At 68.0% G+C, this 112092-nt stretch carries 108 protein-coding genes (2 of these 108 only partly in view); 70 read left to right on the top strand and 38 right to left on the bottom strand.

Features of this window, described 5'->3' with window-relative positions; all coding sequences use genetic code 11:
- From gspD to ACLBV5_RS03660, 11 genes are all read left to right on the top strand, one after another.
- Positions 1-932, top strand: partial view of a type II secretion system secretin GspD gene (gene gspD, locus ACLBV5_RS03710; RefSeq protein WP_447604847.1) — the 3' portion only. It extends 1189 nt beyond the left edge of the window; the window shows 932 of its 2121 coding nt (coding positions 1190-2121); its start codon lies off the left edge, out of view; the stop codon is at positions 930-932.
- The gene (gene gspE / locus ACLBV5_RS03705) at positions 929-2422 is read left to right on the top strand and encodes a type II secretion system ATPase GspE (protein ID WP_447604846.1); all 1494 of its coding nucleotides are present in this window, start codon (positions 929-931) and stop codon (positions 2420-2422) included. The genes gspD and gspE overlap by 4 nt, the downstream gene beginning before the upstream one ends.
- Positions 2422-3636 (top strand): type II secretion system inner membrane protein GspF, encoded by a 1215-nt coding sequence (gspF, locus tag ACLBV5_RS03700; RefSeq protein WP_447604845.1) that lies wholly within the window; start codon positions 2422-2424, stop codon positions 3634-3636. The genes gspE and gspF overlap by 1 nt, the downstream gene beginning before the upstream one ends.
- Before the next feature lie 11 nt (positions 3637-3647).
- Positions 3648-4100, top strand: a complete 453-nt coding sequence (gspG, locus tag ACLBV5_RS03695) for a type II secretion system major pseudopilin GspG (RefSeq protein WP_447604844.1) — start codon at positions 3648-3650, stop codon at positions 4098-4100.
- Entirely contained in the window at positions 4009-4605 is a 597-nt protein-coding gene (locus tag ACLBV5_RS03690) for a GspH/FimT family pseudopilin (protein ID WP_447604843.1), read from the top strand. The genes gspG and ACLBV5_RS03690 overlap by 92 nt, the downstream gene beginning before the upstream one ends.
- The gene (gene gspI, locus ACLBV5_RS03685) at positions 4598-4963 is read left to right on the top strand and encodes a type II secretion system minor pseudopilin GspI (RefSeq protein ID WP_447604842.1); all 366 of its coding nucleotides are present in this window, start codon (positions 4598-4600) and stop codon (positions 4961-4963) included. Before ACLBV5_RS03690 ends, gspI begins: the two co-directional genes overlap by 8 nt.
- Positions 4960-5547, top strand: coding sequence for a type II secretion system minor pseudopilin GspJ (gene gspJ / locus ACLBV5_RS03680; RefSeq protein WP_134580355.1), 588 nt, complete (start codon positions 4960-4962; stop codon positions 5545-5547). Before gspI ends, gspJ begins: the two co-directional genes overlap by 4 nt.
- Entirely contained in the window at positions 5544-6530 is a 987-nt protein-coding gene (gspK, locus tag ACLBV5_RS03675; RefSeq protein WP_134580356.1) for a type II secretion system minor pseudopilin GspK, read from the top strand. The genes gspJ and gspK overlap by 4 nt, the downstream gene beginning before the upstream one ends.
- Before the next feature lie 10 nt (positions 6531-6540).
- On the top strand, positions 6541-7644 hold the full coding sequence (gene gspL, locus ACLBV5_RS03670; RefSeq protein WP_447604841.1) for a type II secretion system protein GspL: 1104 nt from the start codon (positions 6541-6543) through the stop codon (positions 7642-7644).
- Entirely contained in the window at positions 7641-8108 is a 468-nt protein-coding gene (gene gspM, locus ACLBV5_RS03665) for a type II secretion system protein GspM (RefSeq protein WP_447604840.1), read from the top strand. Before gspL ends, gspM begins: the two co-directional genes overlap by 4 nt.
- Positions 8109-8177: 69 nt before the next feature.
- Positions 8178-8681 carry a hypothetical protein gene (locus tag ACLBV5_RS03660; protein WP_447604839.1) on the top strand — a complete coding sequence of 168 codons (504 nt, stop codon included), beginning with the start codon at positions 8178-8180 and terminating at the stop codon, positions 8679-8681.
- On the opposite strand, the gene ACLBV5_RS03655 is transcribed toward ACLBV5_RS03660, so the two are convergent.
- The 5 genes from ACLBV5_RS03655 to ACLBV5_RS03635 all read right to left on the bottom strand — a co-directional run bounded on the left by ACLBV5_RS03655 (position 8678) and on the right by ACLBV5_RS03635 (position 14042).
- Positions 8678-10975: a CHASE2 domain-containing protein gene (locus ACLBV5_RS03655; protein ID WP_447604838.1), complete on the bottom strand. Its 2298-nt coding sequence runs from the start codon at positions 10973-10975 to the stop codon at positions 8678-8680. The genes ACLBV5_RS03660 and ACLBV5_RS03655 overlap by 4 nt on opposite strands.
- Before the next feature lies 1 nt (position 10976).
- Positions 10977-12314 (bottom strand): FecR domain-containing protein, encoded by a 1338-nt coding sequence (locus tag ACLBV5_RS03650; protein ID WP_447604837.1) that lies wholly within the window; start codon positions 12312-12314, stop codon positions 10977-10979.
- Positions 12315-12335: 21 nt separating this feature from the next.
- Positions 12336-13046, bottom strand: coding sequence for a response regulator transcription factor (locus ACLBV5_RS03645; protein ID WP_134580362.1), 711 nt, complete (start codon positions 13044-13046; stop codon positions 12336-12338).
- A gap of 102 nt (positions 13047-13148) precedes the next feature.
- On the bottom strand, positions 13149-13817 hold the full coding sequence (locus tag ACLBV5_RS03640) for a LysR substrate-binding domain-containing protein (RefSeq protein WP_447604835.1): 669 nt from the start codon (positions 13815-13817) through the stop codon (positions 13149-13151).
- 102 nt (positions 13818-13919) lie between these two features.
- The gene (locus tag ACLBV5_RS03635) at positions 13920-14042 is read right to left on the bottom strand and encodes a helix-turn-helix domain-containing protein (protein WP_447604834.1); all 123 of its coding nucleotides are present in this window, start codon (positions 14040-14042) and stop codon (positions 13920-13922) included.
- A gap of 103 nt (positions 14043-14145) precedes the next feature.
- Between ACLBV5_RS03635 and ACLBV5_RS03630 the strand changes: the two genes are divergently transcribed.
- Positions 14146-15648: a CoA-acylating methylmalonate-semialdehyde dehydrogenase gene (locus tag ACLBV5_RS03630; RefSeq protein WP_447604833.1), complete on the top strand. Its 1503-nt coding sequence runs from the start codon at positions 14146-14148 to the stop codon at positions 15646-15648.
- Between the two features lie 138 nt (positions 15649-15786).
- On the opposite strand, the gene ACLBV5_RS03625 is transcribed toward ACLBV5_RS03630, so the two are convergent.
- Positions 15787-17199 carry a short-chain fatty acyl-CoA regulator family protein gene (locus ACLBV5_RS03625; RefSeq protein ID WP_447604832.1) on the bottom strand — a complete coding sequence of 471 codons (1413 nt, stop codon included), beginning with the start codon at positions 17197-17199 and terminating at the stop codon, positions 15787-15789.
- Between the two features lie 144 nt (positions 17200-17343).
- Here ACLBV5_RS03625 and ACLBV5_RS03620 point away from each other — a divergent pair, with 144 nt between their 5' ends.
- The 6 genes from ACLBV5_RS03620 to mce are packed head-to-tail and all read left to right on the top strand — an operon-like array spanning position 17344 to position 26046.
- Positions 17344-18879: an acyl-CoA carboxylase subunit beta gene (locus ACLBV5_RS03620; RefSeq protein ID WP_447604831.1), complete on the top strand. Its 1536-nt coding sequence runs from the start codon at positions 17344-17346 to the stop codon at positions 18877-18879.
- Between the two features lie 11 nt (positions 18880-18890).
- Entirely contained in the window at positions 18891-20099 is a 1209-nt protein-coding gene (locus ACLBV5_RS03615) for an STAS-like domain-containing protein (protein ID WP_447604830.1), read from the top strand.
- A 15-nt stretch (positions 20100-20114) separates the two neighbouring features.
- Positions 20115-22091 carry an acetyl-CoA carboxylase biotin carboxylase subunit gene (locus ACLBV5_RS03610; RefSeq protein ID WP_447604829.1) on the top strand — a complete coding sequence of 659 codons (1977 nt, stop codon included), beginning with the start codon at positions 20115-20117 and terminating at the stop codon, positions 22089-22091.
- Complete coding sequence (locus tag ACLBV5_RS03605; RefSeq protein ID WP_447604828.1) at positions 22092-23471, top strand: methylmalonyl-CoA mutase family protein; 1380 nt, start codon at positions 22092-22094, stop codon at positions 23469-23471.
- Positions 23468-25624, top strand: coding sequence for a methylmalonyl-CoA mutase (gene scpA, locus ACLBV5_RS03600; RefSeq protein ID WP_447604827.1), 2157 nt, complete (start codon positions 23468-23470; stop codon positions 25622-25624). Before ACLBV5_RS03605 ends, scpA begins: the two co-directional genes overlap by 4 nt.
- Positions 25624-26046 (top strand): methylmalonyl-CoA epimerase, encoded by a 423-nt coding sequence (mce, locus tag ACLBV5_RS03595; RefSeq protein WP_447604826.1) that lies wholly within the window; start codon positions 25624-25626, stop codon positions 26044-26046. The genes scpA and mce overlap by 1 nt, the downstream gene beginning before the upstream one ends.
- Before the next feature lie 185 nt (positions 26047-26231).
- Here mce and ACLBV5_RS03590 read toward each other — a convergent pair whose 3' ends face one another.
- Complete coding sequence (locus ACLBV5_RS03590) at positions 26232-29033, bottom strand: TonB-dependent receptor (RefSeq protein ID WP_447604825.1); 2802 nt, start codon at positions 29031-29033, stop codon at positions 26232-26234.
- Positions 29034-29267: 234 nt separating this feature from the next.
- Complete coding sequence (locus ACLBV5_RS03585; RefSeq protein ID WP_447604824.1) at positions 29268-31394, bottom strand: TonB-dependent receptor domain-containing protein; 2127 nt, start codon at positions 31392-31394, stop codon at positions 29268-29270.
- A gap of 145 nt (positions 31395-31539) precedes the next feature.
- Between ACLBV5_RS03585 and ACLBV5_RS03580 the strand changes: the two genes are divergently transcribed.
- Entirely contained in the window at positions 31540-32430 is an 891-nt protein-coding gene (locus ACLBV5_RS03580) for a DUF4232 domain-containing protein (RefSeq protein WP_447604823.1), read from the top strand.
- 51 nt (positions 32431-32481) lie between these two features.
- Positions 32482-33672 carry a glycine C-acetyltransferase gene (locus ACLBV5_RS03575; RefSeq protein WP_025978113.1) on the top strand — a complete coding sequence of 397 codons (1191 nt, stop codon included), beginning with the start codon at positions 32482-32484 and terminating at the stop codon, positions 33670-33672.
- Positions 33673-33696: 24 nt separating this feature from the next.
- On the opposite strand, the gene ACLBV5_RS03570 is transcribed toward ACLBV5_RS03575, so the two are convergent.
- Both ACLBV5_RS03570 and xrtH read right to left on the bottom strand, forming a co-directional pair.
- Positions 33697-34347, bottom strand: coding sequence for an exosortase H-associated membrane protein (locus tag ACLBV5_RS03570; protein ID WP_447604822.1), 651 nt, complete (start codon positions 34345-34347; stop codon positions 33697-33699).
- A complete protein-coding gene (gene xrtH, locus ACLBV5_RS03565; RefSeq protein WP_447604821.1) occupies positions 34347-34880 on the bottom strand; it encodes an exosortase H in 534 nt (177 codons plus the stop codon). Before xrtH ends, ACLBV5_RS03570 begins: the two co-directional genes overlap by 1 nt.
- A 219-nt stretch (positions 34881-35099) precedes the next feature.
- On the opposite strand from xrtH, the gene tdh reads away from it, so the two are divergent.
- The gene (tdh, locus tag ACLBV5_RS03560; RefSeq protein ID WP_025978110.1) at positions 35100-36146 is read left to right on the top strand and encodes an L-threonine 3-dehydrogenase; all 1047 of its coding nucleotides are present in this window, start codon (positions 35100-35102) and stop codon (positions 36144-36146) included.
- Between the two features lie 16 nt (positions 36147-36162).
- Here tdh and ACLBV5_RS03555 read toward each other — a convergent pair whose 3' ends face one another.
- Positions 36163-37164, bottom strand: coding sequence for a DNA topoisomerase IB (locus tag ACLBV5_RS03555; RefSeq protein ID WP_244093326.1), 1002 nt, complete (start codon positions 37162-37164; stop codon positions 36163-36165).
- A gap of 216 nt (positions 37165-37380) precedes the next feature.
- Here ACLBV5_RS03555 and rlmJ point away from each other — a divergent pair, with 216 nt between their 5' ends.
- Positions 37381-38202 (top strand): 23S rRNA (adenine(2030)-N(6))-methyltransferase RlmJ, encoded by an 822-nt coding sequence (gene rlmJ / locus ACLBV5_RS03550; RefSeq protein ID WP_447604820.1) that lies wholly within the window; start codon positions 37381-37383, stop codon positions 38200-38202.
- Here rlmJ and ACLBV5_RS03545 read toward each other — a convergent pair.
- The gene (locus ACLBV5_RS03545; protein ID WP_303684288.1) at positions 38199-38507 is read right to left on the bottom strand and encodes an antibiotic biosynthesis monooxygenase family protein; all 309 of its coding nucleotides are present in this window, start codon (positions 38505-38507) and stop codon (positions 38199-38201) included. The two genes, rlmJ and ACLBV5_RS03545, sit on opposite strands and share 4 nt — an antisense overlap.
- A 92-nt stretch (positions 38508-38599) precedes the next feature.
- On the opposite strand from ACLBV5_RS03545, the gene ACLBV5_RS03540 reads away from it, so the two are divergent.
- Positions 38600-39316, top strand: a complete 717-nt coding sequence (locus tag ACLBV5_RS03540; RefSeq protein WP_447604819.1) for a type 1 glutamine amidotransferase — start codon at positions 38600-38602, stop codon at positions 39314-39316.
- Positions 39317-39404: 88 nt separating this feature from the next.
- Positions 39405-41906 carry an ATP-binding protein gene (locus tag ACLBV5_RS03535; RefSeq protein ID WP_447604818.1) on the top strand — a complete coding sequence of 834 codons (2502 nt, stop codon included), beginning with the start codon at positions 39405-39407 and terminating at the stop codon, positions 41904-41906.
- Between the two features lie 10 nt (positions 41907-41916).
- Here the strand turns inward: ACLBV5_RS03535 and hemF are convergent, their stop codons facing one another.
- The gene (gene hemF, locus ACLBV5_RS03530) at positions 41917-42771 is read right to left on the bottom strand and encodes an oxygen-dependent coproporphyrinogen oxidase (protein WP_447604924.1); all 855 of its coding nucleotides are present in this window, start codon (positions 42769-42771) and stop codon (positions 41917-41919) included.
- Positions 42772-43021: 250 nt separating this feature from the next.
- Between hemF and ACLBV5_RS03525 the strand changes: the two genes are divergently transcribed.
- Positions 43022-44308 (top strand): dipeptidase, encoded by a 1287-nt coding sequence (locus tag ACLBV5_RS03525; RefSeq protein ID WP_447604817.1) that lies wholly within the window; start codon positions 43022-43024, stop codon positions 44306-44308.
- A 167-nt stretch (positions 44309-44475) separates the two neighbouring features.
- Here ACLBV5_RS03525 and ACLBV5_RS03520 read toward each other — a convergent pair whose 3' ends face one another.
- Positions 44476-44931 (bottom strand): tRNA (cytidine(34)-2'-O)-methyltransferase, encoded by a 456-nt coding sequence (locus tag ACLBV5_RS03520; RefSeq protein WP_025978102.1) that lies wholly within the window; start codon positions 44929-44931, stop codon positions 44476-44478.
- 195 nt (positions 44932-45126) lie between these two features.
- Between ACLBV5_RS03520 and petA the strand changes: the two genes are divergently transcribed.
- The 5 genes from petA to ACLBV5_RS03495 all read left to right on the top strand — a co-directional run bounded on the left by petA (position 45127) and on the right by ACLBV5_RS03495 (position 51382).
- Entirely contained in the window at positions 45127-45681 is a 555-nt protein-coding gene (petA, locus tag ACLBV5_RS03515) for a ubiquinol-cytochrome c reductase iron-sulfur subunit (protein ID WP_025978101.1), read from the top strand.
- A 17-nt stretch (positions 45682-45698) separates the two neighbouring features.
- Entirely contained in the window at positions 45699-46997 is a 1299-nt protein-coding gene (locus ACLBV5_RS03510; protein WP_025978100.1) for a cytochrome b, read from the top strand.
- Positions 46998-47002: 5 nt separating this feature from the next.
- Entirely contained in the window at positions 47003-47878 is an 876-nt protein-coding gene (locus ACLBV5_RS03505) for a cytochrome c1 (protein ID WP_134580379.1), read from the top strand.
- A gap of 148 nt (positions 47879-48026) precedes the next feature.
- A complete protein-coding gene (locus ACLBV5_RS03500) occupies positions 48027-49673 on the top strand; it encodes a M28 family metallopeptidase (RefSeq protein WP_447604816.1) in 1647 nt (548 codons plus the stop codon).
- A 104-nt stretch (positions 49674-49777) separates the two neighbouring features.
- On the top strand, positions 49778-51382 hold the full coding sequence (locus tag ACLBV5_RS03495) for a M28 family peptidase (protein ID WP_447604815.1): 1605 nt from the start codon (positions 49778-49780) through the stop codon (positions 51380-51382).
- Between the two features lie 76 nt (positions 51383-51458).
- Here ACLBV5_RS03495 and ACLBV5_RS03490 read toward each other — a convergent pair whose 3' ends face one another.
- From ACLBV5_RS03490 to ACLBV5_RS03465, 6 genes are all read right to left on the bottom strand, one after another.
- The gene (locus tag ACLBV5_RS03490; RefSeq protein WP_447604814.1) at positions 51459-52730 is read right to left on the bottom strand and encodes an O-acetylhomoserine aminocarboxypropyltransferase/cysteine synthase family protein; all 1272 of its coding nucleotides are present in this window, start codon (positions 52728-52730) and stop codon (positions 51459-51461) included.
- Between the two features lie 129 nt (positions 52731-52859).
- A complete protein-coding gene (gene ychF, locus ACLBV5_RS03485; protein ID WP_025978095.1) occupies positions 52860-53957 on the bottom strand; it encodes a redox-regulated ATPase YchF in 1098 nt (365 codons plus the stop codon).
- Positions 53958-54030: 73 nt separating this feature from the next.
- The gene (locus ACLBV5_RS03480) at positions 54031-54525 is read right to left on the bottom strand and encodes a copper chaperone PCu(A)C (RefSeq protein WP_447604813.1); all 495 of its coding nucleotides are present in this window, start codon (positions 54523-54525) and stop codon (positions 54031-54033) included.
- Positions 54526-54539: 14 nt separating this feature from the next.
- Complete coding sequence (locus ACLBV5_RS03475; RefSeq protein ID WP_447604812.1) at positions 54540-55922, bottom strand: PepSY-associated TM helix domain-containing protein; 1383 nt, start codon at positions 55920-55922, stop codon at positions 54540-54542.
- A complete protein-coding gene (locus ACLBV5_RS03470) occupies positions 55922-57991 on the bottom strand; it encodes a TonB-dependent receptor family protein (protein ID WP_447604811.1) in 2070 nt (689 codons plus the stop codon). Before ACLBV5_RS03470 ends, ACLBV5_RS03475 begins: the two co-directional genes overlap by 1 nt.
- A gap of 79 nt (positions 57992-58070) precedes the next feature.
- A complete protein-coding gene (locus ACLBV5_RS03465; RefSeq protein WP_024353107.1) occupies positions 58071-58457 on the bottom strand; it encodes a DUF2946 family protein in 387 nt (128 codons plus the stop codon).
- 130 nt (positions 58458-58587) lie between these two features.
- Between ACLBV5_RS03465 and ACLBV5_RS03460 the strand changes: the two genes are divergently transcribed.
- Both ACLBV5_RS03460 and ACLBV5_RS03455 read left to right on the top strand, forming a co-directional pair.
- Complete coding sequence (locus tag ACLBV5_RS03460; RefSeq protein ID WP_025978091.1) at positions 58588-60006, top strand: DUF4139 domain-containing protein; 1419 nt, start codon at positions 58588-58590, stop codon at positions 60004-60006.
- Between the two features lie 4 nt (positions 60007-60010).
- Entirely contained in the window at positions 60011-61624 is a 1614-nt protein-coding gene (locus ACLBV5_RS03455; RefSeq protein WP_447604810.1) for a DUF4139 domain-containing protein, read from the top strand.
- A gap of 187 nt (positions 61625-61811) precedes the next feature.
- Here ACLBV5_RS03455 and pth read toward each other — a convergent pair whose 3' ends face one another.
- The 4 genes from pth to ACLBV5_RS03435 all read right to left on the bottom strand — a co-directional run bounded on the left by pth (position 61812) and on the right by ACLBV5_RS03435 (position 65421).
- Positions 61812-62417 (bottom strand): aminoacyl-tRNA hydrolase, encoded by a 606-nt coding sequence (pth, locus tag ACLBV5_RS03450; RefSeq protein WP_025978089.1) that lies wholly within the window; start codon positions 62415-62417, stop codon positions 61812-61814.
- A 127-nt stretch (positions 62418-62544) separates the two neighbouring features.
- Complete coding sequence (locus tag ACLBV5_RS03445) at positions 62545-63162, bottom strand: 50S ribosomal protein L25/general stress protein Ctc (RefSeq protein ID WP_025978088.1); 618 nt, start codon at positions 63160-63162, stop codon at positions 62545-62547.
- Positions 63163-63312: 150 nt separating this feature from the next.
- On the bottom strand, positions 63313-64377 hold the full coding sequence (locus ACLBV5_RS03440) for a hypothetical protein (RefSeq protein WP_447604809.1): 1065 nt from the start codon (positions 64375-64377) through the stop codon (positions 63313-63315).
- A gap of 108 nt (positions 64378-64485) precedes the next feature.
- Positions 64486-65421 (bottom strand): ribose-phosphate pyrophosphokinase, encoded by a 936-nt coding sequence (locus ACLBV5_RS03435; protein WP_447604808.1) that lies wholly within the window; start codon positions 65419-65421, stop codon positions 64486-64488.
- A gap of 211 nt (positions 65422-65632) precedes the next feature.
- Here ACLBV5_RS03435 and ACLBV5_RS03430 point away from each other — a divergent pair, with 211 nt between their 5' ends.
- Together ACLBV5_RS03430 and recN are read left to right on the top strand one after the other, a co-directional pair.
- Positions 65633-66514, top strand: a complete 882-nt coding sequence (locus ACLBV5_RS03430; RefSeq protein ID WP_278070800.1) for an outer membrane protein assembly factor BamD — start codon at positions 65633-65635, stop codon at positions 66512-66514.
- Between the two features lie 95 nt (positions 66515-66609).
- Positions 66610-68307 (top strand): DNA repair protein RecN, encoded by a 1698-nt coding sequence (recN, locus tag ACLBV5_RS03425; protein ID WP_025978084.1) that lies wholly within the window; start codon positions 66610-66612, stop codon positions 68305-68307.
- Between the two features lie 181 nt (positions 68308-68488).
- Here the strand turns inward: recN and ACLBV5_RS03420 are convergent, their stop codons facing one another.
- The 4 genes from ACLBV5_RS03420 to ACLBV5_RS03405 all read right to left on the bottom strand — a co-directional run bounded on the left by ACLBV5_RS03420 (position 68489) and on the right by ACLBV5_RS03405 (position 71832).
- Complete coding sequence (locus ACLBV5_RS03420; protein WP_447604807.1) at positions 68489-69409, bottom strand: cobalamin biosynthesis protein CbiG; 921 nt, start codon at positions 69407-69409, stop codon at positions 68489-68491.
- Between the two features lie 73 nt (positions 69410-69482).
- Positions 69483-70025, bottom strand: coding sequence for a hypothetical protein (locus ACLBV5_RS03415; RefSeq protein ID WP_025978082.1), 543 nt, complete (start codon positions 70023-70025; stop codon positions 69483-69485).
- 3 nt (positions 70026-70028) lie between these two features.
- Positions 70029-70814, bottom strand: a complete 786-nt coding sequence (locus tag ACLBV5_RS03410; RefSeq protein WP_447604806.1) for an exodeoxyribonuclease III — start codon at positions 70812-70814, stop codon at positions 70029-70031.
- Between the two features lie 109 nt (positions 70815-70923).
- A complete protein-coding gene (locus tag ACLBV5_RS03405; RefSeq protein ID WP_447604805.1) occupies positions 70924-71832 on the bottom strand; it encodes a hypothetical protein in 909 nt (302 codons plus the stop codon).
- A gap of 133 nt (positions 71833-71965) precedes the next feature.
- On the opposite strand from ACLBV5_RS03405, the gene ACLBV5_RS03400 reads away from it, so the two are divergent.
- The 6 genes from ACLBV5_RS03400 (at position 71966) to ACLBV5_RS03375 (ending at position 76870) form a co-directional block, all read left to right on the top strand.
- Complete coding sequence (locus ACLBV5_RS03400; RefSeq protein ID WP_447604804.1) at positions 71966-73039, top strand: MBL fold metallo-hydrolase; 1074 nt, start codon at positions 71966-71968, stop codon at positions 73037-73039.
- Complete coding sequence (locus tag ACLBV5_RS03395) at positions 73036-73809, top strand: enoyl-CoA hydratase (RefSeq protein WP_447604803.1); 774 nt, start codon at positions 73036-73038, stop codon at positions 73807-73809. Before ACLBV5_RS03400 ends, ACLBV5_RS03395 begins: the two co-directional genes overlap by 4 nt.
- A gap of 63 nt (positions 73810-73872) precedes the next feature.
- Positions 73873-74385, top strand: a complete 513-nt coding sequence (locus ACLBV5_RS03390) for a GNAT family N-acetyltransferase (RefSeq protein WP_303683383.1) — start codon at positions 73873-73875, stop codon at positions 74383-74385.
- A gap of 48 nt (positions 74386-74433) precedes the next feature.
- Positions 74434-74994: a DUF1285 domain-containing protein gene (locus tag ACLBV5_RS03385; protein WP_447604802.1), complete on the top strand. Its 561-nt coding sequence runs from the start codon at positions 74434-74436 to the stop codon at positions 74992-74994.
- Positions 74991-75665, top strand: a complete 675-nt coding sequence (locus tag ACLBV5_RS03380; RefSeq protein ID WP_134580396.1) for an NUDIX hydrolase — start codon at positions 74991-74993, stop codon at positions 75663-75665. Before ACLBV5_RS03385 ends, ACLBV5_RS03380 begins: the two co-directional genes overlap by 4 nt.
- A complete protein-coding gene (locus tag ACLBV5_RS03375; RefSeq protein ID WP_447604801.1) occupies positions 75662-76870 on the top strand; it encodes a CCA tRNA nucleotidyltransferase in 1209 nt (402 codons plus the stop codon). Before ACLBV5_RS03380 ends, ACLBV5_RS03375 begins: the two co-directional genes overlap by 4 nt.
- On the opposite strand, the gene ACLBV5_RS03370 is transcribed toward ACLBV5_RS03375, so the two are convergent.
- Complete coding sequence (locus ACLBV5_RS03370) at positions 76851-77801, bottom strand: endonuclease/exonuclease/phosphatase family protein (RefSeq protein WP_447604800.1); 951 nt, start codon at positions 77799-77801, stop codon at positions 76851-76853. The genes ACLBV5_RS03375 and ACLBV5_RS03370 overlap by 20 nt on opposite strands.
- On the opposite strand from ACLBV5_RS03370, the gene ACLBV5_RS03365 reads away from it, so the two are divergent.
- From ACLBV5_RS03365 to ACLBV5_RS03295, 15 genes are all read left to right on the top strand, one after another.
- A complete protein-coding gene (locus ACLBV5_RS03365) occupies positions 77800-77991 on the top strand; it encodes a hypothetical protein (protein WP_447604799.1) in 192 nt (63 codons plus the stop codon). The genes ACLBV5_RS03370 and ACLBV5_RS03365 overlap by 2 nt on opposite strands.
- 26 nt (positions 77992-78017) lie before the next feature.
- Entirely contained in the window at positions 78018-79505 is a 1488-nt protein-coding gene (locus ACLBV5_RS03360; protein ID WP_447604798.1) for a DUF2793 domain-containing protein, read from the top strand.
- 4 nt (positions 79506-79509) lie between these two features.
- Positions 79510-79701, top strand: a complete 192-nt coding sequence (locus ACLBV5_RS03355) for a hypothetical protein (protein WP_447604797.1) — start codon at positions 79510-79512, stop codon at positions 79699-79701.
- Positions 79698-79955, top strand: a complete 258-nt coding sequence (locus ACLBV5_RS03350; protein WP_447604796.1) for a hypothetical protein — start codon at positions 79698-79700, stop codon at positions 79953-79955. The genes ACLBV5_RS03355 and ACLBV5_RS03350 overlap by 4 nt, the downstream gene beginning before the upstream one ends.
- On the top strand, positions 79952-80335 hold the full coding sequence (locus ACLBV5_RS03345; RefSeq protein WP_447604795.1) for a M15 family metallopeptidase: 384 nt from the start codon (positions 79952-79954) through the stop codon (positions 80333-80335). Before ACLBV5_RS03350 ends, ACLBV5_RS03345 begins: the two co-directional genes overlap by 4 nt.
- A complete protein-coding gene (locus tag ACLBV5_RS03340) occupies positions 80332-80754 on the top strand; it encodes a hypothetical protein (protein WP_447604794.1) in 423 nt (140 codons plus the stop codon). The genes ACLBV5_RS03345 and ACLBV5_RS03340 overlap by 4 nt, the downstream gene beginning before the upstream one ends.
- A 4-nt stretch (positions 80755-80758) precedes the next feature.
- On the top strand, positions 80759-80938 hold the full coding sequence (locus ACLBV5_RS03335) for a hypothetical protein (RefSeq protein WP_447604793.1): 180 nt from the start codon (positions 80759-80761) through the stop codon (positions 80936-80938).
- Positions 80939-81195: 257 nt separating this feature from the next.
- Positions 81196-81981 carry a flagellin gene (locus ACLBV5_RS03330; protein ID WP_025976663.1) on the top strand — a complete coding sequence of 262 codons (786 nt, stop codon included), beginning with the start codon at positions 81196-81198 and terminating at the stop codon, positions 81979-81981.
- A 92-nt stretch (positions 81982-82073) separates the two neighbouring features.
- Positions 82074-82355 (top strand): flagellar protein FlaG, encoded by a 282-nt coding sequence (locus ACLBV5_RS03325; protein WP_278070815.1) that lies wholly within the window; start codon positions 82074-82076, stop codon positions 82353-82355.
- A gap of 119 nt (positions 82356-82474) precedes the next feature.
- Positions 82475-83344 (top strand): flagellin, encoded by an 870-nt coding sequence (locus ACLBV5_RS03320; RefSeq protein WP_447604923.1) that lies wholly within the window; start codon positions 82475-82477, stop codon positions 83342-83344.
- Between the two features lie 249 nt (positions 83345-83593).
- Entirely contained in the window at positions 83594-86305 is a 2712-nt protein-coding gene (locus tag ACLBV5_RS03315) for a transcriptional regulator (protein ID WP_447604792.1), read from the top strand.
- 81 nt (positions 86306-86386) lie between these two features.
- Entirely contained in the window at positions 86387-87055 is a 669-nt protein-coding gene (locus tag ACLBV5_RS03310; RefSeq protein WP_025976667.1) for a hypothetical protein, read from the top strand.
- Positions 87056-87057: 2 nt separating this feature from the next.
- Positions 87058-87480 (top strand): hypothetical protein, encoded by a 423-nt coding sequence (locus ACLBV5_RS03305; protein WP_025976668.1) that lies wholly within the window; start codon positions 87058-87060, stop codon positions 87478-87480.
- A 91-nt stretch (positions 87481-87571) separates the two neighbouring features.
- Positions 87572-88066 (top strand): single-stranded DNA-binding protein, encoded by a 495-nt coding sequence (ssb, locus tag ACLBV5_RS03300; RefSeq protein WP_025976669.1) that lies wholly within the window; start codon positions 87572-87574, stop codon positions 88064-88066.
- Between the two features lie 90 nt (positions 88067-88156).
- On the top strand, positions 88157-89113 hold the full coding sequence (locus tag ACLBV5_RS03295; RefSeq protein WP_134580403.1) for a DMT family transporter: 957 nt from the start codon (positions 88157-88159) through the stop codon (positions 89111-89113).
- Positions 89114-89119: 6 nt separating this feature from the next.
- Here the strand turns inward: ACLBV5_RS03295 and ACLBV5_RS03290 are convergent, their stop codons facing one another.
- Positions 89120-89731, bottom strand: a complete 612-nt coding sequence (locus ACLBV5_RS03290; protein WP_447604791.1) for a superoxide dismutase family protein — start codon at positions 89729-89731, stop codon at positions 89120-89122.
- A 123-nt stretch (positions 89732-89854) separates the two neighbouring features.
- Between ACLBV5_RS03290 and gyrA the strand changes: the two genes are divergently transcribed.
- From gyrA to ACLBV5_RS03265, 5 genes are read left to right on the top strand one after another with little or no spacing between them, the layout of a single operon-like run.
- Positions 89855-92629 (top strand): DNA gyrase subunit A, encoded by a 2775-nt coding sequence (gyrA, locus tag ACLBV5_RS03285; protein ID WP_447604790.1) that lies wholly within the window; start codon positions 89855-89857, stop codon positions 92627-92629.
- Between the two features lie 6 nt (positions 92630-92635).
- On the top strand, positions 92636-93439 hold the full coding sequence (locus tag ACLBV5_RS03280) for an aminotransferase class IV (protein WP_447604789.1): 804 nt from the start codon (positions 92636-92638) through the stop codon (positions 93437-93439).
- Positions 93440-93493: 54 nt separating this feature from the next.
- A complete protein-coding gene (coaD, locus tag ACLBV5_RS03275) occupies positions 93494-93979 on the top strand; it encodes a pantetheine-phosphate adenylyltransferase (RefSeq protein WP_025976674.1) in 486 nt (161 codons plus the stop codon).
- 26 nt (positions 93980-94005) lie between these two features.
- On the top strand, positions 94006-94839 hold the full coding sequence (locus tag ACLBV5_RS03270; protein WP_253120723.1) for a peptidylprolyl isomerase: 834 nt from the start codon (positions 94006-94008) through the stop codon (positions 94837-94839).
- A 32-nt stretch (positions 94840-94871) separates the two neighbouring features.
- Positions 94872-95756: a peptidylprolyl isomerase gene (locus ACLBV5_RS03265; RefSeq protein WP_447604788.1), complete on the top strand. Its 885-nt coding sequence runs from the start codon at positions 94872-94874 to the stop codon at positions 95754-95756.
- Between the two features lie 7 nt (positions 95757-95763).
- Here ACLBV5_RS03265 and ACLBV5_RS03260 read toward each other — a convergent pair whose 3' ends face one another.
- Entirely contained in the window at positions 95764-96876 is a 1113-nt protein-coding gene (locus tag ACLBV5_RS03260; protein ID WP_253120243.1) for a Ppx/GppA phosphatase family protein, read from the bottom strand.
- Positions 96877-97077: 201 nt separating this feature from the next.
- Between ACLBV5_RS03260 and phhA the strand changes: the two genes are divergently transcribed.
- Positions 97078-97953: a phenylalanine 4-monooxygenase gene (gene phhA, locus ACLBV5_RS03255; protein ID WP_447604787.1), complete on the top strand. Its 876-nt coding sequence runs from the start codon at positions 97078-97080 to the stop codon at positions 97951-97953.
- Positions 97954-98293: 340 nt separating this feature from the next.
- Here phhA and astB read toward each other — a convergent pair whose 3' ends face one another.
- The 5 genes from astB to ACLBV5_RS03230 form a co-directional block, all read right to left on the bottom strand.
- Positions 98294-99628, bottom strand: coding sequence for an N-succinylarginine dihydrolase (gene astB / locus ACLBV5_RS03250; protein WP_447604922.1), 1335 nt, complete (start codon positions 99626-99628; stop codon positions 98294-98296).
- Between the two features lie 5 nt (positions 99629-99633).
- On the bottom strand, positions 99634-100167 hold the full coding sequence (locus ACLBV5_RS03245; protein ID WP_313632300.1) for an endonuclease domain-containing protein: 534 nt from the start codon (positions 100165-100167) through the stop codon (positions 99634-99636).
- Positions 100164-101582: a succinylglutamate-semialdehyde dehydrogenase gene (gene astD / locus ACLBV5_RS03240; RefSeq protein ID WP_447604786.1), complete on the bottom strand. Its 1419-nt coding sequence runs from the start codon at positions 101580-101582 to the stop codon at positions 100164-100166. Before astD ends, ACLBV5_RS03245 begins: the two co-directional genes overlap by 4 nt.
- 184 nt (positions 101583-101766) lie before the next feature.
- Positions 101767-102774, bottom strand: coding sequence for an arginine N-succinyltransferase (locus ACLBV5_RS03235; RefSeq protein WP_447604785.1), 1008 nt, complete (start codon positions 102772-102774; stop codon positions 101767-101769).
- A 4-nt stretch (positions 102775-102778) separates the two neighbouring features.
- Positions 102779-104038 (bottom strand): hydrolase, encoded by a 1260-nt coding sequence (locus tag ACLBV5_RS03230; protein ID WP_447604784.1) that lies wholly within the window; start codon positions 104036-104038, stop codon positions 102779-102781.
- 117 nt (positions 104039-104155) lie between these two features.
- Here ACLBV5_RS03230 and ACLBV5_RS03225 point away from each other — a divergent pair, with 117 nt between their 5' ends.
- From ACLBV5_RS03225 to ACLBV5_RS03215, 3 genes are all read left to right on the top strand, one after another.
- The gene (locus ACLBV5_RS03225) at positions 104156-104614 is read left to right on the top strand and encodes a hypothetical protein (RefSeq protein ID WP_313632307.1); all 459 of its coding nucleotides are present in this window, start codon (positions 104156-104158) and stop codon (positions 104612-104614) included.
- A 27-nt stretch (positions 104615-104641) separates the two neighbouring features.
- Positions 104642-104983, top strand: coding sequence for an arsenate reductase (glutaredoxin) (gene arsC, locus ACLBV5_RS03220; protein WP_313632309.1), 342 nt, complete (start codon positions 104642-104644; stop codon positions 104981-104983).
- Positions 104984-105349: 366 nt separating this feature from the next.
- Positions 105350-105703, top strand: a complete 354-nt coding sequence (locus tag ACLBV5_RS03215) for an ArsC family reductase (protein WP_025976685.1) — start codon at positions 105350-105352, stop codon at positions 105701-105703.
- Positions 105704-105717: 14 nt separating this feature from the next.
- On the opposite strand, the gene ACLBV5_RS03210 is transcribed toward ACLBV5_RS03215, so the two are convergent.
- On the bottom strand, positions 105718-105954 hold the full coding sequence (locus ACLBV5_RS03210; RefSeq protein WP_025976686.1) for a DUF2188 domain-containing protein: 237 nt from the start codon (positions 105952-105954) through the stop codon (positions 105718-105720).
- 186 nt (positions 105955-106140) lie between these two features.
- Here ACLBV5_RS03210 and ACLBV5_RS03205 point away from each other — a divergent pair, with 186 nt between their 5' ends.
- From ACLBV5_RS03205 to der, 6 genes are all read left to right on the top strand, one after another.
- The gene (locus ACLBV5_RS03205; RefSeq protein ID WP_025976687.1) at positions 106141-106521 is read left to right on the top strand and encodes a DUF6249 domain-containing protein; all 381 of its coding nucleotides are present in this window, start codon (positions 106141-106143) and stop codon (positions 106519-106521) included.
- Positions 106522-106546: 25 nt separating this feature from the next.
- Positions 106547-107104 (top strand): RNA polymerase sigma factor, encoded by a 558-nt coding sequence (locus ACLBV5_RS03200; RefSeq protein ID WP_025976688.1) that lies wholly within the window; start codon positions 106547-106549, stop codon positions 107102-107104.
- A complete protein-coding gene (locus tag ACLBV5_RS03195) occupies positions 107094-107516 on the top strand; it encodes a hypothetical protein (protein ID WP_303706068.1) in 423 nt (140 codons plus the stop codon). Before ACLBV5_RS03200 ends, ACLBV5_RS03195 begins: the two co-directional genes overlap by 11 nt.
- 146 nt (positions 107517-107662) lie before the next feature.
- Positions 107663-108427 carry a tetratricopeptide repeat protein gene (locus ACLBV5_RS03190; protein WP_134580428.1) on the top strand — a complete coding sequence of 255 codons (765 nt, stop codon included), beginning with the start codon at positions 107663-107665 and terminating at the stop codon, positions 108425-108427.
- Positions 108428-108451: 24 nt separating this feature from the next.
- Positions 108452-109873: a PQQ-like beta-propeller repeat protein gene (locus ACLBV5_RS03185; protein WP_025976691.1), complete on the top strand. Its 1422-nt coding sequence runs from the start codon at positions 108452-108454 to the stop codon at positions 109871-109873.
- Positions 109874-109904: 31 nt separating this feature from the next.
- On the top strand, positions 109905-111530 hold the full coding sequence (der, locus tag ACLBV5_RS03180) for a ribosome biogenesis GTPase Der (RefSeq protein ID WP_447604783.1): 1626 nt from the start codon (positions 109905-109907) through the stop codon (positions 111528-111530).
- Positions 111531-111718: 188 nt separating this feature from the next.
- Here der and ACLBV5_RS03175 read toward each other — a convergent pair whose 3' ends face one another.
- On the bottom strand, positions 111719-112092 hold the final stretch of the coding sequence (locus ACLBV5_RS03175; RefSeq protein WP_447604782.1) for an O-antigen ligase family protein. 937 nt of this gene lie beyond the right edge of the window; only the last 374 of its 1311 coding nucleotides appear in the window; its start codon lies off the right edge, out of view — the gene reads right to left on this strand; its stop codon occupies positions 111719-111721.

The raw sequence follows: 112092 nt of genomic DNA, 5'->3' as shown, positions 1-112092 counted from the left end.
GCGAGCAGGGCGTCGGCCTGACCAACTATTCCGACCGCGCGGCGCCGCTGGTTCCCATCGCGGGCGGGGCGGCGGCGGGGCAGCTCGACAAGGACGATCCCCTGCGCGAGCGGCTGCAGAACCTGGCCCTCAACAGCCTGCTGGGCGCCAACGGCTTCGTCGGCGGGGCGGGGGGCAAATGGGGCGACGGCCTGTTCGGCTTCATCATCAACGCCGCCAAGACGGACGCGGGCTCCAACCTGCTGCAGACTCCGTCGATCATGACGCTGGATAACGAAGAGGCGACCTTCCTGGTGGGGCAGGAGGTGCCGATCACCACCGGCCAGACCATTCTGGACGGCAACTCCAACCCCTTCACCACGACCGAGCGCAAGGACATCGGCGTGCGCCTGACGGTGCGGCCCCAGATCAATGTGGGCGGCTCCATCACCCTGACCCTGCGGCAGGAGGTGTCGAGCATCAACGGCCTGCTGACCAGCGGCGCCAATGACCTGATCCTGGACAAGCGCGAGCTGGAGACGACGCTGGTGGTCGATGACGGCGACATCGCCGTGGCGGGCGGCCTGCTGGATCAGAACGACCGGCTGGAGGTCAGCAAGGTGCCGGGGCTGGGCGACATTCCGGGCGTCGGCGTCCTGTTCCGCTCGACCAGCCGCGAGCGGGGGCGGACCAATCTGATGGTTTTCCTGCGCCCGACCATATTGCGCACCTCGGCGGACGCACAGGGGCTGGCGGCGGACCGCTGGGGCTATATGCGCGGCGAGCAGCAAAGGGTTCATCCCGATCGCGAGCCCAGCCTCGACGCCCTGCTGCGCGACTATATGCAGGCCCAGCCGCCTGCGGCTCCGGCGGCGGGCGAGCCGTTGGTCATCGCCCCCGTGGCGCCTGTCGCGGCGCAGCCGCTGCCGCCCGTCTCGGGAGCCGCCCGGTGATCACTGTCGTCGATCCGCGACTGCCCTACGGCTTCGCCAAGATCCACGGCGTCCTGCTGCTGGCGGCGGGCGAGGTGATGGCGGTCGGGGTGCGCGAAGGCGCCGACCCTCTGGCTCTGGTCGAGGCGCGCCGCGCGCTGGGCCGTCCGCTGGAGGCGACGCGGTTCAGCGCCGCGGCCTTCGACCGCAAGCTGTCGGAAGTCTATGCGGGCGAGCAACTGACGGCCGCCGACGGCGACGACCTGTCCCTGCCGGTAGGGCTGGACAGTCTGGTGGACGACATACCGGCGGCGGCGGATCTGCTGGACGCCACGGACGACGCGCCGGTCATCCGCCTGATCAACGGCGTCATCGCCGAGGCCGCCCGCATCGGCGCCTCGGACGTGCATCTGGAAAGCTATGAGACGCGCCTGCTGGTGCGGATGCGGGTGGACGGGGTGCTGCGCGAAGCGCTGAGCCTGAACCCGCGCGTGGCGCCCTTGCTGGTGTCGCGCATCAAGGTCATGGCGCGGCTCGACATCGCCGAGAAGCGCAAGCCCCAGGACGGGCGCATCCCCCTGACGCTGGGCGGCAAGTCGCTGGACGTGCGCGTCTCGACCCTGCCGTCGCGGGCGGGCGAGCGGGTAGTGCTGCGCATCCTGGACAAGGATCAGGCCGGGCTGACGCTGGATCGGCTGGGCATGGACCCGGCGGCGCTGGAGGCCTTCCGCCATGCGCTGGCCGAGCCGAACGGCATCATCCTGGTCACCGGGCCGACTGGCTCGGGCAAGACGACCAGCCTCTATGCCGGGCTGTCGCTGCTGAACGACGGCTCGCGCAACATCCTGACGGTCGAGGACCCGGTCGAATACGCCATGGAGGGCGTGGGCCAGACGCAGGTGAACCCCAAGGTCGGCATGACCTTCGCCGCGGGTCTGCGCGCCATCCTGCGCCAGGACCCGGACGTGGTCATGGTCGGCGAAATCCGCGACACGGAGACGGCGTCCATCGCCGTGCAGGCCTCCCTGACCGGCCACCTGGTGCTGTCGACGGTCCACACAAACGACGCGGCCGGGGCGGTGACGCGCCTGCGCGATATGGGGGTCGAGCCCTTCCTGCTGGCCTCGACCCTGCGGCTGGTGGTGGCGCAGCGGCTGGTGCGGCGTCTGTGCCCGCACTGCCGCATCGAGGAGACGGCGGACAAGGCGACGGCGCGCCTGATCGGCGCGGAAGAGGGCGTGCGCGTCTGGCGGCCGCACGGCTGCGCCGACTGCGGCTCGACCGGCTATGTCGGGCGCATCGGTCTTTATGAGACGCTAGCGGTGGACGAGAAGGTGCGCCGCCTGATCGCCTCGGGCGCGGATGAAGACGCGGTGTTCGACGCCGCCTTCGCGCGCGGCGGGACGCTGGCCGACCGGGCGCGGACGCTGGTGCTGGAAGGCGTCACCTCGGTCGAGGAGGCCCTGCGCGTGGCGCGTCAGGAAACCGCCGCCGAAGAGGTCGCGGCCTGATGGCGGCCTTCGACTACATCGCCGCCGATGCGAGCGGGAGGACGGTCAGCGGCTCTGTCACCGCCGCCGATGAGACCGCCGCGCGCAAGGCGCTGGCGAAGCGTCAACTGGCGCCGTTGCAGCTGTCGCTTGGACATTCCGGCGCGGTCGCCGCTCCGTCGAAGGTCGGCAAGGCCGGACGGCTGTCGCCCAAGACGCTGGCGCTGACGACGCGGCAGCTGGCGACACTGATCTCCGTCTCTCCGCTGGAGGAGGCGCTGCGCAACCTGATGCTGCAGGCGGACCGCCCCAACGTGCGCCGCGTGTTGGAAGGCGTCCACGCCGGGGTGATCGAGGGGCGGCGCCTGTCCGACGCCATGGGCCAGCAGGGCGCGGCCTTTCCACCGCTGTATCGCGCCATGACGGCGGCGGGCGAGCAGTCGGGCGCGCTGCAACCCATCCTCGAACGCCTGGCCGACGGGCTGGAGCGGGACGAGCAGGTGCGCGGCAAGGTGCTGACGGCCCTGGTCTATCCGTGCGTGCTGGCGGTGGTGGCGCTGGGCGTCATCGTCGCCATGATGACCTATATCGTACCCAAGGTGGTCGACCAGTTCGACAGCATGGGCCAGACCCTGCCGCTGCTGACGCGGCTGGTCATCGGCCTGTCAGACCTGATGCGCGACTGGGGCTGGCTGATCCTGTTGGCGCTGGCGGCCATCGCCGCCGCGGGTCTGATCGCGCGGCGGCGCGAGGCGGTGCGGCTGAAGCTGGATGCGTGGGTGCTGCGGCTGCCGCTGGTCGGGCGGCTGACGCGCGACCTGCACGGGGCGCGCATGGCCCGCACCCTGTCGACCATGATCGCGGCGGGCCTGCCGGTGCTGGAGGGGCTGACCATCACCGCCCGCACCGTCTCCAATCGCGCCCTGCGCCGCGCCACCGAACAGATGGCCGAGGCCGTGCGCGAGGGAGGAGGCCTGTCGGCCGCCATGCGCCGCGCCGAGGTCTTTCCGCCCATCCTCGTCTACATGACCGCCTCCGGCGAAAGCAGCGGTCGGCTGGAGCCCATGCTGGAGCGCGCGGCCGACTATCTGGAGCGCGAATTCTCCAACTTCACCGCCGTGATGCTCAGCCTGCTGGAGCCGGCGATCATCGTGGTCATGGGCGGGATCGTCGCCGTGATCGTGCTGTCGATCCTGCTCCCCATCCTTCAGATCAACACCCTGGCTCTGGGGTGAGGAGACCCTCCATGCGCAGCGAAGATATTCGGGACAAGTGTCAGAAACGTCCGGGTTTCACCCTTGTCGAACTGATGGTCGTGATCGTCATCATTGGGCTTCTGGCGACGGTTGTGGCGATCAACGTCCTGCCCAGTCAGGACAAGGCCATGGTTGGCAAGGCGCGGGCCGACATCTCGGTGCTGGAGCAGGCGGTGGAGACCTATCGCCTCGACAACCTGACCTTCCCCACGGATCAGCAGGGGCTGAAGGCCCTGGCGGCGCCGCCCGCCGATCTGGCGCGGCCGGAACGCTATCGCCAGGGCGGCTATGTCCGCCGCCTGCCCGAAGACCCGTGGGGCAACCCCTACCAGTATCGCCGCCGCAGCGCCCATGGCGGCCAGTTCGACATCTGGTCCTTCGGCGCCGACGGCCAGGAAGGGGGCGAGGGAAATGACGCCGATATCGGCAACTGGCAGGGCTGAGGCGCTCTCTCGCCCGGCCGGTTCGGTAGCCGTGGAAACGCCCAAACGCGCTCAAGCAGCGAGCCGCCGCGCGGCGAGCGGTAACGCACGACAAGGGTTTACCCTCGTCGAGTTAATGGTCGTGATCGCCATCATCGGCGTGGCGGCGGGGGCGGTGGTGCTGTCCATGCCGGACCCGCGCCCGACGCTGGCGGTCGAGGCGGAGCGGTTCGCCGCGCGTCTGACGCTGGCGCGCGAAGAGGCGGTGATGACCAATCGCCCGGTGGCTCTGCGCGCCGATGCGGCGGGCTATGGTTTCGAGAGCTTCGACGGCGCCGTCTGGACGCCTTTGACCGGCGTGCTCGCGCCCAAGGCGTGGGGCGAGGGGGCCGCCGTCGGCGCGCCCGCCCGAGCCGTCTTCGACCCCACTGGCGGCGCCGACGCCGCCAGCGTGCGGCTGGAGCGCGAGGGCCAGGCCGTCACCGTCGCCATCGATGGCGCGGGCGAGGTGACGATCCATGAGTGAGGGTTCGCCCCGCGCGGGCTTCACCCTGATCGAATGCCTCGTCGCGCTGGCCGTGTTCGGTCTGGCGGCGATGGCGTTGCTGAACCTGTCGGGCGAGAGCACCCGCTCGGCGGCGCGGGTCGAGACGCGGACGCTGGGCGGCGTCGTCGCCGACAATGTGGCCGCCGAGGCGATGATCGCGCGCGACCTGCCCAGCGGCAGCACGTCGGGGCAAGCGTCGCTGGGCGGGCGCGAATGGCGTTGGGTGCGGGTGGTCAGCGCGACCGACATGCCCGGCGTCGGCCGCATCGACGTGCGCGTCTTTGCCGATGAGGAACAGGCCGCCGAGCGCGTGCTGTTCCGGGCGGCGGGCGCATGAAGTCGCGCGCCGGATTTACGCTGGTTGAGGTCCTGATCGCCCTATTGATCTTCGCCCTGCTGGCGGGGGCGGGCGCGCTGGTACTGGGGCAGTCGATCGAGACGCGGTTCGCGGTGAAGACGAACGCCGACCGAGTGGCGGCGCTGCAACGCACGCGGGCGCTGCTGCGCGCCGATCTGGCTCAGGCGACGGGCCGACGGGTGCGCGGGCAGACGGGGCGTCCGGCGCCTCAGGCGATCATGGGCCCGCAATTGCCGGGCGATCCTTTGCTGGTGTTGGCCCGCAGCGGCTGGAGCAACCCGGACGGAGCGCCGCGCGCCTCCCTGCAACGGATCGAGTACCGGCTGGTCGAGGATCGGCTGGAGCGCCGGGTGGCCCCCTATCTGGATGGGGCGCGGGCCGGGCCGCCGCAGGTGCTGTATCGCGGGGTGAAGGACGCCCGCGTCGCCTTCATCCAGAACGGCTCCGAGGCGCCCGCCTTTTCCGCCAGCAGCGACCGGCCCCTGCCGGACGCGGTGCGGGTGACGCTGACGCTCGACGGCTTCGGCCCGGTCGAGCAGCTGTTTCTGGTCGCCGCCGCATGAAGCGGGGCGCGCGCGATCGCCGGGGCATGGCCCTGCTGACCGTCCTGTTGCTGGTGGCGGTGATGGCGGCGCTGTGCGTGGTGCTGCTGGACGATGTGCGCTTTTCGGTGCGCCGCACGACCAACGCCGAGAGTCAGGCGCAGGCGCAAGGCTTTGCGGCGGGGGCCGAGGCGCTGGCGCGACGACGACTGTCCGATCTGGTCCGCGCCGATCCCGCGCGCACGTCGCTTCAGCCGCACTGGAACGGCCGCGTGTTCGCGCTGCCGCTGGAAGACGGCGAGGGGCGGGCGGTGATCCGCGACGGCCAGTCCTGCTTCAACCTGAACAGCCTGGTGCTGGGCCAGGGCGAGGATCTGATCGCGAGGCCTGAAGGGGCGGCGCAGTTCATCGCGCTCGGCGAGGCGCTGGGCGTGCCGCGCGGGCGGATGGCGGCGGTCGCGGCAGCCTTGACCGACTGGATGGACGGCGACGCCCAGGTGTCGCCGCAGGGGGCGGAAGATTCCACCTACGCCAGCCGCCCGACGCCCTATCGCACCGGCGGGGTCATGCTGGCCGAGGTTAGCGAACTGCGCGCCGTGACGGGGGTGGACGACGAACTTTATCGGCGTCTGAGGCCGCATCTGTGCGCCTTGCCCGAGGCGCGGCTGTCGCCCTTGAACCCCAATACGCTGGAGCCGCAGGACGCCGTGCTTCTGGTCGCGATCAGCCGGGGCGTGGTGGGGCTGAATGCGGCCAAGTCGGCGATCGCGGCGCGCCCGGCCGCGGGCTGGTCCAGCCCCGACGCCTTCTGGGCCCAGCCCGCCCTGTCAGGCGTGGTCGTCGATGAAGAAGCCAAAGGTCAGATCACCCTGGCCACCCGCTATTTCGACCTGAGGGTCGAGATCGAGCACGGCGACGCCCGCGCCGTCCGCACCGCCCTGATCCACGTCGCGCCCGATGGCGCGGCGCGCACCGTCATCCGCCGCTGGACGCCAGAAGAATGAGCCCCAGGACATGAGCCACGCCCGCATCCTGTTCATCCCGACCCACGCGACCTTGCCCGCGCGTTTCCTACTGGTTGATCGCGAGGGCCGCGTCGTCGCGCGCGGCGAGCTGGACCCGCATCAGGCCGAAGCCCCGCCGTCGATCCGCACAATCGCTGTGGCGCCCGGCGCCGACGTCATGACACGCTGGCTGGATCTGCCGCAGGGCAATATGGCTCAGGCCAGAGCCGCCGCACGCTGGGCGCTGCGCGATCAGGCGGCGGGCGAGGTCGATGGGCTGGACGTGGCCCTGAGCGCGGCGCCTGCCGACGGCGGCCTGCGCCTGACGGCGGCGGTGTCGTCCAAGCTGCTGCAGGCCTGGCTGCGCTGGATGGAGACCTTCGACATCCGGCCTGACGCCGTCGTGCCGGATAATCTGTGCCTGCCCGCGCCGCTGGAGGCTGAGACGTGGACCGCTGCGCAGATGGGCGCGGACGTGGCTTTGCGCGGTCCGACCTTCGCCGTGACGGTGCAGCCTGATCTGGTGGAGGCGATGGCGGCGGGGCGCGCGCTCGACTGGCTGGAAGGCGAGGCCCTTGAGGCGGCTCTGGCGGCGGGGGCGATGGCGGCGCCGGTCGATCTGTTGCAGGTCCATGATCGGCGCGAGCGCGGGCAGGCGGCGAAGGGCTGGCGTCTTGCGGCGGGTCTGGCGGCGGCCCTGTTGATCTCGCCGCTGATCCTGATGGCGGCGGAAGGTCTGCGTGATCGGGCGGCGGCGGACGGCGCCGGAGCGGAGGCGAGGATCGGGGCGGTGAAACTCTATCCCGAACTGGCGACGACGAAGGATGCGGCGGCCGAAGCCTTGCGCCGTCTGGACGCCGGGCCGCCGCCGGGCGGAACTGCGCGCGCGATGTCCGCCGTTTTCGCCGCCGTCGAGCGCGTGCCGGGCGCCGAACTGGACGACGCGACCTTGGGCGGCGAAGGGCTGCGGGTCACGATGAACCACGCGGCCTTCAATGATCTGGACGCCGTGCGCGCCGATCTGGCCGAGGCTGGTCTGGCGGTGGTCGACGAAACCTCGGCTGAGGAGGGCGGACGGATGATCAGCACGCTGACGATCGGAGGCGCCCGATGAAGGCCCTGTTCTCTTCCACCGGCGCCTGGTGGGACGGGCGGTCATTGCGCGAACGGCGGATGTTGGCCGTCATGGGCGTTGTGGTGCTGGGCGTCACCGCGTGGCTGGGCGTGGTGCGTCCGCTGGAGGGCTGGAAGGCCGATCAGGCGCGCGCCCGCGTCGCGGCCGAGCGGCAGTTGGTTCAGGTTCAGACCGCTGTGGCCCAGCGAGGCGCGCGACCGACTGAGGCGGTTGACCTGCAGGCGCTCGTCGCGTCGACGGCCTTGACGGCGGGCGTGCAGCCGACGCTAGGCATGTCCGAAGGCGGGCGGCTCGGCTTCCGCCTGGAGCGGGTCACGACGGCCCAGGCCTTCGGCTGGTTGGCGGCGCTCGAGGAAGGTGGGGCGCGGATCGAAGAACTGGGCGTTGTCGAAAACGCCGACGGGACGTTGGGCGTCAGCGGGGCGCTCGCTTCCGGCGCCTAGCGGCTTTTCCGTCTCGGCCCGTTGGTGGGTTGTGGACTTGAGCGTCCGGGCGGGGCAGGTATCGCAATCATGTCCCTACGTCTGGCTCTTCCTTTGATCAGTGCGGCGCTCTTGGCGGGATGCGCCTCGCCGCCGCGTGTCGAGACCGTACGATCGGCCGCCGTGCCCGATGCTGTGACCGCCTATCGCCTGTTCGAGGGGGAAGCTTCGACCGAGACCGACCGCGCGGCGGCTGTGGCGGTACGACAGGCGCTGGCCGCGCGCGGCTGGCGCGAGGTCGACGACAAGACCGCCTGGCGGGTCGAGACGGCCTATGCCGTGCGGCCTCAGAAGACCGGCGTCTTCACCGATGTCGATGCGCGAGACGGCGAATGGACCGAGGCGCCGCGCCTGCCGCAGTTCTGGAGCCGCCGCCGTCAGGTTCATACGTTGAGCCTGATCCTGACAGGGCCGGGTGATGCGCCGGGGGCCTATCGCGTGTCGGCGACTTCGGTCCTGGGGCGAGGTCAGGCCGACGAGGCGCCGGGCCTGCTGGCGGATGCGGCTGTGTCCCAGCTGGGCGCAGTTGACTAGCTGACCGGACTGGCCTGGGGGTCCATCACCCGGGGCAAGGTCAGGATGAAGGTCGCGCCTGGCGATCCGGCCTGGTGACGGATGCTTCCCCCGTGGCGCTCTGCGACCGTGCGGACGAAGGCGAGGCCCAGGCCCGCGCCTCGGTGGTCGGCGCCGCCGTGACCGAAAGCCTGGAACAGGCGCCGGGCGGCGTCTTCGGACAGACCGGGCCCCTGATCGCTGACGCTGAGGACGCAGACCGGGCGGCCGTTTTCTTCGGCGCCGCTCAGGCTGACCTGAATGGTTCCGCCGCTGGGGCCGTATTTCAGGGCGTTGTCCAGCAGATTGGTGGTCAGGCGACGCAGCAGGGCCGGGTCGCCCTGAACCAGGAACTCTTCTTCGCCGTCGGGCGTCAGGATGCGGACGCCCTTCTTCGACGCCTGGGGCCACAGGATGTCGGCGGCGTCCATCGCCACCTGACCCAGATCCATGAGCTCTGAGCGATAGGGCTGGCTCTCGGCGCGGGCCAGCTGCACGTAGCCTTCAGCCAGGTCGAGGGTCTGACGCGCGTAATCGGCGATGCGTTTCTGGACCGCTGCGTCCAGACGCGGCGCGGGGCCGTCCAGCAGCGTCAGGATCGACACCTGGGGCGCGCGCATGTCGTGGCTGAGCAGTTGCAGCGCCTCGGCGCGTTGGCGCTCGGCGGCGCGGAAACGGGTCATGTCGGCGAAGCGCACGATGTGGCCGACCGGCTGCCCCTCGGCGTCGGTCAGGACCGAGGCCGCCGCTTTCAGGATGCGGCCGTCGGGCGTGGCGATCTCGCCGGGATCGCCGTCCGGGTCGAGGAAGCGGCGCCAGGCGGGCTCGCCCAGCGACTGGAACAGCAGGGGCAGGTCGGCGTCCCCCTGCAACTGGTCGCCGAACAGGGCCTCGGCCCGGTCGTTGGACAGGATGATGCGGGCGTAGGGATCGGCCACCACCGTGGCGTCGGGCAGGCTGCGCAGGGCGTCGGAGATGAAGCGTTCGAGGTCGCGGACCTGGCGCACGGCGGCGCGCAGGGCGTCGACCTGACGGGCCACGACGTCGCCGCCTCGGGCCGGGCTCGTCAGGCGCACGCCGTCGCGCTCGAAGGCCTCGACCTCGCTTTGCATATAGGCCGAGGCGGCGGCCAGACGACGCCAGCTCCACAGAGGATAGGCCAGAGCCAGCCCCGCCACAGCGGCCGAGGGCGGGAACCACAGGCCGCCTGCCAGGAAGGCCAGCGCCGCGGCGAGCAAGGTCAGGATGATCAGGCCGACGCCCAGCGCCATATTGGCCGCCGGACGCAGGATCAGAAAGCCGCCGACCAGCAGGCTGAGCGGCAGCAGGGACAAGGCCAGCACCCACCCGTGCGAAAGGCTGCGCGGGCCGCCGCCTTGCAGCAGGGTTTGCAGCAGGGCGGCCTGCACCTCGACGCCGGGGCGTAGCTCGCCCTGCGGCGTGGCCGGAGTGGCGTAGCGGTCGCCCAGTCCCGGCGCGGTGGCCCCGACCAGCACCATACGGTCTTTCAGAAAGTCGGCGGGCGTCTCGCCGTTGAGAACGTCTACGAAAGACAGGGTGCGGAAGGCGCCTGGCGGGCCGCGATAGACCACGGCCTCCGATGCGGCGGGATAGAGTGCCTCGTCGGTCTGTGGCGCGGGCGGCGGCGGGATGGCGGTTCTCGTGGCGGCCAGAGGCAGGATCAGATGCGGCCAACTCTGATCGCCCGACTGGAGATATAGGGGCAGGCGACGCACGACGCCGTCGTTGTCGACCGTCAGATTGACGTGACCCATCCCCGCTGCGGCCGTGGCCAGTCGGGCGGCGGGGGCGTCTTCGCGAAAGGCGGCGCCGTTCAGGCCCGGCGCATCCACGACGACCGGCAGCTGGACCTTGCCGTTGCGGGTCAAGGCGACGGCCAGCGGCTCATCCTGCGAGGACGGCTCGGTGAACAGGACGTCATAGGCGACCGGCCCGGCGCCCGCCTCGGTCAGGCGGTCGATCAGGCGGGCGTGCAGGTCGCGCGGCCAGGGCCATTGGCCCAGGGCGTCCAGACTGCGGTCGTCGATGGCGATGATGACGATGGTCTCGTCAGCCGGCCCGGCCTTGGCCCGCATCAGGGCGTCATAGACTAGGTGGTCGGGCCCGTCGGCGACCGGCGTCAGCGCCAGCCAACTGATCAGCAGGGCGGATGAAGCCGCAACGACGACCCATTCGACCAGGGCGCGGCGACCGGTGAGGCGAGCGCCGAACCAGCGTTTCCAGCCGCCTTTCAGCCCGGAAGGCGCGGGCGCCACCCTAGCGCCCGATGCGCAGCTGTTGCGGCTCGGACCAGGCTTCCAGCAGGCGGCCGAAACGGTGACGTGCGCTCTGCACGCGCCAGCTGTAGAGGCCCGGCGGCAGGTCGCTGAGGGTGAAGGCTTCGTCGGTCAGGCCGGGCTGGTCGATCAGAAGCGGGCCGTCGACGCCGCCGTCTTCAGCCTCGCGCCACAGCTGGAAGCGGAAGGCGGCTTCGCCCACGCCCTCGGCCTCCCAGCGGAAGCGATAGAAACGCCTGCGGTCGCGCTGGTCCATCGCCGAGGCCAGTCCGCCGACGCCGTTGCGGGCGCGGATGAAGCTGTAGGTCGTGGCCTTGCCCTCCAGCCCCTCGGGCGACAGGGCGGTCAGGCGCAGGAAATAGGCCCCTTCCTCCATGTCTGCGAACACCAGCGGGCCGCCGGGCGCGCTGTCGGTCTCGGCGAAGGATTCGATCATGCCGGCGTCCTGGGCGACGCGGCCGCGATAGCGCTCGGCGCCGGCGAGGGGCTGAACCTCAAACACGACCTGGGCCTGGGTCTGAGGCGCATCGGGGCGGGCGAGGGCGGGCGCGAGCAACAGAGGCAGCAGGCGAACGGCGCCTGCGGCGGCGCTGACGCCCTGATCGGCGGCGGCCAGCGCTTCGTCCTCGCCAGAGGCCACGGCGACGGCGCCGTCCAGCACTTCGGTGGCGGAGCGCGCGCTCGCCTCGTCGAACGAGACGCGGAAGTCGGTGCCGCGCACGGCCGAAACCGAGACAGGGGTGCGGATGGCGAAGCCGCCCGGGCGGGTGCGCGGCGTGACCTTGGATTCCGCGCGGCCCGCCTCGACCGTCAGGGCGTGATCGACGGCGCCGTTGATGGCGTAGCGGCGCAGGCGGCTGACGCGCACGCGGCTGTTGGAAGGCACGACCACATGGCTGCCGTCGGACAAGGCCAGGCGGACGAAGGCGTTGGCCCCGGTGCTCAGGACGGCGGACTCACGAACGATCTGACCGGCTGTGGGCGCGGCCGCGACGCCGCCCTGATGCAAGGTTACGGCGCCGCGAAAGCCGGCGATGCGCGCCTCGTCCGGATCGGCGCGCAGCAGATCCACGGGCAAGGCCAGAGTGCGTCCGATCGACAGGCGGCGCGGGTTGACGACGCGGTTCTCGCGCTGCACCCGACGATAATCCAGCGGCCGGTTCATATAGGCTGTGGCCAGGTCGATAAGGGTGTCGCCGGGGCGCACCACATAGTCGAGGGTCTCGGTCGGGCGTGCAGGGGCGGTCGACTGCGCCGCCGCCGGGGCCGCCGACAGCAGAACCGCAGCCGCCAGAACACAGGACCAGTTGGACTTCATGCCTCGCCTCATCCGCGGACCTCAGGCGTCGATGGCGGAATCGGCCCCCGCGACGCGCTCAAGGCGGTAACCGTAGCTGTAAATGGGTGTGAGGCGGAAGCCTTGCTCTGGCCGCAGCTCCAGCTTGTTGCGCACCCGCGAGACGTGCATGTCCAGCGAGCGGCTGTTGAGATTGGGCTCATTGCCCCAGACCGTTTCCAGAATATAGGTCCGCGACAGCGCCCGATGCAGGTTGCGGAACAGCAGCAGAGCCAGGGCGTATTCCTTGGCCGTCAAGGCGATGGTCTCGCCATTGCGCGCCACGCTGCCTGCCGCTTCGTGAAAGACGATGTCGTCGTAGGTTTCTATCCCCGGCGTGACCGGCTGGGCGTAGGCGCGGCGGATCAGGGCGTTGATGCGCGCGGCCAGCACCGGCTTGGACAGGGGCTTGGGCAGGTAGTCGTCAGCCCCGGCGTCCAGGCCTGCGACCACGTCTTCGTCCTCGGCGCGGCTGGTGACCAGCAGCATGGGCGGCGCGGGCTTCAGATTGTTCCGCGCCCAGGTCAGGATTTCCAGCCCCGACCGATCCGGCAGGTTCCAGTCGACAATGATCATGTCGAAGGTATCCTTGCGCAGCGCCGAGATCAGCGCCTGGCCTCGCGAAAAAAGAGTGGCGCGATAACCGGCGTCCTCGACCACGTCGGAGATGAACTCCAACTGGACAGGATCGTCGTCCAACACCGCGATTTTCATAGTTCTGCACGCTCCGGGGAATGGCTGAACCATAGCCGTGGAAGTGGCGCATTAGGCGAGTGTAAAATGTAAAATATAGTCACCTCGCGGAAAGGTTGAAATTCACTGTGGCAAGCCTGGCAGCGGCGTCAAGCGGGGCGCCTGATCGCGGCACAGGGACTTGATCCAGCGCCGCACTGTTTTCAGCCGGGCGGCACCGTGAACCTCGCGGTGGGTGCTGAGCCAGAAGCGGCGCTCGATCAGCACCTCATCGGGCAGAATCCGCGTCAGTCCCGCGGCCAGGAAGCAGGGCAGGACGCCGATGCCGCCGCCCGCCGCCACCATGTCCCGCTGGGCGCGGATGGACGAGGACGCCAGTCGCGGCCGCAGGTTGGGGCGGATCTCCTCCAGGTAGCGCAGCTCGGGCGCATAGATCAGGTCGTCGACATAGCCGACCATGTCGAAGCGGTTCAGGTCGTCGATGCTATCGGGCGCGCCGTGCTGTTCCAGATGCTGCGGCGAGGCGTAGAGCGCCAGTTGATAGGTGGTCAGCGGTTCGACGATCAGGCGCGGGCTGTCGGCGGGGCTGAGGGTGATGGCCATGTCCACCTCGCGGCGGCTGGGCGACAGGAAGCCGGAGCTGGCCGCCAGTTCGACGTTCAGTCCCGGATGCGCCGCCAGCAGGCCCGGCAGGGCGGGAGCCAGCACCGCGCCGCCGAAGCCCTCCGAGGCGCTGATCCGCACGGCGCCAGCGATCAGGTCGGGCTGGGTGACGCGCCCGGCGGCCTCCATCGCGCTTTCGGCGTCCAGCGCTCGCTCCAGCAGTTGGGCGCCGGTGGCCGTCAGGTGCAGCCCGGCGGCAGAGCGGACCAGCAGGGTCGACTTCAGCGCCGTCTACAGCCGCGCCACGCGCCGCCCGACGGTGGCCGCGTCCACGCCAAGCCGCTGCGCCGCCGTGGCCAGAGACCCGGCGCGGGCGGCCGCCAGAAACACCCTCAGATCATCCCAGTCGAACATATGCAAATATGCACATCATCACCTGCAAGATTGCAATGGGCCTGACCGGTCCGCTCTGCTAGGGCAGGCTCACGAAGAACCATAATCAGCGGGAGAGACGCCAATGCGCGACATTCGCCACTTCATCGACGGTGCGGCTTTCGAAGGGGCGTCCGGCCGCTTCGGCGACGTCTTCAACCCCAACACCGGCGAGGTTCAAGCCCGCGTCCAGCTGGCGACCGTCAGCGAGATGGACCGCGCGGTGCAGTCGGCGCAGGCCGCCTTCGAAGGCTGGTCCTCGACCAACCCGCAGCGCCGCGCCCGCGTCATGTTCGAGTTCAAGCGCCTGGTCGAGGCGAACATGAACGACCTGGCGGAAATGCTGTCCAGCGAGCACGGCAAGGTCATCGCCGACTCCAAGGGCGACATCCAGCGTGGTCTGGAAGTGATCGAGTTCGCCTGCGGCATCCCGCACGCGCTGAAGGGCGAATACACGCTGGGCGCCGGTCCGGGCATCGACGTCTACTCCTCGCGTCAGGCCCTGGGCGTGGTGGCGGGCATCACCCCGTTCAACTTCCCGGCCATGATCCCGATGTGGATGTTCGGCGTCGCCATCGCCGTCGGCAACACCTTCATCCTGAAGCCGTCCGAGCGCGATCCGTCCGTGCCGGTGCGTCTGGGCGAACTGATGATGGAGGCGGGCGCGCCCAAGGGCGTGCTGAACGTCGTCCACGGCGACAAGACGGCGGTCGACGCCATCCTGGCCCACCCCGACATCCACGCCGTCAGCTTCGTCGGCTCGTCGGACATCGCCCACTACGTCTATCAAACGGGCGCCCAGCACGGGAAACGGGTCCAGGCCATGGGCGGCGCCAAGAACCACGGCATCGTCATGCCCGACGCCGATCTGGATCAGGTCATCAAGGACCTGTCGGGCGCGGCCTACGGTTCGGCGGGAGAGCGCTGCATGGCTCTGCCGGTCGTCGTTCCGGTCGGCAAGAAGACCGCCGATGAACTGCGCGAGCGTCTGGTCGCCGAAATCCCGACCCTGCGCGTCGGCGTCTCGACCGATGATCAGGCCCACTATGGTCCGGTGGTCTCGGCCCAGCACCGCGACCGCGTCGCCGGGTGGATCGGCAAGGGCGTCGAGGAAGGCGCCGAACTGGTCGTCGACGGCCGCGACTTCAGCCTGCAGGGGCATGAGAAGGGCTACTTCATCGGCCCGTCGCTGTTCGACCATGTGACGACCGAAATGTCGTCGTATCAGGAAGAGATCTTCGGTCCGGTGCTGCAGATCGTCCGCGCCGCGAACTTCGAAGAGGCGCTGAGCCTGCCGAGCAAGCACCAGTACGGCAACGGCGTCGCCATCTTCACCCAGAACGGCCGCGCGGCCCGCGACTTCGCCGCCCGCGTCAACGTCGGCATGGTGGGCATCAACGTGCCGATCCCGGTGCCGGTGGCCTACCACTCCTTCGGCGGCTGGAAGCGTTCGGGCTTTGGCGACACCAACCAGTACGGCATGGAAGGCGTGAAGTTCTGGACCAAGACCAAGACGGTGACGGCCCGCTGGCCCGACAGCGCGCTGGAGCATGAGGACAGCAGCTTCATCATCCCGACGATGAGCTAACGGCTTTCCTCCCCACGTCAGTGGGGAGGGGGACCACGAAGTGGTGGAGGGGCCTCTTGGGACAGCGGAACCAAGCGGCCCCTCCGTCTCGGCCGCTCCGCGTCCGATCCACCTCCCCATTTCATGGGGAGGAGAAAGTCAGCTCAGCGTGTAGGGGATCACCGCGCGCTCGTTCTCCGGCACGGCCAGCATCCGGTCGATCGGCGGGAAGGCCCGCTGGGTGCAGTCCGTCCGCTCGCAGATGCGGCAGTTCACGCCCATGCGGGTCGGGGGGCCGTTGAGGTCCAGTCCATCCGCATAGACCAACTGCGCGGCGTGCTCGATCTCGCATCCCAAACCCAGCGCATAGCGCCGGTCCGGCTCCAGGAACGACCCGCCCGGCTTGGACACGCTCTTGGCGATGCAGACGTAGCGGGCGCCGTCCGGCATTTCCGACAGATTGACCAGAATGCGGTCGGGCGCGCTGAAGGCCTCGTGCACGTTCCACAGCGGGCAGGCGCCGCCGAAGCGGGCGAACTGGAAGCGCGTCGCGCTGTGCCGCTTGGTGATGTTCCCCGCCATGTCCACCCGCGCGAAGTAGAAGGGCACGCCGCGCCAGCCGGGCCGTTGCAGCGTCGACAGCCGGTGGCAGGCCTGTTCGAAGCTGACATGGAAGCGGTTGCGCAGGCGGTCCACGTCATGACGCAACTCCCGCGCCGCCTCCAGGAAAGCGCGATAGGGCAGCAGCAGCGCCCCGGCCGCATAGTTGGCCAGGCCGACCCGGCACACGTCGCGCGCGGCGGGAATGTCGAAGGCGGCGCGGTCCAACTCGTGCTCGATCAGATCCTCGAACCGTAAGCGAACCAGCTGGTGCGCCATCTGGAAGGCGCGGGTGGCGCCCGGCAGGCTGGCGTCGACGTACAGGATGCGCGCGCCCGGATCGAAACGCCGCATAGCGCCGCGCGCCTGACCCGTGGCGACGCGCACGCCGCACAGATTGTTCAGGGCCGTCTCCAACTCGCGCTCAGGGTGGACGCCGTCGCCCAGACTCAGCCGCGCGGCCAGGTCCTCCGCCGCCCGGTCCAGGGCGTCGATGTAGTTGTCGCGATAGTGGAAGAAGTCGCGCACCGCCTCATAGGGCAGGGCTGGGGCGGCGACCGTGGCGCGTTCGTCGCGGCCTAGCGTCTCGTTCAGCGTCTTCAACCGCTCGTCCAGGCGGCGATAGTCCTGGTGCAGGGCCAGAAATTGCCGCGCCAGCCGGGGCGCGTTCATGGCCGCCTGCTTCAGCTCGCCCGCCGTCGGCGCCTCGGCGTGGCCGGCGACGTCGGTGGTCGCCTCGCGCAGGTCGGCGATCAGGCGGGCGTCGCCGTCCAGATCGAACAGGCTGGCGTCCACGTCGAAGGCGCGGGTCAGGGCGATCAGCACCCGCGCCGTGACCGGGCGCTGGTTGGTCTCGATCTGCGACAGATAGGACGGCGACAGCGCCAGCCGCCCCGCGCACTGTTCCAGCGTCCAGCCGCGCGCTTCGCGCAGCTTGCGGACCTTGGTCCCGAGGTAGAGTTTTTCAGCCATGATTGTCGGGCATTGCAACTTTGCAAAAACGCTTGTCCGCCTTGGCAGGCTTACGCACTTGGAAGCCTTTTGCAAAGTTGCGATTGCCTTTTTGCAACCAAGCGGCTTGTTGGACTCTGAACGAAGTCAGGGAGTCGCCCAACCATGAGCCAGGCCATCCTCGAGGAGCTCGAGCGCCGTCGCGCCGCCGCCAAGCTGGGCGGGGGCGAGAAGCGCATCGCCAGCCAGCACGCCAAGGGCAAGCTGACCGCCCGCGAACGCATCGGCGTCCTGCTGGACGAAGGCTCCTTCGAAGAGACCGACATGTTCGCGGAGCACCGCAGCCACGATTTCGGCATGGAGAAGCAGCGCATCCCCGGCGACGGCGTCGTCACCGGCCGCGGCACCATCAACGGCCGTCTGGTCTATGTCTTCTCGAAGGACTTCACCGTGTTCGGCGGTTCGCTGTCGGGCGCCCACGCGGCCAAGATCGTCAAGATCCAGAAGATGGCCCTGACGGCGGGTGCGCCGGTCATCGGCCTGTTCGACGCCGGCGGCGCGCGCATTCAGGAAGGGGTGGAGTCGCTGGCGGGCTACGCCGACATCTTCCTGCAGAACACCCTGGCGAGCGGCGTCATTCCGCAGATCTCGGTCATCATGGGGCCGTGCGCGGGCGGCGACGTCTATTCGCCCGCCATCACCGACTTCATCTTCATGGTGAAGGACACCTCCTACATGTATGTGACCGGCCCCGACGTGGTGAAGACGGTCACCAACGAGGTGGTCAGCCACGAGGACCTGGGCGGCGCCCGCGTCCACGCGGGCAAGTCGGGCGTCGCCGACGGCGCCTTCGAGAACGATCTGGAGGCCCTGTCGGAGGTGCGCCGCCTGATCGGCTTCCTGCCGCTGTCGAACCGCGAGACGCCGCCGGTCCGCGAAACCTATGACGAGCCGGATCGCGACGAGGCCAGCCTCGACACCCTGGTCCCGGCCAATCCGAACCAGCCCTATGACATGAAGGAGCTGATCCTGAAGACGGTCGATGAGGCCGACTTCTTCGAGATCGGCGCCGACTTCGCCAAGAACATCATCTGCGGCTTCGGCCGTCTGGACGGCCAGCCGGTCGGCATCGTCGGCAACCAGCCCCAGACCCTGGCGGGCGTGCTGGACATCGACTCAAGCCGCAAGGCCGCGCGCTTCGTGCGCTTCTGCGACGCCTTCCACATCCCGCTGGTGACCTTCGTCGACGTGCCGGGCTTCATGCCGGGCACCAAGCAGGAGTACGGCGCCCTGATCAAGCACGGCGCCAAGCTGCTGTTCGCCTATGCCGAGGCCACCGTGCCCAAGCTGACGGTCATCACGCGCAAGGCCTATGGCGGCGCCTATGACGTCATGAGCTCCAAGCACCTGCGCGGCGACGTCAACTACGCCTGGCCCACCGCCGAGATCGCGGTCATGGGCGCCAAGGGCGCGGTCGAGATCATCTTCCGCAAGGAGGCCGGCGACCCTGAGGCCCTGGCGGCGCGCGAGGCCGAATACAAGGAACGCTTCGCCAACCCCTTCGTCGCGGCCGGCCTGGGCTACATCGACGACGTCATCATGCCCCACGGCACCCGCCGTCGCCTGATCAAGGCGCTGAAGACGCTGAAGAACAAGACCCAGGAAAATCCCTGGAAGAAGCACGACAACATTCCGCTGTAGGCGATCATATCGTGGCCCGAACGATCACGTTTCCTCCTGAGTTGGATTTGAAGTCCTACAAGTTTCTTTTGGCCGGACTTCATGGGCTCGAAAAATCGGGGAAGAAGGGCATCACCCTTGATTTTTCTAACACTAGGAAAGCAATGCCTAGCGCCATAATTGGTTTGATATCTCAGCTATCCCCTGAGATTTCGTATCAATTCGTCGCTCCTGAAGACAAAAAGCTTGCATCCATCTTCAAGAAGAACTGCTGGGAATTTCACATCCTTCGTCAACCGTTCGACGATATTTCGAAGTCAGTTTCGGGAAGCACTTCACTCATCCACGTGATGTCGAATAAGCAAGTGCACTTGGCCGTGGACCAAGTTCTCAAGACCATCCTGACTGCGGTTCCCGGTGTTGGTCGACCTCAACTTCAAGCACTCGAATGGTCGCTGAATGAGGTAGTCGACAACGTATTCAACCACGGAGAGTCCCGAAACGGGGCATATCTAGAGGCGACAATTTTCAAGAAAAAGCGAGTGGTTGAGTTTGTTGTTGGAGACTCTGGTAAAGGGATTCCAGATTCCATGAAAAGGATTGGAATCCATAACGCACCCGAAGCCCTGAACCAGGCAATCAAGGAAGGTGTGACCAGCAACAAGGGTTACAACAAGGGAAACGGTCTATTTGGAACATCCCAGATTGCGATGAAATCTAAGGGACACTTCCTTATTGATAGTGGTTATGCGAGATTGTTCTACAACAGGAAGAACGACTCTATTTCTTCATTGTCAGAGAAAATTCCCTTTTCAGGAACCTTGGTGCACTGGTCTGTTGGTCTCGACGATCCAGACTTACTAAAAAATGCCTTGGTGTTCGAGGGCAAGGCCCACGAAATATATTTCGATTTCTTAGATAAAACTTTTGATCATGACGGCGATCATTATACGGTATTTGTCCGAGACCATCTTGGCGACATATCAACTAGGGCTGGCGGAGAGCGTTTCCGCACTCTAGTTGAAAATCTGGCCGCAGCTGACGACGGGGGCGGCGTGATCATATCGTTCGCGGATATCTCGGTGATCAGCAGCAGCTTCGCCGACGAAGTCTTCGCCAAGTTGGCCGAGAAAAGGGGCGAAGACTGGCTAAGACGCCGTGTACTCGTTCAGCGAGCGAATGATGTCATTCAAGGCATTATTTCTCGGGAAATCGCTTCCCGGCTTCAACAGACAAACTAGAATCCGAGACTGATCATGTTCAAGAAAATCCTCATCGCCAACCGGGGCGAGGTCGCGGTTCGCATCATCAAGACCTGCCGTCGCATGGGCATCAAGACGGTGGTCGTTTACTCCGACGCCGACGCCGGGTCGCTGGCGTGTGAGATGGCGGATGAGACGGTTCACATCGGCCCGTCTCCCGCCGCCCAGTCCTATCTGATCCAGGACAAGATCGTGGACGCCGTGAAGCAGACGGGGGCGCAGGCCGTGCACCCCGGCTTCGGTTTCCTATCGGAAAACGCCAGCTTTGCGCGGCGGCTGAAGGCCGAGGGCATCGCCTTCATCGGGCCGAACCCCGAGGCGATCGACGCCATGGGCGACAAGATCACGTCCAAGAAGTTCGCCGCCGAGGCGGGCGTCTCGACCGTGCCGGGCCACATGGGTCTGATCGAAACGCCGGACGAGGCGGTGAAGATCGCGCGTGAGATCGGCTATCCGGTGATGATCAAGGCCTCGGCCGGGGGCGGGGGCAAGGGCATCCGCGTCGCCCATTCGGACGACGACATGGCCGAGGGCTTCGCCGCCGTGAAGGCCGAGGCGCTGAACGCCTTCGGCGACGACCGCGTCTTCCTCGAGAAATTCATCGTCGACCCGCGCCACATCGAGATTCAGGTGCTGGGCGACAAGCACGGCAACGTCATCCACCTGTTCGAGCGCGAATGCTCGATCCAGCGCCGCAACCAGAAGGTCATCGAAGAGGCGCCGTCGCCCCTGCTGGACGAGGCGACCCGCGCCGCCATGGGGGCGCAGGCCGTCGCCCTGGCCAAGGCGGTGAACTATGACTCGGCGGGCACGGTCGAGTTCGTCGCCGGTCAGGACAAGTCCTTCTTCTTCCTGGAGATGAACACCCGTCTGCAGGTCGAGCATCCGGTGACGGAGCTGATCACCGGCGTCGATCTGGTCGAGCAGATGATCCGCTCGGCCTGGGGCGAGCAGCTGGCGATCAAGCAGGACGACCTGTCGATCAACGGCTGGGCCATCGAGAGCCGCATCTACGCCGAAGACCCCTATCGCGGCTTCCTGCCGTCGATCGGCCGTCTGGTGCGCTATGAGCAGCCGGAAGAGGGCGATCAGGGCGACTATACGGTCCGCAACGATTCCGGCGTCCGCGAGGGCGACGAGATCAGCATGTTCTACGACCCCATGATCGCCAAGCTGTGCGCCTGGGGCGAGACGCGTGAGGACGCCGTGCGCGGCATGGCCCGCGCGCTGGAGGACACCCATCTGGCGGGGCTGGGCCACAATGTGCCCTTCCTGGCGGCGGTCATGGATCAGGAACGCTTCCAGTCCGGCCAGCTGTCGACCAGCTACATCAAGGACGAGTTCCCCGAGGGCTTCCACGGCCTGGCGCCGAGCCCCGAGCAGGTGAAGATCCTGATCGCCTCGGCTGTGGCCATGAACGAGGTCATCGCCGAACAGGACGGCGACCCCAGCGAGCGCACCGACTGGACCGTCCTGGTCGACAAGACGGCCTATGAGGTCGAGGTCGGCTATGACGAGGCCGAGGACCTGATCGTCGCCATCGACGGCGAAGAGGTCTCCCTGTCCGAGATCGACTGGCGTCCGGGCCTGTCGCTGTTCAAGGCGGTGCTGGACGAGGACGCCTTCACCGCCGAGGTGAAGCGCGCCGCCGACGGCTTCGACATCCGCCACCGCGCGGCGCGGGCGCGGGTGCGCGTGCTGCGCCCCGACGTGGCGCATCTCTACGCCCTGCTGCCCGAGAAGCAGGCGGCGGATACGTCCAAGCTGGTGCTGTCGCCGATGCCGGGTCTGGTGGTCGACATCCCTGTGGTCGAGGGCCAGGAGGTCAAGTCCGGCGAGACCGTGGCCATCATCGAAGCCATGAAGATGCAGAACATCCTCAAGGCCGAGCGCGACGGCAAGGTGAAGGCCGTCAAGGCCAAGGCCGGCGATCCGGTCGCCGCCGACGACGTGCTGGTGGAGTTCGAGTAAATGACCGAGTTCGCCGTCCCGACCCCGCTGGAGTGGCGCGAGGCCGCCGTGAAGGCGCTGAAGGAGCGTCCGCTGGAGAGCCTCATCCATCTGGATGCGGACCATCTGGCGACGAAGCCGCTGTATGGGGCGGCGAATGGCGGCGAGCCGGTGTTCGCGCCCCGGCCCTCAGATTCCGAGGGCCGGGCCTGGGACGTGCGGGCGCTGAACGAGGGCGAGGACGCGGACGCCCTGAACCGCGCCATCCTGACCGATCTGGAGAACGGGGCGGCCTCCGTCCTGATCGCCGGGCCGGTCGCGGCGGACGCAGGCCGATTGGTCCGCGCGCTGGACGGGGTGGCGCTGGAGCTGGCGCCGGTGGCGCTGGACGCCGGGTTCGATGGCGTGAAGGCGGCGGAGGCCCTGTCGGCGGCCGCCAAGGGCTCGCCCCGCGCCAAGCTGGCCTTCCACCTCGACCCGATCTCGGCCTATGCCGAGGCAGGCGGGGCGCCGGGCGGTTTCGCGGCGATCATGGGCGAGACGGCCAAGGCGGCGGCGACCCACGCTGCGACCTATCCCGAGGCGACGCTGTTCATGGCCTCGGGCCGCGTGGCGCACGAGGCGGGCGGCTCCATCGCGCAGGAACTGGCCTTCGCCGCGTCGTCGGCCGTGGCCTATGTGAAGGCCGCCGTCGAGGCAGATCTGTCGGTCGAGGCGGCGCTGAAGGGCGTGGTTCTGGGCGTCGCCGTGGATCAGGCCTATTTCGACTCCCTGGTGAAGATTCGCGCCCTGCGCCTGGTCTGGGCGAGCCTTTCCAAGGCTTTCGGCGTTGAAGTTCAAGCAAAGATCGAAGCGCGCTCGTCGCGGCGGATGCTGTCGGCGCGCGATCCGTGGCCGAACATGCTGCGCCTGACGGCGGCCGGGTTCGCCGGGGCCGTGGGCGGGGCCGATGCGGTGGTGCTGGACAGCTTCACCCGCGCGGCCGGCCTGCCGGACGACTTCGCCCGGCTTCAGGCGCGCAACACCCAACTGATCCTCATGGAGGAATCCAACCTGGGCCGCGTTGACGATCCGGCCAGCGGCTCCTGGTATCTGGACGCCCGCACCCGCGAGCTGGCCGAGGCGGCCTGGGCCGAGTTTCAGGTCTATGAGGCCGAAGGCGGCGTCATCGCCTGCCTGGAGGGCGGGGTGATCCAGCCCCGCATCGCCCGCGCCCGCGACATGGCGCAGAAAGCCTTCAAGGATGGCGCCGCCCAGATCGTCGGCGTCACCAAATTCGTCGACCCGGATGTGCGCTCTGCGCCGGTGACGCCTGCGCCCGCCGCGCCTGCCGTGATCGGGGCGTTCGAGGCCCTGACGCTTGTCCGCTTCGCCGCCGCCTTCGAGGAGGCCGCCCAATGAGTTTCCCTGACTTCTCCAAGATCGCCCTCGACCTCGACGCCACCGGCGCCGGGCCGGACCGCGCGCCGTGGACCACGCCCGAAGGGCTGACGGTCGAGACCGCCTATGGGCCCCAGGCCGTCGAGGGTCTCGACTTCATCCACGGCCTGCCGGGCTTCGCTCCTTTCGTGCGCGGGCCCTATCCGACCATGTATGCGGGCGCGCCGTGGACCATCCGCCAGTATGCGGGCTTCTCGACCGCCGAGGAGTCCAACGCCTTCTATCGCCGCAACCTGGCCGCCGGTCAGAAGGGCCTGTCGGTCGCCTTCGATCTGGCCACGCACCGGGGCTATGACAGCGACCACCCGCGGGTGAAGGGCGACGTCGGCATGGCGGGCGTGGCCATCGACAGCATTCTGGACATGCGGACCCTGTTCGACGGCATTCCGCTGGACCAGATGTCGGTGTCCATGACGATGAACGGGGCGGTGCTGCCGATCCTGGCCCTCTACGTCGTGGCGGGCGAGGAGCAGGGCGTCGACCACGCCAAACTGACCGGGACCATTCAGAACGACATTCTGAAGGAGTTCATGGTCCGCAACACCTACATCTATCCGCCCGCGCCCTCGATGCGGATCATCGCCGACATCTTCGAGTGGACGGCGAAGGAAACGCCCAAGTTCAACTCCATCTCCATCTCCGGCTATCACATGCAGGAGGCGGGGGCCTCGGCGGACATCGAGCTGGCCTACACCCTGGCGGACGGCGTCGAATACCTGCGCGCGGGCAAGGCGGCGGGCATGGAGATCGACCGCTTCGCGCCACGCCTGAGCTTCTTCTGGGCCATCGGCATGAACTACTTCATGGAGGTGGCCAAGATGCGCGCCGGTCGCCTGCTGTGGGCCGAGGCGGTGCAGCGCGAAGGCGGCGTCAATCCGAAGTCGCTATCCCTGCGGACCCACTGCCAGACCTCGGGCTGGTCGCTGGCGGCGCAGGATGTGTTCAACAATGTGCCCCGCACCATGGTCGAGTGCATGGCGGCGGCGGGCGGCCAGACGCAGAGCCTGCACACCAACGCCCTGGACGAGGCGCTGGCCCTGCCGACCGACTTCTCGGCCCGGATCGCGCGCAACACCCAGATTCTGGCGCAGGCCGAGACGGGCCTGACGCGCGTCATCGACCCCTGGGGGGGCAGCTTCTACGTCGAGCGCCTGACGCAGGAGCTGGCCACCAAGGCCCGCGCCCTGATGGAGGAGGTCGAGGCCTACGGCGGCATGGCCAAGGCCATTGAGGCGGGCATTCCCAAGCTGCGGATCGAGGAATCCGCCGCCAAGACCCAGGCTCGTATCGACACGGGCCAACAGACGGTCGTGGGGGTGAACAAATATCTGAACCCCGTCGTCGACGACATTCCGATGCTGAAGGTCGACAACGCCGAGGTGCGCGCCCGCCAGATCGAGAAGCTGCAACGGCTGAAGGCCGAGCGGGACGAGGCGGCCACGCAGGCCGCCCTGGACGCCCTGACCGAGGGGGCGCGCGGCAGCGAGAACCTGATGGAGCTGGCGGTGCGGGCCGCCCGCGCCAAGGCCACCGTCGGCGAAATCTCCGACGCGCTGGAGGCCGCCTTCGGCCGCCACATCGCTACCGTGAAGACGGTCTCGGGCGTCTACGCCAAGGAGGCGGGCAACGATCCCAAAGTCGCCCGCGCCCGCTCGATGGTCGCGGCCTTTGTCGAGAACGACGGCGGCCCGCCGCGCATCCTGATCGCCAAGCTGGGCCAGGACGGCCACGACCGGGGCCAGAAGGTCGTCGCCACCGGCTACGGCGACATCGGCTTCGACGTGACGGCGGGGGCGCTGTTCCAGACGCCCGCCGAGGCCGCGCGCGATGCGGTCGAGAAGAACGTCCACGCGGTCGGCGCCTCGTCGCTGGCGGCGGGGCACCTGACGCTGGTGCCCGAGCTGAAGGCCGAACTGGCCAAGCTGGGGCGCGAGGACATCATGATCGTGGTCGGCGGCGTCATTCCGCCGTCGGACGTGCAGCCTCTGATCGATATGGGCGCGGCCGCCGTCTATCCGCCCGGGTCGGTCATCGCCGAGACGGCCGTGGACCTGATCGAAAAGCTGAACCAGCGCCTGGGCTATGCCCAGCCCGCGCCTGCGGAGAAGAAATAATGATCGGCGCTCTCAACCACGTCGGCGTCGCCACGCCTTCCATCGCCGAGTCGATCAAACTGTATCGCGACATCCTGGGCGCGACGAAGATCGGCGAGCCGTTCGACCTGCCGGCCCAGGGGGTGAAGGTTTGCTTCATCGACACGCCGACGGCCCAGATCGAACTGATCGAGCCCTACGACGAGACCAGCCCGATCACCGGCTTCCTGGCCAAGAACCCCAAGGGCGGCCAGCACCACGTCTGTTTTGAAGTGGCGGATATTCACGCCGCCATCGCCCAGATGCGCGCCAAGGGCGTGACCATTCTGGGCACGGGCGAGCCCCGTATCGGGGCGCACGGGACGCCGGTGGTCTTCCTGCACCCCAAGGAGATGGGCGGGGTGCTGATCGAGCTGATGGAGACGCCGAAAGAGGCGCACTGAAGACAAAAGGCCCGGTCGCGAGACCGGGCCTTTTTCTTGATGCCTAATCCGCCGTCATCCTCGGGCGTGATCCGAGGATCGGGCCATCCGCCTGCGGGGCGGCGGACAAGAAGAGCGCGCCGGTCCCCTCGATCCTCGGATCAAGTCCGAGGATGACGGCAGAGAGTTGGGGGAACGGCGGAGCCTTAGTACAAAATCTTCCGCAGGCTGATCCGGAACGTCCGGCCCAGCGGGTCGAGGTAGTCGGGCTGATAGGACAGCGGCGTCTCGCCCAGGCCGTCGCGCACGTCCAGCCGTTGGTCGAAGATGTTCTCGACGCCGAGGCTGACGCGCGTCCCCTTCAGCCACGGATAGCGCGAGACCAGGTTTTCGCGCGACGACAGGTCAGCGAACAGGTTCAGGTTCACCGTCGTCAGGTCCGAGAAGCTGAGGTCGTCGTCGGGCGAGGCGCCGCCGTTGATGCGGGTGGATTCCTTCCAGTTGGCGTTCAGGAAGCCGCCCATGCCGCTCTTGAAGACGCCCATCTGCAACTGGACTTCGTTGCGGGACTGGCCGCCGCGCGCGCCGATGGCGGCGCCGTCCAGCAGGTCGAGCACCGGCAGGCCGTCGCGGATCGTGATCTCATCCTGGATGCGATAGGTGTGATACAGCGAGATGTTGAACCGGCCCTGGCCGGGCATCATGCCGCCGCCGCGACCACGACCGCCGGGGCCGCCCGGCCCGCCGACCTGCATCCGCATTGCTCCCGCCGGAGGAAGGCCGCCCGCGCCGGGAGCCCCGCCGGGCGGGGGACCGCCCTCGACCCGCATGACGGTCGGCGCGCCGCCGCTGCGGCCGCCGCTTCCGCCTCCGGGACCGCCCGGTCCCCGGGGACCGCCGCCGCTGCGTGCGTTCATCCGGGCCATGGCCGCCGGGTCCGGCTTGCCGAAGGCGGTCGAGAAGTTCAGGCCCCAGCGGATTTCCTGCTGCTCGGCCTTCTGGAAGTTCAGCGGTCGGGCGTCGATGGACAGCAGATTGCCGTCAAGGTCGCGCGTGAAGCGCTCGGGCAGGGCGGCCTCCAGCTCCGGCGTGATGGTGGGGAAGGAGGCGATGGAGCCTTCGGTTTCCGTGCGGGTGTAATTGGCCGTGAACCGCAGGTCCTTGTCCTTCAGCGGCGTCAGATTGACGCCCAGCTTCAGGACGCGCTTGGTCTCTTCGGACAGGTTGGGATTGCCGCCCTCGATCCGGGTGATGGTGACGGACTGGCCGGTTGCGAAGTCATAGACCGGCACGTTCGGCGTCGACAGCGTCGGGTCGTTCAGCTGCGACATCGACGGGGCCTTCTGCTCGTCGGCCCAACTGGCGTTGAAGCTGACCGGCTCCCACGGCGACCAGTTCAGCCCGACCGTATAGGCCGAAAGGCCGCCGAAATCGGACAGGTCCTCATAGGCCAGGTTCAGATTGGCCGACAGATTGCCCAGCGCGCCCAGCACTTCGCGGTCGCGGCTGGCGATGGGCATGTTGAAGTTGCCCGAGGCGCTGGTGCGGTCACGCGACAGGGAGCGTTCGGAGAAGACGCTGGCCTGTTCCTGTTCGGAGAAGCGCAGGGTCTCGGAATCCAGCGACTGGCTGTCGAAGCCGAGCTTGAAGGTCGAGGTCAGGGAACCGGCCGGACCTTCCCAGGCCGTGCCGTTGATGACGCCTTCGATGCTGGACTTGCTGGAGACGGAGCGAGCGGTGTCGAACGGATTGGTCGGCAACTGGCCCAGGTCGCCGAAGGGGTCGATGACCCCCGCCGTCACGCCGGCCTGAAGCGCGTCGTCATTGAGGCCGCGTCCGGTGCGGGTCTTGGTCTCGGCGCGGTCATAGCCGCCGTTCACCGTCCAGCGCCAGTCGCCCAGATAGCCGTCGACCAGGAATCCCAGCTGACCCGACAGGGTGTCGCTGCTCCGTCCCAAGGCGCCCGGCGCATCGACATAGCGGTGCAGCAGCACATCGCTGGCGAAGGGCGAATAGGGGCTGGTCGAGGGCAGGGCGAGGCTGAGGCCCGGCAGGCCCAGATAGGAGAAGCTGGTCGTATCGGACAGCTCCCCGCTGAGCGTCAGGGACATGGTCTGGTTCAGGTCACGCACCAGCGAGCCGGTGATGGAGCTGTTCTCGCGCTTGGGCGACAAGGTGCGATAGGCGGTCAGGTCGTCGGTGCGCGGCCCGACGCCGAAGTCGCCCAGATCGGCGCCGCCGCCTGCGCCCGCGCCGACCGAAGCGGTCGTCACCCTCTGGCCCAGCAGGGCCGACAGGGCGGGATCGATCTCGCCGCCGCCGGGCGCCGTGATATTGCCCATCAGGTCATAGGGAACGCCGTCGCGGCGGATGTTGCGCTCGGTCTCGAACAGGGGGCTGTCGTTCTGATAGCCGAGGTCCAGCGTCCAGCGCTGTTTGCCGGCGATACGCAGGACGTTGTTGTCGATCTGGGTCGAGGTGCGGCCGCCCTGATCGGGCCGGCGCACGCTGGCCTGCGTCGTCAGAGAGCGGAAATCGGCCTTGAGCACGAAGTTCACCACCCGCTGGTCGGCGCTGTAGCCGTAGGACAGGGCGGTTTCCTCGGGCAGGATTTCGGTGCGCTCGATCGCCTCGGGCGGAATGCCGCGAATTTCACGGAAGCCCGAGATGCGGCGGCCATTGACCAGGAAGACCGGCGAGCCGCCGCGCGAACTGCGCGTCACCGGCTCCAGCAGGGTCATCAGCTCCTGAATGCTGCTGGCGCCGTAGGCCTTGATCTGTTCTTCGTCGAGGACCAGTTCCGGCTCGTAATCGCCCAAGGCCGCGCCGCGCCGGGCGGTCGTCACGACCTCCAGCGTGCCCAGGTCATAGGCGTCGTCGTCGATCTCCTCCTGCGGCACAGGGGTTGCGGTCTGGGCGGGCGCAGCCTGGGCGGGGGAGGAGGACGCCGCCGCCGTGTCGGCAGGAGACAGGGAGGCGAGGGCGAACAGCAAAGCGACTGGCGACATGTCGAGTCCTAAAGGCAACCGGGAAATAGGCACGTTCGCGGCGGACGCCCTGTCTCATCCACCGCATCGGCCCAGGTAGAGAACGATGTGCGCCGAAAGTGGGCGCGATCGCGCTCTGAGATTAAACTCCTGTAATAAGAGGCTTAGTCCCGTCCGAACCGACATGGGGTCCAACGGACGAAGGGACGGAATCCGTCGGATCCCGTCCCCTGTTTTTTGCGGTGGCGAAAAGCCTTAGAAGCGAGCGCGCACGCCGACCGTCAGGTTGCGCCCGCGCAGGGGCGCCGTCTCGGCCAGGAAGGAGGCGTGGTTGAACGCCGTCTCGTCCAGCAGATTGGTCCCGCGCAGGAAGATCTGCGATCGGACAGGCCCCAGATCCACGTCATAGGCGATCGTGGCGTTGACCATGTCGTAGCCCGGCGTCTCGGTCTCGAAGGCGGCGATGTCGGTCTGTTTGAAGGTGCGGCTGTATTCGACGTCGCCCGACCACGGTCCCTGGAAGGCGGCCAGACGCACGCCCGCCCGCGCCGCCGGGATGCGCGGCAGGTTCCCGCCGTCGCCCTTCAGCTCGCCCTGGACGTAGTCGCCGAAGACCGTGCCCGACAGCCATGGCGTGAACTGTTGCGTCAGCTCGCCTTCGATGCCGGTGAAGGTCGCATCGGCCTGGCTGTAGCGGATCAGGCGGAAGTCTTCGTACTGATCCAGCGTCCGCGCGAAGATGTAGTCGTCATAGACATAGTGATAGGCGCTGACCGAGCCGGTCAGGGAGCCTTCGGTCTTGCGCAGGGTCAGCTCGATCGAGTTGGCCGTCTCGACGCTCAGATCGGAATCGCCGATCTCATAGGTGTTGGTCGCCAGGTGGACGCCGTCGGCATAGAGCTCCTGGGCCGAGGGCGCGCGCTGCGAACGCGACAGCGATACGGCGCCGGACCAGCCGGGGGTGAAGTGCCACACGGCCGAGCCGGAGACGGAGAAGGGCCTGTGCTCGACGTCGGGCAGGCCGACGGCCGAGGCCTCCTGCCATTCCTGACGCAGCGCGCCTTCCAGGTGCCACAGGCCGATCTCGTATTCCTCCATCACGAACAGGCCGGTGTTCTTGGTCGTGCTGGGCGCCAGATAGCTTTCGTCCCCGACGGCGGCGAAGTCGCTCTTGCTCAGTTGCAGGCCGACCACGCCGCGGAAGCCGGCGATCTCGCGATGCTGGGCCTCGATCCGACCGTCATAGCCCTTGTTGGTGAAGGTGGTGGCGACGACGCCTTCTTCCAACTCGCTGTGCTCATAGTCGGTGTAGCCGGCGCGCAGGCGCACGTTCTCGATGCCCGGCAGCGGATCGCGCAGTTCGCCGCGCAGATCGACCCGGCGGCTCTTCAGGCGGACTTCGGGGGCGGCGTGGTCGTGGTCGCCTTCATGCTCATGGCCGTGATCGTCGTCGCCGTGGCCATGATCGTCGTCGTGACCGTGGTCGTGACCGCCGCCGCAGTGCAGGTGGTCGCCGTGCGGGTGGCAGCCCTCGTACTCGTGGGTGTGTCCGGACAGGCCATAGCGGCTGGTCTGTTCGGTGAAGGCCGCGCCGAGGTAGCCGCGCGAGCCGATCCAGGAGGCGCCCAGAGTCGCCGTCGAGGTCTCGTTGTAGGAGCCGTCCAGGCGCGGTTCCTCCCAGCCGGGGACCTTGTAGTCGTCCGATTTGCGCGCCGCCGCTTCTACGCGCAGGGCGAAGTTTCCAGCCCCGACCGTCATGCCGACCACGCCGGCTTCCTCATTGTCGACCGAGCCGCGACGGTATTCGGCCACGCCCTCGCCGCCGTTGGCCGGGACGCGGGTCGGGATCTTCTTGTCCAGCAGGTTCACCGCGCCGCCGATGGCGCCGCCGCCGTAAAGCAGGGCCGCCGGGCCGCGCAGGATCTCGACGCCTTCCAGCAGCAGCGGTTCGCCGCTGACGGCGTGGTCGGGCGACACTTCAGAGGCGTCCATCAGCCCAGCGCCCTCGCTCAGCACCTTGACGCGCGGCGAGGTCTGGCCGCGCACCACCGGACGGCTGGCCCCGCCGCCGAAGGTGTCGGAGTTGACACCGGGAATGCTGTTCAGGGTGTCGCCCAGCGTCGACTGGCGCCGGTGGACCAGGTCGTCGCCGCTCAGTAGGGCGACGTGCGAGCCCACGTCGTCGCCCGCGCGGCCCAGGGGCAGGGCGCGCACCACGACCTCGTCCACCTCATAGGCGTCGGCGGCGGTGGGGGCGTGATCATGCGGATCGGCCTGCGACTGACGCTGAAGCGTATCCTCGGCGAAGGCGGGCGCAGCGGCGCCCAGGCTGGCCAGGGCGGCCGCGCTCGCGGCGGTCAGTAGGAAGGTCTGAAAACGCATGATCACGCATCCCCGTTACAATGATGGGAGGCTTGATATGTTATAGTATATCATTACGCAACCGCCCTTCGCGACGATTTCATCCCGCCGGAGCCTTCACAAGCCCCCGACGTTGCAGCAGGGTCGCTGTTTCAAGGGGGCCGCCATGACCAGATCCGCCGGGTTCCAGACCATCGCCGTCACAGCCGGGCTGGGCCTTCTGGCCGCCGGTTGTTCGCAGGAGAAGCAGGCCGAGCCGACCTCGCCGATCGAGGCTCCGGCGAGCCAGGACGCGGCCGCCGTCGGTTATGCCTGCGAAAGCGGCAGGACGGTCGTGGTGGCCTATCCCGACGCCCAGACCGCCCGCGTCTCCTACGACGGCAAGGACTACGCTCTGACCAATGTCGTTTCGGCCAGCGGCGCCAGCTATGCCGGGCAGGGGCTGGAGTGGTGGACGGCCAGCCGCGGCGAGACGGAGAGCGGCACGCTGAGCCGTATGGGCCAGACCGCAGGGCAGGGGGATCAGGCGGACGGCGTCATCATCGAACGCTGCAGCCGCCCGGTCGCCGCGGTGGCGCCGCCGCCCGCCGGCGCGCCCTGCGCCGCCGAGACCCTGCGTCTGGCGGTCGAGGGCGGCGATGCGGGCATGGGCCATCGCGTGACCACTCTGGCGCTGAGGAATACAGGCGCGACCGCCTGCACGGTCACGGGCTATCCGTCCGTAAGCCTGCTGGACGGCGACGGCAGGCTGCTGACGGGCGTTCGGGCGGTGCAGACGCCGGGCAACTATTTCGCGCAAGGGCGCGCGCCGACGCCGGTCGAAATCCGTCCGCAACAGGCCGCCTGGTTCGATCTGGCCTGGACCGTCATCCCGCATGAGGACAAGGGCGAGACGGCCTGCCCCTCGGCCAAGACGGTGCGGGTCACGGCGCCGGGGGCGGCCACGGCCATCGCCCTGCCGCTGGCCTTCACGCCGTGCGGCGGGCAGGTTGAGGTCAGCCCCCTGCGCCCCGTGGCCGAGGCTTCGGCTGAGGCGGCGGCGCCCGCCGCAGGCTAGGGGTTCAAACTTGCCGAGATTCAGCGTAGCGGAGCAAGCATGACCCAGAATATGAACCAGGCATTCTACGACCGTGTTTCCGCCGAGCTGGCTGACATCGACGCTCAGGGGCTGACCAAGCCCGAGCGCGTGATCGCCTCGCGCCAAGGGCCGGTGATCTCCGTCAACGGCCGCGACGTGCTGAACTTCTGCGCCAACAACTATCTGGGCCTGGCCGGCGACGAGCGCGTCACCCAGGCTGGGATCAAGGCGCAGGAGAAGTGGGGCGCGGGCACGGCCTCGGTGCGCTTCATCTGCGGCACGCTGGAGATCCACAAGGAGCTGGAGCGCGCCATCGCCGACTACCTCGGCTTTGAGGACGCCATCCTGTTCGCCGCCGCCTTCGACGCCAATGGCGGCATCTTTGAGCCTCTGTTCGGGGCCGAGGACGCCATCGTCTCGGACAGCCTGAACCATGCCTCCATCATCGACGGCGTGCGCCTGTCGAAGGCTCAGCGCTACCGCTTCGCCAACTCAGACATGGCCGATCTGGAGGCCAAGCTGAAGGAGGCGCGCGCCGCCGGCGCCCGCAACATCATCATCGCCACCGACGGCGCCTTCTCGATGGACGGCTACATCGGCAAGATCGATCAGATCCGCGCCCTGGCCGACCAGTATCAGGCCCTGATCATGGTCGACGACTGCCACGCGACCGGCTTCCTGGGCGACAAGGGCAAGGGCTCGTTTGCCCATTGCGGCGTCGAGGTCGACTTCGTCACCGGCACCTTCGGCAAGGCGCTGGGCGGGGCCATGGGCGGCTTCATCTGCGCCCGCTCAAACGTCGTGGAGCTGCTGAAGCAGCGCGCGCGGCCCTATCTGTTCTCCAACGCCCTGGCGCCCGCCGTGTGCGGCTCGTCGCTGGAGGCCATCCGCATCGCTGCGGGCGAGGAAGGCGACAAGCTGCGCGCCCAGTTGTTCGCTAACGCCGCGCGCTTCCGCTCGGCGATGGCGCAGGCGGGTTTCGACCTGCTGCCGGGCGAGCACCCGATCATCCCGGTCATGCTGGGCGACGCCAAGCTGGCGCAGGACATGGCGGCGCGCCTGCTGGAGCTGGGCGTCTACGTCATCGGCTTTAGCTTCCCGGTGGTGCCGCGCGGTCAGGCCCGCATCCGCACCCAGATGTCGGCCGCCCATACCTTCGAGCAGATCGACGCCGCCGTCGCGGCCTTCACTCAGGCGGGCAAGGAGCTGGGGGTCATCTGACCCCCGTAAGCTCAGGGAGCCGGTTCAGTCCTTCAGGCTGTCGTCGGCCATGACGACCGACCGGCCCGTTGGATTGAGCGCCGCCCACAGCAGGATGGCGGCGATCAGCGGCGCTACGGACATGCCGATATAGCGGCCGACGATGGCGACCTGGGCCGCGATCGGATGCAGCGGCGGCTGATCCAGCGAGGACAGCGCGCCAGCGCTGCGGGGCGCCAGTTCGGGGTTCAGCTGCGCCGCCAGCTCGCCCCAGATCAGGCAGACCAGCGACAGCAGGAAAAGCGCGGTCAGAACCACCGCCGCGATCAGAGCCGCTCTCAGCGGACGATCAGTGCGCGGAGGCGCCGTCAGGAAGGCGACGGCCAGCGGAACGCCTAGCAGCATCCGGCGGATGGCGGTCTGGGCCACCTCGTAGACCACCGGCGCGCCGTCCGAGGTCAGGCGCGTGCCGACGCCCCACCCGCCATCGGCGCGGGTGATGATCTCGCCCGACAGGCCGAAGATCGGGAAGACCAAACTCGCCAGCGGCCGCAGCGCAGCCGTGGCCAGGTCCGCGCCCCACAGCCACCAGGGCGGCAGCAGCAGCAGGAACATCACCAGCGACCACAGGCCGAAGCGACGACGTGCGGCCTCTTCCGGCGTGCGGGCGCCGAGGGTTTGCAGCCAGCCGGTCATCAGACAGTCTCCTCGGCGGCGGCCTTGGCCGGCTGACGTCCCTGCCACCGCGTCCAGAAGAAGAAGACCAGCAGACCCTCCAGGCCGATCATCGCGTCCCAGACGTAGTGGTGGAAGAACTCGAACAGCGATTCCGACCCGCGCGAGAGGTAGAGCAGGCTGATGATCCGCAGCAGGTTCACCAGCTGCAGCGCGGCCACGCCTGCGACGGCGCCGATCACCCCGTCGCGCAGCCGCCCCGGAAAGGCCAGGATGGCGGCGGTCAGCAGGGCGCAGACCTCGACCGCATTGCAGCCGGCCAGCACCTGAACGGCGCCGCGTCCGTCGCTGAAGCGCAGGATGTCGCCCTGCGCCTGAACGCGCCCGTCGAACGGCTGAAGCACGGCGGCGCAGATATCCACCAGCAGCTGGGTGAAGGGCTGGACGAACAGCCTCTCGGCCCAGGGCGTCGCAAGGGCGCTGAACAGGGCGACGGCCAACAGGGCGAACAGGCCCAGATATTGAACGGCAGGCGAATTGAGGAAACGCGGCATGGGCGACGAACTGATCCTTGTGGACGGGTCCGCCGGATAGAAGATCGGCGTGTAAGATCGTCATAGCTAGCTGATTCATGACATGTCTGACAGCTAAGCTCGACTGTTGTTATCCCGGGTGCTCGTGGATCGTCGCCGTTGATGCTTTTCGCACTCGACCGCTTGCGGTCGGCGCCAAGGCGGCCTAGCGGCTGAAGCCGAGCAACGGGAGCACCCACCATGACCGACACCATGAAGGCCCTGGCCAAGACGAAACCGGCCGAAGGGCTGGAGCTGATCGACGCCCCCATCCCCGTCGCGGGCGACGAGGACGTGCTGATCAAGGTGCACCGCACCGCTGTCTGCGGCACCGACATCCACATCTGGAACTGGGACGAATGGTCTCAGAAGAACGTGCCCGTGCCGATGATCACCGGCCATGAATTCTCGGGCGAGATCGTCGCCATCGGCAAGGACGTGGATCGCCGCCTGAAGGTGGGCCAGCGCGTCTCGGCCGAGGGGCACGTCATCGACCTGAACTCCGAGGCGGCCCGGGCCGGTCACTTCCACCTCGACCCCGACACGCGCGGCATCGGCGTGAACCGTCAGGGCGCCTTCGCCGAGTACGTGGTGGCTCCGGCCTTCAACGTCATCGAACTGCCGGACGACGTGCCGTATGAGATCGGCTCGATCCTGGACCCGTTTGGGAACGCCGTGCACACGGCGCAGCAGTTCGACTTGCTGGGCGAGGATGTGATCGTCACCGGGGCCGGTCCGATCGGCATGATGGCGGCGGCTGTGGCGCGTCATGCCGGCGCGCGCACGGTAGTTCTGACGGACATCAATGACTTCCGCCTGGAACTTGCGCAAAAGGTCGCGCCGGGCGTGCGCACGGTGAACACGACCAAGGAAGACCTGCGCGACGTCATGCACGAGCTCGGCCTGAAGGTCGGCTTCGACGTGGCGCTGGAGATGTCGGGCTCGCCTATCGCTTTCAAACAGTGCGTCGACACCCTGATCATGGGCGGCGGCATGGCCATGCTGGGCATTCCGTCCAAGCCGATGGAAACGGACTGGGGCGCGATCATCCTGAAGGCCCTGACCATCAAGGGCGTCTATGGGCGTGAGATGTTCACCACCTGGCGCAAGATGCTGGGCCTGCTGAAGGCTGGTCTGGACCTGACCCCGCTGATCACCCACCAGATGCCCTATCAGGACTTCGAGGCCGGCTTTGAGGCTATGAAGTCGGGCCAGTCCGGCAAGGTCGTCCTCAACTGGGCCGACTGAAGCGGGGCGGCCTGGTTCAGGCCGCCAGCAGCTTGATCAGGGCGGTCTCGAAAGAGGCCGCTTCTGACTTCGGCAGGCTTTGCGCCAGCCGACCCTGTTCGAACAGGGCGACGACCGCCGGGTGGACGTAGGACGAGCGGCAGACGGTCGGCGTATTGCCCAGCAGACCCGCCACAGCCTTGATGCAGATCGTGACCTTGCGTTTGGCGTCGGCCGCCGAGGTCGGGGCCTCGGCGTCGCGCAGGGCGCGGGCGGCGGACACCGTGCCGGCCCAGGTGCGGAAGTCCTTGGCTGAAAACTCCTCTCCCGCTGCCTCGCGGATATAGGCGTTGACCTCGTCCGAGGTGACGGGATGCAGGGCGCCGTCCGCATCGCGGTACTTGAACAGCTGTTGGCCGGGCAGGTCGCGCAGCGCCCGGACGACCGTGGCCAGGCGCCTATCGCGGAGGCTGACGCTGTGTTCGATCCCGCTCTTGCCGCGAAAGGCGAAGGTCAGGGCGGCGCCGTCCATTTCGAGGTGCCGCTTGCTGAGGGTGGTCAGGCCATAGGAGCGGTTCTGGCGCGCATACTGGGCGTTGCCGACACGGATCAGGGTGATCTCAAGCAGGCGCACGGCGGTGGCCAACACCTTTTCCCGGCACGGGCCGCGCCGGGACAGATCGTCCTCGACGCGCTTGCGCAGACGGGGCAGGGCGCGAGCGAAGGCGGGCAGGCGCTCGAACTTGTTCTCTGCGGCATGGGCCGTCCAGTCGGGATGATAGCGGTACTGCTTGCGCCCGCGCGCATCGCGCCCCGTCGCCTGAATATGGCCGGTGGCGCGCGGACAGATCCAGACATCGGTCCAGGCCGGCGGGATGGCCAGGCTGCGGATACGGTCCAGCGTGGCGGCGTCCCGGATCAGGTCGCCGTCCGCATCCCGATAGCAGAAGCCGCGACCGGAGCGACGGCGCGTCAGGCCGGGGCTGTCGTCATTGCACCAGGTCAACCCTTTGGGCGGGGCGGGATAGGGAGGCGTCACGCGCCAACCTTCACTCTGCCGCGCCCATGTCGTCCGCCAACGGCCAGGAGGGCCCGGGCGGCGTCGCGGGGGGCGTGGTCGTCGTCGGGCGGGGCCGGGCGTTCGATCATCGTGGCTCTTCTCAAGCGGCATATCGCAACGGCGGCGGCGTCGCGCGGTTCCTTCACCGGGGCGCCGATGGCTTGACCTGAGGGCGCGGGCGAGGGACGGAGCGGCATGAATTATCGTCACAGCTTTCACGCCGGAAACTTCGCCGACCTGGTCAAGCACGCCCTGGTGCTGTGGCTGCTGAAGGATCGCCAGAGCAGGGGGCCGGTGACGGTGCTCGACACCCACGCGGGGGCGGGCCTCTATGATCTGTCGGGAGACGCCCAGCGTTCGCGCGAGGCCGAGGCCGGGGTGGCGCGGCTGATGACCGCCGAAGCGCGGCCTCCGTTGATCGAGGCGCTGGCCGCTGAAGTGGCCGCGTTGAATCCTCAAGGCGGCGTGCGGTTCTATCCGGGCTCGCCGGTGCTGACGGCGCGGGCGTTGCGGGCCGAGGATTCCTATCGCGGCTTTGAGTTGAATCCGCCGATTGAGGCCCTGCTCAATGAGGCGCTCTCCGCGTGGCCGAACGCGCAGGGACAGGCGGGCGACGGCTATGAAGAGGCGGTGCGCGCGGCCAGGGGCGTCAAGGGTCCGCTGGTGCTGATCGACCCGCCGTTCGAGCGGCCTGACGACTATGTCCGTTCGGCCGAGACGGCGGCGGCTGTGCTGCGCGCGGATCCGACGGCGTGCGTGGCGATCTGGACGCCTTTGAAGGACCTGGAGACGTTCGACGGCTTCATCCGGCGGCTGGAGCAGGCGGGCTTGTCGCGGGTGCTGGTCGCCGAGGCGCGCCTGCGGCCGCTCAACAATCCGATGAAGATGAACGGCTGCGCGATGACGGTGGTCAATGCGCCGTCGGGGGCCGAAGCGGCGGCGGCTGAAATCTGCGGCTGGACGGTTCAGGCGCTGGGCGACGCGGGGGCGCGCGCCGAGATTTGGCGCGCCGGCTAGCCGGTCGTCACCTCGCCTGGTTCGTAGAGGTGAGGCTCGAAGGTCGCGATGGCCAGGATCGGACCCATCGCGGCGACGACCTGGGGGTGGCGCGTCATGGCCTTCCAGTCTGTGGCGCTGGCCCACACCGCGTGATTGGCGGCGACGCGGCCGTTCAGCCCCCGATGCAGGGTCGCCGAGACAAAGCCGGGCAGTTCGGACTGCACCTTCGCCAGCGCCGCAAGGCGCTCGATCAGTTCGTCCAGGTGGCGCTGGTCGCACTTGAAGATGTTGATCAGCACGACCGGATCATCGGTAGCGGTCATGACGGTTCGTCCCATTGCCTTGGTTGATCTTCTACCCCAATCCAGGGGCTGACGCCTCCTTCATCGTGCGTCTGCGGGAGTGAAAACCGAGCATGAACGTCATCGCCATTCTTGAGACCGGGCGACCGCCAGAGGATCTGGCCGCCCGATACGGCGACTATGTCGATCAGTTCCGCGCCCTGCTGGGCGACGGGGTGGCCACGCGCCGCTTTGACGTTCAGGCAGGCGAACTGCCGGATGACCCTGCGGCCTTCGCCGGAGTCATCGTCACCGGCTCGGCGGCGGGCGTCTACGAGGACCTGCCGTGGATCGAGCCGCTGGCGCAGTGGCTGCGCGATGCCCGGGGAAGGACGCGTCTGGCCGGCATCTGCTTCGGCCATCAGATCATGGCTCAGGCGTTCGGCGGCCGGGTCGAAAAGTCGGGGCGCGGCTGGGGCGTCGGGCTTCATGCCTATGAGGTCACCGGCGACGAGGCATGGATGCAGCCGGCCGCTGCGACCTTATCTATTCCCGCCTCGCACCAGGATCAGGTGATCGCACTGGCGGACGATGCGCGAGTGATCGCGGCCAGCCCCTTCACGCCCCATGCTGGCGTGGCCTGGGGGGACGACGCCATCAGCTTTCAGTGCCATCCCGAGTTTGACCCCGCCTTCGCCGCAGCCCTGACCGAAGGACGGCGCGGGCGGATCGCCGAGCATCTGGTGGACGAGGCGCAGGCCAGCCTGAAACAGCCCAACGACAGGGCGATACTGGGCGCTTGGATCCGCAAATATCTGGGCGTATCGAACGCAGAGAAAAATAAGGCCTGATTGCGGCGGGGCGATAAGCCTTGCTCAATATCTCGCCTCCACTGTCACGCCGAAGTCAGGCGGGAGGAAGATGTTGAGGCGCCGTGTTTTGTTCAGGGGCTTCGTTCTCGCGGGCGTTGCGGCGGCCTCGGTCGCCGTCGCCGAGCCGCCCATACAGGCCGAGGCGGCGCCGCCTCCGGCGGCGATCGAACTGGCTCGCGCGGTCGAGCAGCGGGCGATGCGCACGAACTTCGACGCCCTTGAGGCTTTTGGCCGTCAGGCGCTCAAGCGAAACGACCGGGAGGGACGGAATCGCCTGTATCACGTCGCCTGGACCTTTCTGAATCAGGGTGATTTTGAGCGGGCGGCCCTGTGGAACAGCCGACTGGAGGCGCAGGCCAGGGCGGCGGACGACCGGCGCTATCTTGAGATCGCGCGGCTGAATAGGCTGACCGCGCGCTATGACCAGGGCGACCTGGCCGTCGCCGCTGATATGGGGGGCGTGGCGGCGACGACCGGCGACTGGTTCGTCAAGGCGCACGCCGCGCGGCTCTTCGCGCTGTCGCTCATGGATCAGGATCAGGTGGGCGAGGGGCTGCGCCTGCTCGCCGGGGTCGAAGCTGAAATCCCGGTTCATGATCCCTTCGCCAACACCGCCCGCGCCGGGGTGTGGGAAATGACCGGCATGGGGTTGATGAAGCTCAACGACGTGTCCGGCGCCGCTGCGGCCTTTCGTCGGTTTGAGATCGACTACTCCAATCCGGCCTATCCCCGCCCCGATTTCGACAGCCTGTATAATCTGACGCGGATGTCGGTGCAGGTCGGCGACCTGGCGCGCGCCGAGCATTTTTATGCGGCGCACCACCGCTTGGCTGAACGGGCGGGCATCCCGGCCATTCACGCCTATGACGCCGCCCTGTGCGCTGCGGTGGCCGATATGCGTCAGTCAGCGGCCAGGATTCTGCAATGTCTGGCGCCTCATGAGGCTCTGATCGACCGCAAGGCCTTCCTGGCGCTCGACATCCTGCCCCTACGCGGCGTGGCGCGGGCGCGGACGGGCGACATTCTAGGCGCCCGGCGTGATCTGCAGCGCCTGCGCCAGCTGGCCCCGGAAGGTATCGTCGACCCGCGCGAACGCCTGGTGGAGGCGGAGGTGCTGAGGGCCTCCGGGCGTACGGCCGAGGCTTTTGACGTGCTGCGCGACTATGAACAGCGCCGCGCCGTGCAGGCGGCGCAGCGCTTCAGCGCCGGCATCCATCAGGTCACCGGCGACATGCAGGAACAGTTGGCCGAGCGTCGCCGCCAGCTCCAGACCGCGCGCGCCAACACCCAGCTTCAGCGCGCGGTCATCCGGGGCCAGAACTGGATCATGGGCATCGGCCTGCTGTTTGTTCTGTCAGCCCTGTTCGTCGTCATCTGGCAGCGGCGCCAGTCGCGGCGTCTGCGCGCCGCCCAGCGCCGGGCCGAAGAGGCCAATCAGGCCAAGAGCGAATTCCTGGCCAATATGAGCCATGAAATCCGCACGCCCCTGAACGGCGTCGTGGCGATGACCGACGTGCTGTCGCGGCGGGACCTGGCGCCCAAGGACCGCGAACTGGTCGACATCATCCGGTCGTCCGGCGTCACTCTGGAGCGGTTGCTGTCGGATATTCTCGACACGGTTCGGGTTGAGACCGGAGAGATCAGGCTGGACCCGGCGCCCTTCAATCTGGGCGTCATGCTGCGGGAGATCATGGCCTTATGGACGCCGATGGCCATGCAGAAGGACGTCGCGCTCACGCTGGAGCTGGACCCCGATCTCGACGCCGCCTTCATCGGCGACGCGGTGCGCCTGCGGCAGGTGTTGACCAACCTGGTCAGCAACGCCGTGAAGTTCACCGAAACCGGTCAGGTGCGGCTTGAAGCGCGCCGCGCCGCGGAGGGGCGGGCTTCGTTCGTGGTTTCGGATACCGGGATCGGCTTCGACGAAGAGTTCAAGCAGCGCATCTTCCATCGCTTCCAGCAGGCGGATGGATCGATCACCCGCCGGTTCGGGGGCAGCGGCCTGGGGCTGGCGATTTCGGCCGATCTGGTGCGGCTGATGGGCGGGCGTCTGGATTGCGAATCGCCGACGGATGGAGGCGCGCGGTTCTGGTTCGAACTGTCTCTGCCGCCTGCGCTTGAGGCTGAGGTCCAGACTGTTGCCCCCGCCGCGCGACCCATCGCGCGCCATGAGCGCCTGAAGATTCTGTTGGCGGACGACCATCCGGCCAACCGCTTGGTGGTTCAGGTCATGCTGGAGGCCATGCCGGTCGATCTGGTCAGCGTTGAGAACGGCGCCGAGGCGCTGGAGGCCTTCAGGCAAGGCGGATTCGACCTGGTGCTGATGGATATGCAGATGCCGGTCATGGACGGCCTGACCGCCACCGCCGCAATTCGCGAGCACGAGCGGGCGACGCACGCGCCGCGCACGCCCGTGCTGATGCTGACCGCCAACGCCCTGCAGGAACACGTCGAGGCCGGGCGGGCGGCGGGCGCTGACGGCCACCTGACCAAGCCCCTGACCGTGACCGCCCTGACCCAGGCGATCGAGGCGGCCGTTATGCAGGAGGCGGATCAGGTCCCGGCCTGATCCGTGCGGATCAGGGCCACTTCACCACGGGCGGCATGGAACTGAGGATGGCGTCGACATTGCCGCCGGTCTTAAGGCCGAACATGGTCCCGCGATCGTAGAGCAGGTTGAACTCGACGTAGCGGCCGCGACGGATCAGCTGTTCCTCGCGCTCCGCGTCGGTCCAGGGCTCGTGCATCCGGCGGGCGACGATCTCTGAATAGACCTTCAGGAAGGCCTCGCCGACCATCTGGGTGAAGGCGAAGTCCTTCTCCCAGTCGCCGCTGTCGTGGTGGTCGTAGAAGATGCCGCCGGTGCCGCGCGGCTCGTTGCGGTGGGGCAGGAAGAAATACTCGTCGCACCACTGCTTGTATTTGGCGTGCCACGACGGGTCGAAGGCGTCGCAGGCGCCCTTCATGGCGGCGTGGAAATCGACGGTATCCGGGTGGTCGTCGCGGCGGTCCGCATCCAGCACGGGCGTCAGGTCGCCGCCGCCGCCGAACCAGGTCTTGGTCGTCGAGATCAGCCGCGTGTTCATGTGCACGGCGGGCACGCGCGGGCTGACCGGGTGGCAGATCAGGCTGATGCCGGTGGCGTAGAAGCGCGGGTCTTCCTCTGCCCCCGGCACCTTCTTGGCGTAGTCGGCGGGGAAGGTTCCGTGGACGGTCGAGCAGTGGACGCCGACCTTTTCAAACAGGCGGCCGCTCATCATGCCCATGACGCCGCCGCCGCCTTCGGGGCGATCCCAGGGCGTGCGGACGAAGCGGCCGGCGTCTCCAGCGAACAGTTCAGGCGGCGCAGCGTCCTCCAGCGCCTCGAAACCGGCGTGGATCTTGTCGCGCAGGGTCTCGAACCAGACGCGGGCGCGCTCGCGGCGCTCAATCATCAGGGCGGGGTCAGCTTGGATCATGAGGGCTTCAACCATGACGCGGCCTTTCTGAACAGTCCGGCGGGGTGCGCGGACGACAGCCTGATGCCGCAGGCGGGGGCAGGGGGCCTTGATCCAGATCACAATCCGCTGGCGTAAGGCGGTATACGAACGGTTCCCTCTGCGGTCCGGCTGTGCCAGCCTGCCGCACCCGCAAGAAGCAGCGCCGAGGGCGCCCGGGCGGGCCAAGTATCAAAGAGGGGAACCCATGATCCGCATCGCCCTGAACGCCGGACTGCGCGCCAGTCTGCTGGCCGCCGCCTCCATCGCCGTCCTGGCCGGCCCGGCTGTGGCTCAAACCCAGCCGCAAGAAGCGCGGGTGATGCAGATCCTGAAGCGCACGCCGCTGATCGACGGACACAACGACCTGCCGTGGGCCTTGCGTCAGGGCTTCGGGAATGACCCGCACAGCGTTGATCTGAATGCGAATCTGTCGGGCTCGACGCGTCTGCATACGGATATTCCGCGTCTGCGCGCCGGGGGCGTGGGCGGTCAGTTCTGGTCGGTCTACGTCCCGGCCAGCATGGCGCCGGTCGAGGCCGCCAAGGCCACCTTCGAGCAGATCGACGCCGTCAAGCGCATCGCCGCCGCCTATCCCGAGACCTTCGAGATCGCCACGACCGCCGATGACCTGGTCCGCATCCACCGCACGGGCAAGATCGCCAGCCTGATCGGCATGGAAGGCGGCTATTCCATCGACGATTCCCTGGGCCTGCTGCGCGAGTTCTATGATTCGGGCGCGCGCTATATGACGCTGACCCACTCCAAAAGCACCACCTGGGCCGACAGCGGCACCGACGCGCCCAAATGGAGCGGCCTGAACGCCTTCGGCGAGGACGTGGTCCGGGAGATGAACCGTCTGGGCATGATGGTCGACCTCAGCCACGTGTCCGAAGACACGATGGTCGATGCGATCCGGGTGTCTTCGGCGCCGGTGATCTTCTCCCACTCCTCGGCGCGGGCGGTGACGGCCCATCCGCGCAATGTGCCGGACGCGGTGCTGCGCCAGATGGCGAGCAACGGCGGCATCGTGATGGTGACCTTCGTGCCGGGCTTCATCAGCGAGGCCGTGCGGGTCTCGGGCGCCGCGCGGGCAGCCGAGATGACGCGGCTCAGTGCTCTCAACCCCGGCGATCCCGCTGCGGTGAAGGCGGGCATGGACGCCTGGAACGCCGCCGACCCGGCGCCCAAGGCGACGATGGAGGACGTCATCGCCCACATCCAGCACGTCCGCGACGTGGCCGGCATCGACCATGTGGGCCTGGGCGGCGACTATGACGGTGTGGACAGCCTGCCGGTCGGGCTAGAGGGCGTGGACGGCTATCCGCGCCTGCTGGCCGAACTGATGCGCCGCGGCTGGAGCGAGGCGGATATCCGCAAGATCTCGGGCGAGAACCTGCTGCGCGTCATGCGGGCGGTGGAGCGGGTGGCTGAGAGCAAGCGCGGCGAGCGGCCGAGCCTGGCCAAACTGCCGGACGACGGCGTGCCGGAGTAAGTCAGCTTCTCTCCCTCCCCTTCATGGGGAGGGTGGTCGCGTAGCGACCGGGTGGTGAGGGCAAGGTGATTTGGGCGTGGTGCTTGAATAGCCAAGCCGCCCCCACCCGTCTTCGGCCTGGCGGCCTCAGCCACCCTCCCCATGAAGGGGAGGGAGAGGCGTGGCGTTTATCGTCTCGGCAAGCCCTGCATCTGCCTCAACGCCTCATGCAGGCCGATCCCGGCGCTGACGGACAGGTTCAGCGACCGGGCTTCCGGCCGGATCGGAATATAGATTCGCGCATCCGCCGCCGCGTGGACGTAGTCGGGCGACCCGGCGCTCTCCTTGCCGAACAGCAGGACGTCGTCGGGCTGGAACACGAAATCCGTCAGCGGCTCAGCCGCGCGCGTCGTGAACAGCACCAGCCGACCCGGCGCGCGGTCGCGCTGGAAAGTCTCCCAGTCGGCATGGCGCGTCATATGGGACAGGGGTCCGTAATCCAGCGCCGCCCGCTTCATCGCCCGATCGTCGAAATTAAAGCTCGTGGGCTCGATGACGTGCAATTCCACGCCAAAACAGGCGCTCAGACGGATGCAGGCGCCGACATTATGGGGGATGTCAGGTTGAAAAAGGGCGAGACGCATTCTAAGGCCCTCATACGCGCGGGGCGGGGCCTTGTCGCGGCTTTTGTTGCGACTGTTTCGCAAATCGCTTTCGCGACTTGTCTGAAGCAGCCGAAACCAGGGCCGGACGGGCAGGGGTTTGCCTTCGCACAAAGGGTTCCATTCGGTTGACGTTCCATCTTGGGGCGGACGACCGGCGATGCAGAGGTGAAACGCGTGGCCGAATCGGTCGTGAATGCTGACGGGCCTGACGGCCAACACGGGGGTGGCGACGCCACCCGCCGCGACTTCATCCACATTGCGGCAGGTGCGGCTGCGGCCGGCGCTGGCGTGATGGTGGCGTGGCCGCTGATCAACCAGATGAATCCGGCGGCCGACACCCTGGCCCTGGCGTCGATCGAGTTCGATCTGACCAAGGTTCAGGAAGGCCAGCAGGTCGTCATCAAGTGGCAGGGCAAGCCGGTCTTCGTGCGCTATCGCACCCCGGCCGAGCTTACCAAGGTCATCGACGAGGGCGCCGTCGGCTCCCCTCCCGAGACCGACGCCGAGCGCACCAAGGCCGGTCACGAGAAGTATCTCGTGGTCATCGGCTCGTGCACCCACCTGGGCTGCGTGCCGACCTTCAACGCCGGCGAGTACGGCGGCTGGTTCTGCCCGTGCCACGGTTCGCACTACGACGCCTCGGGGCGTATCCGTAAGGGCCCGGCGCCGCTGAACCTGATCGTGCCGAACTACGAATACATGTCCGACACCCGCGTGAAGATCGGCTGAGGACGGACAGAGGAACCATGAGCGATCACGAATCCACCTATGTCCCGAAAACCGCTGTTGAGCGGTGGATGGACACGCGCCTGCCGATCATTCGTTTCGGCATGGACTACGCCAACCTGCCGACCCCGAAGAACCTGAACTACTGGTGGACCTTCGGCGGCATCCTGGCGCTCTGCCTGATGACCCAGATCATCACTGGCATCGTCCTGGCCATGCACTACACCCCGCACGTCGACATGGCCTTCGCCTCGGTCGAGCGCATCATGCGCGACGTGAACGGCGGCTGGCTGATCCGTTATGTGCACGCCAACGGCGCGTCGATGTTCTTCATCGCCGTCTATCTGCACATGCTGCGGGGCCTCTACTACGGCTCCTACAAGGCGCCGCGCGAGATGATCTGGATCGTCGGCTGCGTGATCTTCTTCCTGATGATCGCCACCGCCTTCCTGGGCTACGTCCTGCCGTGGGGCCAGATGTCCTTCTGGGGCGCTGAGGTCATTACCAACCTGATCGGCGCCATTCCGGTCGTCGGCGAGCCGATCCTGATCTGGCTGCGCGGCGGCCCGGCGATCGACAACGCGACGCTGAACCGCTTCTTCTCGCTGCACTACCTGCTGCCGTTCGTCATCGCCGGCTGCGTGGTGCTGCACCTATGGGCCCTGCACGCCGCCGGTCAGAACAACCCGGTCGGCATCCTGATCCCGAAGGACCGTCAGGCCAAGGACACGCTGCCCTTCCACCCGTACTTCACGGTCAAGGACGGCTTCGCGATCATCCTGTTCCTGATCCTGTTCGCGGTCTTCGTCTTCTATCAGCCGAACGCCCTGGGCCACGCCGACAACTACATCCCGGCCAACCCGCTGCAGACCCCGGCGCACATCGTGCCTGAGTGGTACATGCTGCCCTTCTACGCGATCCTGCGCGCCATCCCCGACAAGTTCGGCGGCGTGGTGGCCATGTTCGCGGCCATCGGCGTCCTGTTCGTCCTGCCGTGGCTGGACACGTCCAAGGTGCGCTCGATGCGCTACCGCCCGACGATGAAGACCTTCTTCATCATCTTCCTGTTCGTCTGCTTCGGCCTGGGCTGGTGCGGCGCGCAGCTGCCGGACGCTCCGGTGGTCCCGGGCATGCCCAGCTTCAACCTGATCGACGGCCAGCTGAACTCCTACCTGTGGCTGACCCGCCTGTTCACGGCCTACTACTTCGTCTTCTTCCTGGTGCTGATGCCGGTCATCGGCCTGCGTGAGAAGCCGCTGCCGATCCCGGCGACGATCTCGGAGCCCGTGCTCCCGTCGACCGCAGCCGAGAAGGCGTGAGCGCGATGATGAGCAACGAGAAAAAGACCGTGTCCTTCCGCAAGATCCTTGTCTCTGTGACGGCCGCTGTCGGCCTGGTCGCCATCGCCGCTCCGGCGATGGCCGCCGGGGGCGCCAAGCATCCGCGCGATGGCGGCTTCAGCTTCGCCGGGCCGTTCGGCACCTTCGACCAAGGCCAGCTGCAGCGCGGCTACAAGGTCTACAAGGAGGTCTGCGCCTCCTGCCACGGCATGGACCTGGTGCACTTCCGTAACCTGGGCGACAAGCACGGGCCGTTCTGGAACCCGAAGTATCCGAACCCGAACGACAACCCGGTCGTGAAGGCGCTGGCCAAGGAAATCCAGGTTGCTGACATCGACTCGGAAACGGGCGAGGCTCTGATGCGCGACGCCACCACGGCCGACCGCTTCCCCAACCCCTATCCGAATGCGACGGCGGCGGCTGCGGCCAACGGCGGCGCCATGCCGCCGGACCTGTCGGTCATGGCCAAGGCGCGTCACGACGGTGCCAACTACATCTACTCGCTGCTGTCGGGCTATTCGGCTCCGCCGGCGGGTCTGAAGATGACCGAGACCCAGCACTACAACCCCTATATGGCCGGCGACATGACCCCGTTCTGGACCGGCAAGGGCGACGTGCCCAAGGGCGGCTTCATCGCCATGCCGCCGCCGCTGAGCGCCGGTCAGGTCACCTATGACGACGGCACCGAGGCGACCGTGGACCAGATGTCCAAGGACGTCGCCGCCTTCATCGCCTGGACCTCCGAGCCGAAGATGGTCGAGCGCAAGCAGATGGGCTTCGGCGTACTGATCTTCCTGCTGGCCTTCGCGGGCGTGACCTACGCCAGCTACCGCCGCATCTGGAAGGGCGTCGCTCACTAAGAGCCGCGCTCGTCGGATCGAAATGAAATGAACCCGCCGGAGCGATCCGGCGGGTTTTTTCATGGCCGCTCGGCGCCTGTCGGCGGTCGACACCTGCGGTCCGGCTGACTACGGTCCCGTCATCGAATTCTTCGAGGGGTGAACCTGTATGCGTATCTCGTCTTCCGTCGCTGTTCTGGCGTTCGCCGCCGCCCTGGGCGCGTCCGCCGCCCAGGCCCAGACCACGCCCGCCTTCGACGCCGCGCGCATTTCCGAAGACATCCGCGTCCTGTCGGATGACAGCTTCGAGGGGCGCGGCATCGCCACCCCGGCCGAGCAGAAGGTCATCGACTATCTGAGCCGCCAGTACGCCGCCGCCGGCTTCGCGCCGGGCGGCGAGAACGGCGGCTGGACCCAGGCGGTCGGGCTGAACCGTTTCGCCGTTTCCAACGTGGCGGGGCGGCTGAAGCTGGGCGACTGGAGCCAGTCGCTGACGCAGGGTCAGGAAGTCACCATGACGACACGCCTGCCGGGCGCTGCGGTCGACCTGAAGGACAAGCCTCTTGTCTTCGTCGGCTACGGCATCAGCGCGCCCGAGCGTGATTGGAACGACTTCAAGACCGACGTGCGGGGCAAGGTCATCGTCGTCCTGGTCAACGACGCCGACTTTGAAGACCCGTCGCTGAACACCTTCGGCGGCGAGGCCATGACCTACTACGGCCGCTGGACCTACAAGTTCGAGGAAGCCGCGCGTCAGGGCGCGGCCGGCGTGCTGATCGTGCACGAGACCAAGCCGGCGTCCTACGGCTGGACCACGGTCGCCAACTCCTGGGGCGTGCCGCAGTTCGACATCGTGCGCGCGGATCCGGCGTCTGAGCGCGTGGCGATGGAGGGCTGGATCCAGCGCGATCTGGCGGTCGATCTATTCCGACGCGCCGGGCTCGATTTCGAGCAGGAGAAGATCAAGGCGCGCAGCCGCGACTTCCAGCCGGTCGAGCTGAAGGGCGCGACGGTCGACGCCAGCTTCGACGTCGCCACCGACCGCATCGTCACCCACAACGTCGTGGCCAAGCTGGAAGGCTCGACCCGCCCGGACGAGACCATCCTCTACACCGGCCACTGGGACCACATCGGCATGGGCGAGCCGGACGCCAACGGCGACCGCATCTTCAACGGCGCCATCGACAACGCCTCGGGCACGGCGGGCCTGCTGGAACTGGCGCGTCAGTGGTCGGCCGGACCAAAGCCGGAACGCACCATCGTCATGATCAGCTTCACCGGCGAGGAAAGCGGCCTGCTGGGGTCGGAATTCTACGCCGCAAACCCGCTGTACTCGCTGGAGAAGACCGTCGGCGGCTTCAATCTGGACTCGGCGGCCGTGTTCGGCCGCATGAACAAGCTGGGCGTCACCGGCTACGGTCATTCGGAGCTGGACGAGCCGGTGATCGCGGCGGCGGCGGCGCAGGGGCGCGGCTTTGTCGGCGATGCTGGGGCCGCAGCGGGCATCTACTTCCGCTCGGATCACTTCCCGCTGGCCAAGAAGGGCGTGCCGATGGCCTATCTGTCCTCGACCGGCGATTTCGTCGATGCGCCGATCGAGCCGCGCCAGGCCAAGGCCGCCGACTATCGCGCCAACCGCTACCACCAGGCGGCGGACGAGTGGGAGGCCGATTGGGACTACGCCGGCATGCTTCAGGACCTGGAGGTCATGTTCAAGGTCGGTCAGGGCCTGGCCAACAGCCGCGACTGGCCCGAATGGAAGGCCGGTTCGGAGTTCGGTCCCGAGCGCGCCAAGAGCGCCGCTCAGCGCCGCTGATCCGTCTTTCGAGACGAACATGACGAAAATGTAAGGGGCGGCCTCGCAAGGGGCCGCCCTATGACTGTGTGCAAGAGCCTCGTGGGAGAGGCCAAGGGAACGCCATGCATCATCGTTTCATTCGCGGCGTCGCCGCGGCGGCTCTGCTGCTAGTCGCGGGCGCCGTGTCGGCTCAGGACTTCTCGGCCCAGCGCCTGTCGGATGAGATCCGCGCCATCAGCGCCGATGACTTCCAGGGCCGCTATCCGGGCACCGACGGCGAGAAGAAGACGCTGGACTGGCTGCAGGCCCAGTATGAAGCCATGGGGATGGAGCCCGGCGGTCCTGACGGCCAATGGCTGCAGGTCATCGATCTGAAGCGGCTGACGCCCAAGGGCCAGCCGACGCTGAGCTGGTCTGGCGCCATGCCTCAGGGGCGAGCCCTGATCGCGGGCGCGGACTTCACTCTGCGCGCCATGAACGACGCAGCGGCTGGTGCGGTGATCGACGCGCCCGTCGTCTTCGCCGGCTACGGCATCCATGCGCCCGAACGGGGCTGGGACGACTATGGCGATCTGGATGTGACGGGGGCGGTCGTGCTGGTCGTGGCCGGCGAGCCGGACGGCGAACTGTTCAACGGCCCCTACGCCACCAACTATCAGTCCGCCGCCTATAAGGCCGACGAGGCCAAGCGGCGCGGCGCGGTCGCGGTGCTGACCGTCATCGACGGCGACGCGGGCGCCGCCGCCTGGCGCCGCGAAACCGGCGGGGCGACGCGCACCCGCACCCTCACGCCCGGTTCGGCCGAACTGACGCTCAGCGGCGCAGTCAACCGTGATATCGCGGCCGAAATGGGCGTCAATCTTGCGACGTTGAAGCCCCGGCTCCAGACCGGCGATTTCCGCGCCTTCCCGCTGGATGTGCGGATCACAGCCTCGGCCGAGGAGACGGTCGAAATCCTGCGCACCCACAATCTGTTGGCCCGCATCACGGGCAGCGAGCGCCCGAACGAGGCCATCATCTATTCGGCCCACTGGGACCATGTCGGCGTCAATGAGAACGCCGCCGGCGACGACAAGATCTTCAACGGCGCCTGGGATAACGCCTCTGGCACCATCGGCGTGGTCGAGATGGCGCGTCAGCTGAAGGCCGCCCCGACGCCGAAACGCAGCATCGTCTTCGCCCATATGGCGGCGGAGGAAATGGGCCTGCTGGGCGCCTACGCCTATGTCGCCGATCCGGTCTATCCGCTGGAGACGACGGTGGCCGACATCAATATCGACATGCTGCCCCTCAGCGGCCCGACGAAAGACGTGCCGATCTTCGGCAAGGGGCAGAACAGCCTTGAGGACGACCTGCAGGCTCTGGCCGAGAAGGAGGGGCGCTACGTCTCCGACGACGGCCAGCCGGAGCAGAACTTCTACTATCGCTCCGACCACTTCCCCTTCGCCCGTGCGGGCGTTCCGGCGCTGATGCCCTGGCACGGCGTGGACTGGGTCGAGGGCGGCCGCGAGGCGGGACTGGCGGCGTGGAAGGCCAAGTTCGGGGCCGACTATCACCGTCCCAGCGACGAATGGTCGGCGGACTGGGATCTGGGCTCGGCGGTTGAGAATCTGACCTTGCTGTATCGCCTGGGTCTAGAGCTCGCCAACGGCGACGAGTGGCCGACCTGGAAGCCGACGTCGGAGTTTGGTCAGGTCCGCGACCGCAGCGCTGCCGCGCGGCGCTAGAGGCGGCTTACGCGCAAGAAGAAAGGCCCTCTGTCCATCGCCGGGTAGAGGGCCTTCTCATGTCAGCCTTTGACGGTCAGACCGCCGCCAGCGCCTGATCCAGGTCGGCGATCAGGTCGTCGATGTGCTCGATGCCCACGGACAGGCGCACGGTGTCTTCGGTCACGCCGGCCTTCTTCAATTCGTCGGGCGACAGCTGGCGGTGGGTGGTCGAGGCCGGGTGGCAGACCAGCGACTTGGCGTCGCCGATATTGACCAGGCGGGTGAACAGTTTGACCGCGTCCTGGAAACGGGCGCCTGCGTCACGGCCGCCCTTCACCCCGAACGTCAGGAGGCCCGAGGCCTTGCCGTCGAAATACTTCTGGATCAGGGCGTGATCCTTGTGCTCGGGCAGGCCGGCGTAGTTGACCCAGTCGACCTTGGGGTGGACCTTCAACCACTGGGCGATGGCGGTGGCGTTCTCGACGTGGCGGTCCATGCGCAGGGCCAGCGTCTCGAGCCCCTGCAGGATCAGGAAGCTGTTGAACGGCGAGATGGCCGCGCCGGTGTTGCGCAGCAGCACCGTCCGCACCCGGCCGATGAAGGCCGCCGGGCCGAACGCCTCGGTATAGACCACGCCATGATAGCTGACCTCGGGCGTGTTCAGGCGCGCGAAGCGCTCCTTGTGCTCGGCCCAGGGGAAGGTCCCGCCGTCGATGATGGCGCCGCCGATGCTGGTGCCGTGCCCGCCGATGTATTTGGTCAGGGCGTGGACGACGATGTCGGCGCCATGCTCCAGCGGGCGGGTCAGGTAGGGGGTGGGCACGGTGTTATCGACGATCAGCGGCAGGCCCTGCGCGTGGGCGGCGTCCGCCAGGGCGGCGAAGTCCACCACATTGCCCAGCGGATTGCCGATGGATTCGCAGAAGACCGCCTTGGTCCGCGCATCCGTATTGGCTGCAACCGCTGCGAAATCGTCGGCGTCGATGAAGCGCACCTCGATACCGTACTGGGGCAGGGTGTGGGCGAACAGGTTGTAGGTGCCGCCATACAGGGCGCCCGTGGCGATGATGTTGTCGCCGGCCTCGGCGATGGTCAGGATCGCATAGGTGATGGCCGCCATGCCCGAGGCCACGGTCAGGGCCGCGACCCCGCCTTCCAGCGCCGCCAGACGCTGCTCCAGCACATCGGACGTCGGGTTCATGATGCGGGTGTAGATGTTGCCCGCCACCTTCAGGTCGAACAGGTCGGCCCCGTGCTGGGTGTCGTCAAAGGCGTAGCTGGTGGTCTGATAGATGGGCACGGCGACCGACTTGGTGGTCGGATCGGGCGCATAGCCCGCATGCACGGCGAGGGTATCGAACTTCATGGCTTCCCTGGAGAATTTTCAGCGTCAGTCGGCTGATTCATCCAAGGCTTTGGCGATACCCGCAAGGGCATAAGCTTGCAGCAATTCTATCAGGGCGGTCAGATTATCTAACCGCCCTGAGAAAATGCCCTAGTTGTTGAACAGGAAATGCATCACATCCCCGTCCTTGACGATATAGGCCTTTCCTTCGGCGCGCATCTTGCCCGCTTCCTTGGCGCCCGCTTCGCCCTTCAGCGCGACGTAGTCGTCAAAGGCGATGGTTTCGCCGCGAATGAAGCCCTTTTCGAAGTCGGTGTGGATCACGCCCGCCGCCTGCGGCGCGGTGGCGCCGACGGGGATGGTCCAGGCGCGCGCTTCCTTGGGGCCGACCGTGAAATAGGTCTGCAGGCCCAGCAGTTTGTAGGCCTCGCGGATCAGGCGGTTCAGGCCGGGCTCTTCCAGACCCAGGGTCTCGAGGAACTCCTTCTGCTCCTCGTCGTCCAGGACGGCGATCTCCGACTCGATCTGGGCCGAGATGACCACCGAGTTGGCGTTGTCCTCGGCGGCGCGCTTGGCGACCAGGTCGGACAGCTCATTGCCCTTGTCGGCCGAGCCTTCCTCGACGTTGGCGACGTAGAGGGCGGGCAGGGCGGTCAGCAGTTGCAGCATGTCCCAGGCCTTCTTGTCCTCCTTGGACACCTCGGCCAGACGCGCGGGCTTGCCGTCGCGCAGCTTTTCGAGCGCGGCGTCGATCAGCTTGAGGTTCAGCTGGGATTCCTTGTCGCCGCCCTTGGCGCGCTTCTCGATCTGGACGCGGCGACGCTCCAGGCTTTCGAGGTCGGCCAGCATCAGCTCGGTCTCGATGATCTCGAGGTCCGAGATCGGGTCGATGCGGTTCTCGACGTGGGTGATGTCGTCATCGACGAAGCAGCGCGCGACGAAGGCGATGGCGTCGCAGTCGCGGATGTTGGCCAGGAACTGGTTGCCCAGGCCTTCGCCCTTGGAGGCGCCGCGCACCAGACCGGCCACGTCGACGAAGGTGATCCGCGCGGGGATGATCTCCTTGGACCCGGCGATGCCGGCCAGGACGTTCAGGCGCGGCTCCGGCACGGCCACGTCGCCGGTGTTCGGCTCGATGGTGCAGAACGGATAGTTGGCCGCTTGGGCCGCCGCCGTCTTGGTCAGGGCGTTGAACAGGGTGGACTTGCCGACGTTGGGCAAGCCGACGATCGCGACTTTCAGGGCCATGGTATTCCTCGTGAGCGCGAGCCTTTAGCCGGTTCGGGCCGGTTTGTCAGGCTCGCGCCGCCAAGAGAGCCTCTTACTCTTCCGAATCCACCACCGGCGGTTGCTTGATCGCCGCATGAACGCTGATCGGACCGGCCTTTTCGAAGGTCAGGGTGAAGGAGGCGATCCGGCCATCGACCAGCGGATCGCGCAGGCCCATCAGCATGATGTGGTTGCCGCCGGGCTTCAGCTCGACCGGCGTTCCGGCGGGCAGGGGCAGGCCGTCGTGCAGGTGGGCCATGCTCATGACGCCGTTCTCCATCTTCATCTCATGCACCTCGGCCGACTGGGCCAGGGCGGTGGAGACGCTGACCAGGCGGTCGTCGGAACCTGCCGTCAGGGTCAGGTAGCAGCCCCCGGCCTTGGCGCCGTTGGGCGTGGGGCGGCACCAGGCGTCGGCGACCTGGACCGTGCCGGGGGCGACGGCGGCGTCCTTGGCGGCCTCGGCCGACTTTTCGGCGGGCTGGCCGCAGGCGGCGAGGGTGAGGGCGGCGGCCGACAGGACGGTCAGGGCGAACAGAGGTTTCATGTTGAAGCTCCTTCTCAAGAGGCTGCGACGGGCTTGGACCCGGTGAGCGCACGCACCGCTCGGTCGAGCAGCAGGGCGGCCACGAGGCTCAGTCCCGTCAAGGGATAGAGGATGGATAGGGGGATGACGATGCACAGCACGGCGATTCTCGCGCGCGGGCCGGGCGGAGCGGGCGGGGCGCCGGAACTTCGGCGCGACAGGCTGGGCGGGCGGCGCTTCCACCACATGATCAGGCCGCTGATCGCCAGAAGCCAGACGGCGATGCATCCGATCAGCATGACGATGCGGTTGATCCAGCCGTACTGCATCCCCTGGTGGACGGCGATGCCCCATTCAAAGCCCTTGGCCATGACGCCGAACTGGCTCCAGCGCAGGTCGGCCTTCACCGCGCCGCTGGCGCCGTCGACATAGAGGCTGCGGGCGTCCTCGGCCTTGCGGGTCTGGCGGGCGAGGGTCCAGGCCAGATCGGATGACTGGGGGATGCTGACGGTGAAGGGGCGCGGCAGGCCCTGTTCGCGCGCCGTTTGGAGCACGCGCGTCAGGCTGGGGGCTGAAGGACCGTGCGCGTGGCTGTCGGCGGGCAGGACGGCGTTCTCCAGCGTCCAGCCCACGCCCGCCGGGGCGTCGTGAGGCTTGGCGTGGCTCCAGGGGCTGGCGGCGGCGGGCGCGGGCGGGCGGCCCAGTCCCGTGCTCCGCATGACGCCCATGAACTGATCGCCCCAGACGGCCGACCACGGCATCCCGGTGACGGCGAGGAAGATGACCACCCCCCCGACGTAGAAGCCGGTCAGGGCGTGGACGTCGCGCCAGAAGGAACGGCGGCGGGCGTCCGTCTCGCTAGGCTTCAGCACGGCGCCTGCGCGGCGGCGCGGCCACCACAGGTAAAGGCCGGTGGCGCACAGGATGATGGCCCAGCCCGCGACGATCTCGACCAGAATGTTCAGCCCCGTCCCGATCGGGCCGCCGAACAGGCTGAGGGAGTGGAGTTTCTTGATGGTCTCCGTCACCCCGCCATAGGCGGTGACGCCCGTGACGCGGGCCGTATGAGGATCGACGAAGACGGTGCGCTGCGACCCGTCCGGACGGTCCACGCGGACGCGCAGGGCCTGATCCGCGCGGGCCGGGACCAGCACGTTCGCCGTCCGGCCTTCGCCCGCGTGGGCGGCGGCGGCCAGCCATTGATCGGGATCGGCCTGCCGGGCGCTGGCCGGAACCTGGATCATGGAGCGATAAACGGCGTGGTCGATCTCATCCTTGAACAGATACAGGCCGCCCGTCAGCGTCAGCAGCATCAGGAACGGCATGACCAGCACTCCAGCGTAGAAATGCCAGCGCCAGACGGCCCGATAGGCGCCGGACATCACGTCCGGCGCCTTGTTGTTGAGAGGGGCGGTCATCAGTAGGCCAACCGCAGGCCGATGAAGACCGAACGGCCCTCGCCGGGGAAGAAGACGGCCGTCTGTGTCGTGCGGGCGTCCGTCACGGCCGAGAATTCGCCGACGTAGCGTTTGTCGGTCAGGTTGCGCGCGTCGATGTAGACCGAGGCGTTCGGGCCGATGTTGAAGCCGCCGGTCAGACCCAGCACGGCGTAGTCCGGCGCCTTCAGGGTGTTGGCGTAGTCGACATAGGGGCTGCTGATCCGCCACTCGACCGAAGGCGTGACGAAGACACCCGTCGGGTGGCGCCACGTCAGTTCAACCCGGTACTGGTGCTCAGGCACGACCGGCAGGCGGTTGTCGCCCCAGCGCGCGTCGCCGTCGAAGCGGAAGTCGCTCCAGTTATAGACCTGACGCAGCATCAGCGATCCGTCCGCCAGTTCGACCGGCAGGGTCCAGTCCAGCCCGGCCTCGATCCCCTGGTGGATGGTCTTTTTGGCGTTGAAGGTGGCGGCGGGAATGTCGGGGCCGGTGATGAAGTTCAGCATCTCCCCCTCGATCCGGCTGCGATAGGCGACCAGATCCCAGGCCAGAGGCCCGCGACGACCGCGCGTGCCGATCTCGCCGGTCCAGGCGTCCTGAACCTCGACCGGGGTGAAGCCGGTCAGCGGCGCCTGCACCAGGGCGCCGAAGGTCGGCGGCTCGACCGAGCGGGTGACGTTGGCGAAGACCTGGGCGCCGTCTTCGGCTTCCCACAGCAGGCCCATGCGCGGCGAGAACCACTCATAGTCCCGGCTGGCGTTGTTGGCCGGGGTCATGCGATCCAGATAGTCGCGCGTGGCGCGTCCCCACGATCCGCCCGCGACCAGGGCCAGCTGGTCGGTGAGGAACAGCCGCCCCTCGGCGAAGACGTCCAGGCCGGAGGCGTCCTGACGCGCATCGGCGGTCTTGGCGCCGCGCTGGCCCGCCAGGTTCACATAGCGCAGGGCCTCGACCTCTCCGTCACGCAATGAGAAGCCGTAGAAGGCGTCGGCGCGCAGGCCGCCGATCTGGCCGGTCCAGTCGATGCGGGCGAAGGCGCCGCGCGTCGTGCTGTCCTGATCCATCACCTGGAAGATCGGGTGATACAGCGACTTCTCCCAGCCCCAGACGGCGCCCTCGAACAGGGTCGAGTCATTGAAGCGCCAGCGGGTCTGAAGCGTCAGCCGCTTGACCGTCAGGTCGCGGGCCTGATCGCCGGACAGGGCGCTGGCCGAGGCCATGCGCGGGGTCTCCAGCGCCTGTTTCAGGGTTAGGGAGCCGGGCATGTCCTGTTTGATGTCGGCGGCCTGGGCGATCAGGCGCACCTCGCGGTCCTCGCCGAACGAGCGGCCCGCGTTGACGGTCAGGCGCCCCTGCGACTGCCGGCTGTGGTCGCGCCAGCCGTCGCCCTGCATGGCGGTGGCGGCGGCGTAGACGTCCCAGTCGCCATAGGTTTCGGCGACGGCGCCGTGGGCGCGCACGAAGCCGTAGCTGCCGCCCTCGACCTGCATCAGGGCGCGTTGGTTCGCCGTGCGGCCAGTGGGGGTGACCAGGTTGATCGCCCCGCCCAACTGCGCGCCTCCGAAGCGCAGGGTGTTGGCGCCCTTCCACACCTCGACATAGCGGGCGCTGAGGGAATCGACGCTCTGGAAGTCGGAAAAGCCGTCGGCGTCGGCGAAGGGCACGCCGTCCTGGGCGAACAGGACCCCGCGCTGGTGGAAGCCCTGGGCGATGCCCGAGCCGCGGATGGACAGGCGGCTTTCCTCGCCGAACCGCTTTTGCGCCAGCACCCCGGGGACATTGCGCAGGGTGTCGGAAAAGCCCTGCACGAAGCGGTCGGAATAGCTTTCGGCCGACACCACGGCGACGGCGCCGGGGGTGCGGCTGAGACGGTCGCGAGCCTCGGCCACGACGGCAGGATCTTCGGCGTTGCGGCGGCCGGTGACGATGATGCTGTCGACGACGGTGGGGCTGTCAGCGCCGGGCAGGTCGTAGGCGAAGGCGAGGGAGGGCGCCAGGCAGGCGCCGATCAGCAGGGCGCACGGCGCCGCAGCGGTCTTGAGAAACATGAAACTGAAGTCCTGAAAACAGAGGTGCAGTCGCAGGCGTCGCTATTGGACGCGGGCGAGGCGGCAGAGGTTCTGGTTTTCAGGCGTGAGGCGGGGCGCGCGATGGCGGCCGCGGCGGGGCCCGGGCCGGAGGCGGCGGGCTGGCGATGAAGGGGGCGTAGACGACGGCCTGCGACAGACGCACGACCGGCGACGGCTCCGGCGCAGGCGGCGCAGGCAGGGCGGCCAGCAAAGGCATGACGCAGGCGGCGCATTTGGCGCCCATCTCGGCCTTGATCGGGCCGTCGACGCCGCCGGACTGGATGGTCTGGGGACCGTCGGCCGAGCAGATGACGATGGGCTGGCCGGGCGTGGAGGCCGCCAGCGCCGCAAACGGCATCAGGCTGCCGATCACGATGGCGAACGTCGCGGCCAGGAAGGCCAGCGAGCGCCAGGTCGACCAGTTTTCTGCCTGAGAGCGGGTCACGATGCAGGCCCCTTAAACCTTCCCATGCGGGGAAGCCAGACCGTGCGGAGCGGCCGACGGTCGCGCGGCGCCTCGACAATGCCGCTTTACCCGTGCCAGCGTGGCGGTCGAACAGCCATCGAGGACACGCATGATCCGCGCCATCGGACCTTTCGCTCTCGCCCTGCTTCTGGCGGCGCCCGCAAACGCGCAACAGGTGGAGGAGGGGCCGGGCGGTCCCGACCGCGTCTCCCTGACGGTCTATAACCAGAACATCGCCCTGGTAGAGGATGTGCGGAACCTGAACGTGCCGGCCGGGCGCTCGCGTCAGGAGTTTCCGGGCGTTTCCGCCAGCATCCGGCCCGAGACGGTCGGCCTGTCGGGGCGGGGTCTGTCGGTGGTCGAGCAGAACTTCGACTATGACCTGCTGACGCCCGGCAAGCTGATGGAAAGCGCGGTCGGCAATGAGATCGGCATCGTCCGCACCAACCCCGGCTCGGGGGCGCAAACGACAGAGCGCGCGCGTGTCCTTGCGGCGAATCAGGGCGTCGTGCTGCAGATCGGCGACCGCATCGAGGTGCTGCGCGACGACGGCGTGCCGACGCGCGTCATCTTCGACCGGGTGCCGCAGAACCTGCGCCCGCGCCCGACGCTCAGCGTCACCCTGGACGCCGAAGGGGCCGGGCGGCGCGAAACGACCTTGTCCTATCTGACCTCGGGCCTGACGTGGAAGGCGGACTATGTCGCCCGGTTCGATGAGAAGGCGGGCAAGCTGGATCTGACCGGCTGGGTGACGCTGACCAACAACTCCGGTGCGACCTTCAGCAACGCCCAGACGCGGGTAGTGGCGGGCGACGTCAATCTGATCGGCAATCAGGGCGGCGGTTATAATCCGCGCCAGCCGGTTCGCGGCGGCAGCGTGCGCGGCAATGGAACCCAGACGGGCGGAGAAGGCGCTCTGGCCGATGTCTATGTCTATCCGCTGCCTGAGGCCGTCACCGTCGCCAACAATCAGACCAAGCAGGTCGGACTGATCGACGCGGCCGGCGTGCCGGCGACCAAGCGTTATCTGCGGGTCATCAACGGCTTCTCCACCGCCGAACAGCCGATCGCGGCCGAGGTCGGGGTCATCTTCGCCAACGGATCAGGCGCCGCCGCGCGCGCCCTGCCTGCGGGCGTGATCCGCGTCTATGTGAAGGATGAGGCGGGCGAGCCGCGCTTCATCGGCGAAAGCCAGGTCGACCACTCGCCCGCCGGGTCCGAGATCGTGGTGACGACCGGCGACGCCTTCGACGTGACGGTGCAGCCGCGCCTGGTGTCGTCCGAGCGGGTTTCCCGACGCCTCGTGGACTATTCCCGCACCCGCTATGCGATGGAGTACACCGTCCGCAACGCTCGGCCCGAGCCGGTGACGGTCGAGGTGCGCCAGCGCGGTCTGGGCCGCGACACCGAACTGAGCGAGCAGAGCATCACGGGCGAGATGCGCGATGCGCGCACTGTCGTCTGGCGCGTGCCGGTGCCCGCCAACGGCGAGACCAAGCTGACCGCGACCATCACCACGGGCGGCTGATCTCATGCGCCGCCTTCTGGCGATCATCACGGCGCTAAGCCTTCTGGCCCCCACGGCTTGGGCGCAGACGGAGAGCGTGTCCGCGCGCCCGGATGGGGCGACGGTGGTGATCTATCGCGACCGGCCGGTCGATACGGTCGCCCTGATGGAACAGTCGCGGCAGCCGTGGAGCCAGCTGGACCGGCAGGGACTGGCCCTGATTGTCGAGACGCGCACCGTCGATTTGCCCGCCGGGGAGGGGATCATCCGCTTTCGCGGACTGGCCACCGGCGTCGTGCCCCAGAGCGCGGTGCTGGAGGGGCTGCCCGCCCATGTGGTCGAGCGCAACGCCGACTTTGACCTGCTGTCGCCGTCCAGCCTGATGGAGAAGTCGGTGGGCGAGGTGGTGCGTGTCGTCCGCACTAACCCTGCGACCGGCGAACAGGTCGAAAAGGCCGCCGTTATCCGCGCAGGCGCGCAAGGCGTGGTGCTGGAGATCGACGGCCAGTTCGAGGCGCTGGACTGCTCAGGCCTGACCGAGCGGGTCGTGTTCGACCGCGTGCCCGAGGGGCTGGGCGATCAGCCGACCCTGTCGGTGCGCACGCGGGCCGAGCGCGCCGGGCGGCACACGGTGACGCTGGCCTATCTGACCACGGGGCTGCAGTGGTCGGCCGACTATGTGGCGCGTCTGGACCCGAGTGACGGCACGCTGGACCTGACCGGCTGGGTGACGCTGGCCAATTTCGGCGGCACGGGCTTTCCCGACGCGCCGGTGCAGGTGGTGGCGGGCACGCTGAGGAAGGACGCAGGCACCACGCCGGTCGAGCCTCTGGTCCGCTATCAGCAGAACCAGTGCTGGCCGCAGGGCACGACGACGTTTGGATCGGGACAGTTCGCGGGCTATGGCGGAGCTCCTCCGCCACCTCCGCCGCCGCCGCCTCCAGCGCCTTCTGCTCCCATGCTGCGGATGGTCGCCAATGAGGCGCTGGATGAAGTGGTTGTGACCGGCAGCCGGATCGCCCGTCAGGGAGAACTGGGCGACTATAAGATCTACACCCTGCCCGAACCGACGACCGTCGCAGCGCGCCAGACCAAACAGGTGCGTTTTCTGGAGCGCGACGGCGTGGCCTATGAGCGGGTCTATCGCGCCGGAGTGCTGAACGCAGACGAAGAATCCCGTCCGACGGGCGTCGTCCTGAAGCTGCGCAATGAGGAGCGTGCGGGGCTCGGCGTAGCCCTGCCGGGCGGCTCGGTGGCGGTGATGCAGCCGGATGGCGCGGGCGGCGTGCTGCTGGCTGGTCAGGACCGATTCGAGGACAAGGGCGTGGGTCTGCCGGTGCGGTTGAACTTCGGCCAGTCGGCGGATGTGCGGGTGCAGACGCGGCTGGTGAAGACCGACAGTTCTCGACGGGGGGCGGTGACGACCCAGCGTTCCGAAATCGAGACCACGGTCACCAACGTCCGCTCCGAGGACGTCACCGTGGAACTGGTCGCTGACGCCGCCATGCAGCGCGGTTTCCGCATCCGCAGTCAGTCGGTGCGCAGTCGGGTGGACGACACCGGCTATCCGGTCTGGACGCTGAGCGTGCCTGCCAACGGCGCGGCGACGCTGAAGGCGACGTGGACGACGACGGATTGAGGCCGTGATTCTCCCTCCCCTTCATGGGGAGGGTGGCTGAGGCCGCAACGCCGAAGTCGGGTGGGGGCGGCGAGGCTACCTAGGCGCTGGGGACCGATCACCAACGCTGAGGACCGGTCACCATGCCCTCCCCACCCGGTCGCTGCGCGACCACCCTCCCCATGAAGGGGAGGGAGAGGCGTTGCGCTTACTCCCCCCGCGCCGCCTGCCTGGGGCTGAACTTCGGGGCGGGGGCCAGGCGCATGACCTCGCCCTGATAGCGTTCGTCGTCGCCTTTCACCGCGAAGGGCAGGGCGTCGGCGCAGGCTTGCAGCAGGGCGTCCAGCCACGGCTTGTCGGCCTTGTGAAAGTCGCCCAGGACGTGGTGCATGACCAGCTGCGGCTCGCCGGGGTGGCCGATACCCATGCGGGCGCGGCGGAAGTCGGCGCCGAGGTGGCTGATCAGGCTGCGCACGCCGTTCTGGCCCGCGGCGCCGCCCCCCTTCTTCATGCGGAAGCGGCCCGGGGCCAAGTCGATCTCGTCGTGGAAGACGATGACGTGCTCGGGCTTCACCTTGTAGAAGCGCGCCGCCTCGCCCACGGCCCGGCCGCTCTCGTTCATATAGGTCTGGGGCTTCATCAGCAGGACCTTGGTCCCCTCGACCTCGCCGTCGGCGACGATGGACTGGAACTTGGCGCGCGCGGGGCCGAAGCGCCAACGGCTGGCGATCTCGTCCACGGCCATGAAGCCGATGTTGTGGCGGTTCTTTTCGTATTTGGCGCCGGGGTTCCCCAGGCCTGCGATGATGATCATGCGGTCCTCATGCCCCGTGCTTCGGGCAAAGAAAAGCCCCGCCGGGCGAACCCGGCGGGGCTGTGTCTTGTCGTTCGAACCCCTCAAGCAGCCCTGCGCCGCGCGCAGGGCGATAGGGGAAGAAACATCAGGCCTCTTCGGCTTCGCCTTCGGCGGTGGTGTCGCCGGCGTCCGACTGGCCAGCGGCCGAGTTCTTGATCGCGGCGATCATGAAGTCGCGGTCGGTGATGACCGGCGTGGCGCCTTCCGGCAGCTGGATGTCCGAGATGCGGATGTTCTCGCCGATCTCGCGGCCCTTCAGGTCGACGATCAGTTCGGCCGGGATGCGGTCGGCGCGGACCAGGATCTCGACGGTGTGACGCACGACTTCCAGCATCCCGCCCTGACGGGTGTAGGGAGCTTCGTCAGCGTTGACGAAGGCGACCGGGATTTCGATCTTGATCTCTTCCTTGGCGCCGACGCGCATCAGGTCGAAGTGCAGCGGGCGGTCGGTGACCGGGTCGAACTGGATGTCCTTGGCGATGACCGGCTGCGATTCCTTGCCGTGCTTCAGGGTCACCAGGTGACCGATCAGCTTGCCGGTGTACAGCGACTTGCGGAACTCGCGTTCGTTCACGGAGATGGCCACCGGGGCCTTGTCGCCGCCGTACAGGACGCCGGGCACAGCCCCGTCGCGACGCGCGGCGCGGGCGCCGCCGGTGCCCACGTTTTCGCGGACATCAACGTTCAGAATGATCTCGGCCATCGGGCTCGCCTTCAATACAAGTAAACGCCTGCGCGGAACCGGGTCCCGCGCGGCGGGGTCATGAACCCTTCGAATTCAAGAGGGCGGGCTATTACACGGAACACGGGGCGGACGCAACCGCCCCGGCTCAGCCCGCAGCGATATTCAGCCTCAACCGCGCGGCGAAGGCGTCGGCCCCGACTGGTTCTGCGCCTGGGCCATAGGCGTGGGCGCGCCGGCAGGCGGGACGGCCACGGTGATGGTCGGCATCGGCCCGGTGTACTGGGCCGTGCACTGGGCCATGTCGCGCACGATGTGGCGACCGGCGCAGAAGATGTCCTCATAGTTCGGCTTGGCCGCCGCCAGACACTGGAACAGCATCAGCTTGGACATGTTGATGCAGAACTCATTGTTCGATTCGGTCGTCAGGGCGTCGGTGTTCGCCTTGGCGTCTTCGCCCGCCGCGCCCAGGGCCGCCAGGGCCGCAATGGCCAGGGAGTTGACGACGGCCGGGGTGAAGGGCGCGCCGCGCTGAGCGGCGGCCAGGTTCAGGCCCGAGCCGCTGTTGGCGGCGGCGAACAAGCGGGCGCTGTCCTCGGCCGAGGGCAGACGAGGCACGGCCGACAGGGATTTGGCGCTTTCCAGCCGGCCATTGCGGTCGGCGACCGGCTGAGTGGCCCAGCGGCGACGCGGGTCGGTGCGCTCCTGAATGGTATAGGCGTCCGTCTCGACCGCTTCGGCCAGGGCGGTCATGATTTCAGCGTCCTTGCCCATGGTGCTGGCGATCAGGCCTGCCGCTGATTCGGCGCCGGGCAGGGTGGCGGCGTAGGCCGGGTCGGCGACGATTCGCGCCACCATCTGTTGGCGCTGGGCCGGATCGACGGCGTACTGGCGAACCCCAGCCACGTATTCGGGCGACTGCAGAGCCAGAATGGCCCCATAGGCTATCATGCCGCGCGACAGTTGGCCCGCTTCGACGGCGGCGCCCCTGCGGACGGCGGCCTGAATGGTCTCGGCGTCAGGGAAGCCGGCCTGGATCGAGCGGACTTCGCGCACAAAGGCGACATAGACCGAGGCGGCCTCGGCCACGCTCTGATTCAGCGCCAGAGCCGGAGGCGGCGGCGGGGGAGGCGGCGGCGGGGGCGCTTCCGGTTCCGGCGTCGAACAACTGGCCAGAACGGCGGCTGCGGCGACGGCGGCGACAGAGAGGCCGTGGCGCAAGAAGGCCTTGGTCATCGGCGGTCTTCCCTTGAAATAAGCGATACGCACTTGGAGGGCTGTCCGAGGCGCGTGACGCCTCAGACTATTCGCCCTTATATCGCCGAGGGAATGGTTAGCCGAACCTTAATCGAACAGCTTGGAGACCGACTCTTCATTCGCGATGCGCCGAATGGCCTCGCCCATCAGCGGCGCCACGGACACCCGCCGAATTTTCGAGCAGTTCAAAACTTCGTCAGGCTGTTCGATGGAGTCGGTGATCACCAACTCCTTCAGCGGGCCGTTGGTGACGCGGTCGACCGCCGGACCGGACAGGACGCCGTGGCTGATATAGGCCGAAACCTCGGTGGCGCCGCGGTCGATCAGCGCCTTGGCGGCGTTCACCAGGGTGCCGCCCGAATCGACGATGTCGTCGAACAGGATGCAGCGGCGCCCTTCGACGTCGCCGATGATGTTCATGACTTCGCTCTCGCCCGCCTTGGGGCGGCGCTTGTCGACGATGGCCAGGTCGGCGTCCAGGCGGCTGGCCAGGGTGCGGGCGCGCACCACGCCGCCGACGTCGGGCGAGACGATCATCAGATCGTCGCCGCGCGGATAGTTTTCCTTGATGTCCTGCGCCAGCACGGGCGTGGCCACCAGATTGTCGGTGGGGATGTCGAAGAAGCCCTGAATCTGGCCCGCGTGCAGGTCCATCGTCAGGACGCGGTCGGCGCCCGCGCGGGTGATCAGATTGGCGACCAGCTTGGCCGAGATCGGGGTGCGGCCCCCGGTCTTACGGTCCTGACGGGCGTAGCCGAAATAGGGCATGACGGCCGTGATCCGCTTGGCCGAGGCGCGCACCAGCGCGTCGGTCATGATCAGCATTTCCATCAGGTTGTCGTTGGCCGGATACGAGGTCGACTGGATGATGAAGACATCCTCGCCGCGCACGTTTTCCTCGACGACGGCGAACACCTCATTGTCGGCGAAACGTTTCACCTGAGCCTTAGTCAGCGGCATGTCCAGGTGGGCCGCAATGGCCTGGGCCAACGTCCGGTTCGAATTGCCTGCGAGCAGCTTCATTGACCGGTCATCCTTTCGCCGTCATCGCCCCGCCAATAGTCGCGAAGGCGTTTCTGGACGCGCTCTCTAGGCGGCGAACGGGGCGGCGTCCAGCCGTGTTCCGGACGTATCTTCGATTTCAGCCGATTGGCTTGGACGCGGGCGCTGTTATAGAGGACGCATCCTGCTAACGAGGGCGCGTGTCGCGTGTCCGCGTCCCGAAGGCATCTTGATGAGGTCGCACTTGCCTGCTTCGAACACTCGGCTCGCTTCGAAATCCCGGTCCGGCCTGATCCTGCTGACGGCGGCTGCGGCGGTCCTGACGGTCTCGGCCTGCTCGGGCACCAAGCCCCGCCAGCGCCTGGCTTATGAAGAGCGTCCAGTCGAGGCCCTGTATAACACGGGCTATCAGCGGCTGCAGTCCAGGCGCTGGATGGACGCCGTCGACTATTTCCAGGAAGTCGAGCGCCAGCACCCCTATTCGGAATGGGCGCGCCGGGCGATCCTGATGCAGGTCTACGCCTATTATCAGAACAACGCCTATCAGGACGCGATCGCCGCGGCCGACCGCTTCATCGCCCTGTTCCCCGGCAATCCCTCGGCGGGCTACGCCTTCTACATGAAGGCCGTCTGCAACTTCGAGCAGATCGTCGATGTGGGCCGGGACCAGGGCTACGCCGAGGCCGCTCTGGCGGGCCTGCGCGATGTGGTGCGCCGCTATCCGGGATCGACCTACGCCACCGATGCGCGGGTCAAGATCGACATGGTCAACGACCAGCTGGCCGGCAAGGAAATGGCCGTGGGCCGCTTCTATCAGCGCGCCAATCAGCCGCTGGGCGCCCTGAACCGCTACAAGGCGGTGATCAACAACGAGGCCTTCCAGCGCACCTCGCATACGCCTGAAGCGCTCTATCGTCTGGTTGAGGTCAATCTGAGCCTGGGCCTGACCGAGGAAGCGACCCGCAACGCCGCCGTCCTGGGTCACAACTATCCGGGCAGCCCCTGGTACGCCGAGGCCTACGCCCTGCTGAACGAGCGGGGGCAGGGCCTGGACGTCAAGCCCGAGGGCAAGCGCGAATCCTGGCTGCAACGCCTGATTCCCGGCGGCGCCTGATCCGGTTGCAGCAAAACAGGCGCGCGGTGATTAAGTCGCTGCGTTCCTGTTCTGTTTCCGGGTAGGATGCGGCGAAACCTAGAATCAGATCGCCCATGCTGACCACGCTCTCGATCCGCGACATCGTTCTTGTCGACGCCCTGGACCTGGAGGTCGAGGACGGCCTGACTGTGCTGACGGGCGAGACCGGGGCGGGCAAGTCCATCATCCTTGATGCATTGGGTCTGGCGCTGGGGGCCCGGTCCGACGCCGGACTGGTGCGCAACGGCGCCAAACAGGCCTCGGCCACGGCTGTTTTCACGGCGCCCGACGATGAAGCCTTGATCGCCCTGCTGTCCGAGCGCGGCTTTGAGGTTGCGCCGGGCGAGGAACTGATCCTGCGCCGGGTGGTGTCTGCCGACGGCCGCAGCCGCGCCTATGTCAACGATCAGCCCGCCGGGGTGACGGCCCTGCGCGAGATCGGCGCCCTGCTGGTCGAGGTGCACGGCCAGCATGAGACGGTCGGCCTGCTGGACTGGAAGACGCACCGCACCCTGCTCGACAACTACGGCGGGCTGCAGCCGCAGTTGACAGGCGTGGCGGGGGCGGCCGAGCGCCTGAAGGCGGCGCAGGCCCATCTGGACGAGCTTGAGGCGTCCGCCGCCGAGGCGGCGGCCAAGGCTGAGGAAATTGCGCTGAATCTGGCGGATCTCGACGCCCTGGACCCCAAGCCGGACGAAGAGACGGAACTGGCGGGTGAACGGGCCATCCTCGGTGCGGCGGAAAAGGCGGTCGCCGATCTGGCCGACGCGCGCAATCTGCTGGGCGGGGACAAGTTGAGCCAGCGTCTGGCTTCGGCCCTGCGTGCAGTGGAACACGCACGCCAGCGCGCCGCGCAGGCGGGCGCCGAGGGCGACAACCCCATCATCGTCAAACTGGCCCAGGCCGCTGAAGCAGTGGACCGCGCCCTGGTCGAGGCGACCGAGGCTGTGGCCTGCGTCGACGCCGCCGCTGACGCCTTCGACTTCGAACCGGGTCGACTGGACAAGGCGGAGGAGCGGTTGTTCGCCCTGCGCGCCACGGCCCGCAAGCTGAACACGACGGTCGACGCCCTGCCGGCGCTGCGGGTGCGCCTGCGCGAGCAGTTGCGCCTGATCGAGGACGGGGAGGAGGCCCTGACCAAGGCTCGCCGCGACGTCGCCGCAGCGATCGAGGCCTATGACGTCGCCGCTCTGCTGCTGACGTCGGCGCGCGAGGCGGCGGGGGATCGACTGGTGGCCGCCGTCATGGACGAGCTTGGCCCCTTAAAGCTGGAACGCGCCCGCTTCCGCGTGACGCTCGAACCGATCGAGGGTCGTCGTGGCCCGCTGGGCGTCGAGACGGTGCGGTTCGAGGTGGCGACCAACGCCGGGACCGCCTTCGGCCCGCTGGATACGGTGGCCTCGGGCGGAGAGCTGGCGCGGTTTGCTCTGGCGATGAAGGCGGCGCTGGCCAGCCGCGAAGACCAGCGCCAGCCGGTCATGATCTTCGACGAGGTGGATCAGGGCGTCGGCGGCGCCGTGGCCGAGGCCGTGGGCGGGCGCCTGCAACGCCTGTCGCGCGGCGCGCAGGTGCTGGTCGTAACCCACAGCCCGCAGGTCGCGGCGCGCGGTCATGCGCATTGGAAGGTCCGAAAGGCGGATGTGGAGGGTCATACGCGGACCTCCATCGAGGTGCTGGAAGAAGGCCCGCGTCAGGAAGAGATAGCGCGGATGCTGTCGGGCGCTGAGATCACCGATGAAGCGCGCGCGGCGGCGCGGGTGCTGATCGGCTGACGTTTCCATCTCCCCTTGTGGGAGAAGGTGGCAGGCGGAGCCTGACGGATGAGGGGCGCCGACTCCATCTTCTCGAAATTCGATGAGCGGGCGTCAGTACGGCTTTCCCAACCGATGCGCTGGCACCCCTCATCCGAGCGCCTCCGGCGCCCACCTTCTCCCACAAGGGGAGAAGGAAGACTCAGACCCCCAGAATCCAGCCTTCTTCGTTTTCGACCTGGGCGATCAGGGCGTCATCCGCGCCCGCAGGCGGCGCAAAGGCCTTCTGCAAGGCCCCGGAGTCGTCCATGCGGGCGAAGGCTTCGGCGGCGGCGCGGACCTGAGCCTGGGTCTTGTACTCCTTGACGCCTTCGGCGCTCACACCGCGCTTGGCCTCGAACATCAGCGGCCAGACCTCGACGACGATCGCCGACAGGGGCGCGATGTCGGCCTCGGTCAACTCGCGCCAGCCGGTGCCGAAGGGCCAGACAGCCGCCGAGGCGCCCAGAGTGTCCAGCAGGCGGCGCAGCATGGGCACGCCCACCAGGGTCAGGCCGCCGATGGCGCCCGCGCCGTGCATCTGCCAGACGCTCTTGGGCGGCAGCTTGTCCTTGCGCGCGGCCAGTTCCGTGGCGCGGAACTCGGGGATGTCGGCGCTGGCGCCTTCGGGCGGCTTGGTCGTGGTCAGCCAGCGCTGGGCCTGGCTGGCGGGCGCGCCCCAGAAGGGCCAGGGCTCGTCCGTCATCAGCCGGTTCATCTTGGCCGCGACCTGATAGCGGTTGTTCGAGTTGTCGGCCTTGTCGACGATGTTGGCGGCCAGGAACTTGCCCATCGCGTCCCACGGACGGCCGTCCAGCTTCAGCCGCGCGGCGGTTCCGGCCGGGAAGCCGAAGTCGAAGTCGAAGCCGACCAGCACGCGGTCGCCGCGCTTGCGATGTTCGGCCAGCAGGTCGGCGATCAGCTTCTCGCCTTCTGCGCGCGTGGCGACGTTGTGGGTCTCGGCATACAGGCGGAAGCGCACGTCGCGCTTGGCGACGCCGACCCACAGGGTCTGTTCGCCCAGCTTCTTGCCCTCGGCGGCAGTCCAGTTGGCGATGATGTAGGCGTCGAAAAGGCGGGCCACGGGGGCTCCTGAAGAAAGAAGCAAAGGAGGGACGAGGGGTTCTAGCCGCCCGGACTCAAGCCGTGAAGGGCGATCAGCGTTGCATCACGGCTTCGACGTGCGACAACCAGCGCCGTCCCAGCCGCAGGCCCTCGCCCGGCGAGCGGGCGCCGCTGGTCTTTTCGGCCTCCGAGGCGGGGGCGTTGTGCGTGCCGTTCCACAGGGCGATTTCAAACTCGGCGTTGTGCGGGTCGCTGAAGATCAGCCGCAGCACGACCAGTTCTGCGTCGGGCGCGTCCAGGTCGATCTCCTTGCGCCTCTGGCCACGCAGGACGCGGGCGACCAGATGGCTGTCGACGATGATTTCGGCCCCCAGCACTTCTTCGAAGGCGTAGACCAGCCCCATGGCGCCTCGGTTCCACAGGACGACAAGTTGGCCGCCCTCAAGGTCGAGCCCAGCGGCGCGCCCTTCATAAGGCGAAAGCGCCAGGGTGTCGGCCGGCGCTCCCAGCGCCTTGGTCATCGCGCGTCGCAGCCGCCGCTCGGATTCCATCCACCAGGAAAACAGCAGGACGCTGGTGGTCAGGAAGGCGGCGATCAGGGCGATAAGCAGAATGGCCCTGAACGTGTCGCCCATGGATCAGGCCTCCAGATCCAGGTCGACGACGACGGGCACGTGATCGCTGGGCTTATCCATGTCGCGCGCTTCGCGGTGGGTTTCGATGCCGCGGAAGCGGTCGGCGGCGTGCGGCGACAGCATGGCGAAGTCGATGCGAATGCCGTGGTCGCGGCGCCAGGCGCCCGCCTGGTAGTCCCAGAAGGTGAAGGTCCCGGCGGGTTCGCGGCCCAGTTCGTGGGAATCGGCCAGGCCTAGCCATTTCAGGGCGCGAAAGGCCTCGCGGCTCTGCGGCTGGAATAGGGCGTCCCCGGCCCAGGCGGCGGGGTTCTTGGCATCCTCGGCCTCGGGGATGACGTTATAGTCGCCGCACAGGGCCAAAGGCTCTTCCAGCGCCAGCAGTTCGCGCGCGTGGTTCTGAAGCCGCTGGAACCAGGCCAGCTTGTAGGTGAACTTCTCGGTGCCGAGGGGATTGCCGTTGGGCAGATAGATGGAGGCGACGCGGATCGGCCGGGGCGCCTCAATCAGGGCCTCGATATAGCGGGCCTGTTCGTCCGCATCATCGCCGGGCAGGCCGCGCCGCACGTCCGACAGCGGAAATTTCGAGAGCAGGGCGACGCCGTTGTAGCTCTTCTGGCCGTGCGTCTCGACGTTGTAGCCCAGGTCTTCAAAGGCCTCGCGCGGGAACTTCTCGTCCACGCATTTGATCTCTTGGAAACAGGCGACGTCGGGGTTGGCGGCCTGAATCCACTCCAGCACCGTCGGCAGGCGGGCGTTGACCGAGTTCACGTTCCAAGTGGCGATGCGCATGGGACGCAAGGCTAAGGTGAGCCGCTGCGTTCGGGAAGAGGGGCGGACAAAACAAAGACGCCGCCGGATCGCTCCGACGGCGTCTGAAACGTCAGTCTGATGCCAAAGATCAGCTGTTCGGCGTCGCAGCCGGGGGCGTGGTCGTCAGCTTGCAGCCGCCGCCGATCTGCGAGGCGGTTTCGCAAGGATAGACCTGCTGGACGGCGTTTTCGGTGTTCACGCGGGCGATCAGGCCGTCGGCGCCGTTACAGGCGGCTTCATAGAAGGCGCCGTTGGCGTTCTTGCCCATGTAACGGACCTGGGTCACGTCGCACGAAGCGGCGTCCGATCCGGCCAGCATGGCCTTGACCGTTGCGGCTTGTTCCTGCGGCGTGGTGAAGCGGCAGGTCGAACCGGCCGAGGCCAGTTCCAGGCAGTCCACGACTTCCCAGCCGGCGCCGGCCTTGTTGATCTGGGCGCCGTCGACGCCGGCGCAGCCGATTTCATAGACCACCGCGCCGCCCGACTTGGCGCCGACGATGCGGCCTTGGTCGACCGTGCAGGCCACGCCCGCTTCCTTGGCGTAGGCGGTGAAGACGGCCATGGCGTTGTCGTTGGCGGGCAGGGTGCACTGCGAGCCGACATCGGCGTTGGGGTCGCGCGCACGGGCCTGCTCGGCCGAGGAGGCCAGCACCATGCAATCCGTCGCCTGCGGCGGCGTGGAGGTCAGCAGCAGATAGCCCGGACCGGAGGCGCACGAGACTTCGTACAGCGACTCCTTGGCCGCGGACTGGCCACGCAGCGTGGCCTCGGTGATCTGGCAGTCGGTGTTGGTGGCCGTCAGCACGGCCTGGGCGCCGGCTTGAATTTCTTCCGCGCTGGGCGGCTTGGGCTGGTTGCGCGGTTGGCGTTCGCGGTTGCGCGAGGTGCGGCTCTGGGCCTCGGTGACCCGGACGCCGTCCTGATCCTGGGTAGAGCGCTGGGCGAAAGCGGGCGAGGTCAGGCCGGAGATCAGGACCGCCGCGGTCACAGCGATCATAGTACGAGCATTACGGGACACGAGGGCGCTCCTTGAGAAAGTTGCATATCCCTGACCGCGCTAAGCCCCCGGGTCAAGAATAGACGCGAACTGGATTCCGTCATAAGAACCATAGTTGCGATTGGAGACGGACTTGTCTGACGGCGAAACCCTTGCAGGAACCCGCACGGAACGCGGTCTGACCTATCCCGCATTTCCGATGCCCGCACCGGGCGAGGCGACTGTCGTGGCCCCTGGCGTCCTGTGGTTGCGCCTGCCGCTGCCGATGGCGCTGAACCACATCAATCTCTACGCGATCGAGGATGGCGAGGGCTGGGCCGTCGTCGACGCCGGACTGGCGACGGAGGCGTCGCGTGAGGGGTGGACACAGGCTCTGACGGGCATGCTGGGCGGGCGGCCGATCACGCGCGTGATCTGCACCCATATGCACCCGGATCACATTGGGCTGGCGGGATGGCTGTGCGAGCGGTTCGACGCGCCGCTGCTGATGTCGCGGACGGAGTATGTGACGGCGCGGCTGCTGATCGGCGACGAGGCCCTGGGGCCTCCAGCGAGCGCCGATGCCTTTTATCGGGCGGCGGGCTGGTCGGATGAGCATGTGACGCGCTGGCGCGACGGCTATGGCGGTTTCGGCCGCATGGTTCAGGATTTCCCGCGCGACTATCGCCGGGTGCAGGACGGCGAGGTCCTATGCCTTGGCGGCGACGAATGGCGCGTCGTGGTCGGCGAGGGGCACAGTCCCGAACACGTCTGTCTATGGCGCGAAAAGGACGGCGTCTTCATCGCCGGCGATCAGATCCTGCCGCGCATTTCCTCGAATATCTCGATCTGGCCGACGGAGCCGCTGGCCGATCCGCTGGGCGACTGGCTGCGGTCGCTGGCGGCGCTGAAAGAACGGCTGCCGGATGATCTGCTGGTGCTGCCGTCGCATGGAGAGCCGTTCTATGGCGTGACCCTGCGGCTGGAAGCGCTGATGCGCGGGCATGAGGTGGCGCTGAAGCGGCTGGAGAAGACTCTGCGGGCGCCGTGCCGCGCCGTGGACGTGTTCGGCGCCCTGTTCGCACGCCCGGTGAGCGACGCCGTGCTGGGCATGGCGACCGGCGAGGCGCTTGCGCACCTTAACTATCTTGAACGTCAGGAACGGGTCCGCCGCGTGCGGGACGGGGACGGCGTGGACTGGTGGAGCCTTTCGGAGACAGGCCAATGAGCGAACATATTCGGACCCATCTGGAAGGCGGCGTCCTGACGGTCGTCTTCGACCGCGCCGACAAGAAGAACGCCATCACCCAGGCCATGTATACGGCGCTGGCCGATGCGACAGAGAAGGCGAAGGCCGACGACGCCGTGCGCGTCATCCTGTTCCGCAGCGAAGGCGATGCCTTTTCGGCGGGCAACGACATCGCCGACTTCATTTCCCTGGGCCAGACCGAGGGCGATCTGGTCGAGATGGGGGTGTTCCGCTTCCTGAAAGCGCTGGCCGAACTGGACAAGCCAGCCGTGGCGGCGGTGCGCGGTCGGGCGGTGGGCATCGGCCTGACGCTGCTGCTGCACTGCGACATGGTGGTGGTGGCCGAGGACGCCCTGCTGTCCGTTCCTTTCGTCAACCTGGCCCTGGCGCCGGAAGCGGCGTCGTCGTTGCTGCTGGGCGCCAATATCGGACATCAGCGGGCGTTCGAGCTCTTCGCCCTGGGCGAGGCCATCGACGGCAAGACCGCGCTGGCCTGGGGGCTGGCCAACCGCGCGGTTCCGGCCGATCAGGTCGAGACGACGGCGGCGGATCTGGCGGGCAAGCTGGCCGCGCGGGCGCCCAACTCCACCCGCAAGACCAAAGCCCTGATGCGCGACGCCGAGGTGCTGTGGACGGTCATGCAGCGGGAGGCGGAGGCCTTCGGCTCGCAGATGCGCAGCCCTGAGGCGATGGAGGCCTTCATGGCGTTCAGCCAGAAGCGGGCTCCGGACTTCTCCAAACTGGGCTGATTTCTCGCGGTTGCGCCGAAGATCGCGATTGATTCGACGGGCGCGGGGGACTAGGGGCCGCGCATGAACGCCGCGCCCGCCTCCGCTTCTTCAGACGACCCGCAGATCGCGGGGCCGATTACGCGCGAGACGCCGGCCGATGCGGCCGCGGTCGACGCCCTGGTCATCGCCGCCTTCGGCCCCGGCCGCTTCGCCAAGACGGCCGAGCGTCTGCGCGAGCGGGCGCCGCTGGCGGCCGGTTTCTGCCTCCATGAAGACGGCCGCCTGATCGGCTCGGTGCGGCTGTGGTCGATCCTGACGGGCGAAGCGCGCTCGGTCTTTCTGGGGCCGATCGCCGTGGACAAGGCCAGCCGCAGCACCGGCCTGGGCGGCGAACTGGTACGCGCGTGCATCGAAGAGGCGAAGACGCTGGGACTGGACGGCATCCTGCTGGTGGGCGATCCGCCCTATTTCTCGCGTTTCGGGTTTCAACCGGCGCCGGAGGCCGTGCTGCCGGGGCCGGTGGATCAGCGCCGGGTCATGTGGCTGCCCTTTACCGCAGCTGCGCCGGTCGGAGCGGTCCGACCCGACGTCTGAGCCGGGCGCGGCCTTCCTTTGCAGGGCGACGCATCCCATAGTTCAGACATGACGAACCCACCGACATCCTCGGGTCTGACAGGCGTGGCCGAGGCCGCGCGGCAGGCGCCGGGCAGGGGGCTGCCTCCCGTTCATCTGTGGCATCCTGACCATTGCGGCGAGATCGACATCCTGATCCGCGCCGACGGCGTGTGGATGCATGAAGGATCGCCCATCGGCCGGGCCGAGCTGGTGCGGCTGTTCTCCACGGTGCTGAGGAAAGACCCTGACGGCTATCATCTGGTCACGCCGGTCGAGAAACTGAAGATCGCGGTCGAGGAACTGCCGTTTCGCGCCGTGGCCGTGCGCGAAGAGGGCGAGGCATTGGTCTTCACCACGGATCAGGGCGACGAGGCCGCCGCCGGTCCTGACCACGCCATCATCGTCGAGACGGATGCGACGACGGGCGAGCCTGCGCCGCGCGTCCATGTGCGCGGCGATCTGTGGGCGCGGATCGCGCGACCCGTCTTCTATGAACTGGTCGAGCGGGCGCAGGAGGCGGACGGACGGCTGGCGGTGCGCTCGGGCGGGGTGACGTTTCCGCTGGGGCCGGAAGGGGCGGGGCTTTGACCTGTTCCGGTTTGAAGGCCCGGCTGCAACGGCGGCTGGACCCGGTGTCAGACTGGTCGCCGCAGCGTGTGGCGGTGCGGTCCGACTATGATCTGAACCCCGATCTCAGTCGGCCGCAGGTCAAGCTGAGACCGGCGGCGGTGCTGATCCCCATCATCGCGCGTGACGACGGGCCCAGCGTCCTGCTGACCCGCAGATCCGACAGTCTGGCCAGCCATACGGGGCAGATTGCCTTTGCGGGCGGGCGGCTGGATGAGGGCGAGACGGCGCTGGACGCCGCTTTGCGCGAGGCGTGGGAGGAGATTGCGCTGGACCCGGCCGTGGTCGAGCCCTTGGGGCTGGGCGATCCGTATGAGACGGGCACCGGCTTTCTGGTGACGCCGGTGGTCGGTTGGCTGACCGCGCCGCCCGCTGTCATCCCGTCGCCCGCCGAGGTGGCCGAGGTGTTCGAGGCGCCGTGGGACTTCCTGATGGACCCGGTGAACCATCGCCGCGACTATTATGATCAGGAGAACGGGCCGCGCCGCTGGTTCTGGGCCATGCCCTATCGCGAGCGCTACATCTGGGGCGCGACGGCGGGCATTCTGAAGGGGCTGTTCAACCGGCTGTACGGCGAGGAGGCCGCGCCGCACCGGGCCGCCGAGGCCGACGCCAGCGAGCGCGTGGGATGAGCCGCGTCCTTGAGGGGCAGGACTGGCTGACCGCCAGTGCGACACAGGCGGTGATGGCGGCGTTGGCGGCGGCGGGCGGGGCGGACTGCGCCCGCTTCGTCGGCGGCTGCGTACGCAACGCCGTGCTCGGCGCGCCGATCGACGATGTGGACATCGCCACGGTGCTGACGCCCGAGGCGGTGGTGAGGGCGCTGAAGGCGGCGGGCCTGAAGAGCGTGCCGACCGGCATGGAGCACGGCACGGTCACGGCCATATCGGAGCGCCAGCCGTTCGAGATCACCACCCTGCGCCGCGATGTCTCGACCGACGGGCGGCGCGCCACAGTCGCCTTCACCGACGACTGGGCCGAGGACGCGGCGCGGCGGGATTTCCGCCTGAACGCCCTCTATGCCGACTCCGATGGCGTGATCCTGGATCCGACGGGCGCGGGCTATGACGACGCCCTGGCCGGACGGATCGTCTTCGTCGGCGAGCCGGAACAGCGCATCGAAGAGGATTGTCTGCGTATCCTGCGCTTCTACCGCTTCTTCGCCTGGTACGGGCGGGGCGCGCCGGACGCGGCGGCGGTGGCCGCCTGCGCCGCCCTGGCCGAAGGGGTCGAGCGGCTGTCGGCCGAACGTGTGTCGAAGGAGGTGCTCAAGCTGCTGGCCGCGCCCGATCCGCGCCCGGCGGTGCGGCTGATGCGGGATGCCGGGGTTCTGGGCCGTATCTTGCCGCCGTCTAATAGCGTGACGCTGTTCGAGGCGATGGTCGGCGTCAGCCCGGACCCGGTGCTGCGACTGTCGGCCTTGTTGCCGGCAGACGTTGAGACGGTGCGCGCATCAGCGAACCGGTTGCGGCTGTCCAACGCCCAGAAGGAACGGCTGATCGCCGCCGTCCGCGCGCCGCTCGACCCGCATATGAACGACGCCCAGGCGCGCGCCGTCATCTGGCGCGAGGGGCGGCAGGCGTTCGAGGATCGCGTAACGCGCGCCTGGGCGGCGGGCGGCGAGGCGGCGAGGATGCAGGCGTTTCTGGCCCTCGCGGCCGACTGGACGCCGCCGAAGCTGCCGGTCGGCGGGCGTGATCTGGCGCGACTGGGCCTGAAACCGGGACCTGAGACAGGGCGCGTCCTGAAGGCCTTTGAAGACGGCTGGATCGCCGACGACTTCCCCGACCACGGTCATGAGGACCGGCTGAAAATGCTTATTGCGCCGCCCGCGTAAGCTCGACGATGACGGGGCGATGGTCCGAGCCGGTCCTGTCGCCCAGCCGCCGATCCAAAAGCGCCAGATCGGGCGAGCGCCATACATGGTCGATGGTGATCCCCAGGAGCGACGGCAGCATGGCGTGCCAGGTGCCGGGCCAGGCGGGGGCGGGGATCAGGCCGGCTTGCGCCTTGATCTGACGGCCGATGCGGCCGCTGGAGACGCTGTTGAAGTCCCCCGCGATGACGACCGGCCCCGTCAGTCCGTGGCGCAGTCCGGCCAGCCGCTCGGCCTGGCTGATCTGGCCGTAAGGATGCTGGAAGGGCCAGGGGCGGGTCATGTGGACGGCGATCAGATGGACTGGCCCCAGCGCCGTCTCGGCCTCGGCGACCAGGGCGGCGAGCCCCTGACCGTCGGCGTCGCGCACGCGGCGCAGCGGCCGTTTCGAGGCGATCACCGAGCGCGCCGCGCCGCTGGGGCGATCCTTGCGCGGAGTGGCGACGCGGTGGGGATAGCCCGCCAGAACCTTGTCCAGCCGGGCGTTAGGGCCGTCGCCCAGCTCGATCAGCATGACGATGTCCGCGTCTGCGGCGGCGATGGAGCGGGCGATCGCGTCCGCATCATTGTTCCGCGCCCACAGGTTGGCGGAATAGAGGGTGAGCGTTTCGGCGCCATCGGCAGGCGTCCCGCGCGGCGGCGCCCACTGCGGCCAGACCGCCACCAGCAGCAGCCCGGCGATGACTGCGCCCAGCGCCGCCATGTCCCACAGCCTCAGCAGCAGGAAGGCCACGCAAACCGCCCCCGTCGCGATCAGGGCCGGGGCGGTGAACTGCGTCAGCAGATCCGGCAGCCGGTGCCCGATACGGCTGAGCGCTGAAACGGCGATCAGGGCGGGCGGCGCCAGAACGGCCAAGGCGGCCAGGCGCGTCAGGGCCTGAAACAGGGTCATGCAGCAGATCGCGAACGGCGGGAGAGGGCTGATCCGGTTAGCCGCCGATCCGGGCGCTGTCGAGGCGGCCTTTGCGCGCGCAGAAACGGCGCGGCTATCGCGACCGGAGGCGCCGATCCCTGAAAATTCCCGGCTTTGGCGACGCCTCGACCGTATCGACGCGCCTGCATCGGGCGGCTGCACAGACTGACGTCTCCTGATCCACGGAGACTGAACATGAGCATCGACGCCAGCGCGCGGCTGGGCCTGCCCTATCTGGCGGCCGGACAACTGCAGAAGCACGTCACCCTGAACGAGGCGCTGACCTTTCTGGACGCCCTGACCCAGACGGCGGTGGTCAGCCGCACCACGGCGACCCAACCGGCCGAGGCGTCGGACGGCGACCTCTACATCCTGCCGGAAGGCGCGACGGGCGATGACTGGTCGGGCCGGGCGGCGGGGGCGCTGATGCGTCACGAGATGGGCGGCTGGACGGTCGTGGCCACGCCGGACGGGCATCTGGCCGTGGTTCTGGACAGTGAAGAGATCGTCGTGCGCCGTAATGGCGACTGGACGCCGCTTCAGACCGCGACGCCGGACGAACTGCAGCAGATCACCCGCCTGGGCGTCAACGCCACGGCGGACGCGACGAACGTGGTGACGGTGCGGGCGAACAAGGCCCTGTGGACCGCCCTAGAAAGCGAGAGCGGCGGCGACGGCGATCTGCGCTTCACCTTCAACAAGCAGGCATCGGCGGACGTGCTGTCCCTGCTGTTCCAGAGCGGCTGGGGCGGCCGGGCCGAACTGGGCCTGATCGGCGACGACGACCTGCGGCTGAAGGTCAGCCCGGACGGCGGCGCCTGGCGCGAGGTGCTGATGGCCGACCGCCACACCGGCCGCGCCTGGTTCGCCAAGGGCGCGACGCGGCGCGAGACGACGACGCTGACGACCGGCGGCGCCTGGTCGCCGCCTGAGTGGGCGCGCTGGGTCGAGGCCGTGTGCGTCGGCGGCGGCGGAGGAGGCGGGGCCGGGCTGGCCGGTCCGGCCGGGACCAGCCGCCACGGCGGCGGCGGCGGCGGCGCGGGCGGGGTGATGAGCGCCCTTTGGCCTGTCGAGGCTCTCGGCGCCGGATTGAGCATCTCCGTTGGCGCAGGCGGGGGCGGTGGTTCTGGTTCGGGCGCTGCAGGAGCCTCGGGCGGGGACAGCCGCATCGCCCTAGGCTCCGTGACGCTGTTGACCGGCGAGGGCGGGCGCGGCGGGGCCGGAGGCGCGTCCGCGTCGGGGCTTGGCGGCGCCGGCGGCGGCGGCCTGATTGCATCCAATGGAGGCGGAGCTTCCTCAGTCACGGCGACGGGGATGGCGGGCCAGTCCGCCGCGCGACCCGACGGCTCGGGCGGCGGCGGCGGCGGCGGGGGCGTCGGCGCGGCCAACGTCGGCCAGTCGGGCGGCGCCGGGGGCGACGGCGGCCTGTTGTCGGTCAAGGCGACCGGCGGGGCGGGCGGTGCTGGCGTCGGAAACGCTGGGCAAAACGCGCCTCTGAACGATCTGCACTGGGCGGGCGGCGGCGGCGCGGGGGGCGGCGCTCAGGCGTCTGGAGCCGGGCGGGCCGGGGGCGACGGGGGCCTTTACGGCGGGGGCGGCGGCGGGGGCGGCGCGGGCGTGACGGCGGCGGGCGCAGGCGGCGCGGGCGCGCCCGGCGTGGTCCGGCTGACGGCGATCGGGTGACGTCATGACCCAGCGCCTGCATCGCATCATCCAGACCGTGGAGCCGTGGGACGAGGCCGCGCCGCCTCTGCCTGAACTGCCGGACGAGGAGACCTGGTCCGCGCCTGACCGGCTCAGCGCCGAGGACTGTTTCGACCATCTGGGCGCCGATTGGCGGGTCTCCGCCGCGCCCTTTGACCCGGAGGACGACCAATGACGATGCCGAAAGAACCGACGCATGATCTGGCCGAGGGCCGCTGGCTGTGGCGGCGGATCTATGTCTATGGCGCCAGCCTGGCCCTGTGGCTTTTGCTGCGGCTGGCGGTGAACCGGGCGGAGGCCCCGGACCTGCCGCGCATCGCCGAGGGGCTGATGGGACTGATCGCCCTGATGCTGTTGCTCTATCTGGTGGCGCCCAGCGCCCAGCAGATCGTCAATATGATGCGCCTGCGCGCGGGCGGGCGGCCATGAGCTTCCGGCTTTCGCAGCGCTCGCGCGCCGCGCTCCAGGGGGTGCATCCCGACCTGGCGGCCGTGGTCGAGGCCGCCATCGAGCTGACGCCGGTGGATTTCATGGTGACCGAGGGCCTGCGCACGGCGGCGCGTCAGGCGGAACTGGTGCGGGCGGGGGCCAGCCGGACGCTGAACTCGCGGCACCTGACCGGGCACGCGGTCGATGTGGCCGCCTGGGTCGATGGGCAGGTCCGCTGGGACTGGCCGCTCTATCCGCGCATCGCCCAGGCCTTCAAGGCGGCGGCGAAAGGGCGGGGCATACGCCTGATCTGGGGCGGCGACTGGCCGCGCCTGCGCGACGGCCCGCATTTCGAACTGGACCGGGGGGCCTACCCATGAACGGCGGCCTTCTTCGCACCCTGACGCCGCTGGGCTGGCTGGCGGCGTTCGGACTGGTCCTGGTTCTGATCCTGATCGTCGGGCGGGGACTTGGGGTGCGGTGGGATCCGCTGCATCTGCAGGCGCGCCGTCTTGAGGCGGTGCAGCGCCGCGCGGATCAGGCCGAGGCCCAGACTGCCGCCCGCGCGCTCGAGGCCGCCGCGCGCGGTCGTCAGATCGAGGCTCTGGACGCCTTTCACCAGCAAGCAGAGGCCGTGGCGCGGGCGACCGCGACGGCCGAAACCCGAGCGAGGACCGCCGATGACGCCGATACCCCTCTGGACCCCGCTCGCGCTCAGCGCCTGCGTGATCATGACCGCGAGCTGTGCCGCCTCGCGCCCGCCGTCGCCGGTTGCGCCGCCGCGTCTGATCCTTCCTGACGCGGTGACGCGGCCGTGTGACCTGACTGTGCTGCCCGAGGCGGCTACGGCGGCGGATCTGGAGGCGGCCTATGTCCGGCGCGGCGGGCAGATCCTCGCTTGCGACGCGGCGCGGCGGCTGGCGGTGGAGACGCTTCAGGCTGAACGCTCGCTGATCGACGAATGGGTGCGTTCGCGCCCGTGAGTTCGCCCAAGCCGAGGGGGCGGGCGGCAAGTTCTGCCGGGTCGCTCGGCATTTATTGCCGCTCGCGTCCTCCAGGGGCAGGAAGTGCCGGGTGTTTTCGTATGGTTTCCAGAATCTAACATCGAAGAATCAATGCGATGGCCTCTGGAGCAGGCGGCGCTGTGTTGGTCCGCCTCTTGCGACATGTCTTTCCGAGCAGAAAGCTCCCGGCAGCCAAAATGGCGTCGGACATCGTCTGAAGACAAAGGACAGCCAAAATGGCTAACAGCATCAACACGAACGTTGGCGCCCTCGTTGCGCTGCAAAACCTCAACGCGACCAACCGTGACCTCAACGTCACGCAAAACCGCGTGAACACGGGCTTCAAGGTCGCCACCGCCAAAGACAACGGCGCGATCTTCGCCATCGCCACCAACCAACGCGCTGACATCGCCTCGCTGGACGCAGTCAAGAACTCCGTCTCGCGCGGTCAATCGCTGGTGGATGTCGCCCTGGCGGCCGGCGACACCGTCGTCGAAGCCTTCAAGGAACTGAAGGGCATCGCCGTCGCCCTGGAAACCGTCGAGACCGGCAGCGCCGCCGAGACGGCCTATCAGGCGGACTATGACGCGCTGGTAGAAGAAATCGATTCGGCTATCGACGGCGCCAAGTTCGACGGCATCAACCTGTTCGACGGCACGGTCACGACCGTCCGCACGGGGCTGGATTCGACCGCGACCTATGACGTGGGCTTCGCCGCCGCTGTCACCTCGGGCGTCACGGCTGGCACCTACGCCACCGCTGACGCTGTTCAGACGGCGATTGAGGGCTTCACCGCGAACCTGGCGACGCTGGGCACCCAGTCCAAGTCGCTGGGCCGTCAGAACGTCTTCGTCGGCAAGCTGCAGGACGCTTTGGAAGTCGGCGTCGACAACCTGGTGGCGGCCGACCTGGCCAAGGAAAGCGCTCGCCTGACGGCTCTGCAGACCAAGCAGCAGCTGGGCGTGCAGGCGCTGTCGATCGCGAACCAGTCCAGCTCGATCCTGCTGGGCCTGTTCCGCTAATCCGACGCGATTAGGAAGGGGGCGGGCCGCAAGGTTCGCCCCTTTCTCGTGTCGTTCGATACGGGAGGCGCGGCAGGTCCGCGCGAAGGGATATGGCTGACAATGTCGTGGGAGTATCCAGCGTAACCTACCTCGATCGCGAACCGCAGGGCGGGGCTGTCGAGGCGCAGCAACCTGTGCAGGGCGCGCAGAAAGATAGCGACGACGCAGGTCGTTACCGATTGACGATCGAGCGCGAGTCGACCGGGTACGTCTACAAGACCCTGGATCGCGTCACCGGGGAGGTGGTTCGCCAGTTCCCTCGTGAAGAGGTCCTGAAGCTGCGTCAAAGCCCGGCCTATGATGTGGGCAAGATCATCAAGACCGAGATCTGAGCGGCGGTCTGGGCGACGGAAGGCGGCGGCGTTAACAGGCGTTGCTGCGCCGTTAACCATACGCTCAGGAATCAGCGTCATTACTACTCGCCAGAATCGGATCTGAGGCGAGAATGGCCATGACCAACAGCGTAATCACCAATGCGTCGGCGCTTATCGCGCTTCAGAACCTGAACGCCACCAACTCCAAGTTGGCGGCGACCCAGAGCCGAGTGAACACGGGGCTGAAGGTCCAGGGCGCCAAGGACAACGCCGCCACCTGGGCCATCGCCCAGAACCAGCGCGCCGACATGAATGCGCTGGAATCGGTCAAGACCAGCCTGAACCGCGCCACATCGGTCGCCGATGTGGCCCTGGCGGCCGGTCAGCAGATTTCCGACATCCTGGTGGAGCTTCGCCAGAAGGCCACGGCGGCGGCCGACCCGTCAGCGTCGGATGCGACGCGCAAGGCCTACAACGATGAGTTTCAGTCGCTGCTGAAGTCTTTGCAGTCGTTCGCCGACAACGCCACCTTTGACGGCGAGAACATCCTGAACGGCAAGGTAGGCGGAACGCGACCCGCCACGCCGGCGGGTCTGACGCCGCTGGACTTCCTGGCCAATGCGGACGCGTCGGAGACCATCACCATGAACCGGCAGGATCTAAGCCTGGAGGGTTTGGGGCTTGAGCTGGCTGGCGGCGTGTTCCCCAACCTTCTCCAGCAGGCGGACGCGGAATGGGCGCTCAACGCCGTCGAGACGGCTCTGACCAGCGCCAGCGGCAAGCTCGCCGAGCTGGGCGCTCAGTCCAAGCAGATCGAAAAGCACACGTTGTTCGTCACCAAGCTGATGGATTCGCTGGAAGTCGGCGTCGGCAATCTGGTGGACGCGGACATGGCGCGTGAAAGCGCGCGGCTTCAGGCCTTGCAGGTGCAGCAGCAGCTCGGCGCCCAGGCTCTGTCGATCGCCAATCAGGCGCCGCAGATCATCCTGTCGCTGTTCAAGGGCTAAGGCGTTAGCCTATCCGCCGGGGCGGCCAGTCTCCTAAAAGAACGGGTGGCCGTCGGCGGGGCGGAGAGGGGCGTGGGATCAGGCCGTACAGGCTGATCAGCCGCATCAAAAGCCAGCGTACGCGCGACATGAAACATCTCCACATCAGGCTGTAGACGAAGTGGAACTGCGGCTGGCGCTAGCCGGTTGCGTGGGGCGGTTAAACAATTCGTTACCGCGCCTGAGACAAGCTGGCCCGCGGAGGCTTTCGTGGCGGTGATCAACAACAGCTATCTGCTGGGGCTTTATGGTCTCGCCGGAGGAGCGGGCGCGGGCTCGGCTGGGCAAAGCGCACCCAAGCCGAAGACGCAGCCGACCGCGCCGTGGACCTTGAGCGGCAAGGAAAAGCCCAGCCAGTCGGACCTTCTGCGTACGGCCTTGAGCGGGCGAAAGCTCGTCAACGAGGACAATGCCGTTCTTGACGTCAAGGGCGTCTCCTCAAGCGACTACCGCAAGATTTTCGCCCTGTATCAGGGGCTGACCATGCTTGAGGCCCTGACGAATCGCGCGGGCGAACGCGGGGTCACCCGCATGGAGACCGAGCAACTGTCGCGGCGGTTCGCTTCCGGCATGACGGAGGTGATGGATTTCCTCAATTCCGCTCAGTTCGAAGGCGTGCGCGTGATTCAGGGCGTCTCGGCCTCGCAGAGCCAGTCGACCGCGGCCGTACCACGCGACAATCCCAAATATCTGACCGGCCCGATCCACGACGGCGCCCTGACCGACGAGGTCGCCGCCTTCCAGGGCGATGTGCGGTTCGGGATTACGGTGAAAACCACGACCGGAAGCCAGACGGTCGATATCGACCTGGCGGAGATGGGGGCGACGCCGCGCACGATGGATGCGGTGGTGCAGCACATCAACGGCAAGCTGGAAGAGGCGGGCGTCCAGACCCGCATCCACCGTCAGATGATCGAGGCCGAGCCGCGCACGGTCAAGGCGGGCGACAAGACTATAACCCTTCCGGCCGGCCCGGCGCGCTGGGGGCTGACGGTCGCCGGCGTCTCGCTGGAGACGATCAGCTTCACCCCCGCCGAGGCGCGGGATTCGATTCAGGTCGTACAGGGCGCAGGCGGCAAGGGCGCCCATGAGGTGCTGAAGTTCGACCCGGACGGCAATCCGGTGGCGGGCGCCGGCGGCGGGTTCTGGGTCGAGGGCCGCAGCGGCGTCTCGTCCCTGCCGGACGGCGTCGAGACGGTGCGGGCCAGCGCGGCCGGGCCGGACGGTTCGATGTGGATCGTGGCCGATGTCAGCACCGGCGCCTCGACCCAGCCGATCAAGGGGCAGGGCGACGTCGTTTTGATGAAGCTGGATTCGGCGGGCAATGTGGTCGTCAGTCGCGCTCTGGGCGCGGCGTCCAAGGCCAGCGGCTACGCCATCGCCGTGGATGCGGACGGGCGGGTGGCCGTGGCCGGGTCAGTGATCGGCGCCCTTGTGCCCGGCGAGGCCGGCGCCTCCGCCACGACCGCCGACAGTTTCGTCACCGTCTTCGACGCCCAAGGCCGCGAACAGTGGACCCAGAGGCGCGGCGCCAAGGCCGAGGATGAAGCGACCGCCGTCTCCTTCGGCGCCGACGGGCGGGTCTATGTGGCGGGGCGGGCCAAGTCAGCCATGCCGGGGACCTTGGCCGTGGGCGGCTGGGACGGCTATGTTCAGGCCTTCAGCGAAGGTCAGGTCCACAGTCTGGCGCCGATCACGGCGACGGCGACCGGGGCGACCCAGTTCGGCACGGCCGGCGACGACAACGTTCAGGCCATGACCGTCGACGGCGACAATCTCTATACGGCGGGCGTCGAGAACGGCGCCTTTGTCGTGCGTCATTTCCGTATCGGGGCGACGGGCGCGCCCGAGCTTCTGAGCGTGCGCAATCTGGGCTCCTCCTCGGGCGGCGAGATCGCTGGTCTTGCGGTGGCGGACGGGCGGCTGATCATCTCGGGCGCGTCCGGCAACGGCGCCCTGAACGCGGGTCAGGTCGCCAATGCTCATGCCGGAGGTCAGGACGCCTTTGTCGCTGTCCTGTCCACGGACCTGGCCGCATCGGGCGCGGATCGGGTGACCTATTACGGCGGGGCGAGCGACGACACCGCCGCCGACGTCAAGGTGCATGACGGCAAGGTCTGGCTGACCGGCGTGTCGGATCGCGCCATCGGGGCCAAGGCCGAAGACCCCTCGCGCGGCTATCTGGCGCGACTGGACGTGCAGACGGGGCAGGTTGAGTGGAACCAGACCTGGACGGCGGCTGACGGCCAGGCCAGGCCCCTGGCCCTGACCGTGTCTTCGGGCGGCGCCAGCGTGCTGGACCGGCTGGGCCTGCCGCAGGGCGAGATCAGCCAGAGCCAGTCCAAGACCCTGGTGGATGCGACGGCGGTGCGTGCGGGCGACCGTTTTTATGTGCAGAACCCGGCGACAGGCCGGAAGACGGCGGTGACGATCGACGCCAAGGACACCTTGCAGTCGCTGGCGCGCAAGATCGAAATGGCGTCGGGCCGTTATCTGAAGGTCACGGTGAAGACCGATCGCGACTATGTCACCGGCATGGACGGCGACGCGCGGGTGACCAGCGGCGGGGTCCAGCGCCTTTCCATCACCAGCGCCGACGGGCGGGCTGGGGCGGTTCTGACGCCAGGCGAAGCGGGGAGGGACGCCCTGGCGGGACTGGGCCTGACGCCCGGCTTCATCGGCAAGACGCAGGACAAGACCAAGACCTTCGGCATCGACCTGTCGCCGCTGCTGAACCTGTCCGGCCCGGAAGCCATCGCCAAGTCGCGCGATCAGGTGCAACTGGCGATCAAGGCCATGCGCGACGCCTATCGCGCCCTGGACCCGGCAAGCGACAAACCCAAGGTGACGGGTCAGGCCCCGGCCTATCTGCAGGCGCAACTGGCCAACTACCAGGCCGCCCTGGCGAGACTCACAGGCTAAGCCGGGGTTGAGGGCGCTTTCGGTTGACGGCTGTAGGGCGCTCGGGGTTAGTGGGGCCTTCTTTGGCGCGTTGAGAGCTGCATGGCCCTTTCGAAAGACAATCGTACGGTTCTGATCGTCGGCGCCGGCCTGGCCGTCGTCGGCGCCGTGGCCGCCGCCCTGGTCTTCAGCGGGGGCAAGGATGCGCCGTCCGAGCCGCCGCCTGCGTCCAAGGGCGGCCTGACCATCGACGTGGCCGAGGCCCCTACGCTGGAGCCGACGCGCGAACTGCGCTGCTTCGTGGATGGCCAGTTCGTCGGCCTGGCGACCCTGGCTGACTGCGCCCAGCGCAACGGCGTGGCCACCAGCGCCCTGGACGTGGGGCTGGATGCTTCGGGCTCGCTCGTCGCGGCGCCGACCGCGTCCTTCGCGCCGCCGCCGGAACTGCCTTCGACCCCGGCGGTCGAGATCGCCCCTGCGGGCCAGCCGGGCGCCGTCGAGGATACGCGCGCGGCGCCTTCGACCTCGGGCACGGCCTGCCTGCGTCACACCGGTTCGGAATGGCGCCAGGTGTCGGGCAATATGAGCCTGGCGGCCTGTGTTCAGGCTCTCTATTCGGGAACCTGCGTCGCGCCGGGCGAGGCGCGTTATGGCCGGTGGGGCGACACGACCCTGCGTCTGGTCCCGCGCCGCGTGGAGCAGTCGACCGACAACAATCGTTTCCGCACCCTGGCCCAGCAGGACCGCCAATGTCAGTTCCCGGAGCTGTGAGCATGAGCCGCGCTTCGATCACCCTGCTGGCGATTGTCGCGGCGTCTGCGGCTCTGGGCGCCTGCGCCAAGAAGGCGGAGGCGCCGGGCGGGACGGGCGTCTGCTACCACATGGGCCAGGACGCTGAGGGCGGGGGCGTGCGCTTCAACGTCGTCGCCCGCGACCAGCCGCAGATCGAGTTCTGCGCCGCGCGGCTGGAAGAGATGCGTCTGCGCTTCCTGCGTCTGGGCGGCAGCAAGACCGAGATGGTCGGCGCCTATCAGGGGCAGTTCATCTTCATCGATCGCGCGGGGGTCAAGTTCGGCAAGTCCCTGGACGGCCCGCGCTTCTTCGCCCTGGCGCGCACGGGGGATGGCCGCTTGGCCATTCCGGGCGCGATCCAGCGCCAGATCGACGGACGCCCGGTCGCGGTCGCCCCGAACTGATTTCAGCGCCCGGAATTGGGCGTGAACAAAACTGGAACATCTCGTCGAAATCCGCTAGGACTCGACGCAAGAAGATAAAAGGACATTCGTCATGGCGGGCAGCGTCAACAAGGTCATCCTCATCGGCAATCTGGGCCGCGATCCGGAAATCCGTTCGCTGAACAACGGCGACCGCGTCGCCAACCTGCGCATCGCCACCTCAGAAACCTGGCGCGACAAGTCGACCGGCGAGCGCAAGGAAAAGACCGAGTGGCACTCGGTGGTCATCTTCAACGACAACATCGTCAAGGTGGTCGAAAACTATCTGAAGAAGGGCTCCACCGTTTACATCGAAGGTTCGCTGCAGACCCGCAAATGGACGGATCAGCAGGGCGTCGAGAAGTATTCGACCGAGATCGTCATCCAGCGCTTCAACGGCCAGCTGACCATGCTGGGCGGCCGTGGCGACAGCCAGGGCGGCGGTGATCGCGGCGGCTACGGCGGCGGTCGCGACGACGACTATTCCTCGGGCTTCTCCACCGGCGGCGCCAACAAGCCCTCGGGCCCGAAGGAAAGCTACGACCTGAACGACGACATTCCGTTCTAAAGGTTCGCGGGATCGAAAAATGAAGGCCGCGCCTCCGCTGGGGGCGCGGCCTTTTTTGTTGGGATGCGAGGGGAGGGGTAACCTCCGCTCATGCTTCGTGAGAGGCGAAAGGTCGCGCCTTGTGGCAAGCATGAGGGCGTGTCCAGCTCCTCCTCCTCCCCGCACGCGCTGACGCCGCTTGAAATCGCGGCTATCGTGGCCGTTCTGGTCATCTGGGGCGTGAACAACGCCGCCGCCAAGGTCGCCACCGAAATGCTGCCGCCGCTGATGACGGGCGCGCTGCGTTTCGCCATCGCCGCCGCCTGTCTGGTCTGGTTCGTGCGGCCGCCGTTCCCGAACTGGAAAAGCCTGCTGATCATCGCCGTGGTGGGCGGCCCGATCCACTATGGCTTGATCTATCTGGCCTTCTGGCTGGCCCATGACGTCAGCCCGGTGACGGTCGCCACCCAGTTGTGGATCCCCCTGACCTCCCTGTTCGCCTTTCTGATGCTGGGCGAGCGGATTTCGAGGATGGCGACAGTGGGCCTGGTGATCGCCTTCGCAGGCGTGGCGTGGATGACGCTGGATCCCCACGCGCTGAACGACTGGAAGGCCATTCTGGTGGGCGCGCTGGGCGCGTCGGCCTGGGCGTTGACGACGGTGATCGCGCGCCGGACGACCTCCATCCCGCCCTTGAAGATGCAGGGGCTGCTGGCTCTGATGGCCTTTCCGGTCCTGACCCTGGGGTCGGTCCTGTTCGAGAACGGGCAGTGGGAAGCCGCCAAGGCTGCGACGCCGCTGGTGTGGGGCACGTTGATCTGGGCGGGGGTGATCTCGTCCGTGTTCGCCACCAGCCTGATGTTCTGGCTGGTCCAGCGGCGCGAGGCCGGGCGGGTGACGCCCTATCTGCTGGGCTCGCCTCTGGTGTCGATCATGATCGGCGGCCTGTTCATGGGCGACGTGCTGACGCCGCAGATCCTGACAGGCGTCGCCATTTCCCTGCTGGGCGTGATCACCGTGGCCCTGGGGGAGCGCGGCCTGCGCGCCGGCGCCCCCGCCAAGGTTTGAACCCGCTTACTGCGCCTTGATGACGGCGCAGGCCACGCGGTCGCCCGCGCCGCCGATCGGCTGGCTGGAATGGTCGTCGGCGTTGGCGTGGATCACCAGGGCCGAGCCGTTATCGTCCAGCAGCCACTGGCCCGGACCGGCGTCGGCCAGGCGAGCGCGGGTGGTGAAGACTTCGGCGTTCACCGCGCCTGTCGCGTCGGCGAAGACGTTGGGCAGGTCGCCGTCGTCGGGCCCGTCGGCGTTCAGCAGGCCGTGCGGCTGCTTCGGATCGCCGTGGTTGATATGGGCGCCGGCCGAGGTGAAGGGCGCCTCGCACTGGCCCGTGGCGTGGATGTGGATGCCGTGCCAGCCGGGCGTCAGGCCGGCAGCTTCGACCTTGATCAGCAGGCCCGTGGCGCCTTGCGTCAGCGTCGCCTTGCCCGCTTCGGCGCCTTGCCCGTTGATGATGGCTACCTGCGCCGTCTGACCCGGCGTCGTGCGGGCGGCGGCCTCGGTGGAAGCTGCAGGAGCGGCGTCGGAAGCCGGCGGCGCGGCCGGGCTCTGGCTGCAAGCGGCCCCGGCGATCAGGGTGATGGCGAGAGCGCTGGGAGCGATCAGTTTCGAAGCGGCTAGACGCATGGCTTTCCTGTCCTTTTCGGCATGGGGATTTCAGCGGCGTTTCTTTGCCAGCAGGCCCCCCGGATGATAGAAACCGGAACAGCGGATCACGTTCCGATTCCGGCCATTTAAAGCCTGATTTCCTTGACCGACGACAGCTACCAAAACGCCGCCCCTTCGGCGCCGGGCGATATCTCGACCATCACCATCGAGGAGGAGCTGAAGCGCTCCTATCTCGACTACGCCATGAGCGTGATCGTCAGCCGGGCTCTGCCGGACGCGCGCGACGGTCTGAAGCCTGTGCATCGCCGCATCCTGTATTCGATGCACGACCTGAACATGACGCCCGAGCGGTCGTATTCGAAGTGCGCCCGCGTGGTCGGCGACGTGCTGGGCCGGTTCCACCCGCACGGCGACGCTTCGGTCTATATGGCCCTGGTGCGGATGGCCCAGGACTTCTCCATGGGGCTGATGCTGGTCGACGGCCAGGGCAACTTCGGCTCGGTCGACGGCGATATGCCGGCCTCCATGCGTTACACCGAGGCCAAGATGGCCCCGGCGGCCGTGGCCTTGCTGACCGACATCGACAAGGACACGGTCGATTTCCAGCCGAACTACGACGAGAAGGAGCTGGAGCCTGTCGTCCTGCCGGCGCGGATTCCGAACCTGCTGGTCAACGGCGCGGGCGGCATCGCCGTCGGCATGGCCACCAACATCCCCCCGCACAACCTGCGCGAAGTGATCGACGCCTCAGTCGCCCTGCTGGACGATCCTAACGTCTCGGATGACGCCCTGCTGGATATCGTTCCGGGGCCTGACTTCCCCACGGGCGGCGAGATCATGGGCCGCACGGCCCCGCGCAACGCCCTGCGCGACGGGCGCGGCTCGGTCATCGTGCGCGGCAAGGCCTCGATCGAAGAGATCCGCAAGGATCGCGACGCCATCATCATCACCGAACTGCCGTTCCAGGTGAACAAGCAGACCCTGATCGAACGCATCGCCGAAATGGTGCGCGAGAAGCGTCTGGAAGGCATCGCCGACGTCCGCGACGAGTCGGACCGCGCGGGCATGCGCATCGTCATCGAGCTGAAGCGCGACGCGTCGGGCGATGTGATCCTGAACCAGCTGTATCGCTATACGGCGCTGCAATCCTCGTTCGGCGTCAACATGCTGGCGCTGAACCACGGGCGGCCCGAGCAGATGGGCCTGCGCGCCCTGTTGGAGGCCTTCCTCGAGTTCCGCGAGGAGGTGGTGGTCCGCCGCGTCAAGTTCGAGCTGGCCAAGGCCCGCGACCGCGGCCACGTCCTGGTCGGCCTGGCCGTCGCCGTCGCCAATATCGACGAGGTCATCCACATCATCCGCAGCTCGGCCGACCCGGCTGAGGCGCGCGAACGGCTGCAGGGCAAGGCCTGGCCGGTCGGGGACATGATGGCCCTAGTCGAACTGATCGCCGATCCGCGCACCGTGCTGGTCGAGGGCGACAAGATCCGCCTGACCGACGAGCAGGCCCGCGCCATCCTGGCCCTGACCCTGTCGCGCCTGACCGGCCTGGGCCGCGACGACATCTTCGGCGAGGCGCGCAGCCTGGCCGACACGATTCAGGGCCATCTGACGATCCTGTCGGACCGCAAGAACGTCCTGGCCATCATCCGCGAAGACCTGCTGCTGGTGAAGGATCAGTTCGGCGTGGACCGCCGCACCCTCATCGGCGAGGGCGACGCCGAGATGGAGGACGAAGACCTGATCCCGCGCGAGGACATGGTCGTCACCGTCACCCACTCGGGCTACGTCAAGCGCGTGGCGCTGAACGCCTATCGGACCCAGCATCGCGGCGGCAAGGGCCGCAGCGGCATGTCGATGAAGGATGAGGACGCCATCACCGGCGTGTTCAGCGCCTCGACCCACACGCCGGTGCTGTTCTTCGCCACCAACGGCAAGGCCTATAAGCTCAAGACGTGGCGACTGCCGCTGGGCAATCCGCAGTCGCGCGGCAAGGCCTTCGTCAACCTGCTGCCGATCGAGCCGGGCGACAGCATCATGAACGTGCTGCCCTTGCCGGAGGACGAGGCGACCTGGGGCGACTACGACATCATGTTCGCCACCAAGTCGGGCGACGTGCGCCGCAACAAGCTCAGCGACTTCGCTACCGTGAACCGCGCGGGCAAGATCGCCATGAAGCTGGAAGACGGCGACGGCATGGTCGGCGTCGGCCTGTGCACTGCTGAAGACGACGTGCTGCTGACCACCGCGCTGGGCCGGGCTATCCGCTTCAAGGCCGACGACGTGCGGGTGTTCAAGGGCCGCGATTCGACCGGCGTGCGGGGCATCCGCCTGCAGGACGGCGACGAGGTCATCTCGATGGCTATCCTCGGTCGCGTCGATGCGACGCCGGAAGAACGCGCCGCCTATGTCAAACACGCCAACGCCATGCGCAAGGCGCTGGCCGGGGCCGATGCAGAGGACGAAGGCGTCCCGGTCGAGGCGGACGACGAAGAGGCCGGCGACGCTCCGATCTCGCCCGAACGTATCGCCGCGTTGGGCGCGGCCGAGCAGTTCATTCTGACGGTCACGGAAACCGGCTTCGGCAAGCGGTCCTCGGCCTATGAGTATCGCCGCACCGGTCGCGGCGGGCAGGGGCTGACGGCCCACGGCCTGGGCGGCCGCGCGGGCACGCGCCTGGCCGCCGCCTTCCCGGTCGAGGAGTCGGACGATCTGATGCTGGTCACCGACGGCGGCCAGATGATCCGCACTCCGGTCGGACAGGTCCGCATCGTCGGCCGCTCCAGCCAGGGCGTGACCATCTTCCGCACCGGCAAGGACGAGAAGGTCGTCTCGGTCGAACGTCTGGCCGATTCCGGCGGCGATGATGAAGACGGCGACGCGGGCGAGGCCCCGGCGGTCGAGGGCGGCGAGGCCTGATCCTGTATGGCCGTCGCTCCTGAACTCTGGATCGACGGCCGTGCTGCCGGGCTTGAGGATCTGGGTCATCAGGCCCTGATCAACTACGGCGCCCTGACCTCCTTCGTTGTGGAGCAGGGCGGCGTGCGCGGGCTGGACCGACATCTGGACCGTCTGAACCGCTCGGCGCTGGAACTGTTCGGCGAGGCTGTCGCCGAGGAGCGCCTGCGTGATCAGATGCGAGCGGCTCTAGGCGGGCGAACCGAAGCCTGGCTGCGGGTCAGCCTGTTCTCCCGCGACCTGTCCCTGCGTCAGCCGGACTGGATCGGCGCGCCGCAGGTGATGATCAGCGTTTCGCCGCCGCCATCGCCGCTGGCCGACGGGGTGCGCCTGCAAAGCCAGACCTACGCCCGCGAGGCGCCGCATCTGAAGCATGTCGCCGCGATGGGCCTGCTGGGGGCGCGGCGCATGGCGCGGCTGACGGGCTATGACGACGCCCTTTTCACCGACATTGAGGGCCGGATTTGCGAAGGCTCGTTGTGGAATATCGGCTTTATCCAGGGCGATACGGTGGTCTGGCCCGATGCGCCCATGCTGGACGGCGTAACGCAGACCCTGATCCGCGGGGCGCTGGATCAAGCAGGTTCGCCGCAACGGATCGAAGCCGTGCGCCTATCGGACCTGCCGCGCTTCGACGGCGCCTTCGCGTGCAACAGCGCCACGCCCGCGGCCGCGATCGCGGCCATCGACGACCATGTTTTCACCGGCGCGACTGATGCAGTGCAGCATTTAAACGCGCTTTGGCGATCACAGCCGCGTCAGAAAATCTAGGCCGTTCATTTCGCACCTGCTAAACGGGCCCAAACGATGGGGAGGCCGCTGGCCATGCGTATCGGACTTTATCCGGGCACCTTCGATCCGGTCACCAACGGTCACCTCGATATTATCGGGCGGGCGGTTAAGCTGGTGGACCGTCTGGTCATCGGCGTGGCTCAGAACGACGACAAGGGCCCGCTGTTCTCGACCGCCGAGCGGGTCGAAATGATCAAGGCCGAGGTCGCGCGCTTCAACGCCGACATCGAGGTGCGGCCGTTTTCCAGCCTGCTGATGCACTTCGCTGAGGAACTGAACGCCAGCGTCATCGTGCGCGGCCTGCGCGCGGTCGCGGATTTCGAGTATGAGTTCCAGATGACGGCGATGAATCAGCGCCTCAACAGCGACATAGAGACGGTGTTCCTGATGGCCGATCCGCGGCATCAGGCGATCGCCTCGCGACTGGTGAAGGAAATCGCCCGGCTGGACGGCCGGATCGACAGCTTCGTCAGCCCTGCGGTCGCCGCGAGCGTGTTGGCCAAGGTCAAGAAGGTTTGAGGTCGGGTTTGAAGATCAAGTCTGTGATGGCGCTGGCGACGGCGGCTGCCTTGCTGGCCGGGGCTGCGGTGGCGCAGTCGAATGCCCAATCGAGTGACTGGCGCACGGTGTCGCCCGAGAACCTGTGGGTGATCGACACAGCCAAGGGACGCATCCTGGTGGAGTTGGAGCCGCGCGCGGCGCCGAACCATATCGAGCGCATCCGCACCCTGACCAATCAGGGCTTCTATGACGGGCTGAAATTTCACCGCGTCATTCCCGACTTCATGGCCCAGACCGGCGACCCCAAGGGCACGGGCGAGGGCGGCAGCGAACTGCCCGATCTGAAGGGCGAGTTCACCTTCCGGCGCGGGCGCGACAGCGGCTTCGCGCCGGTCGAGAACAGCGGGCCGGGCCTGCGCGGCGTCATGGGATCTATCCCCATCGTCACCCAGCCGGACGCCCAGATGTTCGTGACCGCCGACTTCAAGACCTCGGCGCAAGGGCTGTTCTGCCCGGGCGTGGCGGGCATGGCGCGCGCCGGCTCGCCCGACAGCGCCAACAGCCAGTTCTTCCTGATGACCGGCCAGAACGATAATCTGAACGGCTCCTACACGGTCTTCGGGCGCGTGCTTCAAGGGCTGGACGTGGTGAAGTCGCTCAAGAAGGGCAATGACGCCGGCGACGGCGCCGTCGGTCCTGATGCGGACGCGATGGGCCGCGTGCGTCTGGCCTCGGCCATGCCCGAGGCCGAACGACCCACGATCCGCGTTGCCGTGCCCGGTTCGGCGCCGTTCAACGCGGCCGTCGAGGCGGCGCGTGCTGAGAAGGGCGCGACCTTCAACATCTGCGACGTCCAGCCGCCTGTGCAGGGCGGCTGAGACGCGCGCCGCGCTCGGGGAGGGGCGGGGACATGAAGCGGGAACTTCACACGATCGGGGCGGCGTTGCTGGCCGCCATGCTGGCCGGCTCGGCCGTGGCTCAGGACGCCGCCGCGATTGCGGATGAGCAAGACCGGGCGGCGGCCATCGCCGCCCGCGACTGGCGCCCTGTTGCGCCGGACAATCTGCTGATCATCGACACCAACAAGGGCCGCATCCTGGTCGAGATGACGCCCGAGGCGGCGCCCAGCCATGTCGCCCGCATTCGCCTGCTGGCCAAGGCGGGGTTCTATGACGGCATACCCTGGCATCGGGTCATAGACGGCTTCATGGCCCAGACCGGCGATCCGCTGGGCAGCGGCGAGGGCCAGAGCTGGCATCCCGACCTCAAGGCCGAGTTCACCTTCCGCCGCGACGCCCAGACGCCCTTCGCTCCCATAGCTGCGCCGGCGGGCGCGCTGATCGGCTTTATGCAGTCGCTGCCGGTCCAGACTCAGCCCGACGTCGTGATGGCGACGACGGCGGATCGCAAGGTTCACGCCTGGGGCCTGTATTGTCCGGGCGTGGCGGGCATGGCCCGCGACGATGCGCCCGACAGCGCCAACAGCCAGTTCTTCCTGATGCGCCAGCCCTATCCGGCGCTGGAGAAGCGCTACACCATCTGGGGCCGGGTCGTGTCGGGGCTGGATGTGGTGCGCGCCCTGAAGTTCAGCCCCAATCCGGATGGCATCGTCACGGGTCCTGACCGGATGACGCGGGTGCGCGTGGCGGGCGACCTGGCGGAAGGCGAGCGGCCGACCGTGCGGGTGCTGAGCCCGGACAGCGTCGGGTTCCGCACTCTGGTCGACAGGGCCAGAGCAGCCAGAGGGGCGGACTTCTCGGCCTGCGACATCGAGCTGCCGGTCGAGGTGGATTAGGCGCCGCCTATTCAGCCGCGCCGCCGCCGTTTGCGCCGCCGCGCTTGCGCCGCCTGCGCCGGCGCGGCTTCGGCTGCCGATCCTCGCGCATTTTCTGCAACAGAAGCCCTTCGCGCAGACCGCGGTCGGCGACGCGGACCCGCTCGCACGGCCAAGCGCGCTGGACGGCTTCCAGGATAGCGGCCCCGGCCAGCACCAGATCGGCCCGGTCCGGCCCGATGCAGCTTTCCGCCGCCCGTCCCGCGGGACCGAGCGCGATGAGGCGGTCGGCCGCTCTTTCGCAGTCGCTGCGCGTCATCCACAGACCGTCGACTAGATCGCGCTGATAACGCCTCAGCCCAAGATGAATCCCGGCCAGACTGGTGATGGCGCCCGAGGTGCCGACCATATGGCCGCGCCCCGCCTCGATACGGGCCAGGAATTCAGGGCCCGGTCCGCCAGAGGCGATGGCCGCGCCGAAGTCGGCGACCATAGCCTCATACCATTGGCTGGTTTCGCCCTCGGGTTCCGGGTGGCGCTCGGCCAGGCTCACAACGCCCAGCGGCGCCGACATCCACGCCACGGTTTCAATCCCGCGCGCGCCCTTCATCAGCCAGGACAGTTCTGTGGAGCCGCCGCCCACGTCGATCACCAGCACAGCCTCGGCGCGCGGATCGAACAGGTTCAGACAGCCCGCGACCGACAGGGCGGCCTCTTCGGAAGGGTCGATGATGCGCAGGCGAAGGCCGGTGCCGCGCCGCACCCGCTCGACGAAAGCAGGCCCGTTTTCGGCCATGCGGCAGGCCTGGGTGGCGACGGCGGTCAGGCGCTTGGGATCGACGCCCTTGCGCACCACACGCTCGGCGCACAGGGCCAGGGCGTCATAGGCCCGGTCCATCGCGCGGTCGTCCAGCCGGCCGGTGCGCGACAGGCTTTCGCCCAGGCGCACGATGCGGCTGAAGGAATCCACCACGCGAAATCCGTCACGCGCCGGACGCGCGATCAGCAGGCGGCAGTTATTGGTCCCCAGGTCGAGCGCGCCGTACAGAGGGGCGTCTCGATCGATGCTCCCGCCGCTGCGGGAACGCCGAGGCAGGGACCGCGCGTCGCGCCGTTCAGGCGCGCCAGGGGTCTCCGGCATGGGCCGAGCTTTCATGTGGGCGGTCCGAAGCGGCGCCCGTCCCCGACAGGTTAGACCGCGACTCCCTGTCGCGCCAGTCCGTCGTCGCATGCGGTGACGAATGAGAAGCCTCGGCCCAGCGTTGCAACAGTCATGCGTGACGACGGCGAACCGCCGCGCTAATCTGCCCCGAAAGGCCATCAGAGCCGTGAGGAGCGTTCCATGTCCGACTTCGAGCACGTTTTCGAGCAGCCGCCGGAAGGCGCCGCCGCCGACTGGACCATCCCCCAGAATTGGGCGGCCTACACCGAGGTCGAACACCAGACCTGGAACACCCTATACGAGCGGCAGATGAAGATCCTGCCCGGTCGCGCCAGCGAGGCCTTCCTGCGCGGCCTGGACGCGCTCGACCTGAACGCGGGCGGCATCCCCGACTTCGACGTCATCAACCCCAAGCTTCAGGCCCTGACCGGCTGGACCGTGGTCTGCGTTCCCGGCCTGGTGCCGGACGAGGTCTTCTTCGACCACCTGGCCAACCGCCGCTTCGTCTCGGGCCAGTTCATCCGCAAGCCGGACCAACTGGACTACCTGCAGGAGCCGGACATCTTCCACGACGTGTTCGGCCACGTGCCCATGCTGACCGACCCCGACTTCGCCGCCTATATGGAGGCCTATGGCAAGGGCGGGCAGCGGGCGGCGTCGCTGGGCATGCTGCCGAATCTGGCGCGCCTGTACTGGTACACGGTCGAGTTCGGCCTGATGCGGGAGGCGGGCGGCCTTCGCATCTATGGCGCGGGCATCGTGTCGTCGGCGACCGAGAGCGTCTTCAGCCTGGAAGACCCCTCGCCGAACCGCCTGGGCTTCGACCTGGAGCGGGTGATGAAGACCCTGTACCGCATCGACGACTTCCAGCAGGTCTATTTCGTCATCGACAGCATCGAGGCGCTGAAGACGGTGACGCTGCAGGACTTCGGACCGGTCTATGAGCGGCTGAAGGGCGCCGAGGCCTTGCCGATCGAGACCATCCTGCCGACCGATCACGTCTTCACTCGCGGGACGCAGGCCTATGCGGCCAAGGGCGGGCGGTTCTCGGCCTGAGCGGCTCTCGGAAAAACAGAGTCCAATTCGTCTGAATCGTCTGAAATCTCCTTCGCGGCGCTGGCTGGGAGGAGATGATGGCGCGCGACGAAGGGCGGGCGCGCAAAAGCGTTCCGGACGCCCGCAAACCCCATGTTTTTCAGGGATCGCGACGTCGGATTAGGATGTTTGGCGATGCCCTGGCGTCGTCCTTCTCCCCTGGTGGGAGAAGGTGTCAGGCGTAAGCCTGACGGATGAGGGGTTGCGCCGTCCCTCACCGATCATCCGCGTCATTTACTGTCGCAAGACCCCTCATCCGACCCGCTGCGCGGCCCACCTTCTCCCACAAGGGGAGAAGGACCTAAGTGCGCTGGAACGGGTAGAAGCCGCCGCCCAGGTTCAGAATCTGCGTCAGTTCGTCGAGCGCGCCGCGCGTCTGGTCCAGCAGGGCGGGGTCGGCCAGGTCGCGGACGGTCAGGCTGTCGCGATACCAGCGGCGGCCCCAGTCGCTGAGGCGGGCGTGAAGCGCCTCGGTCAGGCGCATGGCCGGGTTGGTCGCCGCCAGTTCGGCCTCGGTCAGGACGACGCGCAGACGCAGGCAGGCGGGGCCGCCGCCGTTGCGCATCGACTGGCGCACGTCGACGTATTCGACATGGCCGATCGGCCCGTTGGAGGCGGCGAGGCTCTGCGCCACCGCATGACTGCGCGGGTTGTCGCGCGTTTCGGTCGGGCAGATCAGGGTCAGGCGGTCCTGGCCCGGAACCCGGATCAGCATGGAGTTGAACAGATAGGAGCTGATGGCGTCGGCCAGCGGCAGGTCGGCGGCCGAGACCTCGACGAACTGCGGCTCGAAACCGACGGCGGCGGCGCGGATGGCGGCCTTGGTCGCGTCCGTGTCCTCGAACGCCAGCTCATGGAAGAAGAGGGTGTCCAGGGCGCCGACGCAGACCACGTCGTTGTGGAAGGCGCCCCCCGTGATGGCGGCCTTGCCCTGACGCGCCAGGACGGCGCCGGACGCGCCATGGCGGCGCATGATCGCCTCGGACGCCTCGCGCGTCTGGCGGGCGGGGTAGGGGCCGTCCCAATGCTCCCAGGCCTCGCGGCCCCAGACCATCAGATTGACGCCCGCCTCGCCGTGGTCGCGGCACAGGCGGACGTGGTTGGCCGCGCCCTCGTCCGCCAGATGGGCGACGCAGGGCAGGGCGTCGTGGACGGCGAAGCGGCTGGCGTCGGGGAAGAGGGCGTCCAGCGCGCGCCTGGTCTGATCGTGCTCAAGGCTGCGGTGCAGGTTGGTGATCAGATTGGCGGGGGTGAAGTGGACGCGGCCGTCACGTGCGTCGGCGCTGGGCGTCACCGTGGCGGCGTTGGCGGCCCACATGGGCGAGGCCGAACAGGCGGCGGCGGCGAAGGAGGGGGCGTCCTTCCATGCGCGTTCCAGCACCTGGGCGTCGGAGCCCGAGAAGCCGAGGTCGCGCAGGAAGGGGATGTTCGGCCGCTCATGCGGGGGCAGGACGAACTGGGGCAGGCCCAGGTCGGCCAGGGTCTTCATCTTGTCGAGGCCCTGCAGCACGGCCGCGCGCGGGTTCGACGCCTCGCCCTTGTTCAGGCTGGAGGCGAGGTTGCCCGGCGACAGGCCCGCATAGGAGTGCGTCGGCCCGATCAGGCCGTCGGCGTTGGCTTCGATGGCGGTCATAATCAAACTCACGAGCCCTCCCCCTCGAGGGGGGAGGGTTGGGTGGGGGTGTTGGCAGGCGGCCTGGCGAAAGGGCGCAGGGGACGGGGCGGCGTCTCTTGCGTTACATCGTCTGGCGAGGCGGCTTCACCCCATCCCCCATCCCCTTCCCCCTCGAGGGGAAGGGGGGCTTTGAGGCGAATGGCGTGAGTGATTTCCGCGACGACGGCGTCGAGGTCGTCTGGGATGCGACGGCTGTCGATGCGAAGGACGCGGTAGCCCTCGCCAGCCAGCCATTCATCGCGCGCCAGATCGCGCAGGGCGACATCGGTGCGGTTGTGGACGCCGCCATCGACTTCGATCACCAGGCGGGCGCGCAGGCAGGCGAAGTCGACGACGTAAGGGCCGATCGGCGCTTGGCGCCGGATGCGGATGTCGAGCTTGCGAAGCCGCTCCCACAGCTTCGCCTCGCTCCAGGTCGGGAGGTTGCGAAGGCGCCGGGCGCGCACATGGGCGCCCGGCCTGATCCGTTCCTTCTTGTCGAACGGACCTGCTGAGATCATCCCCGCAAGCCCTTGATCTCGCTTTCGATATTCTTGACCGATCCGGCCTCGAAGCTGGCGACCGGGTAGGCGCAGTAGTCGGCGGCGTAATAGGCGCTGGGGCGGTGGTTGCCCGAGGCGCCCAGGCCGCCGAAGGGCATGTCGCCCGCCGCGCCCGTGGTCGGACGGTTGAAGTTCACCACGCCCGCGCGGATGCGGTTGATGAAGCGGTCCCAGAGCTTGGCGTCGTCGCTGACCAGACCGGCGGACAGGCCGTATTTGGTGGCGTTGGCGGCGGCGATGGCGGCGTCGAAGGTCGGCACGCGGATGACCTGCAGGAAGGGGGCGAACATCTCCTCGTCCTCGACGGCGACGCCGGTGACGTCGATGATCGCGGGCTTCACAAACGCGCCGGGAAGGTTGTCGACGGGGCCGGAGGCGCGGATGACCTTGGCGCCCGCGTCGATGCGCTGTTGCAGGGCCGCAAGGGCGGCGGTCGCCGCCTTTTCCGAGATCAACGGGCCGGCGTAGGGCTCAGGGTCGCTGTCCCACGGCGCGAAGGTCAGGCGGTCGGACAGGGCGGCGACGGCTTCGACGATGGCGTCTCCGGCCGCGCCTTCCGGCACGATCAGGCGGCGCGCGCAGGAGCAGCGCTGGCCGGTGGTGACGAAGGCGGACTGGACCACGATGCCGGCGACAGCTTCAGCGTCTGCGGCGTCCCAGACGACCAGCGGGTTGTTCCCGCCCAGCTCCAGCGCCAGGATGACGTGCGGGTCGTCGGCGAACTTGCGCCGGAAGTGCGCGCCCGCCGCGCCCGAGCCGGTGAACATCAGGGCGTCGATCGGCTGGTCCAGCAGGGCCGCGCCCGTGTCGCGCCCGCCCTGAACCAGGTTGAACACGCCCTGGGGCAGGTCGGCGGCCTCAAGGCATTCGGCCATCAACTGGCCGGTCAGGGGCGTTTCCTCGGACGGCTTGAACACGACCGTGTCGCCCGCCAGCAGGGCCGGGACGATGTGGCCGTTGGGCAGGTGGCCGGGGAAGTTGAACGGGCCGAGCACAGCCGAGACGCCGTGCGGGCGGTGGCGCAAGGTTGCGCGGCCGAAGGCGGTGTCGTTCGACCGTTCGCCGGTGCGCTCGTCATAGGCGCGGATGGAGATGTCGACCTTCCCCTGCATGGAGGCCAGTTCGGTCTTGGTCTCCCACAGGGCCTTGCCGGTCTCTCTGGCGATGGCCTCGGCCATTTCGGGGGCGCGCGCTTTCAGGACGGCCTGATAGCGCTTCACCGCGTCGATGCGATCACCTCGCGGGCGGTCGGCCCAGTCGGGGAAGGCGGCGCGGGCGGCCTCGACGGCGGCGCCGACCTGAGCTTGGGAGGCGGCTTCGCCTTCCCAGACGGTTTCGCCGGTGGCGGGGTTGGTGGAGGTGAAACGGGTCATATCAAGTCTCCCCTTCTCCCCTCGGGGGAGAAGGTGGGCGGCGGAGCCGCTCGGATGAGGGGGCGGGTGGAAATGGGCTTACGGTCAGCCAGTGTCGAGTGCGAGGCGAGCGTTCCCCTCATCCGTCTCGCTGCGCGAGCCACCTTCTCCCCCAAGGGGAGAAGGGAGAGGGCGGCAATGCTCATCACGACTTCACCCGCACCGTGGCGCCGTCCTTGATCTTCAGGGCTGCGGCGACGTCGGGGGTCATGCGGGCCAGGTCGCCGTCGATCAGGACGCGGGCGCGTACGGCGCGGAAGGCGGCGACGCTGTCGGTCGAGACGAGGGAGGGCAGGTCGACCTCGACCTCGTTCTCAATGCGGGCGGTCAGGACGCGGGCGTCGCGGACCGTGCGGATGTTGTCGCGGCCGCAGGCCACCGTCGGCCCGGCGTCGAAAATGTCGACCAGACCGTTGGGGCGGAAGCCTTCGCTTTCCAGCAGGGCCATGGCGGGCACGCCCTGCGGGTGGACCTTGCCGATCACGGCGCGGGCCGGTTCGGGCAGCAGGTCGATGTAGATGGGGTGGCGCGGGGCCAGGTCCAGGATGAACTGCTTGTCGGTCGAGCCGGTCATGCGGTCGGCGTCGTCGAAGTCCATCGGGAAGAACTTGTGCGCCACATGGTCCCAGAAGGGGCAGTAGCCGTCGGGCGTGAAGACGCCGCGCAGTTCGGCCAGCACATTGTCGGCGAACAGGTCCGGCTGGGCGCCGATCAGCATATAGCGCGACTGGCTGAGCAGGCGTCCGGCGCCGCCCTTGCGCCGGTCGGCCTTGAGGAACAGGGAGCCGACCTCGGTCCAGCCGGTGCACTCGTTGACCAGCACCAGCGTCTGATGGTTCAGCTTCACGTTCAGCGACGGCGACTGGACGGTGTTGTTGACCACGCGGAAGCTGAAGAAGGGCCGCTTCAGACCCACCGTCGCCTTGACCGAGCCGATGCCGTCGACATCGCCTGTGTCGCCGTCTTCCAACATCAGGGTGTACCAGGCCTCTTCGGGCGCGACCTTGCCCTCAAAGCTGGCCTTGCTGAGCTCCAGCCGCTCGCTCAGGACATCGGCGTCCTCGGGCAGGCTGGTGAAGCCGGGGCCGGACAGGATGGCCAGTTCGAGCAGGTGGTGAAGGTCGGCGGGGCCGGCGGGGCGAACAACGAGCATGCGGTTACATCGTCTCCAGTCGGAGCTGTTTCAGTTTGAGGGCGTCGATCTCGCCCGAGGCGATCTTGCACAGGATCAGGGCGGATAGCTGCGCCCGTTCGACGAAGCTGGCGGGCCAGGCGAACTCCTGATCCGAATGAATGTCGCCGCCGACGACGCCCAGGGTGTCGACGTTGGGCAGGCCCGCAGCGTGCAGGTTGTTGCCTTCGCAGACGCCGCCCGACGGTTTCCAGGCGATGGTCTGGCCCAGCAGTTCGCCTGCGTCGCGCACGGCGTGGAACAGGGCGGTCTGCGACGCGTCCATCGGCTTGGGCGCGCGGGTCATGCCGCCGTGCAGGTCCAGCGTCAGCCCGGGGAAGGGCGGCTCGGCTGTGATGGCGCGCACCGTCTGGTCGATCCAGGCGGCGGCTTGCGCGTCCGGCACGCGGACGTTGAAGCGGACCACGGCGTTGTCGGCCACGACGTTCAGGGGGCCGCCGCCGGCGATCTTAGCGACATTGACGGTGACGCCCTCGCGCTGGCCGTTGAGGGCGTGCAGGCGGGCGGCGATGATGGCGGCGCCCGCGACGGCGTTGGCGCCCTCGTGGAAGGCGCGGCCCGCATGGGCGGCCTTGCCGGTGACGATCAGGTGGAAGTTGCCGCTGCCCTTGCGCTCGCCCGCCAGGGTTCCGTCCGACAGGGCGGGCTCATAGGTCAGGCCGACGTGGCCGCGCGCGCCCAGCTCAGCCAGCAGGGGGGCCGAAGCGGGCGAGCCGATCTCTTCGTCCGGTGACAGCAGCACGGTCCAGCCGACGCGGGCCTTGTCAGGATGGGTCTCGAAGGCTTCCAGCGCCGCCAGCATGACGCTGATCCCGCCCTTCATATCGGCGATGCCGGGGCCGTTCAGGGCGCCGTCGTCGCGCGTGACGACGCGCTGGAAGGCGCTGTCGGCGGGGAAGACGGTGTCATAGTGGCCGGTCAGCACGACCTGAAGCGGCGCCTCGGGCCGGGCGGTGATCTTCAAGCAATCGGCATAGCTCTCGGCGATCACCGCGCCGCTGTCGGCGACGGTGGTGGAGCCCTGGGTCGGGACGCGCTCGACCGTCGCCGCCGCGCCGAACGCCGCGCGCGCTGTGGCGTCCAGAACGTCGAGAACCCGCGCCAGCCCTTCGGCGTGACGGCTGCCTGAGTTGATGTCGGACCAGTCTATGGCGCGTTGAACAATGGCGTCGCCACGGGCCGCGACGTGGTCCAGCACGGCCTGATCCTGAGGTTCGATCCGCATGGCGGCGACCCTAGACGGGGCGAGGAAAAAGGTGAAGGCGGGGCGATATCTCTCTCACGCACTTGGGATTTCGGCGCCCGGCGGGATAGTTTCGCCGCCTCAGTCAGGGAGTCGCGCATGAACCGTCGGATCGCACCGCCCCAACCCTTCGCCCCGGTCGATTCGGCCGAGACGGCGGCGGCGCTGGCGCGCGGCAGCGCCATCGCCTTTTGGATCTGGGGCGCGGTCGGCTTGATGCAGGCGGGGCTGGTCTGGTTTCTGGCTACGCCCGAGCATGAGGCCATGCGCGGGACGACGGCAGGCTTCGCGGTCGTCTTCGCCGCCATCGCCTTTGGCTTGGGATGGGTGCAATGGCGCCGTCCGAACCGGCTGCTGCCGGGCTTCGGCATGGTGTGGGCCATCTATGAACTCAGCGCCCTGTTGGTCAGCCTGATGGTCGGCGCGCCGCTGGGCGCGGCGGGCCTGCCGGGTTGGAGCTTCGGCGTGGCGGGGGCGGCGATGGTCCTGTGCCTGCTGCTGCACATCGGCGGCCTGCGCGGGGCGACGGCGCTGGCGAAAGACGGCCCCACGGCCTAGGTCCAAAGCACAGACAGGAGTTCGCCCATGACCGTCACCCTCTATCACAACCCGAAATGCTCGACCTCGCGCAAGGCGCTGGAGCTGCTGCGCGACCGGGGCATCGAGCCGACGGTGGTCGAGTATCTGAAGACCGGCTGGGACGCCGAGACGCTGAACCGTCTGGCGCGCGGGACGGGTGGGGGGCTGAAGGGCCTGCTGCGCAAGAAGGAGGCGAAGGCCGCCGAGCTTCTGGCCGCTGAGGCGGATGAGGCGACGATCCTGGGCGCGATGATCGAAAGCCCGATCTTGGTCGAACGTCCGATCGTGGAGACGCCTAAGGGCGCAGCGATCGGGCGGCCGGTGGAGGCAGTGCTGAAGGTGCTTTAGGGGCGTGCGGGCTTCTGAGCTTCAGATTCCCGCGCTTGCGCTCGAAGATGGGATTCAATGGCTTCTGTCGCTTCTGCGGGGACTTCGGCGCGAGCTTGGACAGATTGTTGGACGCCTGCGACCTTGCCCGCCTCAACAGGCGTCGCCACCTTTACACTGACTCCATGACGGGGCTCGGAGCAGGCCGATATGAGCACCAAGGTCGTTAAGGCTGCTGCACGCTTCATCTTCGCCTCCGTTTGATAACGTGACTCTTTCAAGCGAGCCTTGGTCCGTCGAGTGAAGATTTCTTCATGTGACAGGTAAATTGACCCTTTCGTGCTTCGATGCCAGACCCTGGCCGTCTGTCACGCTTGGAGTTCGCCCATGACCCGCACCCTGTATGGCATCAAGGCCTGCGACACGATGAAGAAGGCGCGCGTCTGGCTGGATCAGAACGGCGTGGACTATGACTTCCATGACTATAAGGCCGCAGGGGCAAATCGCGCCGAGGTGGAGCGGTGGGTGGCCGAGCATGGCTGGGAGAAGGTGCTGAACCGGGCGGGCACGACCTTCCGCAAGCTGCCCGACGCCGACAAGGCCGATATCGACGCGGCCAAGGCGGTGGACCTGATGCTGGCCCAGCCGTCGATGATCAAGCGGCCGGTGCTGGATCTGGGCGACGGGCGGACGCTGCTGGGCTTCAAGCCGGACATCTACGCCGAGGCGCTGAAGCGCTGAGACGCGGCTGGGGCTCAGTCCTCGACGACGGCGTCGGGGCGGTCGCGGCCATCGGCGCGTTCGGTGATCCATTGGCCCGAGGCGTCTTCATACTCGATCCAGGAGGTGCGGTCCGGCACGCGCTGTTCGCGCGCCGCCGCCGAGGCCGACGCCAGCGCCGCCGCATGGCTGGGGAAGGTCTCGGAATAGCTGTCGCCCAGTTGATAGGCCCAGCCGCCGTCGTGCTGCACGATGCGATAGGTGATGTTCATTCGGCGCCTCCGAAGGGTCTAGCGACACCGTTGAACGCGGCCCGGAGCGTGTCGAGTCACGCTGTGGTGACGCATTACGAAGAGTTCATGCGCGGGGCTGCATCCGTAGGCCATCATCGCCGCCTCTTGTGATCAGAAGGCCGCCGTATCAGGCTCGGCCGAACAGGGATCCAAAAGGTCGACATCATGGACAATGAAATCCTCATCCCTCTCACGTTGTTTGCGATGATCGCCGCCATTGTCATTGTGCCGACGTGGCTCAAGAGCAAGGAACGGCGAGAGATGCAGGCCACGTTGCGCGCTTCGATTGAAAAAGGTCAGTCTTTGCCGCCGGAGGTGATTGAAGCCATCAGCAAGGAGAACGTGAAGCCGCCCGCCACGGCGATGCGCGATCTGCGGACGGGGGTGATCCTGCTGTCGGTGGCGATCGGCATCGGCCTGATGGGCTATATGATCAGCTTCAAGGCCGGCGACGCCTTCTATCCCATCGCGGGCGGGGCGGCGATTCCGGGCATGATCGGTCTGGCCTTCATCATCCTGAGCATCTTCAACAAGAACAGGGGCTAAGGCGGATCGGGGCAGGGATGCCGTCATGGCTAAACCTTTACGCGATCTGCACGATGTCGAGCTGGCCGGGCTGGCGGCTGCGGGCGGCCGCCGCGAGTTCGGCGAGCTGGTTCGTCGGCACGGCTCGACGGTGCGGGGCCTGCTGCGCCGCATGGGCGCCCAGCCGGCGCTGGCCGACGACGTGGCGCAGGACGCCTTTCTGCTCGCGTTCGAGAAATGCGCCGAGTTCAGGGGCGAGGGCACCTTCGCCGCCTGGATCAAGCGCATCGCCGCGCGCCTGTACCTAAAGCGTATCTCGAAGGAGGCGCGGTATGTGGCTGAAACGGAAACAGAAGACGCCGCACCCGCGGTCGACAGCGCCGGCCGCGTCGATCTGGACGAGGCGCTCAAAGGGCTCAGCGAGGCTGAACGCCTGTGCGTCTCCCTGTGCCATGGCGCGGGGCTGTCGCACCCGGAAATCGCCGCGGCCATGAATTTGCCGCTTGGAACGGTGAAATCTCATGTCAAGCGTGGTCTGGATAAACTTCGGGCCCGGCTCCAGCCGGGGCCGGTTGCACTCGGGAGCGCATCCCATGTCGGCTGATGAATTCGACCCTGCGATCGAGCGCCTGTTCGCCCAGGCGCCGCAGTTCCCCGATTCGGTCTTCTTTGAAGCCGATGTGGCGGCGCGACTGAACAAGGCGTCGCGGTTCCGCTCGATGGCCCTGTCCGTGGCGGGGCTGGCGGGCGGCGTCATCGCCGTGCGCGAACTGCTGAACGTCAACTTCCATCTGGGCCCGGAAGGCTTCGCCGCCGAGGCCGCCGCCGGGTCGCTCGATTCGGCCGGCGCTCAGGGCGGGGTGGCGATTCAATCGCTGCTGGAGCGGTCCGGACTGGGCGATGCGGCGCTAAGCGCGATGGGCTCAATGGGCGGGATGCAGTTGTTCTGGGCCACGGCCGGGGTGCTGGTCGCCCTGCTGGCGGCGGGGGCGGTGAAGCTGTCGCAACAGATCTGAGCGCCGTTTTCCCGCCCCAGTCCCGGCTTAGGGCTGGAAAAAGCCGTTTCGCGCCCAATGCCTGCGTTGCGGCGATGACGCCGAACCTCTAGGGTCGCGGCGTTTTTAATGTTCGGCCTTGGCTGCATTTTTTGGGGCGACGCTTCGTGGTTGATGTCTTCGAACAAGTCGAGGAGGAGCTTCGCTCCGAACGCTATCGGCGTCTGGCCCGCACCTGGCTGCCCGTTCTGGGCGGCGTTCTGGCGGTCGCCCTGGTCGCGGCCCTGGCCTGGTGGGGCTGGCAGTCCTATGTGACCTCGCAGGCCGACAAGGCCTCGGCCGCCTATGAAAAGGGCGTCGAAGCCCTGCAGTCGGGCAAGTCGGCCGAAGCCGACGCCGCCTTCGCCGAGGCCGCCAAGGCCGGGGGCGGCTATAAGGTCCTGGCCCTGATGCAACAGGGCGGACTGGCGCTGGCCGACAAGAAGACGACCGAGGCCGTCGCCCTGTTCGACGAAGCCGCCAAGGCGACGCGCGATCCGATCCTGTCGGACATGGCCGCGCTGAAGGCCGCCTTCCTGGTCATGGACACCGGTTCGCTGGAAGACGTGCAGAAGCGTCTGGAGCCGCTGGCCGGCGACAAGCGCCCGCTGCAACCGTTCGCCCAGGAGGCGCTGGCGATGGCGCAGCTGCAGCACGGCAAGACCGCCGAGGCGCGTCAGGCCTTCGTTCAGCTGCAACTGGGACAGGACGTGCCCGACCCGGTGCGTCAGCGCGCCCAGGCCGCCGTTCAGGCGATCGACACCGGCACGGCGGCCAGCCTGCCCGCCATCGTCAAGGCTGCTGCGGCCCTGCCGACGCCCGCCGCGACGGCGGCTCCTGCGGTCGCGGCCGACGCCGCTCCCGCCGCTGCGGCCCCGGCCGCTCGCCCTTGATTTGACGCCTTCGGGATGATTCGCATGAACAAAACCCTGAAAGTCGCTCTGCTGTGCGGCCTGGCGATGACCGTCGCCTCCTGCGGCACCGTTCGCAAGGTCCTGCCGTTCGGCCTGGGCGGCGACAAGGAGCCGGTGGCAACCGCCAGCGAAGGCCAACGGATCTCCATTCTTGAGTTCGAACAGCAGCTGACGCCGTCGGCCGCTCTGTCGGGCCGCGATTTCTTCCTGCCGGGACCCCAGGCGGCCACCAGCTGGAGCCAGCCGGGCGGCAACGCCGAGAACGCCGTCGAGCACGTCATCGCCGCGCCGGACTTCGCCGTCGCCTGGCGGCGCGACATCGGCGCCGGATCGGGGCGGACCAATCAGGTGATGTCGCCGGTCGTCGCCGACGGCGGCAAGATTTTCGTGCTAGACGGCGAGGCGGGCGTGACGGCCGTTGACGCCGGCACCGGCCAGGTGGCCTGGAAGGCCAGCGTCAAGGTCGATGAGGCCGACCGCGGTCGCCGCATCCTGGGCGTCGGCTTCGGCGGCGGCGCAGGCGGCGGCGGTTTCGGCGGCGGGCTGGCCGTCAGCGACGGCAAGGTCTTCGTCTCGTCCGGCTATCGCGTCATGACTGCGTTCGACGCCAATACGGGCGCCGAGCTGTGGCGCACCTCGGTGGATCTGCCGATCCACGGTGCGCCGACGGTGTCGGGGCAGCGGGTCTATGTCGTCGACGTCGACAACCAGTTGATGGCCTTCAACGTGGCCAACGGCCAGCAGGACTGGTCCTATCGCGGCATCACCGAGCCGGCCCGCATCATGCGCGCCTCCAGCCCGGCGGTCAGCGGCGGTACGGTGGTGGCGCCCTTCTCCTCGGGTCAGATCGTGGCCCTGCAGGCCTCGAACGGCCAGCCGGTGTGGGAGCAGGTGCTGTCGCGCACCAGCCGCACCAGCGCCCTGTCGGAACTGCGCGACATCGCCGGTCGCCCGGTGGTCAGCCGCGGCCAGGTCTACGCCGTCAGCCAGTCGGGCGTGCTGCAGTCGATGGATCTGCGCAGCGGCCAGCCGAAGTGGTCCCTGCCGGTGGCGGGCGTGAACCAGCCCCTGCCGGTCGGCGACGTGCTCTATGTGGTGTCCAAGTCGGGCGAGCTGACCGTGGTCAACCGCGAGACGGGGCAGGTCTACTGGACCCGCGACCTGAACGAAGGCCGCGTGCGCAAGGAAGGCGGCTTCCTGGGCTTCGGCAAGCGCACCGTGCGTCCGGTCTGGTCGGGTCCGATCATGGCGTCCAACCGTCTGGTTCTGGTCAACTCGGACGGCGAGGCGGTGGCCTTTGATCCGAAGACGGGCGCGCAGACCGCCAGCCTGAAGCTGGGTTCGGCCGCCTATATCGCCCCGGCCGCCTATAACGGCGCGCTTTACGTTCTGACCGACAAGGGTCAGTTGGTCAGCATCCGCTGACCTTTCCCTCGATTTAAGCTAGAAGGCCGACATGGCTCTGAAGGTCGCCATCGTCGGCCGCCCCAATGTGGGCAAGTCGACACTGTTCAACCGCCTCGTCGGCAAGCGCCTTGCGCTGGTCGATGATCGCCCCGGCGTGACCCGCGACCGCCGCTACGCCGACGGCGTGATCGGCGACATGGATCTGACCCTGATCGACACGGCGGGGTATGAGGACGTCACCGACGAAAGCCTGGAAGCCCGGATGCGCGAGCAGACCGAGGCGGCGATCGACGACGCGGACCTGATCCTGTTCATGATGGACGCGCGCGAAGGCGTGACCTCGCTGGACCGCATCTTCGCCGATCGCCTGCGCAAGGTGCACAAGCCGATCATCCTGCTGGCCAACAAGTCCGAAAGCCGCGAGAGCGGCGGCGGCGTGGGCGAGGCGCACGGCCTGGGCTTCGGCGAGCCGGTGCCGATCTCGGCCGAGCACGGCGAGGGCATGGCTGATCTGTATCAGGCGATTCTGGCGGCCTCGGCGGACATCTTCATCGAGGAAGTCGACGAGCCCGAAAAGCCGATCCGCATCGCCGTGATCGGCCGCCCGAACGCGGGCAAGTCGACCCTGATCAACCGCCTGATCGGCGACGACCGCTTGCTGACCGGGCCGGAAGCAGGGATCACGCGCGACTCCATCTCGGTGGACTGGGTCTGGGAAGGCCGCAACATCCGCCTGATCGACACCGCCGGGATGCGCCGCAAGGCCCGCGTCCAGGAGAAGCTGGAAAAGCTGTCGGTCGCCGACACCATCCGCGCCATCACCTTCGCCGAGGTGGTGATCATGGTGATGGACAAGGACGACGCCTTCGACACCCAGGACCTGCAGCTGGCCGATCTGGTCGAGCGGGAAGGGCGGGCGCTGGTCTATGTCGCCGCCAAATGGGACCTGGAAGAAGAGCCCCAGTCGCGCCTGGCCGAGCTGAAGCGTCTGGCCGACGAAAAGCTGCCGCAGCTGCGCGGCTCGCCGTTTGTCGCCCTGTCCTCGTTCAATGGGCGCGGCGTCGAGCGCCTGATGCCCGCCGTGCTTCAGGCCTATGACACCTGGTCGGTCAAGGTGAAGACCAAGGACCTCAACGACTGGCTGTCCCTGGCGACGCAGAGGCACCCGCCGCCCGCCGTGGACGGCAAGCGCATCAAGCCCAAATACATCGCCCAGACCAAGGCCCGTCCTCCGACGTTCGTCATGATGGCCAGCCGGGCCGAGGCGATGCCGGACCACTACAAGCGCTATCTGGTCAACTCGATCCGCGAGAGCTTCGACCTACAGGGCACGCCCATCCGCCTGAACGTCAAGTCGGGCTCGGCCAACCCCTATGCCGCGGGCGGCGCCAAGTCGGGGCCGGAACGCTTCAAGGGCGACGCCAAAACGGCGCCGCGTCGGGTCATCAAGGCCGAGAAGGCCGAGAAGCTGTCCAACCTGCCCGGCAAGGCGCTGGAGCAGAAGGCCAAGGCCGGCATCAAGCCCAAGGTGAAGCCGCTGGGCGGGCTGAAGGCCAGCGCGTCCAAGAAATCGGGCTCCAACGCCTTCATCGGCAAGGGCGCCCGGGGCGGCGCGCGGCAAGTGTCACGCTCGGGCCGCGTCCGTACGGGCCAGAAGGGCGGCGCCAAGCGCTAAGGCGCCGCTTCTTTCATGCGGGCGTCGCCAGGTCGGCGCCTGCAGGGTTGCGACGCGGTCCTGTGTCGATGAGGCGCGGGCTATGCGGCGGCCGCCAGCCGCTATTCGATACGCAAACGTAAGCTGGCTGGGTCAGAGGGGCTGATACAGGGCTGACGCCCTGTTGAGGCCGTAACAGGCTACCTGCGCTATAGCCGTCTTGGCGCGTTCGGGGCCTCGGGCTCGTCGCCGAGGGCCAGCTTGAGCGCGATGGCGACGACGACCACCCAGCGCAGCTCATGCCAGTTCATGGCGATGCTCTCGGTCATCATGGTGATGGTGTAGGAGGTCATCATCGGCAGGACCAGCCATCCCGCCGGGCTGGTATAGGCCGCCCAGAAGGACTGAGCCCAGATCTGCAGCAGGAAGAGGGCGAACAGGATGACGCCGCCCAGCCCCAGGGCGATGTAGAGCTCCAGCCAGCCGCTGTGGGCGTCGGCGGGAATGAAGTGGGCCTGATAGCCGATCCATGCCTTGGGGCCGGTGAAGCTGGGATCGTCCCACACCGCGCCATAGCCGAAGC

Source organism: Brevundimonas sp. M1A4_2e (assembly GCF_053345555.1).
This window is presented reverse-complemented; position numbering and strand designations above follow the sequence as displayed.

Excerpts from the sequence above, each read along its gene's own strand:
- ACLBV5_RS03245 (WP_313632300.1), bottom strand. The coding sequence starts at position 100,167 with ATGATCTCAGCAGGTCCGTTCGACAAGAAGGAACGGATCAGGCCGGGC.
- ACLBV5_RS03505 (WP_134580379.1), top strand. The coding sequence starts at position 47,003 with ATGATGAGCAACGAGAAAAAGACCGTGTCCTTCCGCAAGATCCTTGTC.
- ACLBV5_RS03375 (WP_447604801.1), top strand. The coding sequence starts at position 75,662 with ATGAGCCGCGTCCTTGAGGGGCAGGACTGGCTGACCGCCAGTGCGACA.
- gspK (WP_134580356.1), top strand. The coding sequence starts at position 5,544 with ATGAAGCGGGGCGCGCGCGATCGCCGGGGCATGGCCCTGCTGACCGTC.
- ACLBV5_RS03395 (WP_447604803.1), top strand. The coding sequence starts at position 73,036 with ATGAGCGAACATATTCGGACCCATCTGGAAGGCGGCGTCCTGACGGTC.
- ACLBV5_RS03430 (WP_278070800.1), top strand. The coding sequence starts at position 65,633 with ATGAGGTCGCACTTGCCTGCTTCGAACACTCGGCTCGCTTCGAAATCC.
- gspJ (WP_134580355.1), top strand. The coding sequence starts at position 4,960 with ATGAAGTCGCGCGCCGGATTTACGCTGGTTGAGGTCCTGATCGCCCTA.
- ACLBV5_RS03290 (WP_447604791.1), bottom strand. The coding sequence starts at position 89,731 with ATGCGTCTAGCCGCTTCGAAACTGATCGCTCCCAGCGCTCTCGCCATC.
- ACLBV5_RS03200 (WP_025976688.1), top strand. The coding sequence starts at position 106,547 with ATGGCTAAACCTTTACGCGATCTGCACGATGTCGAGCTGGCCGGGCTG.
- ACLBV5_RS03385 (WP_447604802.1), top strand. The coding sequence starts at position 74,434 with ATGACGAACCCACCGACATCCTCGGGTCTGACAGGCGTGGCCGAGGCC.
- ACLBV5_RS03445 (WP_025978088.1), bottom strand. The coding sequence starts at position 63,162 with ATGGCCGAGATCATTCTGAACGTTGATGTCCGCGAAAACGTGGGCACC.
- ACLBV5_RS03185 (WP_025976691.1), top strand. The coding sequence starts at position 108,452 with ATGAACAAAACCCTGAAAGTCGCTCTGCTGTGCGGCCTGGCGATGACC.
- ACLBV5_RS03520 (WP_025978102.1), bottom strand. The coding sequence starts at position 44,931 with ATGCGTCTCGCCCTTTTTCAACCTGACATCCCCCATAATGTCGGCGCC.
- ACLBV5_RS03270 (WP_253120723.1), top strand. The coding sequence starts at position 94,006 with ATGGCGCTGGCGACGGCGGCTGCCTTGCTGGCCGGGGCTGCGGTGGCG.
- ACLBV5_RS03235 (WP_447604785.1), bottom strand. The coding sequence starts at position 102,774 with ATGCTCGTTGTTCGCCCCGCCGGCCCCGCCGACCTTCACCACCTGCTC.
- ACLBV5_RS03225 (WP_313632307.1), top strand. The coding sequence starts at position 104,156 with ATGAACCGTCGGATCGCACCGCCCCAACCCTTCGCCCCGGTCGATTCG.
- ACLBV5_RS03370 (WP_447604800.1), bottom strand. The coding sequence starts at position 77,801 with ATGACCCTGTTTCAGGCCCTGACGCGCCTGGCCGCCTTGGCCGTTCTG.
- ACLBV5_RS03470 (WP_447604811.1), bottom strand. The coding sequence starts at position 57,991 with ATGTTTCTCAAGACCGCTGCGGCGCCGTGCGCCCTGCTGATCGGCGCC.
- ACLBV5_RS03365 (WP_447604799.1), top strand. The coding sequence starts at position 77,800 with ATGCAGCAGATCGCGAACGGCGGGAGAGGGCTGATCCGGTTAGCCGCC.
- ACLBV5_RS03525 (WP_447604817.1), top strand. The coding sequence starts at position 43,022 with ATGATCCGCATCGCCCTGAACGCCGGACTGCGCGCCAGTCTGCTGGCC.
- gspG (WP_447604844.1), top strand. The coding sequence starts at position 3,648 with ATGCGCAGCGAAGATATTCGGGACAAGTGTCAGAAACGTCCGGGTTTC.
- ACLBV5_RS03570 (WP_447604822.1), bottom strand. The coding sequence starts at position 34,347 with ATGACCGGCTGGCTGCAAACCCTCGGCGCCCGCACGCCGGAAGAGGCC.
- ACLBV5_RS03605 (WP_447604828.1), top strand. The coding sequence starts at position 22,092 with ATGACCGAGTTCGCCGTCCCGACCCCGCTGGAGTGGCGCGAGGCCGCC.
- ychF (WP_025978095.1), bottom strand. The coding sequence starts at position 53,957 with ATGGCCCTGAAAGTCGCGATCGTCGGCTTGCCCAACGTCGGCAAGTCC.
- ACLBV5_RS03510 (WP_025978100.1), top strand. The coding sequence starts at position 45,699 with ATGAGCGATCACGAATCCACCTATGTCCCGAAAACCGCTGTTGAGCGG.
- ACLBV5_RS03645 (WP_134580362.1), bottom strand. The coding sequence starts at position 13,046 with ATGAAAATCGCGGTGTTGGACGACGATCCTGTCCAGTTGGAGTTCATC.
- ACLBV5_RS03640 (WP_447604835.1), bottom strand. The coding sequence starts at position 13,817 with ATGGAGGCCGCCGGGCGCGTCACCCAGCCCGACCTGATCGCTGGCGCC.
- ACLBV5_RS03580 (WP_447604823.1), top strand. The coding sequence starts at position 31,540 with ATGACCAGATCCGCCGGGTTCCAGACCATCGCCGTCACAGCCGGGCTG.
- ACLBV5_RS03330 (WP_025976663.1), top strand. The coding sequence starts at position 81,196 with ATGGCTAACAGCATCAACACGAACGTTGGCGCCCTCGTTGCGCTGCAA.
- ACLBV5_RS03195 (WP_303706068.1), top strand. The coding sequence starts at position 107,094 with ATGTCGGCTGATGAATTCGACCCTGCGATCGAGCGCCTGTTCGCCCAG.
- ACLBV5_RS03415 (WP_025978082.1), bottom strand. The coding sequence starts at position 70,025 with ATGGGCGACACGTTCAGGGCCATTCTGCTTATCGCCCTGATCGCCGCC.
- ACLBV5_RS03490 (WP_447604814.1), bottom strand. The coding sequence starts at position 52,730 with ATGAAGTTCGATACCCTCGCCGTGCATGCGGGCTATGCGCCCGATCCG.
- ACLBV5_RS03260 (WP_253120243.1), bottom strand. The coding sequence starts at position 96,876 with ATGCCGGAGACCCCTGGCGCGCCTGAACGGCGCGACGCGCGGTCCCTG.
- pth (WP_025978089.1), bottom strand. The coding sequence starts at position 62,417 with ATGATCATCATCGCAGGCCTGGGGAACCCCGGCGCCAAATACGAAAAG.
- ACLBV5_RS03635 (WP_447604834.1), bottom strand. The coding sequence starts at position 14,042 with ATGTTCGACTGGGATGATCTGAGGGTGTTTCTGGCGGCCGCCCGCGCC.
- ACLBV5_RS03295 (WP_134580403.1), top strand. The coding sequence starts at position 88,157 with ATGCTTCGTGAGAGGCGAAAGGTCGCGCCTTGTGGCAAGCATGAGGGC.
- ACLBV5_RS03410 (WP_447604806.1), bottom strand. The coding sequence starts at position 70,814 with ATGCGCATCGCCACTTGGAACGTGAACTCGGTCAACGCCCGCCTGCCG.
- ACLBV5_RS03500 (WP_447604816.1), top strand. The coding sequence starts at position 48,027 with ATGCGTATCTCGTCTTCCGTCGCTGTTCTGGCGTTCGCCGCCGCCCTG.
- hemF (WP_447604924.1), bottom strand. The coding sequence starts at position 42,771 with ATGATTGAGCGCCGCGAGCGCGCCCGCGTCTGGTTCGAGACCCTGCGC.
- ACLBV5_RS03610 (WP_447604829.1), top strand. The coding sequence starts at position 20,115 with ATGTTCAAGAAAATCCTCATCGCCAACCGGGGCGAGGTCGCGGTTCGC.
- ACLBV5_RS03280 (WP_447604789.1), top strand. The coding sequence starts at position 92,636 with ATGGCCGTCGCTCCTGAACTCTGGATCGACGGCCGTGCTGCCGGGCTT.
- ACLBV5_RS03625 (WP_447604832.1), bottom strand. The coding sequence starts at position 17,199 with ATGGCTGAAAAACTCTACCTCGGGACCAAGGTCCGCAAGCTGCGCGAA.
- ACLBV5_RS03310 (WP_025976667.1), top strand. The coding sequence starts at position 86,387 with ATGGCCCTTTCGAAAGACAATCGTACGGTTCTGATCGTCGGCGCCGGC.
- ACLBV5_RS03320 (WP_447604923.1), top strand. The coding sequence starts at position 82,475 with ATGACCAACAGCGTAATCACCAATGCGTCGGCGCTTATCGCGCTTCAG.
- rlmJ (WP_447604820.1), top strand. The coding sequence starts at position 37,381 with ATGAATTATCGTCACAGCTTTCACGCCGGAAACTTCGCCGACCTGGTC.
- mce (WP_447604826.1), top strand. The coding sequence starts at position 25,624 with ATGATCGGCGCTCTCAACCACGTCGGCGTCGCCACGCCTTCCATCGCC.
- recN (WP_025978084.1), top strand. The coding sequence starts at position 66,610 with ATGCTGACCACGCTCTCGATCCGCGACATCGTTCTTGTCGACGCCCTG.
- gspI (WP_447604842.1), top strand. The coding sequence starts at position 4,598 with ATGAGTGAGGGTTCGCCCCGCGCGGGCTTCACCCTGATCGAATGCCTC.
- ACLBV5_RS03440 (WP_447604809.1), bottom strand. The coding sequence starts at position 64,377 with ATGACCAAGGCCTTCTTGCGCCACGGCCTCTCTGTCGCCGCCGTCGCC.
- ACLBV5_RS03435 (WP_447604808.1), bottom strand. The coding sequence starts at position 65,421 with ATGAAGCTGCTCGCAGGCAATTCGAACCGGACGTTGGCCCAGGCCATT.
- ACLBV5_RS03620 (WP_447604831.1), top strand. The coding sequence starts at position 17,344 with ATGAGCCAGGCCATCCTCGAGGAGCTCGAGCGCCGTCGCGCCGCCGCC.
- astD (WP_447604786.1), bottom strand. The coding sequence starts at position 101,582 with ATGACCCGTTTCACCTCCACCAACCCCGCCACCGGCGAAACCGTCTGG.
- ACLBV5_RS03660 (WP_447604839.1), top strand. The coding sequence starts at position 8,178 with ATGTCCCTACGTCTGGCTCTTCCTTTGATCAGTGCGGCGCTCTTGGCG.
- ACLBV5_RS03475 (WP_447604812.1), bottom strand. The coding sequence starts at position 55,922 with ATGACCGCCCCTCTCAACAACAAGGCGCCGGACGTGATGTCCGGCGCC.
- ACLBV5_RS03630 (WP_447604833.1), top strand. The coding sequence starts at position 14,146 with ATGCGCGACATTCGCCACTTCATCGACGGTGCGGCTTTCGAAGGGGCG.
- ACLBV5_RS03360 (WP_447604798.1), top strand. The coding sequence starts at position 78,018 with ATGAGCATCGACGCCAGCGCGCGGCTGGGCCTGCCCTATCTGGCGGCC.
- ACLBV5_RS03540 (WP_447604819.1), top strand. The coding sequence starts at position 38,600 with ATGAACGTCATCGCCATTCTTGAGACCGGGCGACCGCCAGAGGATCTG.
- ACLBV5_RS03210 (WP_025976686.1), bottom strand. The coding sequence starts at position 105,954 with ATGAACATCACCTATCGCATCGTGCAGCACGACGGCGGCTGGGCCTAT.
- ACLBV5_RS03650 (WP_447604837.1), bottom strand. The coding sequence starts at position 12,314 with ATGAAGTCCAACTGGTCCTGTGTTCTGGCGGCTGCGGTTCTGCTGTCG.
- ACLBV5_RS03690 (WP_447604843.1), top strand. The coding sequence starts at position 4,009 with ATGGCGGCCAGTTCGACATCTGGTCCTTCGGCGCCGACGGCCAGGAAG.
- ACLBV5_RS03590 (WP_447604825.1), bottom strand. The coding sequence starts at position 29,033 with ATGTCGCCAGTCGCTTTGCTGTTCGCCCTCGCCTCCCTGTCTCCTGCC.
- ACLBV5_RS03205 (WP_025976687.1), top strand. The coding sequence starts at position 106,141 with ATGGACAATGAAATCCTCATCCCTCTCACGTTGTTTGCGATGATCGCC.
- ACLBV5_RS03355 (WP_447604797.1), top strand. The coding sequence starts at position 79,510 with ATGACCCAGCGCCTGCATCGCATCATCCAGACCGTGGAGCCGTGGGAC.
- ACLBV5_RS03495 (WP_447604815.1), top strand. The coding sequence starts at position 49,778 with ATGCATCATCGTTTCATTCGCGGCGTCGCCGCGGCGGCTCTGCTGCTA.
- ACLBV5_RS03305 (WP_025976668.1), top strand. The coding sequence starts at position 87,058 with ATGAGCCGCGCTTCGATCACCCTGCTGGCGATTGTCGCGGCGTCTGCG.
- ACLBV5_RS03545 (WP_303684288.1), bottom strand. The coding sequence starts at position 38,507 with ATGACCGCTACCGATGATCCGGTCGTGCTGATCAACATCTTCAAGTGC.
- ACLBV5_RS03345 (WP_447604795.1), top strand. The coding sequence starts at position 79,952 with ATGAGCTTCCGGCTTTCGCAGCGCTCGCGCGCCGCGCTCCAGGGGGTG.
- ACLBV5_RS03390 (WP_303683383.1), top strand. The coding sequence starts at position 73,873 with ATGAACGCCGCGCCCGCCTCCGCTTCTTCAGACGACCCGCAGATCGCG.
- ACLBV5_RS03215 (WP_025976685.1), top strand. The coding sequence starts at position 105,350 with ATGACCCGCACCCTGTATGGCATCAAGGCCTGCGACACGATGAAGAAG.
- ssb (WP_025976669.1), top strand. The coding sequence starts at position 87,572 with ATGGCGGGCAGCGTCAACAAGGTCATCCTCATCGGCAATCTGGGCCGC.
- gspL (WP_447604841.1), top strand. The coding sequence starts at position 6,541 with ATGAGCCACGCCCGCATCCTGTTCATCCCGACCCACGCGACCTTGCCC.
- ACLBV5_RS03350 (WP_447604796.1), top strand. The coding sequence starts at position 79,698 with ATGACGATGCCGAAAGAACCGACGCATGATCTGGCCGAGGGCCGCTGG.
- phhA (WP_447604787.1), top strand. The coding sequence starts at position 97,078 with ATGTCCGACTTCGAGCACGTTTTCGAGCAGCCGCCGGAAGGCGCCGCC.
- gspM (WP_447604840.1), top strand. The coding sequence starts at position 7,641 with ATGAAGGCCCTGTTCTCTTCCACCGGCGCCTGGTGGGACGGGCGGTCA.
- der (WP_447604783.1), top strand. The coding sequence starts at position 109,905 with ATGGCTCTGAAGGTCGCCATCGTCGGCCGCCCCAATGTGGGCAAGTCG.
- ACLBV5_RS03480 (WP_447604813.1), bottom strand. The coding sequence starts at position 54,525 with ATGAAACCTCTGTTCGCCCTGACCGTCCTGTCGGCCGCCGCCCTCACC.
- ACLBV5_RS03230 (WP_447604784.1), bottom strand. The coding sequence starts at position 104,038 with ATGCGGATCGAACCTCAGGATCAGGCCGTGCTGGACCACGTCGCGGCC.
- ACLBV5_RS03455 (WP_447604810.1), top strand. The coding sequence starts at position 60,011 with ATGCGCCGCCTTCTGGCGATCATCACGGCGCTAAGCCTTCTGGCCCCC.
- ACLBV5_RS03340 (WP_447604794.1), top strand. The coding sequence starts at position 80,332 with ATGAACGGCGGCCTTCTTCGCACCCTGACGCCGCTGGGCTGGCTGGCG.
- scpA (WP_447604827.1), top strand. The coding sequence starts at position 23,468 with ATGAGTTTCCCTGACTTCTCCAAGATCGCCCTCGACCTCGACGCCACC.
- gspF (WP_447604845.1), top strand. The coding sequence starts at position 2,422 with ATGGCGGCCTTCGACTACATCGCCGCCGATGCGAGCGGGAGGACGGTC.
- ACLBV5_RS03460 (WP_025978091.1), top strand. The coding sequence starts at position 58,588 with ATGATCCGCGCCATCGGACCTTTCGCTCTCGCCCTGCTTCTGGCGGCG.
- coaD (WP_025976674.1), top strand. The coding sequence starts at position 93,494 with ATGCGTATCGGACTTTATCCGGGCACCTTCGATCCGGTCACCAACGGT.
- ACLBV5_RS03575 (WP_025978113.1), top strand. The coding sequence starts at position 32,482 with ATGAACCAGGCATTCTACGACCGTGTTTCCGCCGAGCTGGCTGACATC.
- arsC (WP_313632309.1), top strand. The coding sequence starts at position 104,642 with ATGACCGTCACCCTCTATCACAACCCGAAATGCTCGACCTCGCGCAAG.
- xrtH (WP_447604821.1), bottom strand. The coding sequence starts at position 34,880 with ATGCCGCGTTTCCTCAATTCGCCTGCCGTTCAATATCTGGGCCTGTTC.
- ACLBV5_RS03325 (WP_278070815.1), top strand. The coding sequence starts at position 82,074 with ATGGCTGACAATGTCGTGGGAGTATCCAGCGTAACCTACCTCGATCGC.
- tdh (WP_025978110.1), top strand. The coding sequence starts at position 35,100 with ATGACCGACACCATGAAGGCCCTGGCCAAGACGAAACCGGCCGAAGGG.
- ACLBV5_RS03585 (WP_447604824.1), bottom strand. The coding sequence starts at position 31,394 with ATGCGTTTTCAGACCTTCCTACTGACCGCCGCGAGCGCGGCCGCCCTG.
- ACLBV5_RS03405 (WP_447604805.1), bottom strand. The coding sequence starts at position 71,832 with ATGATCGCTGTGACCGCGGCGGTCCTGATCTCCGGCCTGACCTCGCCC.
- ACLBV5_RS03265 (WP_447604788.1), top strand. The coding sequence starts at position 94,872 with ATGAAGCGGGAACTTCACACGATCGGGGCGGCGTTGCTGGCCGCCATG.